Annotated in this window: 113 protein-coding genes and 1 riboswitch (2 of these 114 running past the window's edge); of the genes, 69 read left to right on the forward strand and 44 right to left on the reverse strand. The window is 46.7% G+C overall.

Annotated elements, in window-relative coordinates; translation table 11 throughout:
- The 12 genes from NIA71_RS13875 to rpmH all read right to left on the reverse strand — a co-directional run.
- A protein-coding gene (locus NIA71_RS13875) for a SprT-like domain-containing protein (protein WP_269477933.1) crosses the window boundary here: on the reverse strand, positions 1-396 show its 5' portion. 135 nt of this gene lie to the left of the window's left edge; the window shows 396 of its 531 coding nt (coding positions 1-396); the start codon lies at positions 394-396; its stop codon lies off the left edge, out of view.
- A 25-nt stretch (positions 397-421) separates the two neighbouring features.
- Positions 422-1,315, reverse strand: coding sequence for a ParB/RepB/Spo0J family partition protein (locus NIA71_RS13880; protein ID WP_253020709.1), 894 nt, complete (start codon positions 1,313-1,315; stop codon positions 422-424).
- Entirely contained in the window at positions 1,315-2,088 is a 774-nt protein-coding gene (locus tag NIA71_RS13885; protein WP_148398177.1) for a ParA family protein, read from the reverse strand. Before NIA71_RS13885 ends, NIA71_RS13880 begins: the two co-directional genes overlap by 1 nt.
- 121 nt (positions 2,089-2,209) lie before the next feature.
- Positions 2,210-3,019, reverse strand: coding sequence for a ParB/RepB/Spo0J family partition protein (locus NIA71_RS13890; RefSeq protein WP_253020710.1), 810 nt, complete (start codon positions 3,017-3,019; stop codon positions 2,210-2,212).
- 89 nt (positions 3,020-3,108) lie between these two features.
- Entirely contained in the window at positions 3,109-3,819 is a 711-nt protein-coding gene (gene rsmG / locus NIA71_RS13895) for a 16S rRNA (guanine(527)-N(7))-methyltransferase RsmG (protein WP_253020711.1), read from the reverse strand.
- Complete coding sequence (gene mnmG / locus NIA71_RS13900) at positions 3,816-5,696, reverse strand: tRNA uridine-5-carboxymethylaminomethyl(34) synthesis enzyme MnmG (protein ID WP_253020712.1); 1,881 nt, start codon at positions 5,694-5,696, stop codon at positions 3,816-3,818. The genes rsmG and mnmG overlap by 4 nt, the downstream gene beginning before the upstream one ends.
- A 10-nt stretch (positions 5,697-5,706) precedes the next feature.
- Entirely contained in the window at positions 5,707-7,074 is a 1,368-nt protein-coding gene (gene mnmE / locus NIA71_RS13905; RefSeq protein ID WP_148398173.1) for a tRNA uridine-5-carboxymethylaminomethyl(34) synthesis GTPase MnmE, read from the reverse strand.
- A 49-nt stretch (positions 7,075-7,123) separates the two neighbouring features.
- On the reverse strand, positions 7,124-7,906 hold the full coding sequence (jag, locus tag NIA71_RS13910; protein WP_253020713.1) for an RNA-binding cell elongation regulator Jag/EloR: 783 nt from the start codon (positions 7,904-7,906) through the stop codon (positions 7,124-7,126).
- A 36-nt stretch (positions 7,907-7,942) separates the two neighbouring features.
- Positions 7,943-8,650, reverse strand: a complete 708-nt coding sequence (locus NIA71_RS13915) for a YidC/Oxa1 family membrane protein insertase (protein WP_253020714.1) — start codon at positions 8,648-8,650, stop codon at positions 7,943-7,945.
- Between the two features lie 12 nt (positions 8,651-8,662).
- Positions 8,663-8,872: a membrane protein insertion efficiency factor YidD gene (gene yidD, locus NIA71_RS13920; RefSeq protein WP_148398170.1), complete on the reverse strand. Its 210-nt coding sequence runs from the start codon at positions 8,870-8,872 to the stop codon at positions 8,663-8,665.
- 12 nt (positions 8,873-8,884) lie between these two features.
- Positions 8,885-9,223, reverse strand: coding sequence for a ribonuclease P protein component (rnpA, locus tag NIA71_RS13925; protein WP_148398169.1), 339 nt, complete (start codon positions 9,221-9,223; stop codon positions 8,885-8,887).
- A gap of 100 nt (positions 9,224-9,323) precedes the next feature.
- The gene (gene rpmH / locus NIA71_RS13930; RefSeq protein ID WP_148398168.1) at positions 9,324-9,458 is read right to left on the reverse strand and encodes a 50S ribosomal protein L34; all 135 of its coding nucleotides are present in this window, start codon (positions 9,456-9,458) and stop codon (positions 9,324-9,326) included.
- Positions 9,459-9,806: 348 nt separating this feature from the next.
- Between rpmH and dnaA the strand changes: the two genes are divergently transcribed.
- The 10 genes from dnaA (at position 9,807) to NIA71_RS13980 (ending at position 21,539) form a co-directional block, all read left to right on the forward strand.
- The gene (gene dnaA / locus NIA71_RS13935) at positions 9,807-11,150 is read left to right on the forward strand and encodes a chromosomal replication initiator protein DnaA (protein ID WP_148398221.1); all 1,344 of its coding nucleotides are present in this window, start codon (positions 9,807-9,809) and stop codon (positions 11,148-11,150) included.
- Positions 11,151-11,315: 165 nt separating this feature from the next.
- Positions 11,316-12,458, forward strand: a complete 1,143-nt coding sequence (dnaN, locus tag NIA71_RS13940; RefSeq protein ID WP_253020716.1) for a DNA polymerase III subunit beta — start codon at positions 11,316-11,318, stop codon at positions 12,456-12,458.
- 2 nt (positions 12,459-12,460) lie between these two features.
- Entirely contained in the window at positions 12,461-13,543 is a 1,083-nt protein-coding gene (gene recF / locus NIA71_RS13945) for a DNA replication/repair protein RecF (protein ID WP_253020717.1), read from the forward strand.
- 190 nt (positions 13,544-13,733) lie between these two features.
- A complete protein-coding gene (gyrB, locus tag NIA71_RS13950) occupies positions 13,734-15,653 on the forward strand; it encodes a DNA topoisomerase (ATP-hydrolyzing) subunit B (RefSeq protein WP_148398165.1) in 1,920 nt (639 codons plus the stop codon).
- A 17-nt stretch (positions 15,654-15,670) separates the two neighbouring features.
- On the forward strand, positions 15,671-18,184 hold the full coding sequence (gyrA, locus tag NIA71_RS13955; protein ID WP_269478365.1) for a DNA gyrase subunit A: 2,514 nt from the start codon (positions 15,671-15,673) through the stop codon (positions 18,182-18,184).
- 10 nt (positions 18,185-18,194) lie between these two features.
- The gene (locus NIA71_RS13960) at positions 18,195-18,599 is read left to right on the forward strand and encodes an ATP-binding protein (protein ID WP_148398163.1); all 405 of its coding nucleotides are present in this window, start codon (positions 18,195-18,197) and stop codon (positions 18,597-18,599) included.
- On the forward strand, positions 18,593-19,327 hold the full coding sequence (locus tag NIA71_RS13965; protein WP_148398162.1) for a SigB/SigF/SigG family RNA polymerase sigma factor: 735 nt from the start codon (positions 18,593-18,595) through the stop codon (positions 19,325-19,327). Before NIA71_RS13960 ends, NIA71_RS13965 begins: the two co-directional genes overlap by 7 nt.
- Before the next feature lie 16 nt (positions 19,328-19,343).
- Entirely contained in the window at positions 19,344-20,324 is a 981-nt protein-coding gene (gene trpS / locus NIA71_RS13970) for a tryptophan--tRNA ligase (RefSeq protein ID WP_148398161.1), read from the forward strand.
- Between the two features lie 31 nt (positions 20,325-20,355).
- Complete coding sequence (locus NIA71_RS13975) at positions 20,356-21,000, forward strand: zinc ribbon domain-containing protein (RefSeq protein WP_253020718.1); 645 nt, start codon at positions 20,356-20,358, stop codon at positions 20,998-21,000.
- Positions 21,001-21,038: 38 nt separating this feature from the next.
- On the forward strand, positions 21,039-21,539 hold the full coding sequence (locus tag NIA71_RS13980) for a DUF4366 domain-containing protein (protein ID WP_148398159.1): 501 nt from the start codon (positions 21,039-21,041) through the stop codon (positions 21,537-21,539).
- 371 nt (positions 21,540-21,910) lie between these two features.
- Here the strand turns inward: NIA71_RS13980 and NIA71_RS13985 are convergent, their stop codons facing one another.
- Positions 21,911-22,678: a lysophospholipid acyltransferase family protein gene (locus NIA71_RS13985; RefSeq protein WP_253020719.1), complete on the reverse strand. Its 768-nt coding sequence runs from the start codon at positions 22,676-22,678 to the stop codon at positions 21,911-21,913.
- Between the two features lie 164 nt (positions 22,679-22,842).
- Here NIA71_RS13985 and NIA71_RS13990 point away from each other — a divergent pair, with 164 nt between their 5' ends.
- Both NIA71_RS13990 and NIA71_RS13995 read left to right on the forward strand, forming a co-directional pair.
- Positions 22,843-23,481, forward strand: coding sequence for a phosphatase PAP2 family protein (locus NIA71_RS13990; protein WP_253020720.1), 639 nt, complete (start codon positions 22,843-22,845; stop codon positions 23,479-23,481).
- 277 nt (positions 23,482-23,758) lie between these two features.
- Entirely contained in the window at positions 23,759-23,863 is a 105-nt protein-coding gene (locus NIA71_RS13995; protein WP_336246075.1) for a M15 family metallopeptidase, read from the forward strand.
- Positions 23,864-23,873: 10 nt separating this feature from the next.
- Here the strand turns inward: NIA71_RS13995 and NIA71_RS14000 are convergent, their stop codons facing one another.
- Positions 23,874-24,422, reverse strand: coding sequence for a ferredoxin domain-containing protein (locus NIA71_RS14000; protein WP_148398156.1), 549 nt, complete (start codon positions 24,420-24,422; stop codon positions 23,874-23,876).
- Between the two features lie 19 nt (positions 24,423-24,441).
- A complete protein-coding gene (locus NIA71_RS14005) occupies positions 24,442-24,900 on the reverse strand; it encodes a shikimate kinase (protein WP_253020721.1) in 459 nt (152 codons plus the stop codon).
- A gap of 161 nt (positions 24,901-25,061) precedes the next feature.
- Here NIA71_RS14005 and NIA71_RS14010 point away from each other — a divergent pair, with 161 nt between their 5' ends.
- On the forward strand, positions 25,062-25,982 hold the full coding sequence (locus NIA71_RS14010) for a nucleotidyltransferase family protein (RefSeq protein ID WP_253020722.1): 921 nt from the start codon (positions 25,062-25,064) through the stop codon (positions 25,980-25,982).
- 396 nt (positions 25,983-26,378) lie between these two features.
- Here the strand turns inward: NIA71_RS14010 and NIA71_RS14015 are convergent, their stop codons facing one another.
- The 3 genes from NIA71_RS14015 to NIA71_RS14025 all read right to left on the reverse strand — a co-directional run bounded on the left by NIA71_RS14015 (position 26,379) and on the right by NIA71_RS14025 (position 29,572).
- Positions 26,379-28,073: a M28 family metallopeptidase gene (locus NIA71_RS14015; RefSeq protein ID WP_253020723.1), complete on the reverse strand. Its 1,695-nt coding sequence runs from the start codon at positions 28,071-28,073 to the stop codon at positions 26,379-26,381.
- A 117-nt stretch (positions 28,074-28,190) separates the two neighbouring features.
- Positions 28,191-28,904 (reverse strand): glucosaminidase domain-containing protein, encoded by a 714-nt coding sequence (locus tag NIA71_RS14020; RefSeq protein WP_253020724.1) that lies wholly within the window; start codon positions 28,902-28,904, stop codon positions 28,191-28,193.
- A 23-nt stretch (positions 28,905-28,927) separates the two neighbouring features.
- The gene (locus tag NIA71_RS14025) at positions 28,928-29,572 is read right to left on the reverse strand and encodes a GntR family transcriptional regulator (protein ID WP_253020725.1); all 645 of its coding nucleotides are present in this window, start codon (positions 29,570-29,572) and stop codon (positions 28,928-28,930) included.
- A gap of 284 nt (positions 29,573-29,856) precedes the next feature.
- On the opposite strand from NIA71_RS14025, the gene NIA71_RS14030 reads away from it, so the two are divergent.
- From NIA71_RS14030 to NIA71_RS14105, 16 genes are all read left to right on the forward strand, one after another.
- The gene (locus NIA71_RS14030; protein WP_253020726.1) at positions 29,857-31,455 is read left to right on the forward strand and encodes an APC family permease; all 1,599 of its coding nucleotides are present in this window, start codon (positions 29,857-29,859) and stop codon (positions 31,453-31,455) included.
- Between the two features lie 71 nt (positions 31,456-31,526).
- Positions 31,527-33,491, forward strand: a complete 1,965-nt coding sequence (locus NIA71_RS14035; protein WP_253020727.1) for a M20/M25/M40 family metallo-hydrolase — start codon at positions 31,527-31,529, stop codon at positions 33,489-33,491.
- Between the two features lie 21 nt (positions 33,492-33,512).
- On the forward strand, positions 33,513-34,523 hold the full coding sequence (locus tag NIA71_RS14040) for a zinc-binding alcohol dehydrogenase family protein (RefSeq protein ID WP_253020728.1): 1,011 nt from the start codon (positions 33,513-33,515) through the stop codon (positions 34,521-34,523).
- A gap of 10 nt (positions 34,524-34,533) precedes the next feature.
- On the forward strand, positions 34,534-35,973 hold the full coding sequence (locus NIA71_RS14045) for a tagaturonate reductase (protein WP_253020729.1): 1,440 nt from the start codon (positions 34,534-34,536) through the stop codon (positions 35,971-35,973).
- 2 nt (positions 35,974-35,975) lie between these two features.
- Positions 35,976-37,427: a UxaA family hydrolase gene (locus NIA71_RS14050; RefSeq protein WP_253020730.1), complete on the forward strand. Its 1,452-nt coding sequence runs from the start codon at positions 35,976-35,978 to the stop codon at positions 37,425-37,427.
- Entirely contained in the window at positions 37,424-38,074 is a 651-nt protein-coding gene (locus NIA71_RS14055) for a bifunctional 4-hydroxy-2-oxoglutarate aldolase/2-dehydro-3-deoxy-phosphogluconate aldolase (RefSeq protein ID WP_253020731.1), read from the forward strand. Before NIA71_RS14050 ends, NIA71_RS14055 begins: the two co-directional genes overlap by 4 nt.
- 4 nt (positions 38,075-38,078) lie before the next feature.
- Positions 38,079-39,101 (forward strand): sugar kinase, encoded by a 1,023-nt coding sequence (locus NIA71_RS14060; protein ID WP_253020732.1) that lies wholly within the window; start codon positions 38,079-38,081, stop codon positions 39,099-39,101.
- Between the two features lie 92 nt (positions 39,102-39,193).
- Positions 39,194-39,796: a hypothetical protein gene (locus NIA71_RS14065; RefSeq protein ID WP_253020733.1), complete on the forward strand. Its 603-nt coding sequence runs from the start codon at positions 39,194-39,196 to the stop codon at positions 39,794-39,796.
- Between the two features lie 115 nt (positions 39,797-39,911).
- Positions 39,912-40,199, forward strand: coding sequence for a 30S ribosomal protein S6 (gene rpsF, locus NIA71_RS14070; protein ID WP_148397146.1), 288 nt, complete (start codon positions 39,912-39,914; stop codon positions 40,197-40,199).
- A gap of 12 nt (positions 40,200-40,211) precedes the next feature.
- A complete protein-coding gene (locus NIA71_RS14075; protein WP_148397145.1) occupies positions 40,212-40,643 on the forward strand; it encodes a single-stranded DNA-binding protein in 432 nt (143 codons plus the stop codon).
- 18 nt (positions 40,644-40,661) lie between these two features.
- Positions 40,662-40,892: a 30S ribosomal protein S18 gene (rpsR, locus tag NIA71_RS14080; protein WP_148397144.1), complete on the forward strand. Its 231-nt coding sequence runs from the start codon at positions 40,662-40,664 to the stop codon at positions 40,890-40,892.
- A gap of 636 nt (positions 40,893-41,528) precedes the next feature.
- Positions 41,529-42,101: a hypothetical protein gene (locus NIA71_RS14085; protein WP_253020734.1), complete on the forward strand. Its 573-nt coding sequence runs from the start codon at positions 41,529-41,531 to the stop codon at positions 42,099-42,101.
- Between the two features lie 146 nt (positions 42,102-42,247).
- Positions 42,248-43,678, forward strand: coding sequence for a sigma-54 interaction domain-containing protein (locus NIA71_RS14090; protein WP_148397143.1), 1,431 nt, complete (start codon positions 42,248-42,250; stop codon positions 43,676-43,678).
- A gap of 247 nt (positions 43,679-43,925) precedes the next feature.
- Positions 43,926-45,341, forward strand: coding sequence for an MFS transporter (locus NIA71_RS14095; protein ID WP_148397142.1), 1,416 nt, complete (start codon positions 43,926-43,928; stop codon positions 45,339-45,341).
- A gap of 17 nt (positions 45,342-45,358) precedes the next feature.
- Entirely contained in the window at positions 45,359-46,477 is a 1,119-nt protein-coding gene (locus NIA71_RS14100) for a P1 family peptidase (RefSeq protein ID WP_148397141.1), read from the forward strand.
- On the forward strand, positions 46,477-47,394 hold the full coding sequence (locus tag NIA71_RS14105; protein ID WP_253020735.1) for an amidohydrolase family protein: 918 nt from the start codon (positions 46,477-46,479) through the stop codon (positions 47,392-47,394). The genes NIA71_RS14100 and NIA71_RS14105 overlap by 1 nt, the downstream gene beginning before the upstream one ends.
- A 285-nt stretch (positions 47,395-47,679) precedes the next feature.
- Here NIA71_RS14105 and NIA71_RS14110 read toward each other — a convergent pair whose 3' ends face one another.
- The gene (locus tag NIA71_RS14110; protein ID WP_253021316.1) at positions 47,680-48,348 is read right to left on the reverse strand and encodes a M15 family metallopeptidase; all 669 of its coding nucleotides are present in this window, start codon (positions 48,346-48,348) and stop codon (positions 47,680-47,682) included.
- A 145-nt stretch (positions 48,349-48,493) separates the two neighbouring features.
- Here NIA71_RS14110 and NIA71_RS14115 point away from each other — a divergent pair, with 145 nt between their 5' ends.
- Genes NIA71_RS14115 through NIA71_RS14145 form a run of 7 tightly spaced genes read left to right on the forward strand, consistent with a single transcriptional unit; the run spans position 48,494 to position 55,702 of the window.
- The gene (locus NIA71_RS14115) at positions 48,494-49,228 is read left to right on the forward strand and encodes a DUF2232 domain-containing protein (protein ID WP_253020736.1); all 735 of its coding nucleotides are present in this window, start codon (positions 48,494-48,496) and stop codon (positions 49,226-49,228) included.
- Positions 49,229-49,256: 28 nt separating this feature from the next.
- Positions 49,257-51,011: a DHH family phosphoesterase gene (locus NIA71_RS14120; RefSeq protein ID WP_253020737.1), complete on the forward strand. Its 1,755-nt coding sequence runs from the start codon at positions 49,257-49,259 to the stop codon at positions 51,009-51,011.
- A 27-nt stretch (positions 51,012-51,038) separates the two neighbouring features.
- Entirely contained in the window at positions 51,039-51,482 is a 444-nt protein-coding gene (gene rplI, locus NIA71_RS14125) for a 50S ribosomal protein L9 (protein WP_148397136.1), read from the forward strand.
- Between the two features lie 18 nt (positions 51,483-51,500).
- Positions 51,501-52,826 carry a replicative DNA helicase gene (gene dnaB, locus NIA71_RS14130; RefSeq protein ID WP_148397135.1) on the forward strand — a complete coding sequence of 442 codons (1,326 nt, stop codon included), beginning with the start codon at positions 51,501-51,503 and terminating at the stop codon, positions 52,824-52,826.
- A gap of 2 nt (positions 52,827-52,828) precedes the next feature.
- Complete coding sequence (locus tag NIA71_RS14135) at positions 52,829-53,029, forward strand: DUF1858 domain-containing protein (protein ID WP_148397134.1); 201 nt, start codon at positions 52,829-52,831, stop codon at positions 53,027-53,029.
- On the forward strand, positions 53,019-54,290 hold the full coding sequence (locus tag NIA71_RS14140) for a DnaD domain protein (RefSeq protein WP_148397133.1): 1,272 nt from the start codon (positions 53,019-53,021) through the stop codon (positions 54,288-54,290). The genes NIA71_RS14135 and NIA71_RS14140 overlap by 11 nt, the downstream gene beginning before the upstream one ends.
- Positions 54,263-55,702 carry a M23 family metallopeptidase gene (locus NIA71_RS14145; RefSeq protein WP_253020738.1) on the forward strand — a complete coding sequence of 480 codons (1,440 nt, stop codon included), beginning with the start codon at positions 54,263-54,265 and terminating at the stop codon, positions 55,700-55,702. The genes NIA71_RS14140 and NIA71_RS14145 overlap by 28 nt, the downstream gene beginning before the upstream one ends.
- A gap of 326 nt (positions 55,703-56,028) precedes the next feature.
- Here the strand turns inward: NIA71_RS14145 and NIA71_RS14150 are convergent, their stop codons facing one another.
- The 12 genes from NIA71_RS14150 to NIA71_RS14205 form a co-directional block, all read right to left on the reverse strand.
- Complete coding sequence (locus NIA71_RS14150; protein WP_253020739.1) at positions 56,029-57,132, reverse strand: S8 family peptidase; 1,104 nt, start codon at positions 57,130-57,132, stop codon at positions 56,029-56,031.
- A 92-nt stretch (positions 57,133-57,224) separates the two neighbouring features.
- Positions 57,225-58,415: a BTAD domain-containing putative transcriptional regulator gene (locus NIA71_RS14155; RefSeq protein WP_148397130.1), complete on the reverse strand. Its 1,191-nt coding sequence runs from the start codon at positions 58,413-58,415 to the stop codon at positions 57,225-57,227.
- Between the two features lie 14 nt (positions 58,416-58,429).
- Positions 58,430-59,485 carry a type IV pilus twitching motility protein PilT gene (locus tag NIA71_RS14160; RefSeq protein WP_148397129.1) on the reverse strand — a complete coding sequence of 352 codons (1,056 nt, stop codon included), beginning with the start codon at positions 59,483-59,485 and terminating at the stop codon, positions 58,430-58,432.
- 4 nt (positions 59,486-59,489) lie between these two features.
- Positions 59,490-59,903, reverse strand: a complete 414-nt coding sequence (locus NIA71_RS14165; RefSeq protein WP_148397128.1) for a hypothetical protein — start codon at positions 59,901-59,903, stop codon at positions 59,490-59,492.
- The gene (locus NIA71_RS14170; protein WP_148397127.1) at positions 59,900-60,316 is read right to left on the reverse strand and encodes a hypothetical protein; all 417 of its coding nucleotides are present in this window, start codon (positions 60,314-60,316) and stop codon (positions 59,900-59,902) included. The genes NIA71_RS14165 and NIA71_RS14170 overlap by 4 nt, the downstream gene beginning before the upstream one ends.
- Complete coding sequence (locus NIA71_RS14175) at positions 60,303-60,794, reverse strand: DUF4860 domain-containing protein (RefSeq protein WP_253020740.1); 492 nt, start codon at positions 60,792-60,794, stop codon at positions 60,303-60,305. The genes NIA71_RS14170 and NIA71_RS14175 overlap by 14 nt, the downstream gene beginning before the upstream one ends.
- Before the next feature lie 8 nt (positions 60,795-60,802).
- Entirely contained in the window at positions 60,803-61,105 is a 303-nt protein-coding gene (locus tag NIA71_RS14180; RefSeq protein WP_253020741.1) for a hypothetical protein, read from the reverse strand.
- A gap of 10 nt (positions 61,106-61,115) precedes the next feature.
- On the reverse strand, positions 61,116-62,162 hold the full coding sequence (locus NIA71_RS14185; RefSeq protein ID WP_253020742.1) for a type II secretion system F family protein: 1,047 nt from the start codon (positions 62,160-62,162) through the stop codon (positions 61,116-61,118).
- Positions 62,163-62,178: 16 nt separating this feature from the next.
- Positions 62,179-63,099: a transglutaminase domain-containing protein gene (locus NIA71_RS14190; protein WP_148397123.1), complete on the reverse strand. Its 921-nt coding sequence runs from the start codon at positions 63,097-63,099 to the stop codon at positions 62,179-62,181.
- A 150-nt stretch (positions 63,100-63,249) separates the two neighbouring features.
- Entirely contained in the window at positions 63,250-65,787 is a 2,538-nt protein-coding gene (locus NIA71_RS14195) for an FAD-dependent oxidoreductase (RefSeq protein WP_253020743.1), read from the reverse strand.
- Between the two features lie 151 nt (positions 65,788-65,938).
- A complete protein-coding gene (locus NIA71_RS14200; protein ID WP_253020744.1) occupies positions 65,939-66,745 on the reverse strand; it encodes a hypothetical protein in 807 nt (268 codons plus the stop codon).
- 94 nt (positions 66,746-66,839) lie between these two features.
- Positions 66,840-68,018: a helix-turn-helix domain-containing protein gene (locus NIA71_RS14205; RefSeq protein ID WP_253020745.1), complete on the reverse strand. Its 1,179-nt coding sequence runs from the start codon at positions 68,016-68,018 to the stop codon at positions 66,840-66,842.
- Between the two features lie 170 nt (positions 68,019-68,188).
- Between NIA71_RS14205 and NIA71_RS14210 the strand changes: the two genes are divergently transcribed.
- A complete protein-coding gene (locus tag NIA71_RS14210; protein ID WP_253020746.1) occupies positions 68,189-69,487 on the forward strand; it encodes a saccharopine dehydrogenase family protein in 1,299 nt (432 codons plus the stop codon).
- A 135-nt stretch (positions 69,488-69,622) separates the two neighbouring features.
- Positions 69,623-70,585, forward strand: a complete 963-nt coding sequence (locus NIA71_RS14215) for an MFS transporter (protein WP_253020747.1) — start codon at positions 69,623-69,625, stop codon at positions 70,583-70,585.
- 398 nt (positions 70,586-70,983) lie between these two features.
- Here the strand turns inward: NIA71_RS14215 and NIA71_RS14220 are convergent, their stop codons facing one another.
- From NIA71_RS14220 to NIA71_RS14240, 5 genes are all read right to left on the reverse strand, one after another.
- Entirely contained in the window at positions 70,984-71,703 is a 720-nt protein-coding gene (locus tag NIA71_RS14220) for a PepSY domain-containing protein (protein WP_148397118.1), read from the reverse strand.
- Complete coding sequence (locus tag NIA71_RS14225) at positions 71,678-73,096, reverse strand: sensor histidine kinase (RefSeq protein ID WP_148397117.1); 1,419 nt, start codon at positions 73,094-73,096, stop codon at positions 71,678-71,680. Before NIA71_RS14225 ends, NIA71_RS14220 begins: the two co-directional genes overlap by 26 nt.
- Positions 73,093-73,770, reverse strand: coding sequence for a response regulator transcription factor (locus tag NIA71_RS14230; protein WP_148397116.1), 678 nt, complete (start codon positions 73,768-73,770; stop codon positions 73,093-73,095). Before NIA71_RS14230 ends, NIA71_RS14225 begins: the two co-directional genes overlap by 4 nt.
- A 464-nt stretch (positions 73,771-74,234) precedes the next feature.
- Positions 74,235-74,579, reverse strand: coding sequence for a sporulation initiation factor Spo0A C-terminal domain-containing protein (locus NIA71_RS14235; protein WP_148397115.1), 345 nt, complete (start codon positions 74,577-74,579; stop codon positions 74,235-74,237).
- On the reverse strand, positions 74,576-74,920 hold the full coding sequence (locus tag NIA71_RS14240) for a helix-turn-helix domain-containing protein (protein WP_148397114.1): 345 nt from the start codon (positions 74,918-74,920) through the stop codon (positions 74,576-74,578). Before NIA71_RS14240 ends, NIA71_RS14235 begins: the two co-directional genes overlap by 4 nt.
- Before the next feature lie 386 nt (positions 74,921-75,306).
- On the opposite strand from NIA71_RS14240, the gene NIA71_RS14245 reads away from it, so the two are divergent.
- From NIA71_RS14245 to NIA71_RS14265, 6 genes are read left to right on the forward strand one after another with little or no spacing between them, the layout of a single operon-like run.
- Positions 75,307-75,567 (forward strand): YabP/YqfC family sporulation protein, encoded by a 261-nt coding sequence (locus tag NIA71_RS14245; protein WP_148397113.1) that lies wholly within the window; start codon positions 75,307-75,309, stop codon positions 75,565-75,567.
- Positions 75,564-75,935 (forward strand): spore cortex biosynthesis protein YabQ, encoded by a 372-nt coding sequence (gene yabQ / locus NIA71_RS20100; protein ID WP_148397112.1) that lies wholly within the window; start codon positions 75,564-75,566, stop codon positions 75,933-75,935. The genes NIA71_RS14245 and yabQ overlap by 4 nt, the downstream gene beginning before the upstream one ends.
- Positions 75,904-76,368, forward strand: a complete 465-nt coding sequence (locus NIA71_RS14250) for an FtsB family cell division protein (RefSeq protein WP_148397111.1) — start codon at positions 75,904-75,906, stop codon at positions 76,366-76,368. The genes yabQ and NIA71_RS14250 overlap by 32 nt, the downstream gene beginning before the upstream one ends.
- Complete coding sequence (gene rnmV / locus NIA71_RS14255) at positions 76,358-76,891, forward strand: ribonuclease M5 (protein WP_148397110.1); 534 nt, start codon at positions 76,358-76,360, stop codon at positions 76,889-76,891. Before NIA71_RS14250 ends, rnmV begins: the two co-directional genes overlap by 11 nt.
- Positions 76,892-77,773: a 16S rRNA (adenine(1518)-N(6)/adenine(1519)-N(6))-dimethyltransferase RsmA gene (gene rsmA, locus NIA71_RS14260; protein WP_148397109.1), complete on the forward strand. Its 882-nt coding sequence runs from the start codon at positions 76,892-76,894 to the stop codon at positions 77,771-77,773. It begins immediately after the preceding gene.
- A 6-nt stretch (positions 77,774-77,779) separates the two neighbouring features.
- On the forward strand, positions 77,780-79,759 hold the full coding sequence (locus NIA71_RS14265; RefSeq protein WP_253020748.1) for an LTA synthase family protein: 1,980 nt from the start codon (positions 77,780-77,782) through the stop codon (positions 79,757-79,759).
- Positions 79,760-80,288: 529 nt separating this feature from the next.
- Here NIA71_RS14265 and NIA71_RS14270 read toward each other — a convergent pair.
- Positions 80,289-81,107 (reverse strand): GH25 family lysozyme, encoded by an 819-nt coding sequence (locus NIA71_RS14270; protein ID WP_148397106.1) that lies wholly within the window; start codon positions 81,105-81,107, stop codon positions 80,289-80,291.
- 85 nt (positions 81,108-81,192) lie between these two features.
- On the opposite strand from NIA71_RS14270, the gene NIA71_RS14275 reads away from it, so the two are divergent.
- From NIA71_RS14275 to NIA71_RS14290, 4 genes are all read left to right on the forward strand, one after another.
- Positions 81,193-81,726 carry a GNAT family N-acetyltransferase gene (locus NIA71_RS14275; RefSeq protein ID WP_148397105.1) on the forward strand — a complete coding sequence of 178 codons (534 nt, stop codon included), beginning with the start codon at positions 81,193-81,195 and terminating at the stop codon, positions 81,724-81,726.
- The gene (locus NIA71_RS14280; RefSeq protein WP_148397104.1) at positions 81,716-82,348 is read left to right on the forward strand and encodes a GNAT family N-acetyltransferase; all 633 of its coding nucleotides are present in this window, start codon (positions 81,716-81,718) and stop codon (positions 82,346-82,348) included. The genes NIA71_RS14275 and NIA71_RS14280 overlap by 11 nt, the downstream gene beginning before the upstream one ends.
- Before the next feature lies 1 nt (position 82,349).
- On the forward strand, positions 82,350-82,832 hold the full coding sequence (gene ybaK, locus NIA71_RS14285; protein ID WP_253020749.1) for a Cys-tRNA(Pro) deacylase: 483 nt from the start codon (positions 82,350-82,352) through the stop codon (positions 82,830-82,832).
- Between the two features lie 95 nt (positions 82,833-82,927).
- Complete coding sequence (locus tag NIA71_RS14290) at positions 82,928-85,555, forward strand: hypothetical protein (RefSeq protein ID WP_253020750.1); 2,628 nt, start codon at positions 82,928-82,930, stop codon at positions 85,553-85,555.
- A 471-nt stretch (positions 85,556-86,026) separates the two neighbouring features.
- Here the strand turns inward: NIA71_RS14290 and NIA71_RS14295 are convergent, their stop codons facing one another.
- Positions 86,027-87,181, reverse strand: a complete 1,155-nt coding sequence (locus NIA71_RS14295) for a M20 metallopeptidase family protein (RefSeq protein WP_253020751.1) — start codon at positions 87,179-87,181, stop codon at positions 86,027-86,029.
- A 188-nt stretch (positions 87,182-87,369) separates the two neighbouring features.
- Positions 87,370-87,548: riboswitch (Lysine riboswitch) on the forward strand.
- 163 nt (positions 87,549-87,711) lie between these two features.
- On the opposite strand from NIA71_RS14295, the gene lysA reads away from it, so the two are divergent.
- From lysA to dapD, 6 genes are read left to right on the forward strand one after another with little or no spacing between them, the layout of a single operon-like run.
- Positions 87,712-88,995 carry a diaminopimelate decarboxylase gene (lysA, locus tag NIA71_RS14300; RefSeq protein WP_253020752.1) on the forward strand — a complete coding sequence of 428 codons (1,284 nt, stop codon included), beginning with the start codon at positions 87,712-87,714 and terminating at the stop codon, positions 88,993-88,995.
- 58 nt (positions 88,996-89,053) lie between these two features.
- Positions 89,054-90,262 (forward strand): aspartate kinase, encoded by a 1,209-nt coding sequence (locus NIA71_RS14305; protein ID WP_148397099.1) that lies wholly within the window; start codon positions 89,054-89,056, stop codon positions 90,260-90,262.
- Between the two features lie 11 nt (positions 90,263-90,273).
- A complete protein-coding gene (dapF, locus tag NIA71_RS14310; RefSeq protein ID WP_148397098.1) occupies positions 90,274-91,095 on the forward strand; it encodes a diaminopimelate epimerase in 822 nt (273 codons plus the stop codon).
- Position 91,096: 1 nt separating this feature from the next.
- Positions 91,097-91,972, forward strand: a complete 876-nt coding sequence (gene dapA / locus NIA71_RS14315) for a 4-hydroxy-tetrahydrodipicolinate synthase (RefSeq protein WP_253020753.1) — start codon at positions 91,097-91,099, stop codon at positions 91,970-91,972.
- A gap of 37 nt (positions 91,973-92,009) precedes the next feature.
- A complete protein-coding gene (gene dapB / locus NIA71_RS14320) occupies positions 92,010-92,726 on the forward strand; it encodes a 4-hydroxy-tetrahydrodipicolinate reductase (protein ID WP_148397096.1) in 717 nt (238 codons plus the stop codon).
- Positions 92,727-92,745: 19 nt separating this feature from the next.
- Positions 92,746-93,438 (forward strand): 2,3,4,5-tetrahydropyridine-2,6-dicarboxylate N-acetyltransferase, encoded by a 693-nt coding sequence (dapD, locus tag NIA71_RS14325; RefSeq protein ID WP_253020754.1) that lies wholly within the window; start codon positions 92,746-92,748, stop codon positions 93,436-93,438.
- Between the two features lie 108 nt (positions 93,439-93,546).
- On the opposite strand, the gene NIA71_RS14330 is transcribed toward dapD, so the two are convergent.
- The gene (locus NIA71_RS14330; protein WP_148397094.1) at positions 93,547-94,950 is read right to left on the reverse strand and encodes a hypothetical protein; all 1,404 of its coding nucleotides are present in this window, start codon (positions 94,948-94,950) and stop codon (positions 93,547-93,549) included.
- Between the two features lie 173 nt (positions 94,951-95,123).
- Here NIA71_RS14330 and NIA71_RS14335 point away from each other — a divergent pair, with 173 nt between their 5' ends.
- Complete coding sequence (locus NIA71_RS14335) at positions 95,124-95,756, forward strand: DUF1847 domain-containing protein (protein WP_148397093.1); 633 nt, start codon at positions 95,124-95,126, stop codon at positions 95,754-95,756.
- Positions 95,757-95,773: 17 nt separating this feature from the next.
- Here NIA71_RS14335 and NIA71_RS14340 read toward each other — a convergent pair whose 3' ends face one another.
- Positions 95,774-96,190, reverse strand: a complete 417-nt coding sequence (locus NIA71_RS14340; RefSeq protein WP_148397092.1) for a GNAT family N-acetyltransferase — start codon at positions 96,188-96,190, stop codon at positions 95,774-95,776.
- 147 nt (positions 96,191-96,337) lie between these two features.
- On the opposite strand from NIA71_RS14340, the gene NIA71_RS14345 reads away from it, so the two are divergent.
- From NIA71_RS14345 to NIA71_RS14355, 3 genes are read left to right on the forward strand one after another with little or no spacing between them, the layout of a single operon-like run.
- Positions 96,338-96,856, forward strand: a complete 519-nt coding sequence (locus NIA71_RS14345; protein WP_253020755.1) for an RNA polymerase sigma factor — start codon at positions 96,338-96,340, stop codon at positions 96,854-96,856.
- Positions 96,853-98,631 carry a beta-propeller domain-containing protein gene (locus NIA71_RS14350; RefSeq protein WP_253020756.1) on the forward strand — a complete coding sequence of 593 codons (1,779 nt, stop codon included), beginning with the start codon at positions 96,853-96,855 and terminating at the stop codon, positions 98,629-98,631. The genes NIA71_RS14345 and NIA71_RS14350 overlap by 4 nt, the downstream gene beginning before the upstream one ends.
- A gap of 52 nt (positions 98,632-98,683) precedes the next feature.
- Entirely contained in the window at positions 98,684-98,821 is a 138-nt protein-coding gene (locus NIA71_RS14355; protein WP_253020757.1) for a hypothetical protein, read from the forward strand.
- Positions 98,822-99,117: 296 nt separating this feature from the next.
- On the opposite strand, the gene NIA71_RS14360 is transcribed toward NIA71_RS14355, so the two are convergent.
- Genes NIA71_RS14360 through NIA71_RS14370 form a run of 3 tightly spaced genes read right to left on the reverse strand, consistent with a single transcriptional unit; the run spans position 99,118 to position 103,280 of the window.
- Positions 99,118-100,980, reverse strand: coding sequence for an ABC transporter ATP-binding protein (locus NIA71_RS14360; RefSeq protein ID WP_415270803.1), 1,863 nt, complete (start codon positions 100,978-100,980; stop codon positions 99,118-99,120).
- Positions 100,977-102,722 (reverse strand): ABC transporter ATP-binding protein, encoded by a 1,746-nt coding sequence (locus NIA71_RS14365; RefSeq protein ID WP_253020758.1) that lies wholly within the window; start codon positions 102,720-102,722, stop codon positions 100,977-100,979. The genes NIA71_RS14360 and NIA71_RS14365 overlap by 4 nt, the downstream gene beginning before the upstream one ends.
- A 33-nt stretch (positions 102,723-102,755) precedes the next feature.
- Complete coding sequence (locus NIA71_RS14370; RefSeq protein WP_253020759.1) at positions 102,756-103,280, reverse strand: MarR family winged helix-turn-helix transcriptional regulator; 525 nt, start codon at positions 103,278-103,280, stop codon at positions 102,756-102,758.
- A gap of 749 nt (positions 103,281-104,029) precedes the next feature.
- Between NIA71_RS14370 and NIA71_RS14375 the strand changes: the two genes are divergently transcribed.
- The 11 genes from NIA71_RS14375 (at position 104,030) to NIA71_RS14425 (ending at position 115,071) form a co-directional block, all read left to right on the forward strand.
- The gene (locus NIA71_RS14375) at positions 104,030-105,157 is read left to right on the forward strand and encodes an ATP phosphoribosyltransferase regulatory subunit (protein WP_148397086.1); all 1,128 of its coding nucleotides are present in this window, start codon (positions 104,030-104,032) and stop codon (positions 105,155-105,157) included.
- On the forward strand, positions 105,151-105,771 hold the full coding sequence (gene hisG / locus NIA71_RS14380) for an ATP phosphoribosyltransferase (RefSeq protein ID WP_148397085.1): 621 nt from the start codon (positions 105,151-105,153) through the stop codon (positions 105,769-105,771). Before NIA71_RS14375 ends, hisG begins: the two co-directional genes overlap by 7 nt.
- Positions 105,768-106,835 (forward strand): histidinol-phosphate transaminase, encoded by a 1,068-nt coding sequence (gene hisC, locus NIA71_RS14385; protein WP_253020760.1) that lies wholly within the window; start codon positions 105,768-105,770, stop codon positions 106,833-106,835. Before hisG ends, hisC begins: the two co-directional genes overlap by 4 nt.
- 1 nt (position 106,836) lies before the next feature.
- Complete coding sequence (gene hisB / locus NIA71_RS14390; protein WP_148397083.1) at positions 106,837-107,424, forward strand: imidazoleglycerol-phosphate dehydratase HisB; 588 nt, start codon at positions 106,837-106,839, stop codon at positions 107,422-107,424.
- 11 nt (positions 107,425-107,435) lie between these two features.
- Positions 107,436-108,056, forward strand: a complete 621-nt coding sequence (hisH, locus tag NIA71_RS14395; RefSeq protein WP_253020761.1) for an imidazole glycerol phosphate synthase subunit HisH — start codon at positions 107,436-107,438, stop codon at positions 108,054-108,056.
- A 21-nt stretch (positions 108,057-108,077) separates the two neighbouring features.
- Complete coding sequence (locus NIA71_RS14400) at positions 108,078-108,728, forward strand: DUF4825 domain-containing protein (protein ID WP_148397081.1); 651 nt, start codon at positions 108,078-108,080, stop codon at positions 108,726-108,728.
- Positions 108,729-109,439 carry a 1-(5-phosphoribosyl)-5-[(5-phosphoribosylamino)methylideneamino]imidazole-4-carboxamide isomerase gene (hisA, locus tag NIA71_RS14405; protein ID WP_148397080.1) on the forward strand — a complete coding sequence of 237 codons (711 nt, stop codon included), beginning with the start codon at positions 108,729-108,731 and terminating at the stop codon, positions 109,437-109,439.
- Positions 109,440-109,449: 10 nt separating this feature from the next.
- A complete protein-coding gene (gene hisF / locus NIA71_RS14410) occupies positions 109,450-110,205 on the forward strand; it encodes an imidazole glycerol phosphate synthase subunit HisF (RefSeq protein WP_148397079.1) in 756 nt (251 codons plus the stop codon).
- 12 nt (positions 110,206-110,217) lie between these two features.
- The gene (hisIE, locus tag NIA71_RS14415; RefSeq protein WP_253020762.1) at positions 110,218-110,853 is read left to right on the forward strand and encodes a bifunctional phosphoribosyl-AMP cyclohydrolase/phosphoribosyl-ATP diphosphatase HisIE; all 636 of its coding nucleotides are present in this window, start codon (positions 110,218-110,220) and stop codon (positions 110,851-110,853) included.
- 118 nt (positions 110,854-110,971) lie between these two features.
- The gene (locus NIA71_RS14420) at positions 110,972-113,701 is read left to right on the forward strand and encodes a S8 family serine peptidase (RefSeq protein WP_253020763.1); all 2,730 of its coding nucleotides are present in this window, start codon (positions 110,972-110,974) and stop codon (positions 113,699-113,701) included.
- Between the two features lie 14 nt (positions 113,702-113,715).
- Positions 113,716-115,071 carry a hypothetical protein gene (locus NIA71_RS14425; RefSeq protein ID WP_253020764.1) on the forward strand — a complete coding sequence of 452 codons (1,356 nt, stop codon included), beginning with the start codon at positions 113,716-113,718 and terminating at the stop codon, positions 115,069-115,071.
- A gap of 100 nt (positions 115,072-115,171) precedes the next feature.
- Here the strand turns inward: NIA71_RS14425 and NIA71_RS14430 are convergent, their stop codons facing one another.
- Positions 115,172-115,343 carry the final stretch of a dihydrodipicolinate reductase gene (locus NIA71_RS14430; protein ID WP_253020765.1) on the reverse strand. 911 nt of this gene lie beyond the right edge of the window, so the window shows 172 of its 1,083 coding nt (coding positions 912-1,083); its start codon lies beyond the right edge, outside the window; its stop codon occupies positions 115,172-115,174.

Consider the following 115,343-nt stretch of genomic DNA (forward strand, 5'->3'; position numbering starts at 1 on the left):
TACATATCGATATCTAATTGTTTTATCTGGTTTTGCCAGTCCCAGCTCTTCGTAAGACGCTGTTGTCTTTATCTGATACCCGTAAGTCCGGTTCATTTTATAAGCATAGGCTTTCCACACTCTTCCATGATTATTACAACCATAACAGGTATGGAGAACTTCATGGGCCAAAATACTTCTTACCTTTTTCTCATCTATTTCCAACAGAGCGTTTCCAATTTCAATGACAAACACAGGATCCTGAAAACGTTTGTCTTTCATGCAAGCAGCAAATCTGCTTTTCGCTCTTTTGTTGATGCGGATTTTAGGGTCTATTTGCTTACTGATTGGTATGTTTAAATGATGGCATTCCTTTATCACCTCTTGCAAGCATTTTTCAATTTCATGTATTTTCATATTGTTTCACGTGAAACGATTATTCCTATTGAAGTGATTTCAATAGCTCAATCAATCTTTCCAATTCATCTCTGCTGTAATATTCAATTTCAATTTTTCCTTTTCGTCCACTTTGATTAAGGCTTACTTTTGTTCCCATGATATGTTTCAGGTCTTCTTCTACCCGTTTCACATCTGCGCTCTTCTCTGCTTTTCTTCTTGGATTTTTCTTTTTTGAAGAATGCTGTTCTTTAATCAGCCTTTCAACTTCTCTGACAGACAGTTCTTCTTTAATCACATATTCGGCAAGCTGTATTTGTCTTTCCCGGTCACCAATTCCGGCAATCGCTCTGGCGTGTCCGGTTGTAAGTTTTCCTTGGGAAACCATATTTCTCACTTCCTGGGGAAGTTTAAGAAGACGGAGTGAATTGGTTATGTAAGGTCTGCTTTTACCAACGCTTTTGGATACTTCCTCCTGGGTCATACCAAAGGAACTGATCATTTGATTAAGACCCTCCGCTTCTTCGATGGGATTTAGATCTTCTCTCTGCATGTTCTCAATAATTGCCACCAGCATATTTTGCTCATCGGTCAGCTCTTTAATCATGCAGGGTATTTCTTTCAGACCCGCTTTCCTGCATGCCCTCCAGCGTCTTTCACCAGCAACGATTTCATAACCTTTTTTCGCCTGGCGAAGAATAACCGGTTGAATTAACCCATGTTCTTTTATGGAATTGGCCAGCTCCTGCAATTTTACATCATCAAAAACTTTTCTTGGCTGATTTTCATTGGGTTTAATATCGTTAATGTCTATAAATTCAATCCCCTGTGCCCTTATCTCATCTGCCTTTTCGCTGTTTATTTTTTTTGTATCGATTTCTGAGGTGCTGAATAATGCATCCAGTCCTTTGCCCAGCCCTCTGTTCTTTGCCGCCGCCATTACTGTTCATCCTCCAGACTTAAAAACTCATCAGCAAATTCCTGATAAGCCTGGGCTCCAGCTGATTTTGGATCGTACTGCATAATTGGCATTCCATAGCTTGGAGCTTCAGCAAGTCTTACATTCCTTGGAATTACAGTGGTATAGACCTTTTCCTTAAAGTATTTTTTTACTTCTTCCACTACTTGAACAGATAAATTTGTCCGTCCGTCGAACATACTGAGGATTACGCCCTGGATCTCCAAATTTGGATTCATATTTTTCTTAACAATTTCGATTGTACTCATCAGCTGACTTACGCCTTCAAGGGCATAGAATTCACACTGAATAGGAATCAAAACCGAATCAACTGCTGTCAACGAATTAATAGTCAGAAGTCCCAGTGAGGGTGGACAATCAATAAATATATAGTCATAGTCAGGCTTTATCTGATCCAATGCATGTTTCAGCCTTTTTTCCCTTCCCTGGAGCTGAATCAGCTCTACCTCTGCTCCTGCCAGCTGCACGCTGGCAGGAATGATATCTAAATTTTGTACCTCAGTCTGAATAATCGCCGATGTTGGATCTATATGATCTTCTACTAAAATTTCATAAGAAGTATTACCTAGTTCTTTCTTGGATAATCCAATTCCGCTAGTAGTGTTTCCCTGCGGATCAATATCCAAAATTAATACTTTTTTCCCCTTTAATGCCAGACACGCTGCCAGGTTAATGTTCGTTGTCGTTTTTCCTACGCCGCCCTTCTGGTTGAATATTGCAATTGCCTTTCCCAAATTAGTTCCTCCTTTTTAAAACATAAGCAATTTTTTCGCATAATTTGATTATATACCATAGGGCTTTTTTTTACTATACTTTTTACATAAAAAAAAGGAATGTTTCACGTGAAACATTCCTTTATTGGTTAACTACCTGTTTCTGTTTTGGAGTGTTTTTAGGTATGGTTATTTTTACTTCATAATATTCCCCTTTATCTTCCTGCGTATATTTGGCTCCCTGCTCTACTTGAAAGATTTCATTAAATGTTTTTCTAATCGTATTAAGATACAATTTATAACTAATATATCTTATTTTATTTTGCTTGCGTTTTTCCTCCTGCTGCTTTTCCAAGACATCTTCAATTAATTTTTCACTTTGCCTTACATTAAGGCCATGCGAAACGATACGGTCAATGACCATTTTCCTGGTTTCATCATCAGGTATTTTCAGCAAAGCTCTGGCGTGACGTTCGGTCAGGCGATTGGCAATCAATGCTTTCTGTATATCCTCCGGCAGGCTTAACAGCCTGATTTTATTGGAAATAGTCGACTGCTTTTTTCCGACCCGCTCTGCCAATTCCCCCTGAGTAAGTTCGAACTCTTCCATCAATCGATTGTATGCCTGCGCCTCTTCCATATAACCTAAATTTTCACGCTGTACATTTTCCACTAAAGCGATAATAGCAGCATCCTTATCATCCGCTTCGCGGACAATAGCAGGTATTTTGGTCAGTCCGGCCATCCCAGCTGCCCGCAGTCTCCGCTCGCCTGCTATTACTATGTAAGACCCGTTATTGTTTCTTTTCAAAATAATCGGTTGTATAACACCGTATTCTTTAATGGAGTCTCTCAATTCAAGAAGCTCTTCTTCTCCAAATATTTTTCTCGGCTGTTCCGGATTGGCAAAGATTAAATCGATAGGAATCTCGGTCACTTTTTTGATCAGCATATATGTCTCCCTCCTTGTCCCAGTTTTATCTTAGCAGGAGTTATACACTGGGAAAAGGGTTTTCTTTCAACAAAAAACCCCTAAATTTTCTATTTTAGGGGGTCTTTCGATGGAGTTCCCGCTTTTCTCGGATATTTCGAAGGGGTATCGCCCGTCTTTTCTATAAAAATAATCTTATGTTCTAAATTAAAATTGGACAGCTTCGCATGCTCTTCTCTCCGAATCTTTCCTCCCAGCACACGCAGGGCATTTGCAGATTCCTTGATTTCCTCATCCGTATTTGGTCCTTTATAAGCTAGGAACCACCCGCCTCTTCTTATAAAAGGAAGACAGTATTCAGATAGAGTCGCCATATTGGCTACGGCCCGGGAAACACAAAGATCGTATTTCTGTCTGTGGTTTTTATTGCGGGCCAACTCCTCCGCCCTTCCATGAATAGCCGTAACGTTATCGATCTCCAATTCTCCGCAAAGTTCCTTAATAATCTTGATCCGTTTGTTGAGAGAATCGATGAGAACGAATTTTTTATCGGGAGCTGCAAGTGCTAAAGGAATCCCGGGAAATCCGCCGCCCGTTCCCACATCGATAATCAGCTCGGCGTTTTGAAATTCTTTATAAATAACAGAAAGCAGGGAATCAATATAATGCTTTTGTATAAATCGAGAAGGTTCGGTTATGGAGGTTAGATTTACAGCCTCATTCCACTTTAAAATACCTTCCATATATGTTTCATACTTTTTCAAAAGTATATCGTCATAATTAATCTTTAATTCTTCGAAAGCCTTTACAAGTTGTTTCATGATTTTTTCCTTCTCATCTTCTCCAAATGAATCAGCAGCACATTGATATCCGCCGGGGATACGCCGGAAATTCTCGACGCCTGTCCCAGAGAAACCGGCCTGAATTGATTGAGTTTCTGGCGGGCTTCGATTCTCAGGCCTTCCACCTGTTCGTAGTCAAAATTGCTGTCCAGCTTTTTATCTTCCAATTTTTTAAACCGCTGAATCTGCTGTTCCTGCTTGCCAATATACCCCTCGTATTTAATCTGAACCTCCAGCTGGTTCCTCGCATGATTGGAAAGTTCCGGTCTTTCAGGATCAACCGCGCTGAGACTTTCATAGGTAACTTGAGGACGCTTCATCAGTTCCAAAAGAGAGATCTTTGTTTTAACCGGCGTACTTCCTAAATTTTCCAAAACAGAATTAATTTCTTCTGGCGCTACCATCGCATGTGCCAATCTCTTTTTTTCCTCCTCAACGATTTCTTTTTTCTCTAAAAATCTTTGATATCTGGTTTTCGAAGCCAATCCCAGGGCGTAAGCCTTCTCCGTCAAACGGAGATCTGCGTTGTCTTGCCTGAGAACCAGCCTATATTCCGCTCTGCTGGTCATAATTCTGTAAGGTTCATTAGTACCTTTTGTCACTAAATCGTCGATTAGAACGCCAATATAAGCCTCGCTTCTGTCGAGAATAAAAGAATTTTGTCTGTCAATTTTTAACACTGCGTTAATTCCGGCCATCAAACCCTGCGCCGCTGCTTCCTCATAGCCGGAGCTTCCATTAAATTGACCAGCGCAAAATAAATATTCAATTTGCCTGTTTTCTAAATTTAATTTTAAATCCAACGGATCAATACAATCATATTCGATTGCATAAGCTGGCCTTACGATTTCAAGGTTTTCTAAACCAGGTATTGTCTTATAAAATTGTTCTTGTACATCTTCAGGAAGGCTTGACGACATTCCTTGTATATACATCTCATCCGTAGTAAGGCCCTCCGGTTCGATAAAAAGCTGATGTCTTTTTTTATCAGCAAAGCGGTTAACCTTGTCTTCGATGGATGGACAATATCTGGGACCCACCCCTTCAATCTGACCGCCGAACAGCGCTGACCGATGAAAATTATTTCGAATGACCGTATGGGTTTCCTCATTGGTATAAGTCAGCCAGCAGGAAATCTGTTCTCCCTGCAGCTCATCATTTAAAAAGGAAAATGGGACGATTTGTTCATCTCCCGTCTGCTCCGTCATTTTATCGTAATTCAAGCTTTTCCCCAAAGCTCTGGCCGGTGTGCCCGTTTTGAATCTGCGCATGGGAAGTCCATATTTTCGCAGCTGATCGCCCAGCTCCATGGATGGTGCCAGGCCGTTAGGCCCGCTGTCAAAAGCACTCTCACCGATAAAAATCTTTCCCTTGAGAAAGGTACCGGTAGCCAAAATGACCGCTTTTGCCCGATAGACAGAATTGGTCTTTAAAACCACGCCGCAGGCCTTTCCATCCTCGATCACCAGATCAACCACTTCTCCCTGCTTCAAGTCCAAACCTTCCTGCAGCTCTAGCGTCCTTTTCATTTCTTCATGATAGCGGTTTTTGTCCGCCTGGGCCCGCAGGGAATGAACGGCAGGTCCTTTCGCAGTATTGAGCATTTTGCTTTGGATGAAGGTTTTATCAATATTGATTCCCATTTCACCGCCAAGAGCATCGATTTCACGGACCAAATGCCCCTTACCCGTACCTCCAATGGAAGGGTTACAGGCCATCATGGCCACAGCTTCAAGATTAATGGAAAGGATCAACGTCTTTTTTCCCATGCGGGCGCTGGCCAGCGCTGCTTCACATCCGGCGTGGCCCGCTCCTACTACAATCACATCATATTCACCCATTAAAAATTGTGCCATTTTCTTTCCCCTATTTACCTAAACAAAATCTTGAAAAAACTTCATTTATAATATCATCGGAAACCGTTTCTCCAATAATTTCGCCTAACCATTCATACGCATTTTTCAGATCAACTTCAATAAAGTCCAACGCCTCCCTTTCCAAGGTCATATGTCTGGCATCGGCGAGCGCGTCTTTTGCCTTTTCTAAAAGTTCTTTATGTCTGACATTGGTCACCATCAGACTTTCATTCTGCTTAACTTCTCCGCTGTAAACCATGTCCAGAATAACCTGCTCGATTTCCTCGATCCCCACTTTTTTAAGCAAAGAAGTTTCCACTACCGAAGCATTGGGCATCACGGTTTCAACTTTCTCTCTGTTCCACGACTTTCCAAGATCGATTTTGTTGATGAGAACCACTGCCCTGCGATCTCCGATATATTGAATGATTTCCTGGTCTTCCTGGGAGATCTCCCGGCTGCTGTCCATGACAAAAATGATGAGATCCGCCTCATTGAAGGTTTTTTTGCTCTTTTCGATGCCCATCTTTTCAATAGTATCATCGGTCTTCCGAATTCCAGCAGTATCGGTCAGCCTCACCGGTATATTTTTTATACTTACAACTTCTTCGATGGTATCTCTTGTTGTTCCTGGAATATCCGTTACAATCGCCCGCGTCTCTTTAAGTAATTCATTCATCAAAGAAGACTTTCCCACATTGGGTTTTCCGATGATAGCAACATTAAGACCTTCTCTTATAATCCTGCCTGTATCAGCTGTAACCAGTAGTTTTTCAATCATATCGTTTATTTGCGATATTTCGATTTCCAATTCCTCGTAGGTCATCTCCTCGATATCTTCATCAGGATAATCGATATTAACCGTTACATTTACCAGAAGATCCAACAGGGCCTTTCGAATATGAATTACCTTTTGGGAAAGCTGTCCGTCCAATTGTCCCAGCGCCACATCGAAGGTTTTATCCGTCTTTGCCCGTATCAGATCGATGACTGCCTCTGCCTGTGAAAGATCCAATCGTCCGTTCAAAAAAGCTCTCTTTGTGAATTCTCCCGGCTCAGCCATACGGGCTCCCTGCCGCAGAACCAGCTCCAACGTTTTTCGAAGGGAAACCATGCTTCCATGGCAATGGATTTCCGCCACATCTTCCTTCGTATAAGTGTACGGTTCTTTCATGAAGACAGCCAATACCTCATCAATTTTTTGGCCGCTTTTGGGATCTTCCACATATCCATATGTCAATTTACGATTTATGATCCCGCTTCTGGCCGGTATAAAGACTTTTTCCAGGATTTCAAAGGTTTTGGGACCGCTGATCCTGACAATGCCGATCCCTCCTTCTCCATATGCAGTTGCAATAGCAGCAATTGTCTCTTCCATATTTCATCCTTTCAACGAAAAGACCCGCAAACAGCGGGTCACTCTCATCTTATTTTGTCAGCTCAATGATAACCCTTCTGTACGGTTCTTCACCTTCGCTTTTCGTCGTTACATTGGGGTTTCCCTGAAGAGTGGCATGGATCACCTTTCTTTCATAAGGATTCATCGGTTCCAGCCTAACGCTCTTCTTGGTTCTTACAACTTTTTCAGCAAGTCTGTTGGCAAGCTGCTCCAGCGTCTTTTCTCTTTTGGATCGATAGTTTTCCGCATCGACTACAACCCGGATATACTTCTCGTTTTCTTTGTTAACGACCAGGCTGGTCAGATACTGGATCGCATCCAGAGTTTGTCCCCTTTTTCCAATGACCGTACCGGAATCCTTGCCCTTCATATTAACATAAACACTATTATCTCCAGTCTTTGCCGTAATGTCCAGAGTCAGTCCCATTTTTTCAGTCGTTTCTCTGAGAAATTCAAGTGCCGGATGTTCTTCCACTACAGTCAGTTCTTCTTCCGGCTCTCTTGGAATAACTGGCTTTTTTCTTTCTCTCTTTTTCTTTTCTTTTTTTCTTTGTTCAGGCCGCTTATCTTCTTTAGTATCCATCTCAACCGGTTCCGATTTGTATTCAGCTTTTACTTCCGGCTCCGGTACAGCTTCTTTCTTCTTAGGTTCCACTCTCACCTTGGCTAGCTTTGAACCGATTCCAAAAAAACCTTTTGAAGGTTCTTCTAAAACAGTCACTTCGACTTCATCTCTTTCAAGCTTTAAATCAATCAGGGCCAATTTGACCGCTTCTTCAACGTCCGTACCCCATTTTTCTGAAAAATCCATATTCATGTTCCTCCATATATAAACGAAAGGATTCAGTTATTTTTTCTTTTTTTTCTTCGCTTCTTCTTTCATTTTCTTTCTGACTGACTTCAGATGTAAATTAAAGAAGATCTGCATTACCTGTCCTAGAGCCCAGTAAACCGCCAGGCCTGCAGGAAAGGATCTGCCCATCCATACAATCATGATCGGAAAAATGTATTTCATCATCTTCATCATGCCGTTCATCTGAGCCGCTGCTCCGGTATCGTCCGATTGCTGCTGATTCAAAGAAAATGCGATAAAGGTTGCAATACCCGCTAAAATCGGCAGGATCCATTTATCCGGCTGACTGAGGTCCATGATCCACAGAAATTTTTCGTGTACTGCGAATAACATGCTGTCATCGTTCATGTAAGTCATCGGAGTTCTGAGCAATGCAAAGAGACCCATGATGATCGGCATCTGAATGAGCATCGGTAGACAACCGCCCATCGGATTGAACTTCTCTTCCTTGTACATCTCCGCCATCTTTATATTTAAAGTTTCCTTATCGTTGGCATATTTCCTCTGAAGCGCCTGCATCTTAGGCTGCACTTCCGACATTCTGGCCATGGATTTTGTCTGTTTTATATACAGCGGGTAAAGACATAGTTTTACTATAATCGTAAAAACAATGATCGTAATCCCGTAGTTATCAATAAATCCATATAAAAAACTAAGTAACCAGCCAAGAGGTTTTGCTATTACTCCTAATATTGTGTACATTCATTTCCTCCACTATTTTAAAGGGTCGTAACCTCCCGGGTTGAAGGGATGACACTTTAAAATTCTTTTGATTCCAAGATAACTGCCTTTGAAAAATCCATACTTTTCCAATGCCTGAATAAAATAGGTGGAACACGTTGGGTAAAACCTGCAAGTAGGTGGAAATAAAGGGGATATAAATTTTTGATAACCCTTTATCAAGAGAATCAATAGTTTTCTCAAAGCATCACCTTCTTATTTTTTCAAAATACCTGCTCTCCTGGTTGCGGCTTCAATTGATTTTTTCACATCCGCATATTTCGAATTAATAATTGTCTTTCGCGCTATAAAGATTATGTCGTATCCTATAGCCAGCTGTTCTTGAATCGTTTTGTAACTCTCTTTCATAAGCCTTCTGGCTCTGTTTCTCGTTACACTGTTTCCTACTTTTTTGCTTGCTAAAAAAGCGATTCTGGTATAGGGGAGATTATTTTTTCTGTAAAAAACAACAACAAAACGATCTCCCACAGACTTTCCCTTTTTATAGATGGAAGAAAAATCGCCGTTTCTTCTTAATATTTCTTTTTTTAGCATAGCTTAACTTTCTCTGTGTTAAAGGGCATTTATCCGTTCATGCGGCGGGGCCGCAGATCCATAACCCTTGAAGTAGACAAAAAGACCACGCTTGCGGTCTCTATGCTGATAACACTTTTCTTCCTCTTGCTCTTCTTCTCTTTAAAACATTTCTACCGTTTTTCGTCTTCATTCTTTTTCTAAAGCCGTGTTCTTTTTTTCTCTGCCTTGTCTTAGGCTGATAAGTCATTTTCATTTTCAAAACACCTCCTTACTATTATTTAATTCCATATGTTTCATCATCCGTATAAAGCATGTACATATGCCTTACCATTATACCTTTGAGCCAGTGTCATGTCAATTCTTTTATCCTTGTTTTAATTCGATGTGCTTGATATTTTTGGAGAAGAATCAAGATCTATTTGCATCTGTGAAAACTTTGCACAATTTTGTCCACAACTAGTGGATAACTTCCTCAAATTTTATTTTTTCAACAAAAAAAATTTTACATTTGCCTGTGGATAACTTTTTTGTTATGATAGTGCTATCACAAAAATAGCAAGAAAGCGGATAAAAGAAAAGGGTAAGTATCACAATGAAAGATATGAACGCAATTTGGGAAGAAATGTTAAGGCTCTTTGAGCTGGAACTTACCGGTGTAAGTTATAGAACCTGGTTCCTTCCTCTTATACCAAAAGAAATCAACGAAGAATTAAAGCTATTTTATCTGGAGACGCCCGACAGCTTTTCACAAAGAGTCCTGGAAACCAGGTATATTGAGAACCTTCAAAAAAAAGCAGAAACGGTTATAAAAGAACCGTATCGGGTCGTCATACAGTTGAAACCCGATGAAAGTGAAGATGAAATTGAAGAGAAAAAGATAAAAGAAAATCCGAAAAAAATCCTCAAGGATGAATTTTATTTCAATCCACGTTACAATTTTGAAAACTTCGTTGTAGGCAATAATAACAAATATGCCCACGCAGCAGCCCTGGCCGTTGCCGATGCTCCATCCATGGCCTATAATCCCCTGTTCATATACGGCGGTTCCGGTCTTGGAAAAACCCATTTAATGCATGCCATCGGCCACTACATAATGGAAAATCATCCTGAAAAAAAGGTACTCTATGTTTCATCGGAAATGTTCACCAACGAATTGATCAAATCACTGGAGGACCGCAAGCGGATTCGCGCTTTCAAACAAAAATACAGAAACATCGATGTTTTGCTGATTGATGATATCCAGTTTATCGAAGGAAAAGAAGCTACGCAGGAAGAATTTTTTCATACCTTCAATACGCTCTATGATCTCAACAAGCAAATTATCATTTCCAGCGACCGAGCGCCCAACAAGCTGGTCAACTTGGAAGACCGGCTTACATCGAGATTTCAATGGAACATGATCGCTGATATTCAGCCTCCAGACTATGAAACCCGAGTGGCCATTCTTAGAAAAAAGGCAGAATTGGAAAACGTAGATCTGGACGACGACCTCTTTGAAGTCATTGGCTTGATCGCGGAAAAAATTAAGTTTAATATTCGGGAGTTGGAAGGCGCATTTACCAGGATCACCAGTTTTTCAACGCTTTTAAATGAAAAGATCACCGTTAAGTTTGCTAGAAACATCCTCAAAGATATTTTATCGGCCAGCGACTTTAATATTTCTTGTGAATCGATAAAAAAGACAGTCTGCAAAAAGTTTAATATTAAAATCGCCGATATTGAATCCGCCAAAAGAACCCGAAACCTGGCCTATCCAAGACAAATTGCCATGTATTTGTGCAGAGAACTGACAGAAACTTCACTGCCCAAAGTTGGAGAAGCTTTTGGCGGAAGAGATCACACCACCGTCATCCACGCTTATGAAAAAATTGCCGCGGAAGTAAAAACAAGCCAAGAAACAGCTGATATTATTGATGAGCTCAAAGACGAATTAAACGGAAAATAAACTGACAAGATATGCACATACCAACTGAACAAAAAAAACAGGTTACAAACAATTTTTGACGAACAAATTTCGTTCAAAAATGAAAGCGCAAATCAGTTATCAACAATATCAACAGCCCCTATTACTACTATTACTATAAATATATATAAAGAGAATAAAGGTCTTTTGGATCCTTTTGGAGGTAAAACTATGAAATTCACATGCAGCCAGCAATCATTATCAAAAGCTTTAAATACAGTTTCAAAAGCAGTGACTTCGAGAACAACAATTCCCATTTTAAAAGGAATTTTATTAAAAGCTTCATCGGACGGTACTTTGACACTCTCTGCATCTGATCTGGATTTGAGTATTGAAAAGAAAATTGATGTTAACGTGGAAGAAGAAGGATCGATTGTTGTCCTTTCAAAGCTATTCAGTGACATTATCCGCAAACTTCCCAATGAGGATATACTTATTGAAGAAAAAGAAAGCAACAATGTTCTTATTAAAACAGCATCTTCAGAATTTACAATCGTAGGACTTGCTGCCGACGAATTTCCAAATATCAGTGAGCTGGAAGGACAACCAGAGACCTTATCCTTTGATAAAGAAATTTTTAAAGATATGGTAAGAAAAACCTCCTTTGCCGCCAGCATTGATGAATCAAAGGGAATTATTGTAGGCGTTTTATTGGAAATTGAACCGGATACAGTTAATATGGTTGCACTTGATGGCTTCCGTATGGCTGTTGCAAGAGAACCTATGAAGAGTGCGGAAAGCACAAAGATCGTCGTCGCCGCTAAAATCCTCAATGAAATCAATAAAATTGTTTCGGAAGCAGAAGATGAAGGTGATATTCAAATTATGCTCAGCAATAAAAAGGCCGTCATACTGGTAGAAACTACTAAAATTGTCATTCGGCTACTGGAAGGCGAATTTATCAAATACAAAGATATTATTCCGACTCAGAATCAGACAAAAGTGGAAGTGGGAAGGGCCGTTCTGCTGGAAAGCATTGAGCGTGCATCTCTATTGGCTAAGGAAGGAAAGAATAATTTAATAAAATTGACCATAAAGAATAATCTTCTTACGATCACCTCTAGATCGGAAGAAGGGAATGTGAAGGAAGAAATCGTTATGGAGAAAACAGGAGAGGATTTGGAAATCGGATTTAATTCCAAATATGTAATCGATGTTTTAAAAGCAGTCAGCGATGAACAAGTTCTCATGGAGTTCAATACCAGTACAACCCCTTGTCTGGTAAAACCTTTGATTGGAAATACATTCGAATATCTGATCCTTCCAGTAAGAATAGCATCAAACTACTAATTATGTATATTAAAGAAATACAGCTGAAAGATTTTCGGAATTATGAGCAGCTAACAGCAGAATTTCATAAAAACGTAAATATTTTCCTTGGGCAGAATGCCCAGGGAAAAACCAATTTATTGGAGAGTATTTATATAACATCTATGGGAAAGTCTTTTCGAACCAACAAAGATCGAGAAATGATCCGGTTTGGAGAAGACTTTTTTCGGGTTCGGGTAAAAGCATTTAAAGAAGAGGAGCTGGTGGTAGAGATAGCGGTAAACCAGGAAGGAAAAAAGGGCATTAAAATCGACGGTGCCAAGGCTAGAAAAATGTCTCAGCTTTTAGAGCAGATTTATATCGTTATTTTTTCACCAGAAGATCTGAGGATCGTTAAGGATGAGCCTGAAAAAAGAAGAAAATTCATCGATCGGGAACTGTGCCAAATAAAGCCTTCTTACTACGATAATCTTAATCGTTATAAAAAAGCGCTGCTTCAAAGAAATGCTTACTTGAAAGAGCCGCGCATTGATGAGGGCGTTTTGGAGATTTGGGATGCAGAGCTGGCCCAGTACGGCAGCCAAATCATTGCTCAGAGGAATGAATTCATAAAAAAACTCAGCAAAATCAGCAGTCAAATCCACCAGGGAATCACCAATCACAAAGAATATCTGGAAATTTTTTATGAACCCAGCATTCAGACTTGTGAAAATCAAAAACAAATTTTTATTGAAGAGCTCCAAAAATGCAGAAGGCGCGATATTAGGAACCGTACGACAGGGAAAGGTCCACACAAAGACGATCTTCAGCTAAAAGCAAACGGCATCGATATACGGAATTTCGGATCGCAAGGCCAGCAGCGGACAGCGGCTCTTTCTCTCAAACTATCGGAAATCCGTCTGATTCGAGAAGAGACTGGCGAAAATCCAATTCTTTTATTGGATGATGTTCTTTCTGAGTTGGATCAGGAACGGCAGAACTTTTTGATCCGGTCTTTGAGCGACACGCAGATCTTTATTACCACCACCGAAATTTCCCGTCAGGCTATCCAATCCCTGGGGGAAATCCGCTATTTTAACATAGAAAACGGAAAAATAATTTCTTAAATACTATTCTAAAAGAAATTTATTAGTCTCAGACGCTTTAAATGAGCCTTATAGCTTGATAAAACAAGATTATAATAAAAAAACATCAAAACGCACTTAAACTTGTAAACGGTGCGTTTTTGTTGTATAATGATATATCTATGGAATTTGACAGATTCTGAAATCAAAAGATAAAGAGGTGAAGCGATTAATGAGCGCAGATGTAAAGCAGCAGCAATACAATGCTGAACAGATTCAAGTGCTTGAAGGATTAGAGCCGGTCCGCAAAAGGCCGGGAATGTATATAGGCAGTACCGGACCAAGGGGCCTGCATCATCTGGTCTACGAAGTGGTGGACAACAGTGTGGACGAAGCCCTGGCAGGCTATTGCACGACAATCAATATAACCATTCAAAAAGATAATTCGATCATGGTTGAAGATGACGGCAGAGGCATGCCGGTAGACAAGCACCCAAAGCTGGGAATTCCTGCTGTGGAAGTCATTCATACGGTCCTCCATGCCGGCGGAAAGTTCGGCGGAGGCGGATATAAGGTTTCCGGAGGTCTTCACGGCGTAGGAGCATCGGTTGTCAACGCACTTTCAACCCACATGGAAGTGGAAATACGCAGAAATGGAAAAGTTTATAAACAGACTTACGAAAGAGGAAAGACCACATCTCCCCTGACAGAGATCGGAAATTCGAGAAAGACAGGATCAAAGACTACTTTCTGGCCGGATCCTGAGATCTTTGATGAAACGGAATACGACTACGGCACATTGGAACACCGCCTTAGGGAAATGGCCTTTCTCAATAAAGGAATCAAAATTACCCTAAAAGACGAACGGGAAGGTCAGAAAAAAGAAGAGGTTTTCCACTATGAGGGCGGAATCCGGGAATTTGTAAAACACCAGAATCAGAATAAAGAAGCGCTTCACCAGGATATCGTTTATTTTGAAGTAAAGAAAAAGGATATGGAAGTTGAAATCGCCATGCAGTATACGGATCGATACAATGAACTGATTCTTTCCTATGCCAATAATATCAATACTACTGAGGGCGGTACCCACATGGTGGGATTTAAGACAGCCCTGACAAGGGTATTCAACGACTATGCCAGAAAAAATAAATTTTTGAAAGAAAATGATGACTCGCTTTCCGGCGAAGACGTAAGGGAAGGACTGACGGCCATCATCTCAGTTAAGCTGACCAATCCCCAGTTCGAAGGGCAGACCAAAACCAAGCTGGGAAACAGTGAGATGAGAGGATTCGTCGAAACTTCCACCAATGAGAACCTGACTGCATTTTTGGAAGAAAATCCGGCTCAGGCGAGAATTATTCTCGATAAATGCCTGCGGGCCGCAAGAGCCAGGGAAGCAGCTAGAAAAGCCAGAGAACTGACGAGAAGAAAAGGCGTTCTTGATGGTATTTCCCTGCCGGGAAAACTGGCCGACTGCTCGGAGAAGGATCCCAGCGTTTCTGAAATCTTTCTAGTAGAGGGAGATTCGGCCGGCGGTACGGCTATTAACGGCCGCGACCGGAAAAGACAAGCGATTCTTCCACTTAGAGGCAAGATCTTAAACGTTGAAAAAGCAAGGCTGGATAAGATTTTGAACTCTGATGAAATCAAAAATATGATTACCGCCTTCGGCTGCGGAATCGGAGATGACTTTAACCTTGAAAAACTCAGGTATCATAAGATTATTATTATGACCGATGCCGATGTGGACGGCGCCCATATCCGGACGCTGCTTTTGACCTTCTTCTATCGGTATATGACACCGCTCATAGAAGGCGGCTATGTTTACGCTGCCCAGCCTCCTCTTTTCCAGGTAAAGAAGGGAAAAGAAGTTCACTACACTTATTCAGATGCGGAGCAGGAAAAGCTGCTGGCGTCCATCGCCGAAAAACCTGGAAAAGCAGAAGTTCAGAGATATAAAGGTCTGGGTGAAATGGATGAAAACCAGCTATGGGATACGACCATGAACTTTGAAACCAGAACCTTGGTTCAAATTACGCTGGATGATGTGGCAGCGGCCGATGATATCTTCACCACGCTGATGGGAGACAAGGTTCCGCCGAGAAGAAAGTTTATCGAGGAACATGCAACCTATGCAAATCTGGATATTTAGAAAACAGGGGGTAACAAGTGGCAAATTTAATTGAGGATCAGAAACTGATCCAACATGAGATATACAAGGAAATGAAAGACTCCTACATCGACTATGCCATGAGCGTAATCGTTGGAAGAGCCCTTCCTGATGTGCGGGATGGACTGAAGCCCGTTCACAGGAGAATTTTATACGGAATGAGCGGACTGGGCGTAACACCGGACAAGCCATACAAGAAATCGGCTCGTATTGTCGGTGAAGTAATGGGTAAATACCATCCTCACGGGGACAGTTCCATTTACGATGCTATGGTAAGGCTGGCGCAGCCCTTTTCCACAAGATACATGCTGGTGGACGGCCACGGAAACTTTGGTTCCGTAGACGGTCACGGCGCAGCTGCCATGCGTTATACAGAGGCAAGGATGACGCCTTTCGCCCTGCAGATGCTGCGGGATATTGACAAAGAAACGGTTGACTTTATGCCCAACTTCGATGAGGAAGAGAAAGAACCAGTGGTTCTTCCTTCTAGAATTCCCAACCTGCTGGTCAACGGCAGCAACGGTATCGCGGTTGGCATGGCGACCTCTATTCCGCCCCATAACCTGGGAGAAGTCATCGATGCTGCGGTAAAGATGATTGAAGATAAAGATTGTACCATTGACGATCTGATTCAAATTGTCAAGGGACCGGACTTCCCGACAGGCGCCATGATTATGGGAAAGAACAATATCAAAAATGCCTATCGCACCGGACAGGGAAAAGTTATTGTACGTTCAAAGACGGAGATTGAAGAGACTACCCGCGGCAGATCCCAGATCATTGTGACCGAGATTCCTTATCAGGTTAACAAGGCCAGACTGATTGAAAAGATTGCCGAGCTGGTTAAGGATAAACGGGTGGACGGAATTTCCGACATCCGCGACGAATCTTCCAGCAGAGAAGGTATGAGAATCGTCATCGAACTGAAAAAAGATGCCAATCCTCAGATTACCCTCAATCGGCTGTTCAAGCATACCCAGCTGCAGGAAAGCTATAGCATGATTATGATCGCTCTTGTCAGGGGCGAACCAAAGATTCTCAATCTGTACGAGATTCTGGATGAATACCTGAAGCATCAGTTCGATGTGGTAACCAGAAGAACAAAATATGATCTTAAAAAGGCGGAGGCAAGAGCCCATATCTTGGAAGGTCTGCGCATTGCCTTGGATAACATCGATGAGATCATAAGAATCATCCGTTCCAGTTACAACGATGCCAGAGAAAAATTGATGGAGCGTTTTGGCCTTTCAGAAATACAGGCTCAAGCGATTCTTGATATGAGACTGGCCCGTCTGCAAGGTTTGGAACGGGAAAAAATTGAAGAAGAATACGCGGAACTGCAAAAGCGCATTACCTATTACAAAGCGCTGCTGGCGGACGATGACAAGATGATGAGCGTTATCCGCGATGAGCTTTTGGAGATCAAAGAAAAATATAAAGACAAGAGAAGAACCAAGATTACAGCCAACGCGACGGAAATCGACGAAGAAGATCTGATTCAGGAAAAGCAGGTTGCTGTTACCTTGACCCACCTGGGTTATCTCAAGCGTATACCGGCGGACACTTATAAAACTCAGAGAAGAGGCGGCAAAGGAATTACTGGGCTTACCACCAGGGAAAACGATTTTGTAAAAAATCTGATCATGACCTCGACCCACGATTATCTGATGTTCTTTACCAATACGGGAAAAGCGCATAAGATCAAAGCCTACGAAATTCCCGAAGCGACCAGAACGGCCAAGGGAACTCCTGCCGTTAACTTCCTCAATCTGATGCAGAGAGAGCGAATCACTGCTGTGATTCCAATTCAGGAATTTTCGGAAGAAAAATATTTGATTGCGGTAACGAAGAATGGTACCATCAAAAAGACAGCCCTTGCCAACTTTGATACCAATCGTAAAACCGGCTTGATTGCCATTAATCTGAAAGAAGACGATCAGCTGGTGGATATCAAACAGACAACGGGAACCGATAATGTAATCATTGTTACCAAACATGGAAAATGCATCTGCTTCTCAGAGGACGATGTAAGACCAATGGGAAGGATCGCAGGAGGCGTTCGTGCAATCAAGCTGGAAGGCGATGACGAAGTCGTTTCCATGGAACTGGTACAGCCGGATCAGCAGCTTTTGGTTGTAACGACTAATGGCTATGGAAAGAGAACGCCGGTTAAAGATTATAAGATTCAGGTAAGAGGCGGAAAAGGCCTGCTGACTTACGATAAGGCCAAGTTTAAAAAGACGGGTGAACTGGTAGGCGCCATGGTGGTCAATGAGGATGATGAGATACTGTTGATTAATTCCGACGGTATTGTAATTCGTATAGAAGCCAAGGAAGTATCTGTTTTGAACAGAGCGACCCAGGGCGTTAAAATTATGAAAGTTGAAGAAGATTCCAATATTATTGCCATGGCAAAGGTGATCAAAGAGGAAGATATAGACGATGAGCCGAAAGAAGAAGGTAAAAAATCAAATGACAGCGGCAGTAGTCAGATTCATATGAAGACAGAATAGGAGAAGCCAAATGGGTGATTTGTTAAAATTCTCAATACCGGGTAAACCCGAATATGTTAAAATAGCCAAGCTGGCTGTTGGGTCCGCCGCGGGAACGGCAAATTTTAATATCGAAGCCATTGAAGACATTGAAATCGCAGTTGGAGAGGCATGTAAGAATATTACATGCCACGGTTTCGATGGTTTCAGCAATTTTTATGAGGTTGAATGTATGATCGAGGAGGATCGGATGATTGTCACAGTGTCTGACAAGTCTTGCGAACATGGTCTCGAAAAGCATAAAAAGCCTTGTCTTGATTGTCCCAATGAAGGCAATCTGGGCGTATATATCATTAAATCACTGATGGATGAAGTAGAAATCGTTAAGGCACAAGACGGAAACAACAGTATTAGAATGGTGAAGAATAGATGCTGAAGGAAGAATTGTTCAACCAATATCAGAGGACAAAAGATCGAACACTGAGAAATGAAATTGTGGAATCTTATCTGTATATGGTAGATATTTTGATTCGAAAATATTTGAACAAGGGTGTGGAATACGATGATCTGTATCAGGTCGGCGCCATGGCCCTGATTGCTGCTGTAGAGAGATTTGATCCGTCCAAGGGATATGAGTTTTCCAGCTTTGCCACGCCGACAATTATCGGGGAGATTAAAAAATATTTCCGCGATAAGGAATGGAGCGTCAAGGTCCCCAGAAGGCTGAAAGAACTTTCAGGAAAAATCCAGTCGGCCAGGGAAGAGCTGTTCAATCAGCTGCAGAGAAATCCGACCATACCTGAATTGGCCGATTATATCGGTTACTCAGAAGAAGAGGTTCTGCAGGCGATGGAAGGCAGCATGGCTTACAATGCTTATTCCCTTAACCAGACCTTTGATGAGTCGGGAGAAGAAGGAGAATCTTCGGCTCTTGAAAAGTACGCGGCCATTGAAGACGGAGGGTATGACAGGCTGGAATATACGGAAATGATCTCCAAGGTACTCAATGAGCTGAGTGATACCAACAAATATATTTTTAAAGAACGGTTCGTAGAGGATAAATCCCAGGCAGAGATCGCAAAAAGATTGGGCGTTTCACAGATGACGATTTCCCGGGCGGAAAAAAATATTAGAGAGCGCTTTCAGAGAGAAGCGCAATGCTAGGAGGATATGGAGCAAGATGAAAAGAGTCTTTTCGGGCGTGCAGCCCACAGGAAATATTCATATAGGAAATTATTTAGGAGCGCTGAAGCAATTTGTAGAGCTCCAGGAGGAAAACGAATGTATCTATTGCATCGTTGACATGCATTCGATTACCGTACCCCAGGATCCAAAGGAGCTGAGAAAAAACACCCTGGATGTGGCGGCCCTGTATCTGGCCGTTGGGGTAGATCCTTCAAAATCCATCGTTTTCGTTCAGTCCGACGTACCGGGACACTCTGAACTTTCTTGGGTTCTCACGTGCAATTCCTATACTGGAGAGTTGTCCAGAATGACTCAATTTAAAGATAAAAGCAAGGGCAAAGAATCCGCGCCCACAGGGCTGTTTACGTATCCCATTCTCATGGCTGCCGATATTCTTCTTTATGATACGGATATTGTTCCCGTGGGAAATGATCAAAAACAGCACATCGAGCTTTGCCGGGATATCGCAATTCGAATTAATAATAAATATAAAAAGACGTTTGTAGTACCCGATGGAAGATTCTTAAAGGCAGGGGCACGAATCATGGCCCTGGATGATCCTGAAAAGAAAATGAGCAAAAGCGCCGAAAATATCCACAGCAGGATCTCTCTGCTGGATGAGCCTTCCAAGATTAAAAAATCCATTATGCGGGCGACTACCGATTCAGAGGGAAGCATTCGTTTTGACCCGGAAAACAAACCGGGAATTACCAATCTGCTCAACATCTACAGTGTATTTTCCGGCAAGGACATCTCTGAGATTGAAAAAGATTACGACGGCCGGGGATACGGTGACTTTAAAAAGGATCTGGTGGAAGTAACAGTGGATGCCCTTACTCCGATCAAGGAGAGGTTCAACGAAATTCGGAATTCTGAGGAGTTGATAAAAACCTTGAAAGACGGGGCTGAAAGAGCAGGCGTCATTGCGGAAAGAACCATGAAGCGGGTAAAGGATAACTTTGGCCTTGGAATCTGATTGAGGAAAATCGAAAAAGGAGAGCATGCTTATGGCACTTTTAAAATGCCCTGAATGCGGCGAATATGTTTCGGAATTTGCCAGTTCCTGTCCCCACTGCGGTTGTCCCATGTCCGATATTGCCCAGGAAAATCAAATCGATGATCGCAGCTGGGACAACAATCAAACGAAGAGTAATACCAATACGCAGGTTTACAGCCAGAAAGAGCTGGAAGAGGCCATGCAGCAGGCGAGAGCCGGAAGAAGCAGGAGCGGACAGAAGAGAAAGCCGGGACAGCAGAGGCTGGTAAAAAATTCGGAAAGCGCATTTTCTGGCAAGAAGAAATCGAAAAAGAAAAAGGATGATAAAAGAGGACTGAAAATAGCCCTCATTGTTATTATTGCCATCGTCGTAATCGGAGGAGGTATTGCCTATTATTTTGCGATGGCAGGGCCTTCTAAAGCCAATAAAGATCCATCGGATATGACCGATCATACCGATGTGACCACGCAAGAAACTTATCGCAGTTATGATGAGAAGCAGCCGTCCTCAAAAGAAACGACTAAGAAAAAAGAGACGAAGGCCACGACAAAACCTACAAAATCAACGACACAGAAACAGACCACAAAGCAGTCTACAACGCAGGCTCCTACACAAGCACCGACTGAAGCACCGGATGCACCTGCGAATGAATAAAAGGGGAAGCTTAAGTAAGATCAAAGGGGGAATTAATCATGGCATTAATCAAATGTCCGGAATGCGGCCGCCAGGTCTCGGAATACGCAGAAAATTGTCCGAACTGCGGATGTCCGATGGACCGGGATCTTCCGTATGAGGATGAGTACGAAGATTATGAGGAAAGCGGCTCTGGACGCAATAAGAGAAGAAGCAGCCGTTCTTCTAAAAAGACGGTTAAAAAATCCGCTAGGAGCGGATCCAAGCGGCCAGTGGTACATAAACATGTAAAGAAAAAGACCAGCATCCTGCCGGCAGTACTGGTTATTATCATCGTTTTGCTTTTGGCGGCAGCGGGCGCGTATTACTATTTTTACGTTTATAAGGACAAAGACGACCAAAACGCCCAACCTTCCACCCAACAAACCCAGGAGCAGACCATCGAGCAAACGCAGAAGCCTGCTGAGCCGGAAACTCAGGCTCCGACTGAAAAGCCGACTAAGGAGCCGGCAGAAGAAACAACAGATGGAAACGATGTTCCGGGAGGGGCAGACGCGTAAAAAGGATTATAGGGCTGTCGCATTAGAAAACGAATGCGATGTGCCCTTTTTTCGACCCATTTTGTGAACTGTTGGGAAAGGAGCGGTCCCTTCGGGCCAGGATTCATAAAGGGTGAAAAGCAAAATGATCGCTCGAGCTTGTTTTGGTCTAAGTTTGCGATGATTTTTCATCGCGGGAAGAGAAAATAAGGTAGAAAAGCGATAATTTCCTGCTGTTTTTAGGTGGATTGGCAGCGAAAAAGGCCTAAAATCATCGCTGAAAAGGCTGCTAGGCACAGATCACGATGATTTTCTCCATACGGGGAGGCCGCGCCAGCCTGGCCGATCTTGACCGCTCTGTCTGCCCTGGTCTCGGGCCTTTATTTAACCCTTTATTTTCCCTGGTCATCCTTCAAGCTGTTCTGCAGCTCCCGCAGTTTGGCGATTCCGTCCTTTACTGTTTTTTCAACATCCAGGCACAGCTGTTTTTCTTCTTTCCGGGAAAGTCCCTTGGTTTCTACCCGGGGATGGATCATGACATCGATTCTGGTTCCTTTGAGAATGCCGGTTTCTTCATACATCTTATAGCTTCCAAAGACCGATACCGGAATGATGGGGACTTCCGGCTTGACGGCAAGTTTGAAAGCGCCTCTCTTAAAATCGCCGGGATCAGGCCCTTTGCTCCTGGTTCCCTCGGGAAAGATCATGAGGGAAAAGCCCTGGTTGATCAATTCGATCCCTTCATCGATAGCCTTCAAGGAAGCGCGGGGGTCGTCCCGTTTTATAAGAACGCTTCGTATTCTGCGGATCCACTCGCCGTAGATGGGAATTTTGCCCAGATTATCCTTTGCTACAAATCCGAACTGAATTGTGTTCAGCGAAGCCGTATAAGCGATAATGTCCGCATATCCCTGATGATTGGCGATATAGACAACCGGTCCTTCCTGGGGCAGATTTTCTTCTCCATGGACCACCAGCTCCGAACCGAACATATTGAGAACATCCCTGGACCAAACCGTTTCTGCCATGAGGATGTTGCGGCATTCCCGCTCCACATCTCCTTTTGCTTTCGCGTCCTCAATTTCGCTTTTATATTCATTTAACCTTTTTAATGTGGTATAGAGTTTAAAAAACCCTGGTATGTTTCGTATGATTTTCATATAGCCCTCCTGAATCTTAGTATATCTACTATACCATAATTTTAGAGCCGCGTCGAAAAATTTTCTCAGTATTCAGTTCCATAATTTGGACAAGGACGGCAAAAAAACGTCGTGTATTTTTAAAAGAAACCATATATAATAGGATAGATAAAAGAGGAAGGCGGATGATGAACAATATGTCAAAAAAACAAATGATTCTGATGATTGGCGGACTGGCGGGTTTTCTTATAATCGCCTGTTTTGTCGTGGGCGGAGGGGAGCTTGCCTTTGATACTGTGATCAGAGAGTGGTTCTATTCTTTGAGAAACGATGTTTTGACTCCAATACTTAAGGTCCTTACATATATGGGAAACTGGCAGAGCATAACCATTTTGTGCATACTGCTGCTGTTTTTTCGAAAAACCAGAGTTCGTTATGGAATACCGGTTTCCGTGGGCGCCATCACTGTGACAGCCCTCAATAAAGTTATTAAAATCATATTCAAGAGGCCCCGGCCGGATGTGAGCCTGCATCTGATCGATCAGGGAGGATACTCCTTTACAAGCGGCCACTCCATAACCAGCATGGTTGTCTTTGGAATGTTGATTTATCTGGTGAGGCGTTATGTGAAAGATAGGAAAAAGGCCAATCTCTTGACGGTGCTTTTGGCTATACCCTGGATCTTTATCGGCTTGAGCCGCATCTATATGGGTGTTCATTTTCCAACGGATGTTCTGGGAGGCTGGTGTTTGGGGCTGGCTATTTTGATGGTCCTCATCGCCATGGAAGAACGGTATGAAAAAAGAGCAGGACTGCCGCATTAAAGAAGAAAGGTTGTCTAGATGAATTAAAAAAATATGAGCATGTATTTTCCTTTTTTTTGTCTTTTTACTTTTATTTTCTGACTGCTCCCATGCGGCCGGAGCCAGACTCAAAGTTGGCGCGTTCTATGATACATCTTGGCAAATCCAACCGCTCCATGAGAGCCAACAACACCAGCAGCTTAATCCTTATGTAAAAGGATCAACCGTGGAGCCCGCAAACGGCAAGGTTTACGCCCAGCGTGACGTAAAAAAATACAGCGGCAAGTAAGCCGCTGCGATGATTCATAAAAATGACTTTATATACAAGCTGTTTAAAAAACATGGTTTTACCTGGGGCGGGGATTGGAAAGCACTGAAAGATTATCAGCATTTTGAAAAATAAATCTCAGCGATTAAACCATCACATTTTCCGGGTCCCGATCAAAGAAAATGCTCTTTGATGAAGTGGAAAGAGGAATTCCAAAGCAGACTCTCACGCCGGACGGGAAACATCCCATCCTCAAGGCAGCCTGTCCGGCTGAAAATAAGACCCGATTATCGATCCGATTATCAGCGGCTATGGAGACGGCCGATCCGACAGCAATGCCCAGATCGGTTACATTAAAGGCACAATTTGCTCCGGCTTTCGTCATTTCCGCACAATTTTCAAATCCGCACATGCCGCACGGATCAAGTCCCAGCGGATCGCTGAGAACACCAAGCAATACGATGCAATGACTGTCATCCACATTTTTAGCGTCCCTTTCAAAAAAGTCAGCTCCCGTTTCCTTGGCGATGTCCCGCATATGGGCGCTGAGCACGTCCTTATCGTTTCCATCTAAAATAAAAGATATGACCTTGTCTTCTCCGCAGCCCTTGGGAGCTGTCTTGGCGGCGGCAACCATTTTATCAGCTACAAGAAAAGCGCTTCTTTTCTCAGCATCTTCACTTTTGTAAATCATTGAAATCCTCCTAAGATTTTCATATAAATTGATTATACAATGGTTTGCGTTGTTCGTAAAGGGCAAAGAATTTTTCTTTCTTTAAGGAAGAATCGCTTTGATTCATAAAGGCGTAAGGCAGCCCCTTCTCATCTTTTGCCCTTTCCCACAAGGTTTTCGGGGAAATGTCCCCATCAGCGACAATGACTTTGTTTTGTTCGAGTATGTCCCTGTTCATTTCATCCAGCATAACACCGTCCCCGCAGGAAACGACAATCCCCTCTTCCTCCGCCAAAAGGCACAGCATTTCGTACTCTTTATTCCGATATTCGTGTTCGCCCATCATCATGCAAATTCTCTGGACGGTGCGGCCGTCCTTCTTCTCAATTTCATCGTCCAAATCAAAAACGCGATATTGATACTCTTTTGCCAGCTTTTCAGCCAGCCCCCGTCGATCGCTTCCCATAAAGCCAATTACAAAGATTCTTGAATGATTCATAATGTCCCCCGATCAAATATAAGTTATGTTTTCAGTATACGACACAAATGGGCCGCAGGCAAGTATCCCCGGCTTGCGGGCGGCCGTCATTTATCGTATACTATAACAGGGCTTTTGCATTGGACAGGCCCTGTTAAAAACATCAGAAAAGAGGAAGCGTTATGAAAGAACCAACTTTAATTATAATGGCCGCGGGAATAGGTTCCCGGTACGGCGGGCTTAAACAGATGGACCCCATCAGCGATCAGGGCGAGATCATCTTGGATTTTTCCCTCTATGATGCCATGATGGCCGGATTTAAAAAAGTCATATTCGTTATTAAAGAAGAAATGGAAGAGGACTTCCGGGCTTTAATCGACGACAGAGCGGGAAAGCATCTACAGGTGGAGTACGCCTTTCAAAAGCTGGAGGATCTCCCCCAGGGTTATCTGGTTCCGCAGGGCCGGGAAAAGCCTTGGGGAACAGCCCATGCAGTTTTGAGCTGCAGACATTTGATCAACGGACCCTTTGCAGTCATCAATGCCGACGATTATTATGGAGCCGGAGGGTTCCAGAGCATCTATGATTTCCTGATCAGCAGCAAGGACGGCGCAACCTATTCCTACTGCATGGTGGGCTTCAAATTGGAAAACACCATTACAGAAAACGGACATGTGGCCCGCGGCGTATGTGAGATCACGGAAGAAGGTAATTTGACTCAAGTTACTGAGCGCACCAAGATCATGAGGCGGCCGGAAGGTGTTTGCTATACGGAGGACGACGGCCAGTCCTGGATACCTCTCCCCGATGGAACAACGGTGTCCATGAATTTTTGGGGCTTTACCAAAAGCATGATGGAAGAAATGGAAAAAGGATTTCCTGCTTTTTTAGATCAGGCGATAAAAGAGAATCCGCTCAAGGGCGAATATTATCTGCCTATGGTGGCGGACCGGCTGGTGAAAGAAGGAAAAGCAACGGTAAAAGTTCTTCCTTCCCAGGATAAATGGTACGGAGTGACCTACCGGGCCGATAAGGAACAGGTGGTGGCTGCTCTCCAGTCCATGAAGGACAAAGGGCTTTACCCGGACAAGCTGTGGAAATAGGGTAAAGGATACCAGGAAATTTTAAGTCCGGAAAATTTTCTGGATTTACGCAAAGTTGCGGGTTTGCGGGGCCTGGAGTCGAGGCTGGGAGCAAATCATCGTGATCTGAGACTAGCAGCCTTTTCAGCGATGATTTTAGGCCTTTTTCGCTGCCAATCCTCCTAAAAACAGCAGGAAATTATCTCTTTTCTACCTTATTTTCTCTTCCCGCGATGAAAAATCATCGTAAACTTAGACCAAAACAAGCTCGAGCGATCATTTTGCTTTTCACCCTTTATGAATCCTGGGCCGAAGGGGCTGCTCCTTTCAAAAAATGGATCGAAAAAAGGGCACATCGCATTCGTTTTCACTAATGCGACAGCCCTTTTTGATTTCAGATGAACAAAATCTTACTTCCTAAATTTTCGCTTTCAAGCTGTCAGCCAGCTCCTTCATAGCCTTAGTTTCGGCTTCCATGGTTTTTGTCATTTCCTTCTGCTGGGCTTTTAGGGCCTTGTTGTAAATTTCGATTTCCTCGCTGTAAGAACCCTTTTCCCCGGCGGCTGATTTTTTCAGAAGCGAGCGGGTCGCATCCTTCGTATCCGCCAGCTTTGAGCCTTTACCCGTTCCCCAGAAAAGATTGCCCTTGTTGCTGTCTTCGAGAAGCGATTCTTCTGAGGCTTTGCAGGTCTTTGGGCTGAAGGAATAATATCCGAATTCCGCTCTGACGTTGATCTGACCAGCCAAATCCAGAGCGCCGTTTTGCTGCTTTTCATTGGATAGCACGTCTTTTTCCAGAGCTGCCGTAACGTCTGAGATCAGTTCGATATTGGACTGGTAAGGAATGTGCTTGATGACCATATCGGAAGTGAGGATAATGCCGATAAAATGATCCTGGATATATTTGAAGGTTTCCAAAGTCGTCTTATTCAGCGCTTTTCCTTCTGACCGAATGGCCGTGAGCTCATCCTCAGAAGCGCCGTCTGAAACAGCCTTCTCGTAGCGGGAATTGACATCATCGATCTTCTTGTTCAGGCTGTCGACAGAAGCGCGCAGTTCTTTGGAGGCCGCCTTATAAGCTTCCGTATCCGCACCGGCTGCCTTTGCCAAATCTTCGTTGAGCGCTTCACCCAGATCATCGCAGGTAGCAGTCATATCCAGCTTGAGGGCCGGAGTCTGATCCACATAGATGGCCAATGTGCCGAAGGTCTTGAGATTGGTGGTCATAACATCCGCATTGTAGGTATCCTTGTCGTCGGCCACCGTATGATAGCGGTCGCGGTTCCAGTTTTTATCTTTTTCCTTATCGAATCCCGGGATATTGACAGAGTGAGGAACGCCGCTGGCCCGGTAAGAACCCCCGTCCTCCAGGCAAAAAGTATCGACGGAAGTGCTGTTAAAGCCGTCGGGATAAATATCGTTTTCAGGCGCGGCAAGAATTCCGGAATTTTCCACAAACTCTTTCACAAGGGGAGCAAAGTCGGGATCGCACTGGATCTCGCCCTGTTTTGCTCCATCGTAAACGGCGGGAAGCTCGAAGTTGAGCATGGCGATGGTTTTTCCGGCCCAATCAGGATGAGCGTTGTTGATCATTTCCCAGGCGCCGGTGGTCCAGTCGAACTGGCTTCCGATGGCGCCCCATTCCTTAGAACCGTGGCATACGAAGACAATATCGTTTTCCGGGGTATATTCGGAATCCTTCATAGCCTTGGCCATAGAAAGAATCAGGCTGATGGCGCAGCTATCATCCTGAAAACCATTGAAATATACGGCATAATGACCGGAGACAATGATTTGCTGGTCAGAGGATTTTCCCTTGATTTTTCCAACCACATTGTAGATGGTGCCCTTATCCGGCTCCATAACATTATCGACTTCCAAAGTCGCTTTATTCTTACCTTCCTTTATGGCTTTGGAAAGCTCCTTGTAGTGATTGCGGCTGATGCTGACGCAAGGGATCACGTCTTTTGCGCATAAATCCTGCATGTTGATCATATCGTCGGAGTAAGATCCGTAGCCGATTTCCAGACTGTATGTAACGATGGCCGCAGCGCCGTGAAGGGCGGCTTCATTCATATATTGATCGATCCAGGCCACATTCCACTGATCCACGCCGGCCAGAGCAATCTTTCCTTTTACATCCTTAAAACGAGAAAGCCCACAAATCCGGCAAAGATATAGGTAAAAAAGAAAATTTCATCAAACATCAACGTTCCGGCCTTTCCTTAGTTACTTAATTCTGCTCAGTGCTTCCTTATGACGCTTGCTGATGACCGCGTAATAATCCACCATATAATTCCCCACCTTGGCATACCACTGGGGATTTGCGGCATAGCGTTTGTTGACACCTTTTACTGTGGGACTGCCGCCGTAAAGACTGGCGCCCGGCTTGAGATATTTGGAAGAAAGGCCTTTGGCAACCACGTTGATGCCTTCAGACTTGGAAGAAAATCCGCTTCGGCCGTAGCCAAACATATTGTTGGGCCGGAACATCATGGTTCCTTTGGCGCTTTCCAGCGAAGCGATGGACATGAGGAAAACGCAGTTGACTCCGTATTTTTCCTCAGCGCGAACAAAGGCTTCCTCCAGTCCGACCAGCCCCTGGCTGGTGACCAGCTTTAAATCGGCTTCCGTTACGCCGCTGGGCTTTCTCAGATCAAGGTCGTAAATCTGTTCCAGGGAATAGGCAGGAATGGATTCCTGCTTTGTCAGCCGGTCGGCAGTATACTGGCGCAAGGAGTCAGGGAGATTCACTTCTGAGGCTTTTTCATACATGGCCTCCACCTTGGCCGCCTCTTTTTTTTCGGCTTCCTCCACCATATTCTGCGCAGCCCAGACCACTGCTGCCGCCGAAGAGCAGATGAGAAGCAGGAGTAAAAGATCGACGAGGAGTAAAATCAAAAACCCGTTTTTGAATCGTTTCTTTTTTTTAACCGTATCCATAAGCATATGTCCTCAAATCAAGTTCAGTAATGATTGATGAAACTGGAAAAACTAGCTTCCCTGGCCTTCCCCAGATGGGTCTTGATCGCTTCTCCTGCCTCATCGAATTTCCCGCCCAGCATCAGGTCGATAATATTTACGTGTTCGTTGTTGGAAGCCAGGATCCGTTCCTGATTCTGATTTCCGGTCATAACCCGCAGGCGGAAGTTTTGGTTGTAGATGTAATCCATGGTCCGCATAAAATATAGATTTTTGCTGGAATTGACCAGTAATTTGTGAAATTGATCATCCTTCACGTAAATTTCATTGGTCGATCTGTGGGATAAATTTTTCAAATCAAAGGTTTTTTTCATGGATGACAGAATGTCGGACGGAACCAGCTGCCCGTAATGGGCGACGATGTAAGGCTCGATTAAAATCCGGGTTTCAAAGATCATGCTGATTTCATTGATGGAAAGATCCGACACCATGATTCCTTTTTTGGGAAGGATCCGAACCAGATTTTCCTGTTCCAGCTTACTGAGGGCTTCCCTGATGGGCGTCCGGCTGGAGCCGATTTCGTCCATGAGCAGCGTTTCGTTTAAGAAGGAATTGGGAGGATATTCACAATTGACGATCTTTGTCTTAATCAAATTATAAGCTTTATTTTTTAAACTTTCTTTTTGCATATTCTTCCTTTTATCATTAATCTTCTGAGATTTTTTGTAAAACAAATCAAAGGAATGGTTCCTTCATGTTTAAAAGTATACTACAAGATTGGAAAAAAAGGGATTAAAAAAAGGAAAAGCCCGCTAAAAAATAAAGATGGCCGGGAAATGGTCAGATTGTTCAAAATATAGTTGACAAACATTTTACAAGGGGTTAAAATAATCACATGATCTGTTGTATACAACAGATATGCAACAGATATGCAAAATGCCGTTGTTCTCATTTTATAATTATGGAGGGAGATATGAACGATTTATCCAACAAAGGGCTGAAACGCCATAAAGTCGGACTTCTGGCCGTAGTGGGCACCATCTATTCTCTGACAGCCGCAGGGGCTTATGGAATCGAAGACATGGTACCCAGCGTGGGCCCGGGCCTGTGCATGGTCATGCTGATCATCATACCGCTGGTCTGGGCATATCCGCAGGCTTTTGTCTGCGCCGAGATGGGATCTGCCATTCCGGCCGAAGGAGGCCCGTACAAGTGGGTTCAGGAAACCTGCGGTGAATTTTGGGGGTTCCAGATGGGCTGGTGGAGAACTCTGGGAGGCTACTTTAATACCGTAACCTTCGTCGTGCTGGCATCCAATTACATGGCCAGCGCCTTTCATCTGACCGGAACGCAGGAATACATTGTAAAAATTGCCTTTATCGTGGTTTTTACAATCGTCAACCTGAGAGGAATCAAGGACGTAGCAATCGTCAATACCATTATATCCATCAGTATTCTGGCAGCTTTCACCATCGTGGCGATTCTCGGATTCGCCCATTACAATCATTCGCCGGTCCAGCCCTTTATACCGGAGGGACAAAGCTTGATTGAAAGCATCGGTTATGGTCTGGCCATCGGCATGTGGATGTACGGAGGAATGGAAGCCATGTCCATCATGAGCGAAGAACTGGAAAAACCGCAGATCATACCAAAAGCATTGATGATCGCCATTCCATTGATCATTTTGACCTACATCGTTCCCACAACTGCAGGACTTTCCTCTATCGGCCAGTGGGATAACTGGGGTTCGGAAGGTGTTTCTTACATCGATGTGGCCAGAGAATACGGAGGACCGATTTTCTTCAGCTTCTTCCTGATTGTTGCAGTTCTGTCCAACGTCTCACTGTTCAACGGATACATCGCGTCCACATCCAGAGGCTTTTTCGTAATGGCCGCCGACAACCTTTGTCCAAAGTTCTTGGTTAAATGCGACAAGAAGAGAGGCGTTCCCTATGTGGGCGTGCTCAGCGTAGCTGTTGTATCCTTTATTATCTGCCAGTTCAACTTTACACAGTTGGTTATCATTACCGTTACCATGAGCATCTTTGCTTCCAGCCTGACCCAGATATCGGGCATTCTGAGAAGAGTGAGAAAGACCCATCCGGACGGCCCCTTTAAGTTAAAGGTAAGCGACGGAGTGTTCATCGCTTACAGCTCGGTACCCTTTATAATCGGAGTGATAGCCTTATATTTGAACGGAACCGATTATTTCCTATTCGGTATTATCGGCGTAATCAGCGGACCTGCAGCTTACATCATCATCAAGAAAGTTTACGGCGGAATGACATCCATCGATCCTCAGCGGTATCCCATCAACCCCGCTACAAAATTGGCGCCGGGAGACATCCTGAGGACAGGCGTGATTCTGGTCATGTGGGCGATCCTGGGCATCATCGCCATCTTCTTCTTCCCGTGGTACGAGGATCCGGCGGTTTATGCGGAAGGCTACGGAAGCCCGGATATTTTCCAGACCTTTATTACAGCTATTAAATACCTTACCATTGCCGCAGGCATTATCGGAATCATTCTCATGATCTGGGGCAAGAAAAAAGATCCGGCAAAGATCTTTTAATACTTTTAATAAATGGAGAGGGAGCATGGAAGGAATATCCGGCTCCCTGTATTATGTCGATGGAGATAAAAATGAACAGCGATTGGAAAAAGGAAAAAATAGACATTACCTTTTCAAAAAAAGTAATCGAGGAGCTGTCCCGGATAACCGATTGCAGCAGGATCGGCGGCCGCTGTGCCGGTTCGCCCGCGGAACATGAGGCGGCGGACTATTTGGTAAAAAAATTCAAAGAGGCCGGACTTACAAGGGTTACAAAGGATCCCTTTCCGGTGGATAGCTGGACCTTAAAAAAAGCTTCGCTGACTTATACGGAAGAAAGCGGGGAGAAGCAGGAAGTTTCCCTGGGCGGTTACGCCTGCCATGCAGTCTTTGAAGAAAAAAACGTGTCCATAATCTTCGCAGGAAAAGGAACGGAGCAGGACTATGAACAGGTAGATCCCAAAGGAAAGCTGGTGCTGATCGAAATCAATCAGGCTGACGACTGGTGGATAAATTTTCCCGCATATGAAGCAAAGATTCGGGGAGCCCTGGGGGTGATCTGCATCAATACAGGAGGATTCGGGCAGGAAGGGGACAATGTGCTGGTGTCGGAAGATCTTTGTGGTCCGGCGGATCTGCTGGCCTTTTCCATTGGAAAGAAAGACGGCTTTCGGCTGAAACAGCAGATTGCTGCCAGCAGCACAAAGGAAATATCCGTCGTCCTGAATGTGGACAGCAGGGTCGAAGAAGGCGGCATTTCCTATAATATCTGGGGAGACATCCCTGGGGAAACAGAGGACGTTATCTACATCATCAACCATTACGATTCCTATTATTACACGGTCTTTGACGATGTACAGGGAATCGGCTGGGCTTTGGGGCTGGCCAGGGCTTTTACGGAGAAAGGAGTTCGACCCAAAAAGACGCTGCGATTTGTCGCCCACGGAGCGGAAGAATGGGGCTTGATGGACAGCAAATACGATTGGGCGATCGGAGCCTGGCGGCAGATCACGAATATTCGGCCGGAGTGGAAGGAAACGGGCTTCGCAGTGGTCAACCTGGATGGGTTTTATGCAGTAAAGGGAGAGAGGAAATTCTGTATCGTCTGCACCCAGGAGCTGTACGATTTTGTACAAGAGGCCGTGAACGCCTATGGAAACACAGGAGAATACCAGATAGAAACAAATATGAAATTGACGTCCTCCACAGAAGATTTCAGTTATACAAAAGCGGGAATTCCCAGCTTCGTCGCCGGAGCCTACGATGGGTGCCTGGCGGACCGGAAAGTCCTCCACAGCTCGGACAGCTCCTGGGAAGCAGGTTTTGATGATCAAGCCTTTGAACTGTTTCATAACCTGTTTGCTCATATCATTGCCCATCTGGACGCAAAAGCGATCTGCCCCATCAATTTGCAGAGAAGGCTTGGGGGGATTTATGAAGAGCTTGCCCCAGTCCTGAAAGAATCCGATGTTCAGATTTTTAAGAAAGCGGTAAGGGAGGCGGTCCTGCTCAAGGAGCATGTGGCCGATTTCAATGAAGGCTGCTTGGCGGAAGGCCGGATTCCGGCGGATAAAGGAGCCTTAAATCAGGAACTTCACAAAATTTATCAATCTATCCACCAGCACTTTATCCGGCTCAATTGGAACGATGAAATGATCGCTCCCCATCAAAGGTACGCTGCCAATGTGGAGGCGTTGGAAAAAGCCGTTGCCTGTTCAGAGAAAGGGCAGTATTCCTCTGCGGCGGACCATCTGATGGAAATTGATTTTAATTATTATGCGCCGTTCTTCAGTCGGGACACCTATGATTATTTTGTAAAGCAGGTGATAGAGGAGCCAAAAGACAGCTGGGGCACCGGCCTGATCGAAAACGGCAATGAGGACTTGTACGCTGTAATCAGGTCCCTTCTGGAAAACAAGTACGGTTATCAGGAAAGGGAGCGGCTGGAGCAGGCCCTGGATCGTCAGCAGCGCTGCTATAATCAGGCCGTTTTAAAGGAAACTGAGGCCGCGGAAAAAGCAGAGAAGGCAATCAAGCTGCTGAACAACAAGTTTTAAAGAACAAAAGGAGGTATCTTTGTGGATTATATTCGTATTGAAAGACCAAAGGAACTGGTCTATAAAGAGGCGGAGCTGCCCAAGAGAGGCGAGGGCGAAGCAGTGCTCAAGCTGATTTACGGCGGAATCTGCGGATCGGACCTGGGCACGTATAGGGGGACGTTTGCCTATGCCGATTATCCAAGGATTCCAGGGCATGAATTTTCTGCAGAAATCGTTGACATCGGCCCCAATGAACTGGGGCTGGAAAAAGGCATGATCGTCACAGCCAACCCTTATTTTAACTGCGGTCAGTGCTACGCCTGTCAGCGGGGATTTGTCAATTGCTGTGAAAACAACCAAACCATGGGCGCCCAAAGGGACGGGGCCTTTCGCCAGTACATTACCATGCCGGTGGAGCGGCTGTATAAGGGTGAAGGCATTGACCCAAAGTATCTGGCCCTCATCGAGCCTTTCTGCATCGGGTACCATGGAATCAAGCGGGCGGGCATCAAAGCCGGAGAGCGGGTTCTGATCATCGGCGCCGGAACCATCGGTGTGATGGCTGGACTATCAGCCAAAATCATGGGCGCGGAAGTTCATATCTGCGATATATCCAGGGAAAAGCTGGACTATGTAAAAACCTTCGGATTTGATCAATACGTGCTCAACGATGGCCATTTGTCTGAAAAAATAGAAAGCCTCACTCAGGGACGGGGCTATGATACAGCCGTAGAGGCTGTGGGGCTTCCGCAGACTTTCCAGCTGGCTGTCGATGGAACGGCGTTTGCGGGTAAAGTCCTTTTAATCGGCGTGGGCAAAGAGAATCTGGATTTTAACTTTACCATGCTGCAAAAAAAGGAATTATCTGTATTCGGTTCCCGCAACGCAGGAAAAGAAGACTTTCTCGAGGCCATCCAACTGGCGAAAAAAGGAGCTATCCCTTTTGACAAGCTGATTACTAACGTTTACAAATTCAAGGAAAGCGCGGAAGCTTTCAGAGAGTTTGATGCAAGCCGGGGAAACATGCTCAAGGTTCTGATCGAATTTTAAAGGAGGGTCCATGGAAAAATTAACGTATGAAACTCTGGATATATTAAACTATGACGGCTATCTTCTCCGGCAGGCTCCTGAGAAAGTCATTCAATTCGGCGAAGGGAATTTTCTGCGGGGCTTTGTTGATTACTTTATCGACCTTGCCAACGAGAGGGGTGATTTTAACGGTAAAGTGGCCGTTGTCCAGCCTATTCCGGCAGGACGCATTGGGGATATCAACCGGCAGGAGGGACTGTACACTCTCTGCCTGCGGGGCCGGGACAGACAAGGAATCAGAAATGAAAAGCGGATCATCAGCTGCATCAGCAGAGGGATCGATCCGTATGAAGATTTTCCTTCTTTTTTGGAGTTGGCCAGAAATGAGGAGATGGAATATATCGTATCCAACACAACGGAGGCCGGGATCGTTTACGACGGCACCTGCCGGTTTTCCGACCAACCTGCCGGAACTTTTCCGGCAAAGCTGACCAGGCTGCTGTATGAACGATTTTCCCGCACAGCCAGCCAGCGGGGATTTATCATACTCTCCTGCGAACTCATCGATGATAACGGAAAAAAGCTGAAAGACTGCGTGCTGTCCCACATCCGGGACTGGGATTTGGGGCCGGACTTCATCCAATGGGTAGAGCAGGAAAATCGATTCTGCTCCACCCTGGTGGATCGGATCGTCACCGGATACCCTGCCGATCCGGAGGAAGAAAACCGAAAAAACGGATATGAGGACGTCTTGATGGATGCGGCAGAATCCTTTGGCCTTTGGGTTATTGAGGGTGCGGAGGATTTGGAAGAACGGCTTCCTTTTGCCAGGGCCGGGCTGCCGATCCTGGTAAAAAAAGACCACAAGCCTTACAAAACCCGCAAGGTGAGAATTCTCAACGGGGCCCATACTTGCCTGGTCCCTGTGGCCCGTCTCGCAGGAAAACAAATTGTCAGAGAAAGCATGGAAGAGGAGAAGATCAACCAGTTTGTCAGGACCTTTGTTTTTCAAGAAGTCATTCCAACCTTGGACCTGCCCAAGGAAGATTTGCGCCAATTTGCTGAAGATGTATTCGATCGCTTTGCCAACCCCTTTATTGACCACAAGCTGACCGATATCGCCCTCAACAGCATTTCAAAATGGACGGCCAGAATCAAGCCATCACTGAAAGAATATGCCGCCCGCAAGGGGACGCTGCCTGCATGCACCGTCTTTGCCCTGGCAGCGCTGATTGTCTACTACAAACATGAGCAGGTTCGGGACGATGAACAGGTCCTCGCTTTTTTCCGCAGGGCCGGACAGTTTCAGACCAATGAGGCCCTTGTCCATGAACTGCTTGAACAGAAGGATTTTTTCCAGGAGGATCTATCCAAGGTTCAAGGCCTGGTGCAGATGACAGCAGCCTTTATGGATGAAATCGAAAGCCGGGGGATGGCAGAGGCTCTGGCTGGTTTTCTCAAGGAGTGTTAGAGATGGACTGGATTAAAATAAACGAGAAGGATAACGTGGCGGTCGCCTTGAACGATCTGGTGAAAAAAGAGAAGATACCCCAGGGTCATAAATTCGCTTTAAAAAAAATTTCCAAGGGGGAGACCATTATCAAATACGGCTGCCCCATCGGGCGGGCTGAGAAAGACATTCAAGAGGGCCAATGGGTCCATACCCACAACGTAAAAACGCTATTAGGCGATACAGAAGATTATCAATACCGTAAAGCCTTGAAAACTCAAGAACTAAGAGGATCGAAAGCTTCTTTTTTCAGCGGATATGTGCGGGAAGACGGCAGGTGCGCGGTGCGAAATGAGGTTTGGATTATTGCCACTGTGGGCTGTGTGAATTCCGTTGCCCAGGAGCTTGCTGAGAAAGCGAAGGAATACGCACGGGGAAAGGTTGACGGGGTTTATGCCATCACCCATCCTTATGGCTGTTCACAGATGGGCGAGGATCAAGAAAATACCCGCAGGGCATTGGCCGCTCTGGCCGGTCATCCCAACGCCGGAGGCGTTCTGCTCTTGGGGCTGGGCTGCGAAAATTGCAACTTGGACGTTTTAAAGGACTATTTGCCAGGTCAGCCGGCTTCATTGGAGCGGATAAAATTTCTCCAATGCCAGGATACGGAGGATGAACTTGAAGACGGCGCTTTATTGGTACGCGATCTGATCGATTATGCGAAAAGCTTCCGGCGTGAGCCGGTTCCGGTGAGCCGGCTGGTGGTCGGCCTGAAATGCGGCGGCTCCGACGGCCTTTCCGGTATAACGGCAAACCCATTAGTGGGCAGGTTTTCCGACCGCTTGTGCGGCCAGGGCGGCAGCGTAATCCTGACGGAAGTTCCGGAGATGTTCGGAGCGGAAAGACTGTTGATGAACAGGTGCAGAGATGAAGAGACCTTCGCTAAAACAGTCGGACTCATCAATCAGTTTAAGGACTATTTCAGACGCCACGGACAGGTGATTTATGAAAATCCTTCCCCGGGAAATAAAGCGGGGGGCATTACCACTTTGGAAGATAAATCGCTGGGCTGCGTGCAAAAGGGCGGCAGCTCCCTTGTCAATGATGTCTTACAGTATGGAGAACCGGTAAAGGTTCCCGGTCTGAATTTGCTTTCCTCCCCTGGAAACGATCTGGTGGCTTCCACGGCCCTGGCCCTGTCCGGCGCTCATTTGATTCTTTTTACCACAGGCAGGGGAACGCCTTTCGGAAGCCTGGTTCCTACCGTTAAGATCGCTTCCAACCATGTCATTTATGAAAAAAAGAACAACTGGTTCGATTTCGATGGGGGCTTTATGGCGGATGAAGGGGACCGGGAAAAGATTGTTGAAAATTTTTACCGCTGTGTTATAGAAACAGCCAGCGGGGATCGAACGAAAAGCGAGAACAGGGGTTACCGGGATATCGCGATTTTTAAACAAGGAGTGACATTATGAGCAAACAATACCAGAGCGTTGTACAGACTTTTTTCCGGGCAGGAATTATTCCTGTCATCCGGCTGGATCAGACAAATAAGGCTGCGATGCTGGCAAAGGCGCTGGCAGATGGGGAAATGGAGGCCGCGGAAGTTACATTCCGCGCTCAAGGGGCGGAAAAAGTTATCGAAACCATGGGCGTGCAGTGTGATCATCTAATGGTGGGAGCCGGTACCGTTCTTACCGTAGAGCAGGCCCAAAGGGCGAAAGATGCCGGGGCCCGGTTTATCGTCAGCCCGGGTTTCAATGCAAAGGTGGTGGAGTTTTGCTTGAATCGGGACATTCCTGTATTCCCCGGATGTGTTACGCCTACGGAGATTGAGCGGGCCATGGAGATGGGGCTGACCGTCCTGAAATTTTTTCCGGCAGAGCAGTTCGGCGGGGTCAAAACCATAAACGCCCTGGCCGGTCCTTATCAGCAAGTGAAATTCATGCCTACCGGCGGGATCTCCATGGATAATTTGGGGGAATATCTGTCCAGCCCTGCGATAGCTGCCTGCGGCGGCACGTTTATGGTGAAAGCGGATTTATTAGAGCAGGATCGATGGGAAGAAGTGACAAAGAGGTGCCGGAAGGCGATGAAACTTGTAAAGGAGATTAGGAGGTAAGAAGATGGCGGAAATTATTACGTTTGGAGAAATTATGCTGCGGCTGAAACCAGAAGGCTATCTGCGCTTTTTTCAGAATGACCGTATGGAAGCGACTTTTGGCGGCGGGGAAGCAAATGTTGCCGTATCCCTTTCCAATTTTGGAGTGGACACTGCTTTTGTCAGCAAGCTGCCTCCCCACGAGATTGGAGCGGCAGCCATCCGCAGCTTGAATTCTTTCGGAGTGGATACCGGCAGCATTGTCCGGGGAGGGGATCGGGTCGGAATCTATTATTTGGAAACAGGAGCATCCCAGAGGCCTTCCAAAGTTATCTACGACAGAGCCGGATCCTCCATTGCCCAGGCGGTTTCGGGAGATTTTGACTGGCCGGCCATTTTTGATGGGGCGAAATGGTTTCATTTTACCGGAATTACGCCGGCCCTGAGCGAGAATACCGCAGTGCTGGTAAAAGAAGCCTGCCGGGAAGCCAAGAAGCGGGATATGACGATCAGCTGCGATCTCAACTTCAGGAAAAAACTCTGGTCCTCTCAGGAAGCGCAGCGTATTATGGAACCACTGATGGACTATGTGGATATCTGCATTGCCAATGAAGAGGATGCGGAAAAGATTTTCGGCATACAGGCCGAGGATAGTGATGTGAACGGGGGAAAACTCAATCATGAAGGTTATTGTTCTGTTGCAAGTCAGCTGATTGAGCGGTTTGGCTTTAAATACGCTGCGATCACATTGAGAACCAGCTTGTCGGCCAATGATAACCGATGGGCCGCCATGATCAGCGACGGCAGCCAATGTTTCTTTTCAAAGGAGTATGAGATTCATATCGTCGACCGGGTTGGCGGGGGAGACAGCTTCGCAGCAGGACTGATTTATGGGCTGTATAAAAACATGTCCCTGAAAGATGCCCTGGAATTCGCTGCGGCGGCGTCTTGTCTCAAACATTCTGTGGAGGGTGATTTTAACAGGGTGAGCGTTGAAGAAGTGAATGCGCTGGCGGCCGGCGACGGCAGCGGGCGGGTGCAGCGATAAATCCTTCCCAGCAGGCAACAAAATATGACGGGAAAACATGCCAACTGGCGCCATACATGATATAATGGAAAAAATGTATGGAGAATTCAGGTATGAAAAAGATAATCGCAATCGTTATGATCCTTGCCGCGGCCAGCGGGCTTTGGGGATGCAGCATGAAAGATTTTACCCAGACCCTGACAATCACCGAGCCGGAGCAGGTGACAGAAGCATTTTTTGAAGGTTTAAAGAAAAAGGATACGGACACGCTGATTTTGTATACGCAAAATGAAGATATCAACATGCTCCTCCACAGCGCCGGAAACAAAGAGGATTTGGATCTGATCTACAACAGCCTTTTTAAAAACTTTACTTATAAAATTGATTCTGTAGAAAAAAACCAGGCCGAAACCGCAGCCACGGCCCAGGTCCAGGTCTGCAATTCGGATTTCAGCGGTGTTCTGAAAGATTATAATAAGGAAGCCTATTCCTATATGGAGGATAATCTTTACACGGGAAAGAACAGTAAAAAGAGTCTAAACAAAAAGTGCTTGAGTATTTTCGCAAAGCAGGTGGAAAAGGCCAGCCAGGCCGCGCTCGGTGAGCCGCAGACGCTTACCGTTAAGCTGACGAAAAACGATAATTACAGCTGGGATATGGAGCTGACTGAGGAAATGATGGAAATCATCATGGGCGGATTGATTATTCCGGTGTAAAGATTTTTCTTGATTTTTGCACAAAGTAGTGTATAATAGAAAGGCATTGAAATTTTTAATGCTCTCTGCGCCGGCAGAAGGCGGGCGCCATTTAGTCCACAGGGAGGTGAAACGAATGACAAATTATGAAGTTATGTTCATTATCGATCCAGTTTTGGAGGACGAGAAAAAGAATGCTACCGTTGAGACTGTTCAGCAGATCATCAGCGCGGATGGCGAAGTCACCAAAACAGACGTATGGGGAATGAAAAAACTTGCATATCCGATTCAGAAGAAAAATGACGGATACTACGTAGTCGTAGAATTTAAAGCAAGTGAAAATCTGCCTAAAGAATTAGACAGAAGACTGAAAATCTCAGATAATGTAATGAGACACATGATCATTAACAAAGATGAGAAATAAAGGGGTGCGGGTATGAATAATGTAGTACTGATCGGCAGATTAACAAGAGACCCTGAAGTAAGATATACTTCCGAAACGCAGATGGCGGTTGCCAGATTCAGCGTAGCCATCGACCGTCCGGTAAGAGCCGGAGGCGAAAAGCAGGCCGATTTTCCCAATGTGGTTGTATTTGGAAAACAGGCGGAAAACTGCGAACGTTTCCTGAGAAAAGGCAGACTTGTAGGAATACAGGGACGCATACAGACAGGAAAATATACCAACAAAGATGGGGCGACTGTGTATACCACGGAAGTAGTTGCTAATAACGTAGAATTTTTAGACTGGGGAGATCGGAACGAAAGAAGCGATCGGCCGGCACAACAGCAGGCCTCATCTCCGCAGAAGGATGACATGGGGATTCCAGAGGGATTCCAGGCCATCGAGGATGAGGACATCCCATTCTAAGAGAAAGGAGATAATGTCATGGATAGAAGACGCGGCGGCATGAGAAGAAAAAAAGTATGCCAGTTCTGTGCGGACAAGACAGAAACCATAGATTACAAAGACGTTGAAAAACTGAAAAAATATGTAACGGAAAGAGGTAAGATTCTTCCTAAGAGAATCACCGGAACTTGCGCAGTACACCAGAGAGAAGTAACAAGAGCGATCAAGAGAGCAAGAATCGTTGCACTGCTGCCTTATACAGCAGACTAAGAAGAACAAGAGAGCGGAATCAGCAGAATAAGACAGCTGGTTCCGTTTTTTTAGTTGGCGCGAGAGGACTTTGAATGATCCGGCCGCCGGGGCCCCGGTCCCCGGGGCGGTAAAAATGGGAAATTTTGCTTTCATGGCCCCGAAAACAAAAATTTTCTTCATTTCTATTCGAAATGGGGCAATTTGAAGGCAATGTCCATATAAAATTTTACTTTTATTGTAAGAAATAGGCGTTTTTTGAAAAAAATTAGACGACAGCAGCCATATCAGCGCAAACTTATACTGGGTAAGCTGTAGTTTTAGCGCAAACGAATAAAGATGTAAAGCCAAATTATAAAAAAGAGGCCGATTTTCTATGGACATGTGGTCTGTTTTTGGCCATTTCGAATAGGTTTTGGTAAAAAAAGTTTAAATTATTACGCAGGTTTCAATGGCCAAGCGCTTACAAATTTGCTAATAAGCTGCGCTGGCCGCTTTCTACTTTGAAGAGGTTTCGTAAATTTGCAGCCTTGTGAAAAAGGTGCCGTTTTTTACAGGCGGTTTTCTGGGATCCGGGGCCTGTCGGTTTGAAGATATGATGCAAGAGTTTTATAACAAAACTATTAGCTAACTATATGTAGAAGAAAGGAGAAGATTATGAACGGAAAAGAATTTTTCAGACAGTTCCAAAAGGCAGTAAATGAATGTGAAACAGTGTTGGAGGCCTATAGCAACAATGTAAATTTTACCAAATTAATTAATGGAAAGCTTGTCCCCTATATTATCAAAAAAAATGGACTGACTCCAGAACTGGAATACTATAGAATTGACGTAATCGGATATAAAAAATGGGAAACCGGAATAAAAAAAACAAATTTAAATTTATACCGATGGGATTTGGAAATTGCAGTTGAACATGAAAATAATGATGCGGATTGGATCAATGAACTGGTCAAGCTGCTACATATACGCTGCCCTTTGAAAGTGGTAATTTCTTATAATAGGTATGATCAGCGGGATAAAGGAGAACAAAGCGATTCAAATAAATTGGAGTGTGCTGCCAGATGCATGAAAGATATAAAATGCTTTAAAGATTCCGTAGATGCTGCCAAAGAAGAATACTTGATTATTTTGGGAAATTGCGGCGGAAAAGAAAATTATGATTCTTTTGACTATCGGGGCTATTTATATAATCATAAGCTTGGCGTATTTGAACGAATTCAAGATTAGAGACGACAAGCACAGCGCCGATCCGGATTTTGAATATACTTAGGCAAAAATTTAAAAACAGGTAGTGGGAAATCTTCCCGTACTGCCTGGGTATAACTAATTGCAACAAATAAAAAACAGGTAGAGATCAACAGGAGGACCTGGAGATGAATAGGAAGAGCAGCGATTTTCAGCTTACGCTTGAAGAATGCAAAAGAATTCTGGATCATATTAGTGGGTTGGTGGTTGTGGACAAAGATGGAACCATACGATATATGGCAAAGGAATTGAAGGAAAAAATAACCCAAACAGAAGGCGAAAATTTCTCTAAAGAGATCCTTGGAAAAAACATAAGGGAAATATACCCCGCCAGCAAATTAATAGATTTTCTGGAATCGGAAAAAAACGAGGAGCTGGCTGTTTACCTGGGAATGAGCGGTATCAATATTGCCAGAATGAAAGCGCTGTATGAGGGCAAAAAAATGATTGGCGTTGTGGACTTTGATTTATTCAGTACCGCTCAAGAAGTCGACCTGTTTTTTAATAAACTGGAGGCTCTATCAGCTGATGGACTTTTGGACTTTTCCGATCGAATCAAACGAATTATTTCCGGCAAAAAAAGAAAAAAAGCGCACAAGAAATATTCCCTTGCTGATATAATCGGAGACAGCGTACCGATTCGAGAACTAAAAAGTAAACTAGTCAGGATGTCCGAAACCGATTCGACGGTCCTGATCGAAGCTGAAACAGGCTGCGGAAAAGAGCTTGTCGCACATTCTATCCATAATCTGAGCAAGCGAATGAATTATCCGTTCATTGAAATCAACTGCGCGGCCATACCGGAAAGCCTTTTTGAATCAGAGCTGTTCGGCTACGAAGGAGGGGCCTTCACCGGTGCACAACCGGGCGGAAGACCTGGCAAACTGGAGCTGGCCGAGAAAGGGGCGCTCTTTTTGGATGAAGTGGATCAGCTGCCTTACCACATCCAGCCTAAGCTGCTGCGTGTGCTTCAGGAAAAAGAATTTTGCCGGATCGGAGGAAGAACAAAAAAAATGGATGTGCGGATTATTGCTGCATCCAATAAAAACTTAGCGCTGCTTGTGAAGGAAGGAAAATTTAGAGAGGATCTCTATTACCGTTTGAATATTATGCGAGTGACCATTCCTCCGCTGCGAGAGCGAAAAGAAGACATCCCTCTGTTTGTAGAACAAAGCATCCAGGAAATGAACGCTTTGCTGGACAAAAAGGTGGAATGTGTTTCTCCCCAAGTGATGAAATATTTCTATTGCTATAATTGGCCGGGAAATGTCAGGGAATTAAAAAACTTGATTGAACGGGCAATGAACCTCTGTGTGGGTAAACAGATCGAAGCCGGCGATTTGGGCGATTTCGTTTCAGAAAGCTTATATGGGGAAATGAAAAGCACCATTTTTACAGAAAAAAACCCTTTGGAAAAAGCCAGAGAACTGGCTGAACTAGAGGTGATTGAAAAGGCCCTGGACTTATGCGGAGGAAACAAGCAGAAAGCAGCGGAATTATTAAAAATTTCCCGGGCAACCTTATATAACAAGCTGGCCCATAGCAGCAAAAGTGTCTAAAAACCTTTACAGTGTCTAAAAAGTTAGACGTTTTTATGAAGAATGCCGAAAATAAAGGAGGAAGGAGTGTCAAAAGAATTAGACGCTCCTTTGTTTTAATGCCTAAAAAGTTTGAATTTTCATAAAAAAAGGTGGGTTTTCGGCAATATTTATAGTTTTTAGATGGCATAATCCTTGCTGTATAAATAGATAGTGTTTGTACAAACCAAAGCCTATTGAACTGATGGAATAGGAAAGGAGTAATTTTATGACAGAAAAAAAATTATCTGTCGGAACTAAGCTGGGATATGCCATAGGAGCTTTTGGCGACGCCATACCCCTTAATATCTTTAACTTTTACTTTCTGTTTTTTCTTACCGATATTGCCGGCGTGGCGCCGGTCAAGGCAGGAATGGTCTCTTCAATCGCAGTACTTTGGAATGGTGTACTGGATCCGTTTATCGGTTATTTGTCTGATAATAGTAAGAGCAGAATGGGCAGGCGCAGATCGTTTATGGCAAAAGCCGTTTTCCCGTATGGGATTTGTATGTATTTAATCTTCAGCGATTTACCTTTGCCCTCAAATATAAAGGTACTTTATTTTATGGTGATTGCGATGGCCTATTATACCTGCTATACGACCTATGTAATCCCATTTTTCGCTTTGGGCGGAGAATTAACGGATGACTTTGAAGAAAGGACCAGTGTTAGGGCCTGGGGAAGCGCGGTCGGCTACGCTACCATGATTCTGGCCTTAGCTCTGCCCCCGATGATCGTAGCTTTTGTAGAGGAAACTTTGGATAGCAGTCCAGTTCAGGGGTGGAGGACCGTTGGTACTGTCTTTGGAATTCTGATCATATTAGGAATGTCAATCTGCCTCCTATGTACAAAAGGAAAAGAGGCCGCCAATCCCAGCCCGGCACAAGGAGAGAAAGAGAAAAGAAAGAATTTCTTTTTATCTTATCTGGAGGTCTTAAAGCTGAGGCCGGTCAGATTTTTGGGAATCACCGTTTTTTTCTGGGCGATGGCTGCGGCGGCTGCCAGCGGCGGCGCAGTCTATATGCTGACAACTAATTTTCAGGTTACAGCAGGACAGCAGTCCCTCTATTTCACGTGCATCGGACTATTTTCCGTGCTTTGGGCGCCGGTCATCAATGGACTGGGGAAAAAGTTTGATAAAAAACATGTCTATTGCTGCGCGATGCTTTTCAGCGGAACTGTCCTCTGTCTGTTCGGCATCATCGGAGTAAAATCTTTTGAATGGGCCATCGCCATGGCATTTTTCTTTACCTTTGGCAATACAACCTTTTTTACTGTTTACTTTTCACTCATGTATGATTTGAGCGAACTAGACGAATATGTTAATGGAGAAGAGCGGATCGGTGCTATGGCCGGGTTGATGGATTTGATTCAAAAATGTGGAACTGCCGTTTCTATGCAGCTGCTGGGCGTGTTTTTACAATTTGGAGGATACGATGTTGCCGGACAGGAGGCAAAAGCGGCAGAAACAATCATTTCCGCCAATACCCTTCTTCCAGGAATTCTGGGCGTCTGTGCCGGACTGCTGGCCATCGTTTATCCGGTGACCAAAGCGCGCCACCAAGCACTTAAGCGTGCCTTAGAGCAAAAGAAAACAGGTAAACCCCATAGTGAAGCGGGGTTTGAAAAACTAATCAGACGTTAATAAAAAAGGAGATTATTATGAAAAAAAGAGCAAGGGAACTGGGAATCAGCTTGGACGGAGAAACCGGTACATACAATGCCATAACCGACGTGGATGGTGTCATGGTGGGTTATAGCACAATTATAAAAGGAGAACCTGAGGATTACAGTGGCATGGGATCTAATTTTGCCCGAACTGGGGTAACGGCGATTTTACCCAGAGGCAGACAGAGAAGTGTCGTATATGCAGGACGGCATGATTTGAATGGAAATGGGGAGCTGACCGGAACCCATTGGATGGATGATTCTGGATTTATACACGGCCCGATTATGATCACCAATACGAATAGCGTGGGCATTGTCCGGGATTCGGTGACAAAGTGGATGCTGGAAAATAAATTTTATCATCCGCTGGTTTTCCAGGGTAATGAAATAGAAGGCAGCGGATATTTTTATCCGGTAGTGGGAGAGACCTATGACGGCATACTCAATGATACCAATGGATTTCATGTAAAAGAGCATCACGTCATGGAAGCATTGGAAAACGCCCACGGAGGCTTTATCGAAGAAGGTAACGTGGGAGGAGGCACCGGCATGGTCTGCCATGAATTTAAAGGCGGTACCGGCACTTCATCCAGAAAGTTAAGCCGGGAAGACGGCGGATATACGGTGGGTGTTCTAGTGCAGGCCAATCACGGCGCGCGAAAATGGTTCACAATAAATGGAATTCCCATGGGCGAAAAACTTACCGGCGCTGACCCGGTTTACAACATGGCAATGGCCAAACCGGGCACGGGATCAATCATCGTCGTACTTGCCACGGACGCTCCCGTCAATCCCATTCAGCTATCAAAGATGTGCAAGCGGGTTCCCATTGGAATCGGCAAGCTGGGTTCCGGCTATGAAAATGGGTCAGGGGACATCTTTGTGGCCTTTTCCACAGCCAACGAAAATGCTTTCACCCATACCGAAGCTGTAGCGCAAATTCTCGGCGATCATAGAATGGATCCTATCTATAAAGCGGTTGCTGATGCGGTGGAAGAGGCTATTTTGAATGCTCTTTGCGCAGCGGAAACAATGGAAGGAATCCAACATAATAAAATCTTTGCATTACCAAAAGAACAGGTTGCGGAAATCCTCAGTGAAAGGAGAAGATAATGGGCAGAAAAATAATCGATTCGCACGGCCATTTAGGCGATATCCTCTATGGAAAGAACATTACTTTTAAGCAAAATGTAAGGAAGCGGGACCATCATAATTACTTGGAACAGCTGGAAGCAAACAATATGCTGATGCCGGAGGAATTTGAGAATTTAGACCCTTTGGTATTTAGTGAAAGTGCGCTCAACGAAGAGCAGGCGAGGAACCATACAGCCACTTTGCAGAACTTGCAAACGTCAATGGATGAAAACAAAATTACCGGCATATGGATTTTGCCGGTGCTGCCTCATGTCGGTTTTGAAGAAGTATTGGCGGCATCCAAGCTGGATCCGAGAATAACGCCTTTCACATGTATTGACTTTGACTTGGGAAAGGCTGCTAGTAAAAAAATTGTGCAGGATGCAGAAAAAGGTGCGGCGGGCCTGAAAATACACCCTATCCTGCAGAGGAAAAAGCTGCTGTCCTCTGAGGTGGCAGAAGCGCTGAAGGCTTGGGAGGAAACGGGTAAGCCGGTTATCTGTCATACTTATAGCTTCTGCTACTTTCATCCGGAAGAAAGCTACCGCAATGCGCCTGAAAATGGATCCAATCCGGACTTTTTAGAATTAGTGTCCCGGTTTCCCAACATTAATTTCGTGGGCGCTCATTGCGGCGGAACGTTTGATTATGACCAGTTATGGGAAGGTGCAGATATGAAAAATCTTTACGTAGATACGTCATTCCAGCCATCTTCTGTAGTGAAGGAGTTCCTGAAAAGATTCGGAGAGCGTCGGGTCCTCTTTGGCACCGATTGGCCCTGGGGACAAGAAGCGGCCCCGATTCGAATTGTGGAGGAAGCCTGCGGTGGAGACAAAGAACTAGAAGCGCGTGTCTTTTATAAAAATGCGGAGGAGCTGCTAAAAAATAGAACTTAGCCTGTGGGTCGCATAATCCTGGCAGAGTTCTATGTGAACCCTAAGGAAGTAAAGACAATCTTCCAAACCCTGAAAAATAAAAAACAGGCTGTTTTTCTATGGACAAGCAGCCTGTTTTTTCCTATTTCGAATAGATTCCCGGCATAAGATTTAACTTTTGTCTTGTGGAAGACCTGCCGCCACCGCCGCTGACCCTGAGTTCCCCTTGTCTATCCGCCAACGCCGGCCGCTTTGCTGTCCAGGCTGCAGGACGCGCTGGAGCCTGGCGCAAAACAGATCCAGCCCCTACTCCTTCTCAAAATGCTGATAATCTTTCACACTTCTCCAGTCACCGCCCCAGGTAAAACCATGCTCCATAAAAAGCTTATAGATAAAATCTCCTCGCTGGATCATAAAAGAAGCATATTTTCCAGTGCACTTTTCAGCGCTGCGCTGGGCGTAAACGTTGCCGCCGGCGGGAAGCACGGCCTTTCCCTTCACATATGGATTGATGAGGGGATTGATATCGATGGCCATACCGTAGGCGTGTCGGGACAGACTGGTGCTGCCGGTAATCTTGCGGTAATTAAAGGCCGCGGTATTGTTGGCTTCCATGGATCGGTCGTCACTGGCCCCGTAATCATCGATCAAAGACACCTCCTGCAGGGGATACTTGTGACGATAAAGCTGATAAAAGATTTCCACTGTATCGCGGGCGATCCTGCGATTGACAATCAGCTCGCCGTCCTTTTCATTACCTTCAAAATCAATGTATTTGATCCTTACATAACGCAGATCAGCCAGCGAAATATCCGGGTTTTCCCGGTAGGATTTTCCTTCAATTCGGGAAGCAATAAAAGGTGTAATTTCGCAATAAGAAAAGCCTTCTTGATAAACGGCGCCGGATGACGGGGTGATCTGAGGAAAAACAGATGTGGACGTCAGTAAAAGGCAGCTGACCAGGCAAATTGTCATTTTATTCAAAACGCTACCCTCCTTTCATATACAGTATTTTATCAAAAAACAGGCACTACATCTAGTGGCAGACAAGATCGTTTAATTGTGTTATAATAAACTTCAACCATTGAATTGCGGTACTGCCGCAAGGAAGGAACCTTTCATGTATTTGACATTTGTTTTCATAGCGGCATTGGTTCTGCCTGTTCCCATCATGATTCAAGCCATGGGAAAAAGGCTTTCGCCTTACCGGGTGGTACTGGAAGGGATCTTTGCAGGAGTTATCGGATCCATTCTTATTATGATTATTGCTTCTGCCACAGGAAACGGGATCTTAGATACGCTCCAGGAAAGCGTCCGTTACATGGCCCAAACCTTGGCAAAGGACCCGATGTTCGGGGACCTGCTTGGGAAAGAGACGACTGAGACAGAGCGGGTACAGTTTTTTACCCAGGTGTATGGACAGGCTGCTGATCTAGTGCCGTCCACCATTTGTATCTTTACAGCAATCGCAGCTTATATCGAATATACGATACTTAGCAGGATCGTAAAACCGGGCGGCGCGTTAGCGCTCAAAATGCCCAGATTTCGCGAATTTGACCTCCCAAGAAATGTTATTATCGGCTGGGTGATAATATTCCTTTTATCCTGGATTCTGGCAAAAACCGGGATAAAAATAGGAGACCTGCTATATGCCAATATAAACGCATTGTTTAACTTTGTGTTCTGCCTTCAAGGCATGTCCGTAATTTTTATGTTCTGTCATAAAAAAGGGGCGCCCAAGGCAATCGCTGTTATCATCATTCTTTTCTTTCTTTTTACCGGGCTGGGCAAGATCGCACTGCTTCTCCTGGGATTCGCGGACGTAATGTTCCGATTGAAAGAAAAACTCAGCTAGATGATACCGGAATAGGAGATTATACTACATGTATGTAAGTCGAATAGAAAAATTACTTGCCGCATATTCACCGGTGCCTCTTTGCGTACTCAATCCCCAGGGAAAAGTATCCAGAGCCAGCTCCAAGATCGACGAGGTGTTCATTTATGACGGCATCCGGGGGGCGGATATATATGCTCTTACAGGGATCAAGCATGCTGAGATTATAGCAGCAACCAGGGAGGGCAGATCGCTGACCATTTCCCGCAACGATAAAATTTTCAAGATATTGACTTCTTTTATCGGAGACGGTGAGCTGGCCAGTATTGCTATGTATTTTTTCGATGTCACCACCTATGAGATGCTCAAAACCCTTCACAACGAGGAACGGAGCTGTATGGCTATCGTCAATGTGGATAACTTCGATGAACTTACTTCCAGCACAGGAGAAGAAAAACAGATGATGCTGGCTTCGGAGATCGACAAGGTGGTTCGGAGCTGGGGAACGAAGATGAGCGCATCTATTACCAGATACAAGGAACATCTGTATTTCATGGTCTTCGAGTACAAATGTTATGAAAAGCTGGTTGAGACAAAATTTCCGATTTTGGACGAGATTCGCGAGCTGGAGACCGAATCGGACTTTCCCGTAACCTTGAGCATCGGCATCGGTGTAGCCGGCAAGAATCCAATGGAGACGGAACAGTATGCCAATGATGCACTGGAGATCGCTCTTGGCCGCGGAGGCGACCAGGCGGTGGTCAAAAACGTAAGGCGCATCGAATATTACGGCGGAAAGATGCAGACTGTGGAAAAGCGTAACAAAGGGAAATCCCGAGTGATCGCCCATGCGCTCAAACAGCTGATGGAGCAATCATCCAAAGTAATTATTATGGGTCATCGTAACCCTGACATGGACTGCTTCGGCGCTGCTTTGGGCATCTTTCGAATAGCAGCCAACATAAAAAAAGAAGCCTATATCGTGATAAACGGGTACAATGAAGCTCTCACCGCTATTTACCAGGCAGCTAAGGAAACGGAAGAATATAATTTTATTAACTCAGAAAAAGCAATTTCCCTTAGCGACGAGAACGTTCTGATCGTAGTTTTGGACACCCACAGACCTAGTTTGGTGGAATGCCCGGAGCTCCTGGATTTGGAAAAAATTGTTGTTATAGACCATCATCGTAAGGCCGAGGAAGCGATTCTCAACATGATTCTTTCCTACATGGAACCGTATGCTTCCTCCACTTCCGAGCTGGTAACCGAGATCATCCAGTATTCCGGGGATAAAAAGTCTCTGAAAAAAATGGAGGCGGAGGCGCTGCTGGCGGGAATCACCGTAGACACCAATCGATTTGCTGTAAAGACCGGCGTACGTACCTTTGAGGCGGCCTCATGGCTGCGCAGATGCGGAGCTGATACGGTTACCGTTAAAAAATATTTTCAGGCGGATTTGGAAAGCTTTCAAATTCGGGCAAAGTGCATTGCCAATGCTCAGTTCTTGGAAGACGGCATCGCGATGTCCGTTTGTCAAGGAAGGAACCCCAACGCCCAAATCGTCAACTCCCAGGTAGCCGATGAGCTTCTCACGGTACAGGGAATCCAGGCGACCTTTGTCGCCGGACAAAACGAGCATGGCCAGACCGTGGTAAGCGCCCGATCTCTGGGAGATGTAAACGTGCAGCTGATCATGGAACAGCTGGGAGGCGGCGGACATCTCAACACGGCCGGTGCTCAGGTAACGATGACGCCGGAAGAAACTTTGGAAAAATTAAAAGAAATTCTGAAAGATTTTCTTTAACTCATCACATTAGGAGGTTACAATAAAATGATAGTAATATTGCAAAAAGATTTAAAAGGTACAGGCAAAGCCGGAGACGTTGTAAAAGTAAGCGACGGCTACGCCAGGAATATGCTGATTCCCAAGGGAATCGCCAAAGAAGCGACAGAGGGCAATATAAAGAGCTTAAAAAAACAAAAAGAAATCGCGGCAGAAAAAAAGGCAGAGCAAAAAGCGTCTGCCGAAGAAACAGCTAAAAAAATCAGCGCTCTTTCCGTAACCATCAAGACAAAAGGCGGCGAAGGCGGCAGACTTTTCGGCTCCATTACATCCAAAGACATCGCCCAGGCGCTGGCGGACCAGCATAAGATCAAAGTCGACAAGAAAAAAATCGAACTGGAAAGCCCTATTAAACAGACTGGAACATTTACTGTTCCGATTAAGCTGTATCCGGAAGTATCCGCTCAGCTGAAAGTGACTGTTACAGTCTAAAGAGAAGAGGAACGAAACATGGAAAGAATTCCTCCTCATAATGGAGAGGCTGAACGCTCGGTACTAGGTTCGGCACTGCTGGATAAGGATGCTCTGTTCGATGTGGTAGAGCTTTTGACGCCGGATGACTTTTACAGCGAAACCCATAAAGAGATTTTTAAAGCAATTACGGATTTATATAAACGAAGCGCGCCGGTGGACGCGCTGACCGTTTCCGAAGAATTGAAAAAACGCAATTCGCTGGAAATGGTAGGCGGCAGGGCGTACATAGCAACACTTTCGGCAGATGTCCCATCCACATCCAACGCGGCCGAATACGCAAAGATCATTTCACAAAAGGCATCCCTTCGCAGGCTCATATCCACGGCCGATGATATTGTTCAAAAGAGCTACGAAGAAAATATGGATACCAATGCGATTCTCGATTTTGCGGAACAGGGAATCTTTGAAATAGCCCAAAAAGGGCAGAAGAGCGATTTTGCCCATATTAAGGACGTACTGCTGGAAAACATCAATATTATCGACAGAATTTCCCAGCTGGACGGAAATTTGACCGGACTGACAACTGGATTTCGCGATCTGGATCAGATGACTTCCGGTCTGCAGAGATCCGACCTGATCATACTGGCCGCAAGGCCGGCCATGGGAAAAACTGCTTTTGCCCTAAGTGTGGCGCAGCAAGCAGCGATCAAGGGCGACGCCAGCGTGATGATCTTTAGTATGGAGATGTCCAAAGAGCAGCTTGGACAGAGACTGCTCTCTATGGAATCCCGTATTGATATGCAGAATTTAAAAACAGGAAACCTGGAAAGAAAAGATTGGGACCAGATCAATATGGCGCTGGACGTTCTTTCCAGAGCAAATATAAATATCGACGATACGCCCGGCATCAGCATCATGGAGATGAAGAACAAATGCCGCCGCTTGAAAGCAGAGAGCGGATTGGACTTGATCGTCATTGACTATCTCCAGCTAATGAATCTGGAAGGTAAAAAAACGGACAGCAGAACGCAGGAAATTTCGGCCCTCTCCAGAAATCTCAAGCTCCTGGCCAGAGAGCTGGACTGCCCGGTCATTGTTCTTTCTCAGCTGTCACGTGCCCCGGAGCAGCGGCCCAACCACAGGCCTATGCTGGCTGACCTGCGGGAATCCGGTTCTATCGAGCAGGACGCAGATATTGTAATTTTCCTTTATCGGGATGAATATTACAATGAGGATACCGATAAGCCTGGAGAATGCGAAGTTATTGTTGCCAAGCACAGAAGCGGCCCGACCGGCACAGTGGATGTGACATGGCTGGGTAAATACACAAGATTTGCTGACAAGAGCAGCATTGGGAGGTAACCATGAAGGAAATCACCAAGGATATGATGATTTGCGAGATATTAGACTTAAATCCCCAGCTGGAGGACGTCTTTATCTCTCACGGACTGAACTGTGTGGGCTGCCCGGGCAGCAGCGGCGAGACCCTCCAGGATGCGGCAGAAGGCCACAGCGTCGATCTGAGCAAACTATTGGAGGATCTTAACAAGGCTAATGAACTTTAGGCGAGAACAAATAAAAGACTACTATTTATTGGACACGGATGTCGAGAATATTTTTATCAACGAATACATGGCTTCAGCTCCCGGAGACTATGTGAAGGTTTATCTTTTTGCCCTTATGTATGGAACCCTGGGGGAGGATATGGAAAATGAAACCATAGCCAAACAGCTGGGCCTGCAGGAAGAGGATGTGCTCAAAGCATGGACTTATTGGGAAAGCATGGGTGTTATTCGCAAATGCCGAAAACATGCAGAAGACAAATTTAATTATCAGGTAGAATTTATTAACCTAAAAGAGCTGCTATACGGCAAGACGCCCAAAAAGAAAAAGAAGCAAGTGGATGACAGCGCAAAAGCGGTCATGGCAGATAAAAATATTCAGAGCATGTATCGTTCCATCGAGCGAATTGTGGGCAGAGTGATCAGCGGCGCCGAGATGATGGAAATCCTTTCCTGGATCAACGATTTTAACGCTTCACCGGAAGTTATCGTTTACGCATACTCCTACTGCGTTTCCAGAGAGAAGAAGAACATCCGCTATGTAGCGGCTGTTGTCAAACGCTGGGTGGCAGAGGGTCTAAACGATGTACTGGCGGTGGAAGAATACTTGAAAGAGCGGGACCAGAGGCACTACCTATACAAACGCGTTCTTAAGGCGCTGGGGTTTGATCGAAATCCGACAGAAGAAGAAAAAAAGATCATGAACCGCTGGTTTGAAGAAATGAATTACACCATCGACAAGGTGTTGGAGGCCTGCGGAAAGACCAGCGGCATATCCAACCCAAACATCAATTATGTCAACAAAGTACTGGTGAACTGGTTTGAAGAGAAGAATGGCACAGTTGACGGCAAGCCCAAAGCAATGTCTGTTTCCACAGTTCTCAAATATTACAACTACTTGCGAAATAAGGAAGAAGATGAAGCTGAGGCACGCAAAAGAGAAGTTTATAACAAAATCCCGCGTCTGCGGGAAGTAGAAGAAGAAATGAATTCTTGCAGCATGCAAATGTCTAAAGTCATCATTTCGAACAGGATAGACAAACAAACTGAGGTCAAGAGACTGCAGGATACGGTAGACAGTTTGAGCAGAGAAAGAGCAGTTCTTTTGACGGACAACGACTTTGAACTCGATTATCTGGATGTGCACTATAAGTGTAAAATATGTAAGGATACCGGGACTAACGACGAGGGTGAGCGCTGCGAGTGCTTTAACCTCCGGACGAGAGAGGCGGAACTATGGCAGAAAAATTTAGCAACCGAATAATCACATTAACAGAAAAATTGAATAATAAAAAGCCGGGAAAATTTACCCAATTTAGAAAATTTGCAGAACATCACAGAATTCTGATTTTAGCAGTATTTACTGCATTTATCGTCGCAACGGTAGGAATGCTGGGCATATTCAACCACTATATGGCATATGAATACTCCTATAATGGAAAGGTTTTGGGAATTGTTAAAGATAAGGAGGACGTTCTTAAGATCACCGATCTGGTACAGAGCGCCCTTACCGAAGAACGGGATATCGAGGTTGTCATTGATAAAAAGAAGGATATTGACTTTAAACGTGTGTCAGCCTTTGGTAAAGACACCCATATCGATACCTCGGAAGAAGTGCTTAAAAGACTTACCTATGTGGGCGATGTCAATGTAAAAGCTTACAGTATTACTGTTAACGGAAAACATGCAGCAGTCGTTGACAGTGAAGAATCTGCAAAGAATGTGCTCAGTGCAATTAAAGATGAGTATACCGATCAAGGCGAGAATGTAGTCGTTGAGGACGCAAAATTTGTTGAAGATGTAGAAATCAAAGAGGTCAACACGGATTTGGACAACCTGCAGCAGGAAGAGGATGCTAAACATGCGCTGAAAACCGGATCTGTTGTTGAAAAAACACATATTGTCACTGCTGGAGAAACTCTGGCGGACCTGGCTAAAAGCAACAATATGACGGAAGAACAGATCATAGAAATGAATCCGGAAATTAACCCCAAAAAGCTGGAGGTGGGCAGCGAGGTTAAACTGCAGGAGGAAGCACCGGTCGTTACACTCAAGGCATCCGAGCTGGTTACATATGAAGAACCTATCGATTTTGAAACCGTAGAAAAGAAGTCCGACAAGATCTACGAAGGCGAAAAAGAAGTCAAGACCAAAGGCAAAAAGGGTACAAAAGTCATAACAGCCAGGGTCGAAAAGAGCAACGGCAAGGAATCAACAAAGGTTCCAATTGTGGAAAAAGTTGAAAAAGAACCGACGACAGAGGTCATTCTTGTGGGCACTAAGGAGAGGCCGCCTACGATCGGATCAGGAAAATACATATATCCAGTTACCAATTATCGCATATCTTCACCGTTCGGTGCGCGCTGGGGAAGAAACCATAATGGTGTCGATCTGGCTTGTGCAATGGGAAGTGATGTCGTTGCCGCTGACGGCGGAACCGTTACTTGGGCCGGATATAAAGGCAGCTTTGGATACCTGGTCATCATCGACCACCAGAACGGAATGGAGACCTATTATGGACATAACTCCAAACTTCTGGTCAAGGAAGGCGATAAGGTCTACCAGGGATATCACATCGCGGAGTCCGGGAGCACCGGAAGGAGCACTGGCCCTCATTGTCACTTTGAAATTCGTGTCAATGGAGATCCGGTCGATCCGATGAAATATTTGCCATAGTTGAAAAAAGAAGAAAGCCAGTCCAGGAAATTGGACTGGCTTTTAAAATGCTTGATATATTCAGTTATACGCAGTCCCTGATTTGTTAAATTATAGAACAATTTCTACGAAAATGAATGCTGATGCTTATTGCTAGAACGTGATATAATTTATAGGTCAGGGAGACCTGTGGATTGAAAGAAAGATGAAATTAATAAAGAAGAGATAATCGACAGCCGATTTTCTCTTCTTTGTTTTTGCAAAAAATGGACATCAAACCACAGGTATCACCAAAAATCTTGGCACATCAAAATCCGCCCGGACTGGCGAACCGGCTGGTCTGCCAATTATCGCAAAACACCCCTATATAACCTCCCCCAGCCCTGTTCATTGCGGCTGGCGCTGCTTACCGGCCGGGCCAAATCCAGCAGGGCGCTTCTCACCTCCAGAGGATGGGCCTGAGGGTGCCTGGCGCAATATTCAGCAGCAAGACCGGCTACAAACGGCGAGGACATGGACGTTCCGGTCTGAGCAATGTACCCTTTCGGGTTTTGTGAGGACAAAGAAATGATATCAACGCCGGGAGCAACTACATCCGGCTTAGGCTGGCCCGAAGGAGTTGGCCCCCGACTGGAAAAGTCGGGAATATGATTATCACAATCACATGAACCGACGGTCAAAACAAAGGGGCTGGTTCCGGGAGATGTGATGCTTTGCCGGTCAGGTCCGCTGTTGCCCGCGGCAGCAACAACACAAAGTCCTTTAAAAACCAGTGCGTTAGCGCCCAGAACGAGGGGATCGATCTGTGTATAAGGAGAAGAGGCGATTCCCAGAGAAAGATTGACAACCCGTATGTTATAGCGCTGATGGTTATCATAAATCCATTGCATGGCGGCAAGAATATCGGAAGCATTTCCATTTCCCTCCTGGTCAAGGGCCTTCAGCGAAACCAGAGCGGCGCCAGGAGCGGTTCCCTGGAACTTGCCTGAGGAATACCCATTCCCCAGAACAATTCCAGCTACATGCGTACCATGCCCGTCATCGTCATAGGGCGTTTTTCTGCCATTTACAAAGTCTTTAAAATAAAGAATTCGGTTAAACGGCTTAATTAAATCGTAATGAGGTGCCACGCCAGTATCAATGACAGCGACGGCGACGCCTTCTCCCCGGCGCCGATAGCCTCTGCTGCGGCATTCAAAAGAGCGACTTCCGACAGGAGCGCTTTGAATCGGAAGCTTAGATACCGCCACATCCTCCGACATCATGGCTACACGGCGATTTGTTTTGATTGCTTGAACCTTTTCTTCCGGAATTTCAACGCACAACGCATTGAGAAAGGGAAGTTCATATTTGATGCGGCCGAAATTTTCAAGAACACATGAACGAATATCTTCAATATTCTGCCGCGGATATAAAATAAACGGGCGGTTTCGCCCTTGCTGTTGTTCCATTAAAAAACCTCCAAAACCTGGTCATTTCTATATGTATATGAATACATACAGATAAACGTACCGGGCGTTGGAGGATCTACAGCCTTCGATTCCTATCTTGGCTTTGAAACAATTGGTTTAATCTTATAGCTGATCACAAAATCCGGGATTGAATGCTGGCTATAAAATGCTTTTTTCACACGCTCCATAGCGATGGTTCCGGTTTTATGGTTGATGGCCGGGAGCAGGATCGCGAATTGGGATGGGCCATATCGGGAAATGGTATCGCCCTTCCGCAGATTATGTTTGAGTGTATCAAGAAACATCTCCATGATCTTATCCAATAGGAGCAAATCCGTGTGCTCTTTTTTATCCGCCGGAAGAATGGTGATGAGCCCCAGGAAAATGGTGATGTTCAATCGCTCCAGATTGCGCATGTTCAACTTGTAAATATCCTTAAAGATCGAATAGTCGCAGACAAAGGCCGCATTATCCTCTTCCTCCGACTGCAAATCCCGGCAAATAATATCCAGGCTGGCATTGGAATCATGCTCCACTTTGACCAGGTCCTTGTAAAAAGAAAGGATCTCCGTGGAAGGCGTTACCCCCAGCTGTGTATAGTGAAGATTAACCGTATAGTTATAATGGGACATGGCTTCATTTTTCATTCCCAGCTCGAGCAGTGAGGTCATAAGGTGAAGATTCAGTTTGGAGTCAAACATATCCACCTCCAGCCCTTTTCTGGATAAATGCATAATATCGTTGTATCGCTGCTGTTTTTCCAAGAGATCGATCTGTAGATAGAGAACCTTTAAGTATATGTTATGGAAATACATGCTCTTGGGAACGATCCACGTTTCAGTATCATAGCCGGACAGTAAATCACCCTGATATAAACGCAGGATTTCCTCAAAAATCGGCTCCGTTTCTTCGGTTAATTCGGTCACGTCCAGCGCCTCCTGGCAGAGTTCATCAAATCTGAAAATATCAATGTCCGCATTTAAAGCGTCATTCCAGCGATAAGCCCCCTGCTTGGTGATAATCGCCTTATCCAGGCCCTCCTCCTTTAAATTCTGCCGTAAGCGGCTGATTAAAGTTTTCAGAGAGCTTTCCGGGTTGGCGTTTTCCTCTCCTGGCCAGATGCTTTCAAAAAGGCTGAAATTGCTGATGTTGGTATCTTTATTTAAAAGTAAATATTGTAAAAGCGCTAGTTTCTTTTTGGAGTTTCCCAGCTTGGGAACAATATCAATGCCATCAACGACGATCATAAAACGACCAAGCATATAAATTTCCACTTTTGCCATAGGTTTTGTCCTCCCTACAATTTTCTTAAAAAGGCTTCTGGCGAAAAGCTGTGCGCCGTTGCCGTGTGTTTATCGATCCGACCCGCCTTATACAGCTCAAGCAGGCTGGAGTCCATACTAATCATGCCATCCTTTGCCCCTGAATGAATCGCAGATTCAATTTGATGAGTCTTGGCATCGCGAATCATTGTGCGCACAGCAGGAGTGGCTTTCATTAGTTCAAAGGCCGGAATCAGGGAGGAATCCTCCGCGACTAATAGCTGCTGTGAAATGACGGCCTGCAGCACCATCGACAGCTGCAATCGGATTTGCGGCTGTTTTTGCGATGGAAAATTATCGACAATTCGATCAATGGTATTGGCGGCACCCAATGTGTGAAGCGTTGATATGACCAGATGGCCGGTTTCCGCAGCGGTCATAGCCACGTTGATGGTTTCCGGGTCCCGCAGTTCTCCCAGAAGAATGACATCCGGCGTCTGGCGCAGCGATGCTCGCAGGGCAGTGAGATAGCTCTCCGTATCGAGAGAAATTTCTCTCTGGCTGACAATACTTTTCTTGTGAGGATGCAGAAATTCAATCGGTTCCTCCAAAGTAATGATATGCGAGTTTCTTGTGGAATTGATACGATCAATCAAACAAGCCAAGGTGACGGATTTTCCGCTGCCGGACGGGCCGGTGATTAGGACAAGCCCTTTGGTGTATTCCGCCGCATCCATGACCTGCAGGGGAATATGCATATGATCCGGCTGGGGCAGATCAAAAGAAATAACCCGAATGACAGCGGCCAATGAACCTCTCTGCTTGTAAATACTGGCGCGAAATCTGGCAACGCCGGCAATTGCGAATGAAAAATCATCATCGCCGCTGCGAAGCAGTTTTTCTGTCTGCCTGCTGCCAGCTAATCCATAAATGGCAAAGATCAGCTCCTGAGTCTCCTTTGGCATTAATACCTGATCAGAATAATCCACGATGCGGCTGTTGATCTTAAAACCCAGCGGTCTTCCGGCAATGATAAAAATATCCGAAGCATTTTTATTCGATGCGTCTTTCAATACATCCGTGATGTCCATATCGCTACTGGTTATCCTCCTGCAATAAATTCTCTGTCTCCCATTTTAGGATTGTTACCCGGTCATATGTGCTGAACGCTGCTTCTACCTGTAACACTTTTCCCTTTTCAATAGATACCTGAAAGGTAACAATATCCTTTCCTTGGGCAGTAGTTACATTATAACCTTTTTTTTCGATAAAGTCTTGCGATTTTTTATTTTTTATTAAGGCGGAAATTTCTGCCAGCCTTTCATTGGCTTTTGCGTCTGCTTCATAGTATTGGCTTACTGCATTCCTGCTTTTTTCGCTCAGCTTATACTCACTGTCGGCAGAGACATAAGTTAGGACCGCAAAACAAGTGATTGTAAGAATGATTAGAATTACGGCCAATGCCACGGCACCCATACCGACAAACGATCGCAGTTTTTTTTCTCTCATTTCTCGGCCTCCCCTAAGAATTCTTTCGTTTGCAGAAAGTAAATGGTTTTTCCGTCTTCCAGACGAATAAAGGTGATATCTGCGGTCAGGAGAAGATCGTTTCGTTTGCAAGAAATAATCGCCTGATAATTTTTTTTCCCGCCCGTCTGCCAATCCTCGTCGTAATAAATGCGAAAACCTGCGTCAGCACCTAAAAGGGACTTTGCTTCATCCAAATCGTTTTTGCAGGCCTTTATGGTATCGGCTATGGTAACGGCCTTCACGGCCGCACTGTTGAGATCATTGGCATCGTTATTTTTTTCATGAGAATAAACAAAGAGGGTGACACAAACTACTGCGGATATAATAAAGAATAGCATTAAAACTCCTATTTCCAACAGGAACAGGCTCCGGCCGGAACTATTTTTTTTCATCGTTTACCTCCGGCTGCGAAGCCCGCACAAGAATGTCCGTCCGGGAGTAAACTCCATCCTGGGAGACAGCTGTGATTCTCAAAAGATGATCCTTGACAAGTGTAAATTCAAGAGTTCGTAAAGAAAGAACCGGCTGTCCGAAGTCTTCGGTCACAGCGGTCCCTTTTTTTACGGTTGTCTCCCGAAGCTGACCGTTCGAAAGAAAAATCCAGGTTTCATAATCGTCCTCGCCCAAGATCAGAGCCGACTGGCCGCTTTTCAGAGTGTTCAGCGAAAGGGATCCGCGGCTGTCCGACTGATGGATCTTCTGATCAAAATATAAGGAGGCAGTCCGTATTTGATAGGCTTGCTGGTTGGATGACACTGTTTTTTTATAAACATTGGCGCCTAAAACAACCAGAGCCACGGAAAAGAGGGCAAAAGCTCCTATGAGAATAACGATAAATAGGACATCAATTATATGGCGTCTTTTTTCCATGCTTCCACCTAGCGATCCTTTTCAAAAACAGAGATTTCGGGAACCATATTGGTGCCGATAAATTTGTAATGATAGACATACTTGTCCCGATCCAGGTTTAAGGTATAATGCGACTCCAGATAACCCAAATCTTTTGGATATTGTCCTTCCAGAGCATAACACTGAACCGCATAATTACGGATGGTATCTTCCAGCAGCTGCTGCCTGTCTTGGCTTACTCTTTTTTCCAGATACTCGGAGATAAAGATCGTTCCGCTGATCATAACGGCAATGGACACAACTAGAAAGATCGTACGATAAATACTTCTCATAAGCGCCTCCCTACATGGCTGTCATGATTTTCATTAAAGGAAGCATGACTGACAAAAGGACCGAGCCGATCATCAGACACATGATAATCACAATGGCTGGTTCAATACCAGAGAGAGTACGGTCGATATATCGATCCGTATCACTGCTCAGACGCTGCGCTACCAAGTCCATCATCTCCTCGCCGCTGCCCGTTTTCAGTCCTACGGCAATCATTGAGGAATATTCTGAGGATAGGATGCCGCTGGACGTCAGCGCATGAGGAAACGTTTCTCCCTCGTCCATTAGGCCTTTCAGCTTTGTAAGCTTTTGCCCGGCCCTGGGAGAGCGATTTAGTTCTCGAACCAAATCCACAGCCTCGTCCACATTGATGCCGCTGGCAAGCAGCAAAGCCATGGAATAAGCAAATCGATTGGCTGCGGATTTCTCTGCAATTTTTCTTGTAAGGGGAAACCCCTCATAGAGATGAGCGAGAAATCGCCGGCCTTCTTCCTTTCTGCGAATCAGCCCGTAGAGAATCAAGCAAAGGACGATAACGCCTAAAGCGCAGACCGCTGCAACAGCCGCAGCGCTTCCCGAACCTGCTGCCGCTTCAAGGGGAGCGGGAAGCTGTGCGCCCACCTGAGTAAAAACTTGCGAGAACACCGGCAGAACTTTAATCATCAGCACTGCCAAAATAAGAAGCATCACTAGGACCATCGCCAGCGGGTATATCACTGCACTGCGAAGGCTGCTCGTCAAATGGTCCTGCCGCTGATAGTAAAGCGCCAAAGAGGAAAAGACTTCTTCCAGCTTTCCAGAGTTTTCACCAATCCGAATCATTTGAATCATGTAATCTGGAAAACGACCTGTGTGCTTCAGCGCGTCAGATAAATCCATTCCCTGCTCGATCTCTTCGCCAATCATATGATAAAGGCTCCGATCGTCGTCATTGGAAGAATTTTCCTCCATAATAAGGAAGGCGTCATATAGAGGAATACCCCCGTTGAAAAACATGCCAAGTTCATTTAACAGCAGCGCGAGCTCTTCTGCTTTTTTCTGTCGCGTCTTTTTCCTCATCGGGGACCTCCTTTAATTAATAGAAATAGAGAGCATTGTAACGGCTGTCATTTGTAATATCATCCATTTCGCCGCTTGCCGCTGCAGTGGTAGGATCCATCATCGTCCAGTCTTTCCCATCGAATTGAATAACACCGTCCACCCAGCCTTCGTCCTCTGTATAAACGCTGATCCAAGCATGATATACATCGCCTGCATAACCAATCACCAGTTTGGTAGGGATTCCTTGAATCCGCAGCATGGCGCTCATGACAGACGCATAGTCAAAACAGATGCCCTTCTTTTTTTTCAGGACTTGATCGATATTGGGCAGATAGTCGGTGGCCACATTAACCGCCAGATCGTAGTCATAATCAATGTTTGTGGTTACATAATTAAAGACGTCCTCCACCTTTTCCAGATCATCGCTGCTTTTTGCCGTCACCTGGTCGCTCAGGCCCACGATGGGATCATCAGCAGTGTAATTCACATACTCGTTGGGGTAAAGAAACGGAAGATTTTCATTCTTTAATTTCACCTTCACTTCTTCAGAGCAGACCTGGGAATATTGATCGCCGCTAATATTTTCAAAGATTGCGACCTTATAGCTGCCGCTGCCGTCAGAGAAGGGAAATATTTCAAAATTTCCCCGTTTAAGCAGGTTGTAGGTATACGTTTCCTCTCCCTTGGTCAGCTGCAGTTTGACCTTTTTGTTGTTCCCCAAGTATTTAATACAGATGTAGCCCTGAGAAACATTGGTAATATCGATAATAGCCGCATCGTTGTTTATCGTCTTTTTCTCTTCTGCTTTGGAGATGAGAACCGGTCCTCGCTCCTTGGGGGAGTCTGAAGAGGAGGCACTGTCTTTTTCGCCGCTGCTGCTGCAGCCGAAGAAGGCTGCTGTGAAAAGCAGAACCAAAACAATCGAGCATATTCGATAAGCTTGCTTTCTTTTCATGATCTATCTACCGCCTTTTGATATGTATTTGATTGCCATCCAATTATATCAAAACCCGGAGGCTTTGGCAATTTCTCCGTATAAGGATGAAAAAGAGACTTGCGGGTATTTTTCATCCCGCAAGCCTCCACATGGAAAATGATTTGTTGTTTATAGAATTCCCATCATATCTTCCAGGGTCTGTTTCTTTTCATAACCTGTCAGAAGCTTTGCCGATTGACTCACATCTCCTATCAGAATACCGCCTGTGAAACGATTGTTCACGAAGTACAGTTTCTTGTAGATGCCCTTGGCTGGGTCGGCCAGCTGGATTGCTTTATAATTGAGACCTTCCTTCTTGCCGTTATCACCAATGGCAAAGAGGTTAATTCCCATCCCGCTGTAGGAGTTGGATGGAGTTACCGGCTTATAGGAAAGGCTGTCTCCCGCCGCGTTGGCGCCGGCCACTTTGCCCATTTCCAGTCCCTGGCTCCAGATGCCCACACTGACGCCGTTCATTGCGGCCACATCGCCGCAGGCGTATACGTCCTTGGCGCTGGTTTCCATTTTTTCATTGACCTTGATCCAGCGGTCGCCTTCAATACCGGCGCTGGTAGCAACGGCGGCATTGGGTTTGATCCCGGCCGAGATAATGACCAGCTGGCCGGAAATTTCACTTCCGTCTGCCAGATCGACGCCGGACTCTGTAATTTGGTCGATCTTCGCTCCCGTAATAACCGTAAGACCAGATTTCTCCGCTGCTTCCTTCAGAAGGAGAGATGCCTGCTCATCCAGCTGGTTTTTCATCAACCCATCGGACACTTCCAGAATGGTAACGTTCTTGCCGGCTCTGCCGAATTCCCAGGCAGCCTCAAGACCCAGTACACCGCCGCCAATTACAGCGATATCCGTTACCTGATCGATACGCTCGCGGATGGCGTTGGCATCGGCCAGTTTACGAATGGAGTAAACATTGCTGCATTCTGATCCCTTAATAGGGGGGATATTGCATTCTGCTCCTGTTGCCAGGATCAGCTTGTCGTACTGACGCTGCTCTCCTCCGGAGAGCTGAAGCTTTTTAGCTGTAGTATCAATTGCTTCCACAGTGGTATCTAAAGTTAGCTTGATTTTATTCTCTTCGTACCAGTCTAGCTGTTTGGTAAAGAAGTTCAGAGCGTCAAACTCGGACAGAATGCCCTTTGTCAGCATGGGCCGGTTGTAGCAGAACACGCTTTCATTGGAGATGATCTCAAGGTCGCATACCTGATTTCTCTTTCTGATCTCTTCACAAGCGGACAGTGCTGCGACTCCGCTTCCAACAACGACAATCTTAGCTTGCTCGGTGGAGCTGAAGGAAACTTCTTCAGAAGGAACTTCCACAAACTGCTCCGGACCTACGCCGCAGATGGGGCAGCTTTCGGGAGGTTTGGGACCTTCGATAATCTCACCGCAGACCAGGCACTTCCATCTTCTGTTGCCTGCTGGAGCCGGTTCCGGCTCGACGATCGCGCCTTCGATAACGGAGCGTCCAAAATTATATCCGAATTCATAAGCTTCCGCCAGCTGGGCATCAGACGGCTTAAACCGTACCCGCAGGCCCTTTCCGTAGACTTTCATGCGCAGCTGCTTGAGGCGTTCGATCATATGAGGTACAGCTTCGCCGCTCCAGCCGTAAGAGCCGAAGGCGGAAGCGATCTTGCCGCCGTGGGTAACCGGGAAGATGGATGTGGTCAGATCCCAGATCGGCTTCAAAGCTTCTCCCAGGATGGTCGGTGTTCCAAAGAGGATTCCATCCGCCCAGTAAAGCTCTCCCAGAACCTGAGCCTGATCGGAAGTAACCATGTCGTAGAGTTTTACCTCCACATCGCCGGAAGCTTTGATTCCTTCTGTGATCTTTGCTGCCAGCACCTGTGTATAACCGTAAGCAGCTACGTAAGGAATTACAACCGTTTTCTTTGTATTGGGGTTAACTTCGGTGGACCATCCCTTGTAAATGTTAATAATTTTCCAAGGATCTTCATCCAGCACAGGGCCGTGCCCCGGACATACCATATCGATTTCAAGGTCGCGGATTTTGTCGATAGCCTTAAGTACATAAGGCTTGAAAGGCCCCATAATGTTATCAAAATAGTAGCGGAGCGCGCTCATATAGCCGTCCTGATCGGTAATTTTGGAGCTTAGAATTTGATCAAAGCTGTAGTGAGCGCCGAAAGAGTCGCAAGTCAGCAGAACTTTGTCCTCTTCCACATATGTATACATGGCATCCGGCCAGTGAAGATTGGGCGCAGCGATAAACTTGAGGGTCTTGTCTCCCAGGGAGAGCGTATCGCCTTCTTTGACAATGACAGAAGCAAATTCTGTATTGCAGATTTCTTTCATGAAGCTGATAGCGGTAGCAGTACCCACCAGCTTAATGGCCGGGTTGATTTCGATCAGCTTTTCCGCGGAACCGGCGTGATCCGGCTCTGTATGATCGACGATGATGTAGTCGATATCTTTGATATCGATCAGGGATGTAAGCTTATCCAGATATTCATCCATACATTTGGCTTTGGCCGTTTCGAAAAGTGCCGTTTTTTCTGAGCCTTGGAGCAGGTAAGAATTGTAGGTCGTCCCATACTCCGTATTCATGATGATATCAAATACCCGCAGCTGCGGATCTAAAATTCCTGTCCAGTAAAGTCCTTCTTTCAATTTTAATGTTTTCATAAATAACCTCCCCGAATACTAGTTTCAATTTTCCCATGTAACTATCCTATACCCTTTGGTAAAAAAAGAAAACACTAAGTTTTAAGATTTTCGATAAATTTTTATCACATGGGGGAAGGGGGCTTTGGGGTGCGGCCCGGCCGCTGGTTAATCATAAATGCTTTAAGATCAGCAATTTGGCTGAATAGGGGTTGAGGCTGATGTTGAGAATGCTCTCATCATACAAATCAAGAAAAGAGAAGGCTACTTCTGGTGCGGCGGCCTGATCCAGCCGGCGTATATCGCTGCGATCAAGATTTTTCGGAAAACGTAGATTTTTAAGATGCTGAAACAGGCTCTTTTCACTGTTGAGGCTGATTTGAGTAACCTGGTATTGATTGTGGGGCGCTGATGCAAATTTCAGCGTAAAGGCGGCACCGGATGGGGAGCCGGCGTGGTGTAAGCTCCGCTCTTCGAACGGGTCATATAGAAGAATGGAGAAATCAGATCTAAGTTTTGTAACAAGAATTCCATCTGCCTGAAAGATCACTTGATCGCCCAGAAGAGAAAGCAGATGCCAGGCATAATAGAGCGGTTTCTTCTCGCCGAAAGGCCCAAAGAGACCATTATAGGAAAAAGCAGGAATATTAGTCTTGGTATCTTCTCCTGGAATATCAAACATTTCCCGATAAGGTATGGAAGTATCGGTTTGATGCGGCATAGACAAGGCATGATTGATCAGATGTGGTACCAGGCACATCGAATCGTTGGAATAGGTTTCTCTTAAAAAATGCTGCTCCGTAATGCGTATGGCAGATGGGAGCCGGCTGTGTTCCAAAGTTTTGGCGATTTTGTCGGTTAGCTGTGAGAGTTCCTTGGAATCAAAGGATTGATTGCGAAGACAAAATGCCAGCCCATTGGACTCTGATTCAGTCAAGCTTTCAGCCAGTAGAGCGGCAATATTTAAGAGTGATTCCAATTCCTCATCAAGATTGTCTTTATTCAATGAAAGATTAAGCTCAACGAGCAACGGCACAGAACAGAGATTCTTAATCAGATGAAGGAGGCCTGCATCAAAAAACGGATTTTTTTTTGCGATAGTATGGATACCGTTCAAAGAGGTTATGGAGCTCCACTTTTTCAAACCCAATGTCTTCCCGGCATTGGGCAAGGTCGATGGAATCAATTAACTGTATGGAAGTGGCGATATCCGAAATGTAGATGCTGCTTTGCCATAGATGGGGAAAGGGCTGGCAAAGACCCTCCAAATTCAGAATGTATTCATACTGGGAAAAAGCCGTTTTAGCCAACACTGCTGATTGAGACAGCTGTTTTCGGATAGCGGCCAGTTTTGGAGACGTATGGGAAATGGAAACAGTGCGCTGAGCACCGGACAGAATCTTATCTCGCATGTCCTCCCGATAGCGGCGGGGAGAAACTTTATACCATTGGACAAAATACTTTTCAAAATACTTTACTGAGGAAAAGCCGCATTTAAAGGAAATTTCTTCCAAAGAACGGTCGGAGGTCAATAAAAGAATCTGTGCTTTCTCTGTACGAACAAGGCCCAAAAGATCGATCAAATTTAATCCAGTAAAATTTTTAATTAATCGCGAAACATAGTATTTATTTAAATAGAGATGATTTGAGAGGTCCTCCAGCGAAATCTTATTTTGGTAGTTTCTATAAATGTATTCTTGTATTTCAAAAATCCTTTTGACCGTTAGAGTATCGCAGCTTTTTAAACTCTGGAGCGCATGCTGATTGCCGGCGAAAGAGAAGTTCTGATAGTTGTTAATCAGATGGTTGACAATATTAAAGATCAAAGCATCAACTTCGCCCGGCAGGATCGAGGTACGGGGAGACAGGGCGCTGGCGGCATGCCAGAGCATCTGCTGCAGCTGCCTTAAAGGAATATCGTCTTTTTCTGGCGTTTTGTAGGAATCGCAGAGGAACCAATGATAGCTCAGGTGGGGATAAACGTTTTCGTAATGGTACGGGTCTAAATGGAAAAACAGAACGATGTTTTCTTGATCATCCGACGTCACGAAATGCGGCTCGTTGACATTGCAGATAAAGACATCTCCCTCATTCAGATGGTATTCAAAAGCCTGACACGTTAGGTTGATACTGCCCTTCAATATATAAATGATTTCAAATGCATGATGCATATGCATGGGAATAAACGATACGGCGCAGATCTCGCATTTGCAATGCAGGTCTTTTTCCATCACGACCTCTTTAACCAGCATGGCGATAACCTCCTTCTTTTTATTGACTTAAAACTTGCGCAACAGGTACTTCCATTATAGTTTAACCAATTAAAAAAGCAAAGTTATTGTCAACATCGTATCTGTAAAGAAAAATTGCAAATTATATAATGGAATCACGATATAGGCTGAAAGTAGAAAGGAGATCGGATATGATGAATGTTCTTGTAATTGGAGCCGGCGGCGTTGGAGAATCCATATGCGCGCTTTTCGACAGAAGGAAAAATGCGGATAAATGGCTGGGCAAAGTGGTTTTGGCAGACTATGATTTTGAAAAGGCCAAGGAAGCAGCGGCAAAACAGCGGAACAAAGACCGCTTTATTGCCGAGCAGGTCGATGCGCTAAAAAAGGAGGACCTTGTCAGACTTGCACGAAAATACGAAATCGGCTATATGGTTCATTGTTTGGTAACAGAGGGATTCACCTCGGTGATTATGGAGGCCTGTCTGGAATGTAACTGTCATTTTGTGGATATGGCCCTGACAGAAACGCTTCGCGACCCGGATGATCCAACAGTGATCATACAAGAATTGGGACACGAGGAATTTCTAAAATCAAAAGCATTTGAGGAAAAAGGACTTTACGCCATGGTTGGCTGCGGAGTGGAGCCGGGTATGGTAGACTATTTTGCAAGGTTTGCGGAAAAACATTTTTTTGATGAAATCGAGGAACTGCATGTACGGGACGGAAGCAATCTGCGCCATCCGACCAATGAGCTGGTATTTGGGTTTTCCGTTGCCACTACTTTAATGGAATGCTTGTATGGCCCGCACCTTTACGATTATGAAAAGGGGATTTATTCAGCGGAGCCTTTGACCTTGACGGAAGAGTTTTGGCTTCCCGGAGGCATTGGCATGACGAGGATGTCCGCAGTGGAACATTCGGAGCCTTTCAATATGTCACAGCACATTAAAGGGCTGAAAAAAGCGGATTTCAAGATCGGTTACGGCCAGGATTTTGAGGATGCGATGAAGTATCTGAAACAACTGGGCCTCCTTTCAAACCGTAAAGTTATTTTGAGGGGAAAAGAAGTGAAGCCGGTCGACCTGCTTGTGGATCTGCTGGGCGCCGTGTCTCCTGAGCCAAAAAAAATTGGCCAGGAGTTGGTGGGAAAAACTTGTGCAGGGCTGTGGGTTGTAGGCAGAAAAGACGGAATGGAAAGACAAGTTTATATATATCAGGTGGCGGATAATCAGGAGTGCATAGAAAAATATGGGACTCCCGCAGTCGTAGCGCAGACAGCAGTGGTCCCGGCCATTATTGTAGAGCTGACCGCAAAAGGCGAGATGGAAGGGCCGTTCGGCGTTCGCCTGTCCGAAGAATTCAACCCAATGCCGGTACTGGAACTGCTGGAAGAGTACGAATTTCCTGCTGGTGTGCTGGAAATGGAGTCTGAATATAGAGAAAAAATTGAAAGGGAGCAGTTTAAACAGCCTTTTTCAAATGTATGAGATAAAGGAGTGGGTGAACGATCATGGAAAATAAAAGAACTATGAAAGAGACCGCATTAAAAATGGTAGCCTTATGGTTCGCGTCGTCTACTGTATTTGAAATTCCATACTTAAGCTGGACTTACTCCTTATACGATGCTTTTGATCATTTGGGCTTTGATGGGCATTTCAGCAGTGCTTCCCATGTGGGCGGCGATTATCAAGGCGACCAGACAGCTGGGAGACAGCAATGTGCAGGGGCGATTGTTCGGTATCTTGGAAAGCGGCCGCAGTTTGGTTCCAATGCTCTATTGTTTTGGAGTAATCGCTTTATTCAACTTCGCACTGACAAAAGTGGGAACCGAAGAAAAGGCACTTAACTTTGGGATTGTTGCATTATGCTGTCTGATGTTCTTCAGCGCCCTCTTAATCTGGGTAGCCTTTAAGCCGGAGAAACGGGAAGCCGCTTCCTTAAAAGAGCAGGCAACCGTCGTAAAATGGTCGGAGATTAAATTTGTGCTCAGGCTTCCGGGAGTGTGGCTGCTGGCGCTGATCATTTTCAGCTCCTATCTTGTGTATATCTGTCTCAGCTTTATTACGCCGTATACGACAGAAATTTATGGTGCCAGCACGAGTACAGCAGCTGTCCTGGCGACAATACGCACATATGGCATCGGTATTTTCGGTGCAATGATCGCTGGTTTCATTGCTGATAAAGCGGGTTCGACGACAAAGGTAATCGCAATTTCTTTTGTGCTGATTGCAGGGCTGCTGATGTCCTTTTTCCTGGCGCCGGTGGATAAAGGATTTCTCTGGCTGGTAATTGTTCTTATGCTCCTTGTGGCCTTCGTAGTTTTTATCCCCAGAGGCATCTATTTTGCCGTAATCGATGAAATTGGTATCCCCATTAAATATACGGGAGCAGCTGTGGGTGTGGCATCCTTTATCGGTTACTCGCCGGATATGTTTGCCTACGCTGTGGTAGGAAACTGGCTCGACCGATACCCTGGAATTTCAGGTTTTCATCATGCCTTTGTATTTATGGCCGGCGTGTCCCTGGCAGGGTTCGTATTTGCGGCAATGCTCTATCGGCATATTAAGAAAAAAGCGGCAGAATAAGAAGGGATAGGTGATGCGCAGAGGCATGAAGCCGGTGTTGATGCTGCCAGCCGAAAGGATGAAGTGATGTGGGCCCCCCGGGGATGTGCCCTGGGCGGTGTGTATGGCCCCGGGGAAAATTTTTATATAAATCGGCAATATTTACGTAAAGTTGTGGATTTGCGGGGGCTCGTGCCGGAAAAAATTGAAGAAATTCAAGCCTGGCTGCTGTTTGCACAAACTGAGAGGGCGCAATCGTTGAAAACGGGGTAAATTTTATGGAATTTTCCCTGTTTTTTCCCGTAACATCCCATTCCTTCATCTTAAAAACCAGCTCCGACTCTGGCGCTTTTTCAAAAGAACTTGATAGTGAGCGCTTTGCGGTCCAGGGTCACACCCACATATGGAGCGGCGCAGCTTTAATCGTGATAATCGTGATCATCATGGTCGTCGTCATGATGTTCATAACTGTCCAGAACCTCCGTATCATAATCCATCACCTTACCGGTGTAGGCGTTGATTTCATATTCATATTCCTTATTAGCCACGATAAACTCAATTTCATAGGTTTTCACGCCATCATCCGAATCCAGCTTGGCCTTGGTCACTGTGGCTGCTGATGCGGAGACGCCGGCGTGCTTAAAGGCAATACTTTTGGCTTTGTTCACACCAATGTACTCGGATGAAGAAGGCTGGCCGGCAGAAACGGCTGGCTGGCTGCTCTGGGCCTGACCTGGCTGCTGGGTGACGGCGGGCGGAACAGTTCCTGCATCGGTCTGACCGGAGGTCTGTGTTTGCTGATTGCCTGCGGCAATGGCTTCACTGCTTTTTTCCATGATGTCCCCGGTTTTGGCATTGATCTCAAAATCGTACTCATTGGAAGCCGTGTAGAATTCGATGTCATAAACAACAGGCCGCTCGGAGCGGTCGATTTCCACCTTGGTAAAAGTCGCTTTAGCCGGGGAAACCCCTACACTTTCCAAGGCGATGACCTTTGCTTTTTCGGCGCCGATATAATTGCCGCTGTCATGGGCAAGAGCCGTTTTCACCATCATACCTGCCGCAAATCCCACTGCACAAACTACAATGGCGGCAACAACAATAACCAATGTTTTATTCTTCAAAATTTTCTCTTTCATGATATACTTCCTCCTTTTGAATTGTTCGATTGAGGGGCAGGGAGATGGTAAACCGCGTCCCTTTTCCCAATATACTATCAACTTTGATCGTCCCTCCGTGAGCGGATACGATCCATTTGACCATAGACAGTCCCAGGCCGGCGCCGCTTCCACTGCTGCGGGATGGATTGACCTGGTAAAAACGATCCCAAATCTTGGGCAGATCCTGCGGCGGAATGCCGATTCCATCGTCAATGATTTGGCTGACCGCCCGATCTTTGTCTCGTTTCAGAATCACCCGGATAAATCCGCCCTCTTTACCGTACTTGATTCCATTGGAGATCAAATTGATAAAGATTCGCATAAAGAGGGTTTCATCTACACAGGCGAAAATGTCAGGCTGGATATCGCGCTGGATCGAAATGTTTTTGCGGGCGGCAAGTTCCGCCTGCTCCAGCGCCACCATATCCGTGATCTCGCTGATATTGATGGTTTCGAATTCCAATTGGGCTGTCCCTTGATCAGCGCGGGCCAGGGTCAGAAGCTGACTGACCAGAGCGGACATATTTTTCGATTGAGCCAGGATCACCTCCAGGGCCGTTTGGGCTTCTTCCAGCGTGGATGCTTTTCTCAGAGCGTACTCGCACTGTGCCATGATAACCGAAATGGGTGTCCGCAGTTCATGGGAGGCATCGTTGGAAAACTGTTTTTCCGCTTGGAAAGAAGCTTCCAGACGCGTCAGCATCCGGTCAAAGGTGGCGGCAAGGTCATAGAGTTCATCCTTGGTGTTAGTCTGGGCGTCCAGTCCGATACGCTGAGACAAGTCCTTGCTGGCTTCAATGCGCCGAGCTGTTTCACTGATCCGGAATACGGGCCGGAAAGCGCTCTTGGTGATATAGTAGCCTCCCAAGGCCGCAAGAAGGATCAAAAGGGGCAGCGCGATCAGAAACATTTTCAGCATAAAAGCGATTGCCGGATCGGATTTCCCCAAGTCAGCCGATGTGATGCCCCGGACCCAGACATCGTCAAAAGTCTCGTCGCTGATCAGATAATCATACACATAGAACTCCCGCCCGCTGTCCGTTTCTTTTCTCGCCTGTCCTGCCTTAAAGGGAATTTCTTTCTTTACCCCTGCAGGCAGCGATCCGGTGACGATAAAGTTGTTTTCCTTGTAGACCAGCACGTAGACGCTGTCCCGATAGGTGATCATGTCGTCGTCGATTTCCAGGATACCGTCTTTAATCTTCACGTCCCGGCAACTGTCCTCTACTACTGCGGTCAGATCTCCCATAATATTTTTCTGGATCAGGCGGTTGCTGGTATAGATGAGCGAAACAAAGACCAGGCAAACCAGGACAACCAGGAAGAACACATACCAGATTGTAACCCGGGTTTTAATGGAAAACTTTTTCATTTTCCGCCCACCTTCAATACATAACCTGCGCCCCGAACAGTGTGAATCAGCTTGGGCTCAAATCCTTCATCGATTTTTTTCCGCAGATAACGGATGTAAACGTCGATCATATTGGAAGAACCTTCGTAATCATAGTTGACAACATGGCGCTCTAAGGTATCGCGGGAAAGCACCATATTTTTGTTCATAATCATATATTCCAGAATGGAAAATTCTCTGGAAGAAAGAGAGATCGAGGTATCGCCCCGCTTTACTTCCCGGCTCTGGCTGTTGACCGTCAGGTCTGCCAGTTTGTAAATATTGGTTTTGCTGCCGGTCTTCTTTCGCGTGAGAACGCGGACTCTGGCCAGCAGCTCTTCGAAGGCAAATGGCTTGGTCAAGTAATCATCCGCGCCCAGATCCAACCCTTCAACTCGGTCAGAGATGCTGTCTTTAGCGGTAAGGAACAGGACCGGAGTATCGATTCCCTGGCTGCGCAGCTGCTGCAGTACAGTCAATCCATCCGCGCCCGGCATCATAATATCAAGCACTATGACATCGTAGTCGGCAGCGGCAATATAGTCCAGGGCCTCTTCGCCGTCCTGGCAGGAATCAACGCTGTAGCCGTTATCTTTAAACTGCTGGGTAAGGATTCGATTGAGATTTTTTTCGTCTTCTGCAATTAGTAAACGCATATTGCACCTCTCTTTTGATTATGGCATAAGGATAACATGAGAAAATTAAAAGTTCATTAAAAGACTTGATAATTTTTATTATAACATATTGAACAAATTAGTGCGGAATTGCAGCGAAATCGGCCATCGTCCTTTGCGGGAGTTTGGTATTTCGGGGCAGGACGGCTTATGTCACTGGTGGGGTCTTCTATCTCGAGAGTTTTTATCAATGCAGAGAAAAGTATCAAGGTTTAGAAAAAAACGCCTTCATGACTGACACTTTTGAAGCAAGCCATTGAGAAAACGATCAGGATTGAAGGATATCGGGATAAACCCTGATACTTTTAATCTGGTAGCACGCATCACAGGCTAAAAAATGTCTGAAATAAACACGTTTTTAAAAGATTTTAATAGTGAGGCATTTTGTTTTCGCTCCGCAGCTTTTGGCCTCTGAGGTCGTGGCGAAAAAGGTATACAAATTTATCCTAATTTGGGACAGCACTGCGATCCGATTCTAGAAAATGGGTTGTAAGAATAGCGATAAACTGTGCTGTAGTGGGCTTGCGCAGGTTCGTGTCTTTTGACAAGCGGATTAGAAGGCTGGAATTCTGTGCCCAGGCAATTTGAATGACAGTACGGATATTACGCTCCACGCAGGCCGGAGTGGTGTGATAATGTTTGGCTACCTCCGGATAAAGGTATTTGGTCACAAGGGACAAACATTCCATGTCTTCCATTGCAAGGTAAACGGCGTAGGACGTGTAATAAAACCCTGTGTAATTGGCAGTAATCCCAAGGCAGCACAGTAATTCTCGTATTTTCGTAATCATGTTTCAGACTCCATAAGTAAAATTAATTCTTGAAATAAAGATGCAAATTTCAGCTTCTTTTCATCAGAAAGCTTAGAAAAGGCATCGATGGTTTTTAATAACAAAAGTGTACTTTCCAATTGCTTTTCCGAATAGGAACAAGAAAGCAGCGTCAGCGGATCGACCTTCAGTCGATGGGCGATATGTTCAACCGTGTCCATTCTGGGATTTCCGGTGCCTTTTAACAGCTCCTGCGTAGAAGAACGCGAGATACCCAGTTCTTCTGAAAATTCAGCAATGGATTGCTTGCGACTCGTTCGGATGGCATTCATCATATTAGACATATTTTTCTGTAATGTCACAACTATCACTCCCTTCTACAATGATACGGGAGAAGAATCAAAAAATACAGCTTATTAGATCAGAATATTGTACCGTTATTTCGGCACACTTCGAAGCTTTTCGACAGATTTAGACAAAGCCACTACATTATAGCGTCAGCCTTCTTTTAAGAGACAAAAATGCTATCAAAAAGATGCATTCTTACTTCTTTTTTTATTCCAGAGAAATAAAATACCATGCATCACCGGATCATAAAACTTAAGGAAAATCTATTAGAACTGTAAGAAGATCGTAATAAACGGAAAGAACTTTTGCATTATAATAGGAAAGTAGATAAAGCACAGACAGGTAATCGTTCTAGGAACCTTTCCCGGGCAATATACTGCTAATAAGGAGGAATTTGCCTATGGAAAACCATGTGATTACCATTGATAACAGGGAGAAGATAACCGTCACCGAAGTGGCGGATATCGACAACTTCGACGAAGAAGAAATCTGCGCTAATTTAAAGACAGGAGGCCTTTTGATCAAAGGCAAAGGGCTGCATATCCAGATGCTCGATCTGGGCGAAGGAAAGGCCGTGATCACAGGCGAGATCAATTCGCTGGCTTATACGCAGAAAAAAGACAAATCAGAAAAAGGGCTCATCCGAAAGATTCTTAAATGAGTATAGAATTGACCGACCTGATAAAAGAGCAGGCAGGCCAGTGCTTGGTCATGCTGGGAGCTGGGATTGCCTTCATGCTTTTCTATCAGTTATGTTCTTTTCTTTGCGGGCGGATTAAGATCCACAAGTGGATCCGAGTCTGCCTGGAGATTTTCTTCTGGCTGGCGGCTGCCGTAATCACGTCACAGTTTCTTTATTATTGTGCATACGGCCGTCTCAGCGTCCATGCTGTCTGCGCGTTCGCAATCGGGGTTTTGTTGTGGAAGAAATGCTTTTGTGGTATAATACTTCCAACTCACTGTGAGGGAAAAAGGACAAGAGGTTTGAGAAAGAGACATGGCAAAAAGAAAAAGGAGCAAACAATTTAAAGACAGCAGCCAGGTAATCGACATTGAGGAGGCTCGCCGCAAACGACAGGAAAAGAGGAGCAGACAGCATAAAAAGGGAAGAACGAATCCATCGCCTGTTTCCGATCGGCCTGTCAGAGCGAGCATCAAACAGGCGAAAAAAAGAAGGAGCATCATCTCTGCCGCTATAATCTTTGCCATTGTAGCGGTCATTGGTGTGTCCGTTTATAATATCGTCACGCTGAAACAAGAACAGAAAGAAATCCTCAAACAGCAGCAGGAGCTGAAGGAGCAGAAAGCGGAACTGGAGGAGGAACTGAACCAGCTGAGCAACCCGGACTACATCAAAGAACAGGCCAGGACGCAGCTGCGTCTGGTGCTTCCGGGGGAAAAGATTTACGTTCCATCCGCGGACGAGACTGAACAAGAGAAAGAGACGAAAGATGAAAATTAAAGAGATCATTGTGGTTGAAGGCCGGGATGACACAGCGGCAGTCAAACGAGCGGTCGATGCCCAGACCATAGAGACCCACGGATATGGAATCAAAAAAGAGACTTGGCAGCTGATCGAAAAAGCGTATAATGAAAAAGGCATCATTATTTTTACCGACCCGGACTATGCAGGGGTAGAGATACGCAAACGGCTCACAGAAAAATTCCCCAATGCCGGCCAGGCCTATCTGTCCAAAACAGACGCCTTGAAGGCCGGAGACATCGGCATTGAGAACGCGTCGCCGCAGAGTATACAGCAGGCCCTTGAACATGCCCACTATACCGTTGAAGAGGATCGAAACGAATTTACCATGGAGGATCTGAGGAAGTACGGGCTGACAGCCGACCCTCAGGCCGCAGACAGAAGAGACAGGCTGGGGAAAGCCCTGGGGATCGGATATGGAAACAGCAAGTGTTTTTTAAACCGGCTGAATCAGTACGGCGTTTCCAGAGAGCAATTCCTCAAAGAGCTTGGGGAGATATAAATGAAACTTTACGCACCATCGACCATTAAAGAGATCAGGGAAAAACACGGCTTCAGGCTTTCCAAAAGTCTGGGCCAGAATTTTCTTACTGATAAAAATATCATTGACCGGATTATTGAAAGCTCGGATATCGGACCGGAGGATCTGGTCATTGAAATTGGGCCGGGGATCGGGGTTCTGACCGCGGAAGCGGCGCAATATGCGGGAAAAGTCGCTGCGGTTGAGATCGACCGCAATTTGATTCCCATACTGGAAGAAACCTTGGCGCCTTATTCCAATGTAACCGTCATTAATCAGGATGTACTCAAAACAAACCTCACCGAGCTGGTGGAGCGCTACAGAGGAAAGGGCGGGGTGAAGATTATCGGCAATCTGCCCTATTATATTACGACCCCCATTATCATGAAGATTCTGGAGGACCATGTGCCGGCGGACAGCATCACTATCATGATGCAGAAGGAAGTGGCTGATCGGATTAAGGCGGGTCCTGGTTCTAAGACTTACGGCGCACTATCAGCAGCCGTACAATACTATTGTACGATTCGTCAGGTGGCAGCTGTTCCAAAGGAAGTCTTTGTTCCACAGCCAAAAGTAGATTCATCAGTCTTGAAACTGGATATTCGCAAACAGCACCCAGTGGAGCTGATTGATGAAAAGATGTTCTTTGTGTGTATTAAATCCGGTTTCGGGCAGCGGCGCAAAACACTGCTCAACTCTCTGACAGGGGCCGCGGGACTTTCAAAAGACGCGGTCAGGGAAATTCTAAACGCGGTTCACATTGACCCGGTTAGACGAGCGGAAACGCTGGATCTGGATGAATTCGCCGCAATTGCCAATCAAATGACAGAGCACATAAAAAATCATCAAAATCATCAGGAGTAGAGGAATATGGAGAAGTTGAAATCTTTTTACAGAAAGTATTTGCGAAACAGTATTGTGTTTTCTGCGGTGCTGGCGCTGGCAATGAATCTCTTCATTGAAACGATGGCAAGGCATTCGCTGATCGGGAGCCTCCGTTTTTTTGCAGAAAGCCCCGCAGTATTCTTGTTTAATTCATTTATTATTTTTGCCACTTATTCAATCGTCCTTCTTTTCAGACGAAAGATTTTTTGGTATGTGGTGATTTCCGCGCTATGGGTTGCTTTAGGGGTTACCAACGGGATTATTCTGCTCAACCGTATGACCCCGTTTACTGTAAAAGATATGGCCAATCTGGGCGACGGGCTTTCCATCGCCACCAACTATTTGTCCACGGCCACCTTGATCCTGGCAATCGTCGGCATCCTTGTCCTTGTAGCCGGACTGATTCTTTTGTTTCTTTTCGCTCCCAAAGCAAAGAGAAAAGTCAATTATAAAAGAAGTATTGCTGCCATCTTAATCGTTGCAATTGCCACATTCGGAGCCTGGCAGGGGGCTGTTAAGACTAAGACCGTGGAAACGTTCTTTGGCAATCTGGCGTATGCCTACCGCGACTATGGGGTGCCCTATTGCTTTATCAGTACTTGGCTCAATACCGGTATCCGAAAGCCTGACGGCTATTCGGAGCAGGCTGTGAAGTCCATTTTTAAGAGCGGTGAGCTCAGTAAAGACGGCACCTATAAGGTTGAAAAAAAAGATGAGGATGAAAAACATCCAAATATTATCTTCCTGCAGCTGGAATCTTTTATCGACCCGACCCTTGTGGAAGGCTTCAGCTATTCGAAAGATCCCATGCCCAACTACCGAAAACTGATGAAAGAATATTCCTCCGGTTATTTGACCGTGCCGTCCGTAGGAGCAGGGACCGCCAATACGGAATTCGAGTCCATGACCGGAATTAGTGTAAAATTCTTTGGCCCGGGAGAATATCCGTATAAATCGGTGCTGCTGGAGAAAACCTGCGAAAGCATTCCTTATGATTTGAAGAATATCGGCTATTCCACCCATGCCATTCACAATCATAGAGGGGCGTTTTACGGTAGAAATAAGGTGTTTCCCAACCTGGGATTCGATACCTTTACGTCTCTGGAATACATGAATAATGTCGTTAAGACAGCAAAAAACTGGGCCAAAGACGGTCTGCTGACGGATCAAATGATCGATGCCATGAAATCAACAGAAGGCAGAGATTATATCTATACCATTTCCGTACAGGGGCATGGCAAGTACCCCACCGAGCAAGTTCTTGAAAATCCGGCAGTCAGCGTAACGAAGGCTCCGTCCGAGGAACAGAAATGGCAATATGAATATTATGTGAATCAGGTCTATGAAATGGACCTTTTCATCAAAGATTTGACCGACCGGCTCTCTCAATTCGATGAGGATGTTGTTCTCGTCATGTACGGCGACCATCTCCCGGCCCTGGATATGACCGAGGAGCAGATGAAAAACAAGGACCTGTTTTCGACCGAATATATTATATGGGATAATTTTGGCTTAAAAAAAGAGGATAAAAATCAGGCGGCTTACGAGATTGGTGCTGATGTACTCAACCGGCTGGGTATCCATGAAGGACTGCTGACCGAATACCATCAGAAATACGAGAACAGCGCAGGCTATATGAAGAATTTAGAAATGCTGGCCTATGATATGCTTTACGGTCAAGACTATATCTATGGAGGGAAGAGTCCCTTCAAGCCGACAGATATGAAAATGGGCATCAATCCGATCAAGATCAACGATATCGTTAAAATCGGCGAAGATTATTATATTAAAGGTGAAAACTTTACGGAATACAGTAAAATATCCCTGGACGGAGAGGTGCTGGATACCATTTATCTGGGACCGACCATTCTGGGACTGAAAGAAGAAGTGGATCCTTCCGACATCAGCAGGATGAAGATCAGCCAGGTAGAGAAAAACAAGGAAATCTTGAGTACGACGGAATAAAGAGAGCTAGCTGTGGCTTGATGAATCTCTTTTATGAATTCTGTGTTTTGAGCGGCTGCTATCAAAATCCTTGAAGGAACTGCTTCTTTGGGGGCAGTTTATGACCGATCACCCGGCGATAAAAAACGATCAGGATATGCCATGAAATCAGCCAATCCTGATCGTTTTTTTGTGGTGCACTATGTGAACGTATCTCTTTGATGGAATATAAAAGAACATACCTTGCAAAGCGTCGCTGCTTGTCAGCGACATGTCTGCATAGATGATTAATGATTCTTTCTGCGTCTTTTCGTAAATCGGTACAGACAAATCAGTACAAGTCCGGAAAGCGTCAGCAGACATATTGGTATCCACAGATCTGTACGGGCATCGCCGGTGGCCGATACAGCCCTCCGCTGTTCTGTGCTGTCCTGTGATGGGCTGCCGGCAGTAGATGATAACGCCTGGTCTTCCTCGATCCATTTGGCATATAAGGTAAAGCCTCTCCGCCCTCGTTTGCCTGGATTTAGATCCAAGCGGAGGGGGCAAGCTATCGTTTAATAATCAGTTTTTCTCCCGGGCGGATCAGGTTTGGATTGAGCTCCACAATTCTATCTACGGTCGTATCATAGCGGCGGGCAATCTTTTCAAGGGTATCGCCCCGCTTTACCCGATACACAACAGGCCGTTCCTTAACTCTTTCATGGCGCTTTAAATAAACGCCGTCCTTAAAGCGGTCCAGATCAACAAGACCGTCGATACCGGAAATTCGGCCTCGATCGCTGTACTGAAAACCTTCCCAGGTGCTCCAATGCCCAGTGGTGTAAGGTTCATCCCGGCCGTAATCAGCCACCCACAGCGGATAACGGGCAAAGTGCCGTGTCCAAAGGCTTTCAACGTTGCTGGCGTCCGAATAAAGCATGGGTTTCAATCCGGTCAACTTTTCCAGCTCCGCCATATAAGCTCGGGCAATGGCATTGATTTCACGCCTGCTTAGGTCTCCGAACTCTTCAAAATCCATAGCCGGTCGGCATTCCATCTTTCGCTCATTAATCAACGTCGCGAAAAAATGCGCTTGCCTGCGGCCTTCATCTACCGTTCTGGCCGTCACAAAATGATAAAACCCGATATCCAAATGGTGCCTTCTGGCCTCACGGTAATTTCGCTCAAAATACGGATCTACAAACCGGGAACCTTCTCCCGCTTTCATATATACGACCCGAATCCCCGCATCCCGTACTCTTGCATAATCGATTCTGCCCTGCCACTGACTTACGTCAATGCCCCTTTGCTCACTGGCGGCAAAGACCGGCTGGGCGACGGAAAAGCAGAGTATCAAAACGAGGACTACAGTCAATATTCTTTTCATGGTGATATTCCTCCCAATAATACGATATGCAAAGCTTTGATAAATGGGTACCTTATGTGGTATAGTTATAAAACAGGAGGTGAATATGAAAATTTTGGAGACAAAGAGGCTGATCCTTTCCACCTGGACCAGAAAGGACGCGGCAGATCTTTATGAATACGCGAGGAATCCCAATGTGGGCCCTCACGCCGGCTGGAAACCCCATTCGGACGTCCGGGAGTCCAGGAGAATCATCAAAACCATCTTTCGGCCTCACAATGTCTGGGCGATTCGAGACCGGGAGAACGGCAGAGCCATTGGCAGCATCGGCTTTGATACGGACAAATACAGGCCCAATATCAACAGCAGAGAGCTGGGGTACTCCCTTTCGGAGGCCTACTGGGGCAAAGGAATCATGACCGAAGCGGCCCTGGAAGTAATACGCTACGGCTTTGAGACGATGAAACTGGATATGATCTGCATTTGTACCGGACCGGAAAATAAGCGGTCCCAGAGCGTGATTCGAAAATGCGGATTTACCTATGAAGGGATGCTCCGTAAGGCCTATCGGATTTACGACGGTACCTTGCGGGATGTTTTATGCCATTCACTGATGAAGGAAGAATATTATGGAAATTAAAGGATTATATAAATTAAAAAGAGAAGATGAAGAAAAATTAATTCAAACCTATAAAGAAGCGTTTGCCGATTATCCCAAGCTGATGGTCGCTTTCCCCGATAAACGGGCCAAAGAAGCGGCACTGGAAGCATCGCTGCGCTACTATGTGGCCTACGATATGGAATACGGCGAAGCTTTCGCCTTGGATCCGTCCATCAATGAAGGGGTCTGCCTGGTCTATTCCAAGGATATGACTTACACGGAAGAAAAGCATATTCAAGCTGGAAGCTATTCTCCTGAATATAAGGCGGCGATGGCTCAGCTCACAGAAGAAGAACAACAGTGCAGGGTCGCTTTGTTCGATGAGTTGGACCGGCTGGAAGAGCAGGTTGACATACCGGAGCCCCATCTATATGCGGACTTTTTAGGCGTGCGGCCGGCCTGCCAGAAACAGGGCCGGGGACACAAACTGATGGAAGCCGTTTGTGCTTTTGCCAAGGAAGAGGGTCTGCCGATCATGCTCTTTACCAATACGGATGATGATGTGGCCTTCTATCAAAGCCTGGGATTTCGGGTAATCGATGTGGTACATTCGGAGAAATTCGGATTTACCAATACTTATTTGATCAAGGAGGCTAAGTAGGATGGCCCGCAGCAAGACAAAGACCAATGCTGTGCGGATTATTGAAGCGAAAAAAATTCCCTATCAGGTTTACGAATATGAGGCCCCGGACGGGTTTTTGGATGGAGTGTCGGTGGCCAGAGCGACCGGTATGCCCGTTGAACACGTATTTAAGACGCTGGTGCTGCAGGGGCACAGCAAAGAATACTATGTGTGCGTCATCCCGGTAGCCGAAGAACTGAATTTGAAGAAGGCGGCAAAACATTTTGGCGAAAAAAAGATCGAAATGATTCCCGCCAGGGACATTACAAAAGTAACCGGCTATATAAAAGGCGGCTGCTCCCCCGTGGGGATGAAAAAGCAGTTTAAAACTGCTGTCGATGAGAGCGCGGCTGCCCAGGATACCATCATTGTCAGCGCAGGGAAGGTGGGGCTGCAAATGGAAGTGCCGTTGAAGCCTCTGCTGGAAATTACCGGCGCCCAGCTAAAAAATTTAACAGATTGAGAAAAAAAGACAAGGGTTACATTGTGATGTAACCCTTATGTAACTTTTGGGGTGTATACTGTTCTTACAAGATGAGGAAAGAATAGGAGAATCCCATGAGAAAAGAACGTCGATTCTTAAGAATCATAAGCTTAACAGCAGTATTCATGCTCTTTGGCCTGCAAGCCGCAGGCTCCAGTTTTGCTGCTGAAGAAAGCACCCAGCCGGCAGACCTCCAGACAGAGGCCGCTGCCGCAAGCAGCGATGCAAAGGAAACAGACCAGATTCAGAAAGAGCAGGCTGTTGATGCAAAGGAAGAACAAAAGCAAGAAACACAGGAAAAACCGGTGCAGCCGGCCGTAAAGGCGGCAAAGACCAAAACAGCCGTGACAAAGGATGCAAAAGCAAAGGCAAAGGCTTCTTCCACGCTGGACTTGGCTGACGGCGATCTTTACCTTGCAGAAAAGACGATTACCCAGGGAACTTCTTCATTTGATCATAAAAATACCGTTACTGTAACAGGAACAGGCAGCACGATCACAGCAAAAAAATACAGCGGCACGATCGTACTGAAAGATGCCAACATTAAAAAATCTTTGAAATTAACCGAAGGCTCCGATGTGACTCTGATTTTAGAAGGAAAGAATCAGATCGAAGGCGACAAGGATACTGCTCTGCAGGTTACTGCCGGAAATAAAGTGACCATTGAAGGAGACGGACAGCTGACTGCAGAGGGAAGTGACAATGGGGCCGGAATCGGCGGCATTGCCAACAGCGGATCAAACGGTTCCTATAAAAAAGCGGATCGGGCCTGCGGAACCATTCTCATGAAGTCGGGCATCCTTATAGCCAAGGGCAGCGGAAACGGAGCCGGAGTCGGCGGCGCTAACCACTGCGACGGGGGAGTGATCACCATCACCGGTGATGCGGACGTGAAGGCCATAGGAGCAGGCGGCGGAGCAGGAATTGGATCCGGGCTTGGAAGTTCAAAAAATAAGGGCAATGATGGAGACAAAGGCCCCGGATATTACCAGGGCGGAACCATTACCATAAGCGGCAGCGCTAAGGTGAAAGCAACGGGCGGCGGAAACGCGGCCGGAATCGGCGGCGGCATGTACGGCGACAGCGGCAAAATCATCATCAGCGGCGGTTATATTGAAGCTGCCGGCGGCCAGGGCGCCACCAGGAACCACGGCGGAGCAGGAATTGGCGGCGGCTATGAAGGACACGGAAACGTTACCATTACCGGAGGGCAGGTTGTCGCGGCCGCAGATGGAAGCGCCGCTACAAGCAGTGCAGCCGGAATCGGCAGCGGCGGAACCCCCAACAGTAATCAAGATAGAGGGATTACCGGCAGAGGCGATGCTGCTTTGCTGGATCGAACAGCAGTTATCCTTTCCGGCGGCCAAATTTCCGCCAATGGAGCCGCAGGCGGCGGAGCGGGAATCGGCGGCGGATCCGGAGCCGATGAGGTTATGGTTGACATCAGCGGCGGAACGATCACTGCAGAAGGGGGAGCTAGCACAAGAAGCGAAAAACTCGGCGGAGCGGGAATTGGATCCGGAGATCCCAATACAGGGAAATATGCGTCCAATACCAAGCTCAATATCAACGTTGACGGCGGTGCCATCAAGGCTGTCGGCGGATGGGGCGCCTCCGGTATTGGCTCCGGTGCTGAAAACACACATACCGCCCATATCGCTGTCAGCGAGAAAGCATCTGTTACTGCCCTGGCTGACGGCACAAAATTTGCAGTAGATACCTTTAATAGGACTGAGGGAAGTCGTAAAGCCACAAACGGCGCGAAGCTGCTCCAGGGAACCTTTATGAACAAAGCGGAATATGAAGGCTTGGATGTAACCGTTTATAAAGACGCTATTCCCGACAGCGGACTGGATCTGTTCTATAGCGAGAAAGCTGCAGAAGTATCTCTGCCGGAGGGATATCGTTCCTTCGCAGTGACTGTGGATAAAAATCAGCCTTATCTGGTTCAGGGCGGCGACCAATGGTTCAGCATGGATGTGGATCAGGCAAAAGAAGATGAAGCGGTTGAAGGCGCGGTCCACACAGCCCATTATGCCACAGGCGATGCCCATCTCAGCGATAACTGCTGGCTCTATGTACGGGATGATGTTTACGCGGAGCTGATCGTTCCTGATAATAGCGATCCGGAGCAGCCGGCAACGACGACAACCACTACTACAACGACAACCACCACAACATCAACGAGACAGACAGGGGGAAATGGAGCAGCGGCAGCCCCAGCAGCAGCGGCAGCAGGCCCTGCAGCCGCAATACCGCCGGCAGCGCTCCCTCAGACGGCTCCGGCCAATGATAATGGAGATGATGCAGCACCGGTTACCATCAAAGACCAGCCTACACCTCTGGCAGCAGGCGCAGGCGCCCACTGGGCGCTCCTCAACTTGATTTTAACCATCGCAACAGCGCTGCTGAGCATTCTTCTGTTGATCCTCTACGTTACAAGGAGGAAGCAGGAAGCTGATGAAGAAAACGACCAGCCGGAGACGGAGATCAAGAGAAAAGGAATCCTTCGTCTGTTCAGCGCAGTCGTAGCCATTGGATCGATTATCGTATTTGTTCTGACAGAAGATATGTCGCTGCCCATGCAGTGGACGGACAAATGGACCGTCGTAATGGCTGTACTGGCCGTTATCCAGGTACTGACGGTGATCTTCGCTAAGAAGAAAGAAAAGGAAGTAGAAGAAGACGAGACATACGCTTAGATATATGAAGAGCAAAGTCGGCATTGCCGATTCTAAAAAAGTAGACATTGCTGAAAGGCAGGAAATATCACTAACGATATTTCCTGCGTCATAAAAAAAGGTCGGGCGGTCGCTTTATGCGGCCGCCCGGTCTTTCGTTATGCGCCTGGATTCCGGCGCTGCCGGGATCCGAGCGCAAGTGTCATTGCACGGAAAAAAACGAAAAATATTTTTAGAATTTACGTCATTTTCAACGATTGCGCCGCTTCAATCGGGCCTTTTAGGTGCCAAGTTCGATTTTTTGGTGTGGCCCCCAACATGAGGTTGCGCAAACCCACAAGTTTGCTAAAAAAATGCAGATTTTCGCAGAAGTTTACCGGATTTTGCGGCAGATTCTGATAATCCTGCCGGCCCTACTACGAATCCTCGGTCCATCACGAACTCCCGGCCCGCCTCAAACCTTTACCGCTGCCTCTCGACACCCAATCCAGTCTACTGATGTAACAGCAGCGTCTTATACAGCTCCAAGCCCTGGACCAATACCTGCTCATCGAAATCAAAATTATTGCTGTGAAGAGCGATCCCGGTTCCCGTTCCCAGAAAAAAGAATACCGAAGGAACCTGCAGACCGTAAAAAGAGTAATCTTCCGAGATCATAGCCGGAAGCTCCATTTCTTCATAGGACAGATGCTCTTTTACAGCAGGAAGGATCTGGTGGTACAGCTCCCGGTTGTTGAATACCGGCGGATAGCCTTCACTGTGGAACGCTTCGATGCGGCAATCATACTTCTCCGACAGCGCATGCGCCGTTTCCTCCAAAATGGACACCAGTCCGGCAAAATCCTCATCGGAGAAGGCCCGCATCGTTCCCAGCAATGCGCTGTAACCGGAGATAACATTGCGCGCAGTTCCGCTTTCCATCTTGCAGATTTGAACGATTGTCCGCTCCTCCGGCGTGGGGTCGGCCTTGCACCTTTTTTGATGGAGAGCGTAAATCTCCTCGATGTAGCGGCAGCCGATCAAGAGCGCGTCGATTCCATTTTCCGGAGCCGTGGCATGGGAGGTACGGCCGAACACCTCAATAGTAATCTCCGAAGAACGGGGCATCATTGGGCCCCCTTTGCTGCAGATTCTTCCTGCCTCAAGAAACGGCCACATATGAACGCCAAAGATTCGGTCCACATGATAGGTTTCCAACACTCCGGTCTCGCAGATTTCCTTTGCGCCTCCCGTCGTTTCCTCAGCCGGCTGAAAAATACAAAGAACGTTGGCAGGAAGCTCCTTTTGTGTATCAACATATTGAGCCATCGTCAGCACCATCGCCATATGGCCGTCATGGCCGCAGGCATGCATCCTGCCCTCATGAAGAGAGGTGTAGTCCGCCTGGTTTACTTCCGTCACCGGCAGCGCGTCCATATCCGCCCGAAAGGCGGTGGTCGTGTCCTTCCCGCGATCAAAATACGCATAAAGCCCCGACTCCATCACCTCAACAACCTGACAATCCAGCTGATCCAAGACAGACTTGATATAAGCCTTTGTTTTCGGCAAGTCGCGGCCCAGCTCGGGAATTTTATGTAACTCTCTTCTATGGAGAGTAAGCAGCTTCTGAAAATCCATAAATCTGGTCCCTTTCTCTTTTTTAACCATGATACTATCCGCGCTGGCTCTTGTCAAAGAAAAACCGGCGGAAAGATGCTGATGACCAGCAAGAACTGTCAGCTCAAAAATCTGCGGTGGAGCAGAACAATTTATTGATCAGACACAGAAATTCAAAAAAATTGTACAAATTCACAAAAAAGGGTTGCAATATCAGTGAATTTCTAGTACACTAAGCACAAGTTGATAGAGGCGCGAAGCAAAAGAAGGATCAGAGAGCCGGCAGGCACAGACCTGATCTGGAGGTACCTTCGCCGAATCGAAGTTTCCAGGCATGGCGCTTCGGTGGGCATACAGCGAACAGCTGTGTGACTGTCTGTTTTGAACCACGATTCAAAACAGTTGAGCTATCCGTTCGTGACATTTGATTGATTCAGTTTCATTTGGAGGCGGCGTTTTCCGCCATCAGATACTGTTAATTATGGTCAGCGGGGATTGCTCGCTGGCCTTTTTTCGTATAGATCAAAGGACTGCGGGATCATATCAACAGAAATAAACTAAAGGAAAAGAGAAGAAACAACATGGCAACATTAGAAATCGGAGGAATTGACTGCAAAAGACTGGCAGAAATTTCAGGAACACCGCTCCTGATCTACGATGAAGCAAAAATTGAAGAGCAGCTGGCAGCAGCGACAGAGAATTTCCAATCCCAGAGGTTTGAGACGGAAGTGGTCTACGCGGCCAAAGCCTTTTCCTGCAAAGCCATCTTTGAAAAGGTGCGGCAGGCGGGCGCGGGGCTGGATGTAGTCAGCGGCGGCGAGCTGTACTGCGCTCACCAGGCGGGCATGCCCATGGAAAAGGTCTATTTCCACGGCAACAACAAGTCGGAAGAAGAGCTGAGAATGGCCCTGGAGCTGGGCTGCGGAACTGTCGTGCTGGACAACGACATGGAATGCCGAAAACTGGCCCGGTTGGCGGAAGAGCTGAAAAAACCCATACAAGTTCTATTGAGAGTCAATCCGGGCATCGAAGCGCATACCCACGAATACATCCGAACATCCGGGTCCGACTCCAAATTCGGAATATCCATCGCCAAGAAGAACGAGATCAAAGCACTGGTAAACATCGCCATGCTTAGCGATTACGTTCAGTTCAAAGGTTTTCACAGCCATATCGGTTCCCAGATCACAGAAGCGGCAGCGTTTGAAGAGGCACTGGCCATCATGCTGGGATTTATCCGTGAAATGCGGGACGGCTACAACATATCGACAAAGCATCTTAGTATAGGGGGTGGATTCGGCATAAGATATACTGCCGATGATAAACCGATCCCCTTGGGGGAAATGGCGGAAATTCTGGCCCGTACCTGCGAGAGGCTTTTGGATGAAAAAGGCGTCAGGCTGGAAAAGCTCCTGATCGAACCGGGAAGGTCCATTGTAGGGGAGGCGGGATACTCACTTTATAAAGTGGGATTCAGTAAAGATACCGACACCAAGCACTTTCTCTTTGTGGACGGAGGCATGAGCGACAACATCAGACCGGCGCTCTACCAGGCGGATTACAGCTGTGACATCGCAAATCGTCTCGGAGAGGCTAAGAATAAAACTTACTGTATCGCCGGGAAAAACTGCGAGTCAGGAGATATTCTCATCAAGGAAGCAAAACTTCCTGATACGGCCTGTGAGGGAGATTTGCTGGTGATGTACGCGACCGGAGCCTACGGCTACTCGATGGCGAGCAATTACAACCGGGCAGGACGGCCGGAAGTAATCTTTGTAAAAGACGGCAAAGCCCGCAGAGTGCTCAAGCGGGAGTCCTATGAAGACCAGCTCAGGCTGGAGGCGGATGAACCGCTCAGCCTTTAGTCTTCTGCCAGAGCATAAAACAGTGGAGATTTTTATCACATAAGAAAGGACAATAAAGATGAATGTAGTACAAAAATACAATGGCAGGTGCGTCGATACCATTGACAAAATAAAGGCCATAGCCAAACATGTGGCCGAGACCAGACAAGAAGGCGACGGACTGGTTATCGTTGCCAGCGCAATGGGAAGGACCACAGACCGTCTGATGAAGATGGCGCAGGAAGTTGGCGAGGAGATTCCAAAGCGAGAGCTGGATGCCCTTCTTGCCACCGGGGAGCAGCAGTCCGTTGCGCTTTTAGCCATCGCTCTCAACAATCTGGGAGTACCGGCGGTGTCCATGACCGGGTTCCAATCAGGATTCATTACCAACGATTACCACACCAACGCCAAGATCAAAGAGATCAATACGGAAAAGGTGGAAGAAATTATTGCCCAGGGAAAGGTTGCGGTAGTAGCCGGTTTCCAGGGCGTCAGTGAGGACGGAGACGTGACCACTCTTGGAAGAGGCGGCTCCGACATCACAGCCGTAGCCATAGCGGCTCATCTGGAATGGCCGTGCGAAGTATACAGCACAACAGACTGCCTCTATACGGTTGATCCACAGGTCTATCCACAGGCAAAGCGTCTGCCCGCCATCACCTACGAGGAAATGATGGAACTGGCCAATCTGGGAGCGGATAAACTGGAAACTCGCAGCGTGGAGCTGGCCAAAAAATACGGCGTTAAGTTATTTTTAGGAAAGTCATTGGAAAGGGATAAAAGTAAAGGAACATACATCATGAACAACGATAATTTATTAGTAGAAGATATGCCGGTTACAGGCATGAGCATCCAGGAAGATATCGCTATTTTCACACTGAAGAATGTAAAGAACGACGGCAGAACCGTTGCCGAATGCTTCAAGATTCTGGGAGAGCTGAACATCAATGTTGATATGATCTCCCAGCAGAGCACGGGCAAGGATACTTGCTCCGTATCCTTCAGCTGCACCAGAGCACAGGGCAAAGAACTGAAAAAGCATATCGATGCAGACAAAGCCTTTGCCGGCGTAACCGTTGAATGCGAAGAGGATCTGGCGATGATCTCTCTGGTGGGTGTAGGAATGGCAACTCATTCCGGCGTGGCCAGCGAAGTGTTTAATGTACTGGCGGCCAATGACATCAAATACTATCATATAACGACTTCTGAAATCTCCATTTCCGTAACCGTGGATATGGAGTGGAAGATCAAAGCGGCCCTTGCCTTAGCGCAGGCATTTGATCTGTAAGGAGAAAAGCAATGATTCCATTTGCCAAGTATCACGGATGCGGGAACAACTTTATCATTGTAAAAGAACAGGATGTTCTGGGAAAGGACTACAGCCTGCTGGCGCAAGCCGTGTGCTGCGCCGCTACCGGAATCGGAGCCGACGGACTGATTGTCGTCAGGGAAGAGCCGGAGCTGGAGATGGTTTTTTACAATATGGATGGAAGCCGCGCTCCCATGTGCGGAAACGGCATCCGCTGCTTTGCGGCATATTGCTTTGATAACGGGATTCGGACAGAAGCGGTTTATCCGGTCAAGACACTGGCGGGGGAAATGATCGTAAACAGGATCGAAACTTCCCCCTTCCTGGTCAAGATCAGCATGGGAAAGCCCAGCTTTCGGTCGGCCGATTTCGGCGTTCTTGACGGTTCGGAGACCTTTCTTGCGCAGGAACTGGAGACCACAGAAGGAACCTTTACGGTCAGCAGCTGTTTTATGGGCACGGTCCATACGGTGGTCTGGGTGGAGGAATTTCCTTCCGAATCAGCGGCAAGCCAGCTTTCAAACCATCCCGTTTTCACCGAGAAAACCAACGTAAATTTTGTAAAGAGAATGGATTCCAAAACACTTGCCATCAAGACCTTTGAACGGGGTGTAGGGTTTACCTTTGCCTGCGGCACAGGAGCCTGCGCGTCTCTGGTCATGGGTATCAGGCAGGGCAGATGCGGCAGCAAAGTAACGGTCCGCCTGCCATACGGCCGCTTGATCATCGAGCAGCTGCCGGACGGCGAAGTAACGATGGCCGGTCCTGCGGTAAGGGTTGCGGAAGGTACATATATTCAGGAGGAAATTTAAAATGATAAGAGGCTCAATGGTGGCATTGATTACACCATTCAACGAAGACGGAAGCGTCAATTACGACAAGCTTAGAGAGCTGGTCGAATGGCATATAGCCGAGCAGACCGACGCCATTCTGGTGCTGGGAACTACGGCGGAAACACCGGCTCTGACCATAACCGAAGAAGATGAGATCGCCAGGATCTCCATTGAAACTGCGGCAGGCAGAGTTCCCATCATCGTAGGCAGCGGATCCAACAATACGATGATCGCCATGGAACAGAGCATCAAATACGAAAAAATGGGAGCTGACGCCCTGCTGGTCATCACCCCTTATTACAACAAAACCAACAAAGCAGGAATGGTCAACCATTTCTATACCGTAGCCGATGCGGTCAATATTCCCATCTATGTCTACAACGTTCCCGGACGGACGGGCGTTTCTCTGACTTATGAAGCATTAGCCGAGATCAGCAAGCATAAGAATATTGTAGGCATTAAGGAAGCCAGCGGAGACATGTCCTTTATCACCAAAATCTCCAGGCTGATCACCGATGATTTTAACGTGTACTGCGGAAACGACGATATCTCCATCCCTCTGATGTCAATGGGCGGAGCGGGAATCATTTCCGTGCTGGCCAACATTTTGCCGCGTCAGACACATGAGATGGCCATGGCCTATCTGGAGGGCGATGTGAAAAAGGCCGCTGATATGCAGAAGTATTATCTGGACTTTATCAATGCGCTCTTTATCGAAACCAATCCGATTCCAATTAAGGAGGCCATGAATCTGGTGGGAATGAACGTAGGCGGCTATCGAATGCCGCTGTGTCCCATGGAAGAAGATACAAAGGCAAAACTGATCGAGACCATGAAAGCGATCGATTTACTATAAGGTATTTGTGCAGAAAGGAAAATGGGAGGAGGAGAATATGAACGCAGCCATTTTAGGCGCAGGAGCAATGGGCCATGTACTGGCCCAAACGATTGAAGAACACCAGGGCATGTCCCTGTCGGGAATCGTGGAACCGAGGAACGGGGAGCGGATTCACGATATTGAAGGTCAAGTGGACGTGGTCATCGACTTCAGCAACCCGGACAATCTGGAAATGCTGATGGACTACTGCATTGCCAGGTCTTGCCCGGCAGTGATCGCGACCACAGGGTTCAGCCTGGAGCAGCAGCAAATGATTACGGATATGGCCCAGCAGGTACCGGTGGTATTTGCAGCCAACTTTTCTCTGGGCATCACGGTGATGAAGCGGGTTTTGCAAGAGATCACGCCGATTCTGGAGGATAGCTTTGATATCGAGGTTATTGAAAAGCACCATAACAAAAAGCTGGATTCACCCAGCGGTACGGCCAAGATGCTGGTAAATGCCATCAACGGCCAAGGGAAATATGAGGAAGTACACGGCAGAGAAGGAAACCGCAAAAGAGGACGGGAGATCGGCATCCATGCTATTCGCGGCGGCACCATCGCCGGAGAACACGATGTGATCTTTGCCGGAGATGATGAAATTTTAGAAATCAAACATACGGCCGGTTCCAAGAAAATCTTTGCCGCAGGTGCTGTGAAGGCGGCGGCTTTTGCCCAGACAGCAGGACCAGGCTTGTATAATATGGAAAATGTGCTGTTTGGCGATTAAAAAAGGAAGCGAGTTACAGATGGAAGCAAGAGAATTAATAGAATTTATAGGAAACGCAGAAAAAAAGACTCCCGTAAAAGTCTATGTTAAAGAAAAAGCGCCGGTGGATTTTGGAGAGTGCCAGGTATTCGGAACCGGCGATAAGATCGTGTTTGGCGATTGGAAGGTGCTGGGCCCTGTGCTTGAAGCCAACAAAGATAAACTTGAAGATTTTGTAGTAGAAAGCGACTGCCGCAATTCGGCAATCCCGCTTTTGGATACGCGCAACATCAATGCCCGCATTGAACCGGGCGCCATTATCCGGGATATGGTTGAGATTGGTGATAACGCAGTAATCATGATGGGAGCGGTCATCAATATCGGCTCCGTTATAGGTTCAGGAACCATGATTGACATGGGAGCGGTTCTCGGCGGCAGAGCGACAGTTGGAAAAAACTGTCATATTGGTGCAGGAACGGTCCTGGCCGGCGTGATCGAGCCGCCCAACGCAACGCCTGTTACCATTGAAGATAATGTAGTAATCGGCGCTAATGCAGTAGTCCTGGAAGGCTGCCGGGTTGGAAAAGGCGCGGTGGTTGCCGCAGGGGCTGTTGTCATTGAAGACGTTCCGGCTGGCGCTGTGGTTGCAGGCGTTCCGGCCAGAGTGATCAAATCCGCCCAAGATACCAGTGCGGAAAAGATCGAGATCGTGGATGCCCTGAGGCAGCTGTAGACAAAGACCCTGGGCCGGGAAAACTAAGCAAATAGAAAGCGGTCAGCCGCATGAAGAAAATTTCTTTCCTTCACGCAGCTGACCGCTTTTATCGTTATGGCAGTATGTTTATTCTGTTTTTCTCCTGCTGATGAGGGCGGCTGCTCCCGCAGCCAGCAGTACGATGTAAAGGAATACCAGTCCTGCACCATAGTCTCCGGTCTGGGGTGAAGAGGAAATGTCGGATACAGAGGCGCTGGCGGTTAGGGATTTATCGGTGCCGTACTGGACCGAGGCATCTACAGCAGGGCTTCCGTCGGCGTTGAGGATTGCTTGCAGGGAAAGTCCCTCGTCGTAATAGGTCCCCACCTTTCCGCCGCTGGGAGTAGATACGTGACTGCCTTTGCTGATGTTAATGCTGCGTCCGGCCAGAAGAGGGAAAGTACGGTCCTGATAATGGTACTTGCTGCTCCCCGCATATCCATCAGCCGTGACCTTTCCGCCTTTTGCCAGATCAATATTCAGATCCCTCCCGGCAAAAATCATGGCAGCGGTATCGCCAGGAGACAGGTATTTGTTAAATTTAGCCGTGACCACCGATTTCCCCTTGATATTGAGATCACGAATCGCCATAAAGGAACCTCCATTGACCACTGCGTTTTTAAAATTCAAATCCTGGAATGCCATCGCGCCCAGGGTCAAATCCAAGCGGCTGTTTTTCGTACCAACCAGGGTGATATCACCCATTCCTACGATTGCGTCAATGCGGTTTTCCCCCTGAATCTTAATGGTAAGGTCTGTCAGAGAATTGCCGTTTTCGTCCGCCGACATCAAGGCAATTACATTGCTGCCATGATCCAGATTATCGATGGTAATGGCGGTCACTGCCATCGTGCAGAGAATTGCCAGATCGTCGGTGGCTGTTCCGCTGACGGTAATCCCGTCCTTTTGGATGACCAGGGTCTGCTGACTGGAATCGTAAACCCAGTCCTTGCCTTCGATTCCGCCGGATATGGTGACTCCGGCAGCCGTTTTCTTTACGGTAGCAATGGTCTTAGACTTGGCAGCGCCAGCTTGTTCTTTGGGGGCGCCCTCCATTGGAGCCGCGGCTTTTTTCGTCGTCAGGGAAGCTGCAGAAGTCTCCTGCTCAGCGGCAGGCGTACTGGCTTGGCTTTGACTAAAAGCATTAGAGCTTTCAACAGATGCCGGCTCAGGCTGCGGTGACTCTGTCGGAGAATCTGAAGGAGCGGCGGCAGAACTTTCCTGCTCAGAGGTGCTCTGATTTTGGACCGTGCCTTGCGGTTCCCCGCCCTTGTCGTCAGCAGTAGTCGGCTCTGCCTGCGGCATTGGGCTTTCGGGAGGGTCTGTGACTTCGGCAGGCGCTTTCTGCGGCTCTGCGGCATCGGTGCTGATTACAGGCTCTGTTTGCTGATTGGCCTGCGGATCAGCTTCTGCGGCGAAAGCCAGCTGCGGGAACATGCAGATGAGCAGACAGACGCAGATTGTGATAGATAGGATCTTTCTTCTTTTCATAATGAGTCCTCCTCGTATTAGAAAGGAGCAATATACGGTTATCTATAGAGTATCACAATCGGCCCTGATTGCCAATCCATTTATTCCTGGTATTAAGTGGCTGAAATGGATTGCAGCGGGCAGCAAAAGAAAGGTATAATAGGAATAAAGTTTAATGAGAAAAGAGGATGCTTATGAGTGATAAAACCATGTCCTGTGTGGACTGCGCTGTGCGCAACTGCGAGTTTTTGGACCGGATGTACCCGGACTTTTGTCCGACTGCTGCGCTGACGGACGAGCAGGTTGAGGAAGTTTTGCAGTGCTACGGTCAGGAGGAGAATAAGCGGGCTGCCATTGCGGCCGCTGAGGTGGAAACAGAAGGATATTGCATGGATTGCAGGGTGGAAGAGGTGATGAATTTTGCCGAAAAAATCGGCGCCAAGAAGCTGGGCATCGCCACCTGCGTAGGTCTGCTCAAGGAGTCGAGAACCCTGACTAAAATTTTGAGGAACCGCGGTTTTGAGGTTTACGGCGTTGCATGCAAAGTAGGGGCTATCCCCAAGACTTCCGTAGGCATTGATGCCAAATGCGAGGAACTGGGCGTTTCCATGTGCAACCCGATCATGCAGGCCAAGCTGCTCAATGAGGCGGGGACCGATCTCAACCTGGTCATGGGTCTGTGCGTAGGCCATGACAGCCTGTTTTATAAATACTCACAGGCACTGGCCACAACCGTTGTCACCAAAGACCGGGTGCTGGGCCACAATCCGGCTGCGGCTTTGTATACGGCTGAGAGCTATTACAAGAAATTAATGAAGGGCAAATAGAGAATTATCGCTGCCAATCACCCGTTGATCCAGCGGACCATGCCGGCGCCCATGTGGTCGTTGGGCCTTGTTACAAAGCCCAGCTTTTCATAGAAACTCTCATTGCCGGGGGTGGCCATCAGATTGACCATGATACAGCTGCCGTCTCTGGCCAGCTCATCGATCCAGCTGTTGATCCGGTTCATCATCTCTCTGCCAATCCCCCGGCCCTGATACTCCGGCAGGACCATAACATCGACGATCAGGAACATATAACCCCCATCGCTGATCACCCTGGCCATGCCCGCCGGCAGACCGCCGTCCCAGGCGGATATGAGATAAGCGGAATTTTTCAAGCCTCTGGCGGCCTGCGCCGAGTCCAGCGCCTTCCATCCAACTCCGTGTCTAAGTGTATGATAAGCTTCTGTAGAGATTTCATTTCTGTAAGTAATCATTTCGTTTTTCCTTTCCTTGTGCTATGGTTAAGTATACGATGAAAATGATGAGCCGGCAAGATCCGGCATTTCCATAAAAAAGTTTTCTTCCTATGCAACAATCAGGGCCGCTTGAAGATCAAATAAGTGAAAGAAAGGAGATTGGCCATGAATATTGACCGTCAGGAACTGGTGCGGCAGGCAAAGAAGGGCAGCACCCAAGCCTTCGCCGCCCTTTATGAAGAAATATACATGGATCTGTATCGCTTCGCCTTTTACACGATGAAACAGCCTCAGGATGCGGAAGATGCGGTCAGCGAGGCTGTTATGACAGCCTTCGAAAAAATCGGGATGCTGAAAAAGGCGGATGCTTTCAAAAGCTGGATGTTTCAGATTGTGGTCAATCAATGCCGCAAAAAGTTGAAGCAAAAGGAGCGTCAGCAGCAGCTGGGGCAGGAAGATGAGCCTTATCTGGCAGCGGACCCCGGCACGACCCTCAGTCTGAGGGAAGCCTTTGAACAGCTCAGCGACCAGGAGCGGATGATTGTGGCCCTCTCCGTATTCGGAGGATATCGCAGCGGCGAAATCGGGGAGCAAATGGGACTTCCCGCGCCAACAGTACGCTCCAAGATGAGCAGAGCCTTTCAAAAAATGCGGCGGTTTCTAGGGGAGGAGGAGAGCATATGAGAGAAGAGGATCTGAGAAAAAAGCTGCAAAAGGATGGGGAAACCATTGAGATTCCGGAGAGCTTGAAGCCGGATCGGATACAAAATCGCCTGGAGCAGTCAGCCCGCAAAAAGAAGCGCACCTGGGTCAAAGTCATTGCCGGGGCTGCGGCGTTGATGCTGGTGGTGGGCAGCGGCCTGCTGCTGGGCCAGACAAAAGGCAAGGACAGCGATAGCTACGGAGAGCTTTATCAGACGCTGCAGGAGCTTACGAGTCAGCAGAATAGTCTGATCGATAACCGGATCATGGATAAAGCATCAGGAGGGGTCCCGGAGAAAGCGGCGCGTACCTTTTCCGAAGACGAATCGGCGAAGGAATCTTTTTCCGACACCAATATACAGGTGGAAGGCGTGGATGAAGGTGACATTGTTAAAACGGACGGGGAGTATCTTTACGTTTTGGACCGGGATTATGTCTCCGTATCCATCGTCAAGGCAAAGGCCGGAAAGATGAAAACATGCTCTGTGATTCCGCTGGACAGCCAGCTTACGGCACAGGAGCTTTATGTGGAAGGAGACCGCCTGTCGGTTACCGGCACTCGTCAGGCTGAGAAAGGCGGCGTTGAGACGATCGTCCGCACCTACGATATGAAGGACCGTCAGAAGCCTGAACATATGGGCACTGTGGCCCAGAGCGGCGAGCTTCATACAAGCAGGATGGAGGGCGGTTATCTGTATATCTTCAGCAACTATTATCCCGATCTTCCGGAAAGCCGGAATAAGACCGACCAATATGTGCCGCTGGTGAATGGGGAGACGATCAAAATGCCGGAAATCATTGTGCCGGAAAACCCGCAGACTCCCCAATACTTGGTGATGACAGCAATTGATCTTACAAAGCCGGACCGGGCATCTGACCGCAAATCGGTTCTTTCATCCGGCGATACGTTTTATGTGAGCCAGAAACACATCTATGCAGCTTCAGATCGGAGCCAGGACGGAAAGGACACGGAGATCCGCAAGTTTTCTTATAAAGACGGGAAAATCCAATACCAGACGACCGGCAAGGTAAAGGGTTATTTCAATGATTCTTTTTCAATGGATGAATATAAAGGTTATCTGCGGCTGGTCACCACGCTGAACGGTGCGTCGGGAAGCACCTATAACAACGTCTATGTGCTGGACGAAAATATGAAGGTAACGGGCAGCATTCTCAAGCTAGCCAAGGATGAACGGATCTATTCAGCCAGGTTTCTCCAGGACAGAGGCTATTTTGTGACCTACAGGCAAACGGACCCGCTGTTTTCCGTCGATCTGTCCGACCCCGCAAATCCGAAAATCCTGGGCGCGCTGAAGATACCGGGCTTTTCGGAATATCTGCATTTTTACGGGAAGGACCGGCTGCTGGGAATCGGGCAGGCTGCCGATGAAAACGCAGTTACTTCCGGGGTGAAGCTGTCCATGTTCGATATCAGCGACCCTTCCCAGGTGAAGGAAGAAAGTACGGTTATCATAAAGGATACGTTTGACGCAGAAGTCCTGTCCAATCATCGGGCAGTCATGATCGACCCTGAGAAGAATATTTTCGGCTTTGCTGCAAGCGGGAGAAAAGGGGCCGGCTACTATATCTATCGGTATGAAAACGGCTTCAAGCAGGTGTTTAAAGAGCCGGTAGGAAACAACTGCTATGACATTCGGGGCCTGTATATCGGGGATGTGTTTTATCTTGTTCAGATGAACCAGATTAGGAGCTATCAGCTGTCGGATTTCAAGAAAATCGATTTGCTGAATATTTAAAGGAATAAAAAAAATCCGGCTGGACCATAATCCACATAAAGGAGGTTGGAATATGGTTTATACATACAAGCTGGATGAAAAAGGAATACCCTACCGGGCATCGATCATGGCCTGCCAGGGGGGAGAGGGAGATTCTGATTTGCTGCCCCACGACGGGCAGCTGGAAAGCTTCCATTTATATATGTTTTAACGGATAAGAAAACAGGGCTGATACACAAGTTGCTTCGTGTATCAGCCCTGTTTTTAATTTCATTTCCCTTGCTGCGTCATCTGGGAAAACTTTGATAAAAATCCGCATTATTTACGCAAAGTTGTGGATTTAAGGGACCTGGTTGATAGGAAAAGAAGCAATATTGGCTTTTGAGCCCAATTAAGAGGGCATAGCCGTTGCAAAAAGCGTAAATTTCGAGAAACTTTTTTGATTTTTTCCCTGATTTGATTTTTTCCCTGATCCTGCCTGCTTCTCCAACCTGGACCCGCATCTGCCTACTCGCCGCTGAACTGGCTGTTATACAGATTGGCGTAAAATCCATCCTTCGCCAACAGATCTTCATGGGTGCCCTGCTCGATAATATCGCCGTGGTTCATGACCAGGATCATATCAGCGTCACGAATGGTTGAAAGTCGGTGGGCAATGATAAAGCTGGTTCTGCCCTCCATCAAATTAGCCATGGCTTTTTGTATCAGCGTTTCGGTTCTGGTATCCACCGAGCTGGTGGCTTCGTCCAGAATTAAAATTGGCGTATCCGCTAGGATTGCCCGGGCGATGGTCAAAAGCTGCTTTTGACCTTGAGAAATATTGGACGCTTCCTCATTGATCTCCATGTCATAGCCCTTTGGCTGGGTCTTGATGAAATGGTGAATATGGGCTGCCTTGGCTGCCTCCGCCACCTCATCGTCACTGGCGGTCATCTTTCCGTAACGGATATTTTCGCGGACCGTGCCGCTGAAGAGCCAGGTATCCTGAAGGACCATTCCGAAGATGCTGCGCAGATCCTTGCGGGAATAATCCTTAATATCGTGGCCGTCAACGGTGATGCGTCCACGGTTCAGCTCATAGAAACGAAGCAGCAGTTTGACGATGGTCGTCTTACCGGCTCCGGTCGGCCCGACGATGGCTACCCGCTGGCCTGGCTTCACATTGAAGTTAAAGTCCTTAATAATCAGCTCGTTGTCGTTGTAGCCAAAACCCACATGCTCAAAGCTGACTTCTCCGTGAAGGATTTCCCGATTGAGGGGAAGCGTGTGGGCGGAAGAGCCGTCAGCAGCCACATCGGCTGAAATGTCCTCCTCCTCTTCGGCGATGAACTCAAAGACACGTTCCGCTGCCGCTGCGGTTGATTGGAGCAGGTTGGCGACGTTGGCAACCTGAGCTACCGGTTGATTGAAGGAACGTACATATTGAATAAACGCCTGGATATTGCCAATGGTGATGGTTCCCTTCAGCGCCAGATGGCCGCCCAAAATGCAAACGGCAACATAGGCCAGATTGCCCACAAAATTGGTCAGAGGCATCATCAGACCGGACAAGAACTGGGATTTCCATGCGGACTCATAGAGTTTTTCATTATAATGGTCAAAGACTTCTTCGGAGTTTTCCTCTTGATTAAAGGCTTTTACAATGGTATGGCCAGTATACATTTCTTCAACATGACTGTTGACTTCGCCCAGATATCTCTGCTGATTTTTAAAGTGGACCTGTGTCTTGCTGATAATCAGACGAATGATCAGCATCGACAGCGGAAGCACGACTAGAGCGGTGATGGTCATCAGCAGATTGATGCGGATCATCATCACTAGGATGCCGATGATGGTGGTAATGCTGGTAATCACTTGGGTCAAACTTTGAGAAAGCGTCTGGTTAACCGTTTCAATATCATTGACTACACGGCTCTGAATTTCGCCGTGGGTTTTGCTGTCAAAATACTTGAGCGGCAGCCGGTCCATTTTTTCCGACATGGCCCTGCGAAGGCTGTAGATGATTTTCTGCGATACTCCGGCCATAATATAGCCCTGGATGGTGGAGAAGGCAAAGCTGAGGCCGTATAGAATGATCAGGAAAATCAAAATCTGCAGCAGGGCGCCGAAATCAATGCCGGTTTTGGACATCAGGCCTTTAACGACTTCGTCGGTAGCATCCCCCAAAATGGTCGGGGAGATGATGTTAAAAATAGTGCTGGCAATGGCAAAGATAAAAACCACTGCCACTGCGATCCGATAGGGCTTTAAATAAGAGAGCAGTGTTTTCATCGTGCCCTTAAAATCTTTTGCTTTTTCGCCCGGCATCATACCGCCGGGACCGCCGCCGGGGCCTCTTCTTCGTTTCGGTCTTGGATTTGCATTAGTCATTGCTGTTTGCCCCCCTTTCCCAATTCCTCTTCGCTTAACTGCGACGAGGCGATTTCCTGGTAAACCTGACAGTTTTCCAGCAGTTCCTGATGGGTGCCGATGCCGGCGACCCTTCCCTCATCGAGAACGACGATTTTGTCAGCGTCCATGATGGTATTGATCCGCTGTGCTACGATCAGCATGGTGCTTGCGCCCACTTTTTCTTTCAGAGCTGTCCGCAGGGCCGCGTCCGTCTTAAAATCCAGAGCAGAGAAGCTGTCGTCAAATATATAAATCTGCGGCTTTTTCACCAGCGCCCGTGCGATGGAAAGGCGCTGCTTTTGTCCGCCGGATACAGTGGTTCCTCCCTGGGCCACTGGTTCATTGAACCCATCTGTCTTTTCTTCAATAAAATCCATAGCCTGGGCGGTGCGGACCGCATCTTCAAGTTCTTCCATAGAAGCATCCTCTTTTCCGTATTTCAAGTTGGAATCAATGGTGCCGGAAAATAGGACGCCTTTTTGCGGAACGTAGCCGATGGCATCCCGAAGGCTTTTCTGGGAGATTTGGCGAATATCCGTGCCGTCCAGCAGTATTTTGCCTTCGGTAACATCGTAAAAACGAGGGATTAACCCGATCAAGCTGGACTTACCGCTGCCGGTTCCCCCGATAATGGCCGTTGTCTCCCCGGGGTTGGCAATAAAACTGATATTGGAAAGAGTTGCTTCTTCGGCGTCTGGATACGAAAAAGAAACGTTTCTGAACTCGACGACACCGTCTGGATGGGTTATTTCTTTACAATCGGGAGCATCCTCAATGGTCGGCTTAACGGCGAGTACAACTCCGATTCTTTGACCGGAAACCGCAGCTCTCGGAATCATAATGAACATCATGGTGATGAAGAGGAAAGACATGATGATCTGCATGGCGTACTGCATAAAAGCCAGCATATCGCCGATCAAAAGATTCTGTGCATCGATCAGCTTGGCACCTACCCAAACGATGAGAATACTGGACAGGTTCATCACAAGCATCAGCGCCGGCATCATAAAGGACATGGCACGATTTACGAACATGTTGATCCTCTTTAATTCCAGATTTGCCTCATCAAAACGTTTTTCTTCGTAAGGCTCAGAGGTGAAAGCACGTACGACCAAAAGTCCGGACAGCCGTTCCTGCATGATCAGATTAATCCGGTCCAGCTTGGACTGGAGGACTTTAAACTTGGGCATGACCAGCAGGAATGCCAGCACCATGATACAAAGGATCACCAGCACAGCTAAAGCGATGGTCCAAGAAAGCGGAACGCTGGTTCTCAAGGCCTTAATGACAGCGCCAATACCCATGATCGGTGCAAAACAAGCCATCCGCAGGATCATGACCGTGGACTGCTGCACCATTTGTACATCATTGGTAGAGCGAGTAATCAAAGAGGCAGTTGAAAATTGTTCCAGTTCTGCCGCAGAAAAAGCGGTGACTCGCTTAAAGAGGGCTCCGCGGATATCACGGGAAGATTTTGCAGCTACTCTGGCAGAAAAGAGACCAGCGAGGCCGGTGCAGAGTACAACTGCCAGAGAAACCAGAAGCATGATGGCTCCAATTTTATAGATGTAGGTCATATTGCCCTTGATAATCCCGTTGTTGATGATGTCGGACATATACCCAGGCAGTGCCAGTTCACATAGGGCCTGGCCGAATAGAGCGGCAATGATCAGAACAATGATTGGGATATAAGGCTTATAGTATTTTAGCATTTCTTTCATATCGTAAAATCCCCTTTCGTTGATTGCGTTCGGTTAGCGGTGTCGTTTTCCGGCCTCTGAAGCTGGACGGCCGCGGCTGGCTCTTCCGCATCCCGGAGGCGGACCCGGCTGGGTCAATTCGTGCCGGTCCTCGCCAGCAGCTTCCAGAACATTATTGCAGGCAACCGTCACTAAGCTCTTAAACAGCTGCTGTTCTTCATCTGTCATATTTTGTGTCAAGATGCGATCAAAGGATCGCATGGTCCTTTCTGCTTCAACATGCAGATCTTGGGCTTTTTCTGTCGGATACAGCTCATAAGCCCGCCGATCCCGGCTGCTTTGAACCCGGCGAATATAGCCTTCTTCGATCAGCGGGCGAACCCCCTTGGCAACGGCGCCCTTATTAAGGCGCAGATACGAGGATAACGCCTCCTGTGAAATCCCGGGCTGTTTGCAGACACACATAATGTACCCCATTTGATGGCCGGATATTTTAAATTTTTTCAGTTCCTTGATGTGATACAAGATGCTGAATCTGTGTATAATCGAGAAACTTGTCAAATAACTGTGATCTTCCATGTTACAGCCTCCCCTGCAGCAAATATAGTTGAACTGGCAACCATATTACTACAACAAATAATAGTTGTCAAGGCAACCATTGTACTTTTTTACAGTTTTCACAAGACATTCACATTTTGGATTGCCCGCGGGCTCCGCTCCATCTGCAAATGATCGATTTGGTCATGGAATCGACCTGATTCCAGGCCGCGAGGCCCGCAAATCATCGTAAATCAGAACCAGAAAGGAAGATAGCGGTAATTTGGGGCTGCACTATTAGGATCGGCTTGATTCATGCGGCCCCACCAAGCTGTACTGTGCTTACATGAAATTTTTCATTTTTTCATATCTAGTGTAGAATTCCAACGTTTTCAGGCATTGAATTGTGTCAAAATTCATGAAAATTTATATGTCGCGAAACTTCAGGTCTTCAAGCCCACAAAATTCATACTAATTTTGGCCAAAATCCTCCAATTTCATTGCGGTAAACCATAAAGCACAGGAAACCACACTTCGTGCGCCAGACCCCCCAGCTCCCGCCCATACCCAAACCGACCTAGAGCCCCACTCAAAGCTTCCCATATTCGTCAGAAAAAATCAAAAAAATCTCTGGACAATTGCGTCTCATGTGCTATAATATCACTTGTGCAAGTTAATGCTTTAGAGCGATAAAGAGATAAATCAAATAGCAACTAAAAATTTTTTTATTCCAATCGACCGGCATCAACCAAAAGCAAAACGCAAATCAACAAAGAAAAGAAGGGACGACCATGAAATATAAAAAGGCAGAACTAAAACCCGATGAAAAGGCTTGTCTGGAACTGAGAGGTCTTTACGAACAATATGGCTACAAGAAATATAAAATGAGCAAATTTGAGGAGTACAGCCTCTACGTGGAAAACAAAGATTTTCTCGCCAGCGACAAGGTGATTACCTTTACCGATCTGGACGGCAGGCTGCTGGCCCTCAAACCGGATGTAACCCTGAGCATCATCAAAAATACCCAGGCTACGATCCAGTGCAATGAAAAACTGTACTACATAGAAAATGTTTATCGGGAGAGCAGGGAAAGCCACACCTTTAAAGAGATCAGCCAGATGGGACTGGAATATATCGGTAAAGTGGATGCTTACTGCATTACCGAGGTGATCGCCCTGGCCGCAAAAAGCCTGCGCACCATCAGCAAGGACTATATTCTGGAAGTTGCCCACATGAGCTTTGTTGTCGAGCTGCTGGAGAGCCTGCAAGTAAACGAACATATTAAATTCAAACTGCTGCGCCTGATCAGGAGCAAAAACGTCGACGGTCTGCGAAGGACCGCAGAAAAGGCCGACCTGTCCGAACTGCAGATCGAAAGTTTGTGCAGACTGCCTTTCCTCTACGGGGACGTTAACAAGACGATAAAAGAAGCAAAGAAAATTTCCCTGAACAAAGCTATGGACCGCAGCCTGGATGAACTGTCCGAAATTTACGGAGCCCTCAAAGCTCTGGGCCTGGCAAAAAATATTCAGGTGGACCTTTCCATCGTCAATGACATTGATTATTATAATGGCATCATCTTTAAAGGATATATTAAAGAGCTGGGCAGATGCGTGCTGGCCGGCGGTCAGTACGACCAGGCGATGGCTCTCCTGGGAAAAAAAGTGGAGGCCATCGGCTTTGCCCTTTATCTCAATGAAATCAATCGCATCGCCGAGCAGAAGCCCCTCTATGACGTGGATGCGGTGGTCATTTACCCCTGCGGCGAAGACGTGGTGACGGTGGCGGAAGCCGTTCGCCAGCTGCAAAAAGAAGGGCTTAGCGTGCGGGCGGAAAAAGCAGTTCCCCCCAATGTGCGTTACAGAGAGCTGTACAGACTGGAGAATGGAATTTTGAAAAAGGAGGAGCCATCATGCTAAACATTGCGCTGCCCAAAGGAAGGCTGGGCGATCAAGTGTACGGAATGCTCAGGGATGCGGGATACGACTGCCCGGCATACGAAGAAAAAAACAGGCTGCTTGTGCTGGAAAGCCCGGAAAAAGGCGTCCGCTATCTGCTGGTAAAGCCCAGCGATGTGGCCATTTATGTGGAACACCATGCGGCCGACGTGGGCATCGTTGGCAAGGACATTCTCCTGGAATCCTGCCCGGATGTCTATGAACTCCTGGATCTGAACATCGGAAAATGCAGAATGGCGGTGGCAGCCCCCAAAGGCTATGTGGAAGACACGGACCGGACCCTGCGCATCGCCACCAAATATGTGAATATTGCAAAAAAATTCTATTCGGAAAAAAACCGGGATATTGAGATTATAAAACTCAACGGCAGCATTGAGCTGGCGCCCATTCTGGGACTGTCGGACGTAATCGTGGACATCGTGGAAACAGGCGGCACGTTGAAGGCCAACAACCTGGAGGTTATCGAAGAGTTTAAAAACATCAGCGCCAGATTCATCGCCAATAAGTCCAGCTTTAAATTTCAAAACGACATGATCAGCGACATGATGGAAAAACTGGGAGAAGCAGTAAAATGAGCAGATTTCTAAAAAAACAATATCAAAACCTGGAGCCATACACCCCCGGTGAGCAGCCCAAAAACCAAAAACTGATCAAGCTGAACACCAACGAAAACCCCTTCGGGCCCAGTCCGCGGGCAGCGGCGGTTATCAGCAGCGGCGAAGTGAGCAAACTAATGCTTTATCCCGACCCAGAGGCATCGGAGTTGACGACGGCTATTGCTCAATATTACAACTTGGAAAAAGAGCAGGTAGCAGTTGGAAACGGATCGGATGAAATTCTGGCCTTCTCCTTCATGGCCTACGCCAGCGAAGGCTCCAATATTTGGTTTCCAGACCCGAGTTACGGATTTTATAAGGTTTACGCCGACATATACCGCTCAAAGGCGGGTCCCATTCCCCTGACGGAAGATTTGCGGATCGATCCAAAAAAATATAAAAATTTAAATGGAACAATTCTCATCGCCAACCCCAACGCACCCACCGGGATCGCCTTAAATTTAAACGATATCGAGGATATCATCGCCAGCAACAGCAGCAACTTAGTTATAATTGACGAAGCCTACATTGATTTCGGAGCAAAAAGTTGCGTGCCTTTTTTGCAAAAATATGATAATCTATTAGTGATACAAACTTTCTCAAAATCCAGAAGTCTGGCAGGGGCAAGAGTGGGGTTCGCCATGGGCAGCAAGGAACTGATTTCGGACCTGAACCGGATCAAGTTCAGCTTCAACCCATACAACCTGAACCGGCTGTCCATTTCAGCCGCGGCGGCGGCCATCCGCGACGAAGCATATTTTCAGCAGACCAGACAGACGATCATAAAAACCAGGGAAACCTTTACCAAACAGTTAAAGGAACTGGGATTTACCGTACTCCCGTCCTCAGCCAACTTTGTGTTCGCAAAGAGCAGCCGGCTTTCAGGCGAGGAGTATTTCCACGGACTGAGAGAAAGGAATATATTGGTACGGTACTTTGGGAAAGAGCCTATTTCAGATTATGTAAGGATCACCATAGGCAGAGAAGAGGACATGGAGCAGCTGATCTTTGCGACAAAAGAGCTGCTCGGGAAAGGAAACTGATATGAGAAGCAGCCAGATCATCAGAACTACCGGAGAGACGGATGTAAGGATCTCCCTGGATATCGACGGCAAAGGAACCTTTGACATCGACACCGGCTGCGGATTTCTCAATCATATGATGGAATTATTCGCCCGCCATGGCCGTTTCGATCTTTCCATAAAGTGCAAAGGCGATAGCCACGTAGATGACCATCACACGGCAGAGGATATCGGAATTTCCCTTGGACAGGCTTTTAAAGAGGCTCTGGCAGACAAGAAAGGGATAAGAAGATATGGGAATATGACGCTGCCCATGGATGAAACGCTCATCCTGTGTGCGCTGGACATCAGTGGGAGAGCGTACCTGAATTTTGACGTTTCGATTCCCGCGCAGAAAGTCGGGAGTTTTGACACGGAGCTGGTCAAGGAATTTATGACTGCGTTTTCCAGGGAAATGGGGCTGACCCTTCATTTTAAAATGCTGGCCGGAGAAAACAGCCACCACATCATCGAGGCCGTTTTCAAGGCGCTGGCCAGGGCACTGGCCCAGGCAGCAGCTATCGATCCTGAATATGCAGACGAGATCCCTTCCACAAAGGGCGTTCTCTAGAAAGGTAAGACATGATTGCAGTAATTGATTATGGAGTTGGAAATTTATTTTCTCTCACCGCTTCGCTGAAGTTTTTAGGTGCTGAGACGGTGGTAACCAATCAAAAAGAAGATATTGAGGCGGCTGATCGGATCATCCTTCCGGGCGTGGGCGCCTTTGAAGACGCCATCGCCAAATTAAAGGCCACCGGCCTTGTGGAAACGATCATCCGGGAGACCGAAAAGGGGAAACCCCTTCTGGGTATCTGCCTGGGCATGCAGCTTCTCTTTGAAATGAGTTACGAATACGGGCGCCACCGGGGACTGGGACTGATCAAAGGCGAGATCGCTTCCATTGAGGAGGATCTGCCCAAAAGACCCGGCGGCAGACTGAAAGTTCCCCATATCGGATGGAACAGTCTCAATCTGAAATGCAGCGACCCTCTCTTTAAATATATCAAAGAGGGCGATTATGTCTATTACGTGCACAGCTTTTATGGTAAGAATTGTCTTGAGAATACTATCGCATCGTCCAATTACGATATCGAAATTACAGGAGCCGTTCGCAGCGGATCCGTGTATGGAACTCAGTTTCATCCGGAGAAGAGCGGCAATGTGGGGCTCAATATTCTCAGGGCCTTTATCCAGCTATAACAGAATATAGGAGACAAGACCATGAAAAAGGTGCACAAAGCCATCAATAAGAACATTCGAATGCTTCTTATTATCGCAGCGGCTACGGTGGTTGCCTTAGCCGTTTTATTGATGCTGATTGCAGGGAACGAGGAACGGAATCAAATTCCCACCGACCCTACCAAAACCTCTGAGACAAAAGAGTCAGAAGCGCCGACAGATGTGAACGAGACGACGGTACCGACTCAGGAACAGGGAGTATCGCAGCAGGCACAGCTTCTTTATGACGCTAGAGTGGAGGATATCAATGACTCTGCATCGGTGGCAAAGCTCTTGGAGACCGTGGATTTGAGGAAGAATATGGCTAATTATCAGGTTACGCTCATGGTGAAGGAAAGTCCCAAGAGCATGGTAATCACATTTGACAAAACCATTTCTGCGGCCGAACAGCAGGCCTTTGACGAAAAAATGCAGAAATACGCAGAACAGATTCTGGCCTTGACAAAGGGGGCAGATCAGGTTCAATGGGTGTACACTGTAAAAGGGGAAGATGGGAAAAAAGAGGAGCGCAACGTTTATCTCGATGCGCAGCGTGCCAAAGAGCTGCTGAAAAATGATGTGACAAAATATGGGGCATCGGCAAAAGCGGTGCAGAACCTGCTTGACCAGCAGAACAGAAAGGATGTTAGATAAATGGAATTATTTCCGGCGATTGATTTGAGAGACGGGCAGGCTGTGCGTCTGTTTCAGGGTGATTATGATCAGATGACCGTGTACAGCAAAAGTCCGGTGGACGTGGCAAGGCAGTTCAAGGCCAAAGGTGCGAAAAACCTCCATCTGGTCGATCTGGACGGAGCCAAGGACGGCGTGCTAGTCAATTTTGAATCGATACGGGAAATTGTTACAGACATGGACCTCTTTGTGGAAGTGGGCGGCGGAATCCGCGATGAAGATCGGATCCGTCAATATCTGGATCTGGGCGTGGGCCGGGTTATCCTGGGAACGATCGCCGTAAAAGAACCGGAGTTTCTCGAAGAAATGGTCCGTAAATATAAGGAAAAAATTGCGGTGGGCGTGGATGTGAAAGACGGTTTCGTAGCTGTAAGCGGCTGGAAAGAAGTGACGGACCGGGAGGGCATGGAATTCTGCAGGTATCTGCGGGACATCGGTGTCACCACCGTGATCTACACGGATATTTCCAGGGACGGCGGCTTGAAGGGAACCAACCTGGAAGTTTATAAACAGCTTTCCCAAATCAAAGGACTCCAGGTAGTGGCTTCTGGCGGAATCAGCTTTGCCGAGGAAATAACCGCTTTGAAAGAAACCGTCTACGGAGCCATTCTGGGCAAAGCCCTTTATGACGGGCTGCTGGATCTGGAAACGGCTGTCGAGCTGGCAAAATAGAGGAGGATACATGATCACCAAACGGATCATTCCCTGCCTGGACGTGCGCAACGGAAGGGTGGTAAAGGGAATTAATTTTGAAGGAATACAAGATGTGGCGGACCCGGTGGAAATGGCCCGCTTCTATAATGAAAGCGGCGCCGATGAGCTGGTCTTTTACGATATAACGGCCAGCGTGGAAGAGCGGGCCCTCTTTTCCGATATTCTAGTGAACGTGGCCTCCCAGATTTTCATCCCCCTCACGGTGGGCGGAGGCATCAATACCTTGGATGATTTTGACCGAGTGCTCAAATGCGGCGCCGATAAGGTGAGCGTCAACAGCGGCGCAATCCGTAATCCCGATCTGATCGAGCAGGGAGCAAAAAAATATGGAGATCAGTGTGTGGTACTGAGCATGGACATCAAACGGGTGGATGGCGTTTTTAAGCTGTTCTCCAAAGGCGGCAGAGAAAATACCGGGATCGACGCTCTTCAGTGGGCCGTCGACGGCGTGGAGCGCGGCGCCGGTGAATTAGTGGTCAACAGCATCGATACCGACGGCGTAAAAAACGGATTCGATCTGGAGCTTTTGGATGAAATCGCGGCCAGAGTCTCCGTGCCTATCATCGCCTCAGGGGGAGCGGGTAAAATGGAGGACTTTTCCCAGCTGTTTCAGCATCCGGGGATCGACGCGGGGCTGGCGGCCAGCATCTTCCACTTTAAGGAGATCGACATCCGTGACCTGAAGCAATATCTGAGAAAGGAAGGCGTAGAGGTTCGCCTCTAGCAAGGTGGAAATATGGAATTGAAATTTGACGATAAAGGCCTGATTCCTGTCATTGTGCAGGATTACTATACCAAGCAGGTGCTGACAGTGGCTTATATGAACCAGGAATCTCTGGATATCACCATGAAGGAAGGATATACCTGCTTTTACAGCCGCAGCCGGGCAGAGCTCTGGAGAAAAGGTGAAACCAGCGGCAACCGGCAGAAGGTGGTCACTATTACCGCCGACTGCGACCAGGATGCTCTGGTGGTTGAGGTGATCAAGGACGGTCCCGCCTGTCATACAGGAGCGGAGAGCTGTTTTTTCAACCAAATTTATCAGGCCGGGGATGAGACTCCATTTTCCTATCAGGCTCTGTATGACATGATTAAGGGGCGTAAAACCCAGCCCAAAGAAGGAAGCTATACCACTTACCTCTTTGATAAGGGTATGGATAAGATCCTCAAAAAGGTGGGAGAAGAATGCACCGAGGTCATCATTGCCGGCGCCAAGGACGATAAGGAAGAGACGGTCTTTGAGATCGCCGATCTGGCCTATCATGTGATGGTGATGATGGTTGAACAGGGGATCGGGCTCCCGGATATCACGGCGGAGCTGGCAAAGCGTCACGTTGTGGATCATAAAGTAAAACAGGAGCGTCTGAAATAGAATTGATTTGTTATAAAATTCTGCCTTTTTGTAAAAAAGGGGCAGTTTTTCTTTTTTGATTATAGTATAATATTCTTATGATCGCTATTGTGGAAAATCAATAAAAGAAAGGAAGATTATGAAAAGAACAAGAAAATTCATTGCGCTGCTGTCGGCCGCAGCTCTGTTTATTGCTACAGCAAGTTCTGTAATGGCCGAGACCGCAGGTCAGGGGGAAAGTCAAAAGACGCCTGCGGCCGTATCGGCAGAAGCCAGGGAAATGGTGGACGGCGCCGACTATGTGGACGATCAAGTAATCGTCGTCTTTAAAGACCGGGTGTCGAATGCCAAGATTAAAAAGGAAATCAAGGCAGAAGACGCGAAGTGCCTGGAAATCAGCCAGCCTGTGGAAGACTCCAAGGTGGCGGTGGCCGATATCAACAAAAACGATTCTGTAGAAGAAGCGATTACCAAGCTGGAGCAGAACCCAAAGGTAGAATACGCCCAGCCTAACTACCGCTATAAACAGGCAGGCGTCAACGATCCCCTTGCCAATGATGAAGGCGTCAACCAGTGGTATCTGACTAACATGAAGGCCCGGGAAGCCTGGAACACCATGGAGGCAAAAAAGAACAGTCTGTCGCAAGTGACTGTAGCGGTGATCGATACGGGAATCGATAAATCCCATGAAGATCTCAGCGCCAATGTGAGCAGCAAATCTATGAAGCTGGACTCTTCGGGAAATATCACATCCCTGAGGGGCGACTCCGATTCCCACGGAACCCATACGGCGGGAATCGTGGGAGCAGTCTCCAATAATGGCAAAGGCATCGCCGGCATCGCATCGGGCGGAACCGATAATAAGGTCAAGCTGATGGCCATCGATGCTTCTACCAACTATAATGGTGAGCTGTATTTTAATACCTACAACCTGGTTGAAGCCATCAACTATGCCATGAAAAACGACGCTAAGGTGATCAACATGAGTCTGGGCGGCTTTGGCCGCAACTACATTCTGGAAGAGAGCGTCGAATCAGCCTATAAAAATGGCGTTACCATCGTTGCTGCTGCCGGAAATGAGAACACAGACGAGATATGCTTCCCATCCGACTATGGGGAAGTAATCAGTGTCTGTAACCTCACCAGACAGAACAAGCGGTATAATTCAGCCATGTACGGCTCCAATTACGGCCTGGCCAAGGACATTTCCGCGCCGGGAACCAGCATATTGAGTACCATTCCGGGAGATTACGGGCAGATGAGCGGAACCTCCATGTCAGCGCCCATGGTCAGCGCGGTGGCAGCCATGCTCTATGCGGTGACCCCGGATATCAAGCCTTTCCAGGTAAAGAACATCCTCTGCGGTACCGCCCAGTATTTGGGAAACGATCAGGGTGCGGAAAACACAGGCGATAACAAATTTGATTATTATACCGGCTACGGCCTGGTAAATGCCCAAAAGGCTGTGGAAGCGGCCATGGAAAGTCCGGCGGCCAGTGCCACTTCCATTACCTTTAAGGAAGATACAATCCGCATTGACCAGGGGCAGAGCCAGATGCTGGAGGTTCGGGCAGAACCGGCCAACGTGACGGATAATGTTAACTGGAAAAGCAATAACACTCTCGTTGCTGAAGTAGATTCAAAGACCGGAAAAGTAACAGGAGTAGCTGCAGGAACTGCAGTCATTACCTGCACCATCGGAAGTACAAGCAAATCATGCACGGTACTGGTAGCGCCGGTGGTAGCGCCCACATCCCTTAATATTGTCAACGCAGACAAGGCGAAAAATATGGCCATGGGCAGCTCCTTTTATCTGGATGCGCAGGTCTTGCCCAAGAATGCCGATAACACCGAGATCAGCTGGAATAGCAGCGATAAAAATGTGGTTACGGTGGATGAAGAAGGCATGGTGGAAGCCAGAGGCATCGGAACTGCCAAAATTATCGGCTACACGTCAGGCAGCCCGGACAAAGACCCGGCCAGGAGTTTGACCGCCGGCAACAAACTGGCGCAGATCGTTGAAGTTACGGTTACTTACTCCGATGTCACCGGTGTGAAACTGATCAGCCCTCAGCAAAAGATTAAACTGGGAAGTTCCTATACCTTTAAAGCAGCCTTTACGCCGGACAATGCCGACCAGAGCCTGCCGGTTGCCTGGTCCAGCAGCAACCGGTCGGTAGCGGATATCGATAAAAACACGGGAGCGCTGACAACCGCCGGTTTGGGCCAGACCACCATCAAGGCTAAAGCGCCAAACGGTAAATTCACCTCCCTGCGGATCACCATTTTTAAAACCGGATATTCGGGGAAAGCCTACGGACTGAAGGCATCCTCCTCCAGCTATTCGGCCAACAAACTGACCTGGAAGTCCATCCCCTATGCCGACGGCTATGAAATTTACCGGGCCGTAGGCAAGGGCAAGTATGCCAAAGTAAAGACGGTGTCAGGAACAAAGAACTCCTGGAAAAACACCGGCCTCAAGACTGGAACCAAATATCGGTATAAGATTCGAGCCTATTACAAGGCAGGGGCCAGCATCGAATACTGCGGATACTCCTCCGCAAAGAGCGCGACACCCAAGCTGAAGAAAGCTTCCGTAAAGACAAAAAACACAAAGAGCGGGATCACCATTACCTGGTCCAAGGTGCAGGGAGCTTCCGGTTATGTGGTGTACAAACATTCGGCCTCCAAAGGAAAATACGTCAAGAAAAAGACTCTGAAAACAAGCAAGATGAAAAAGCGCGCCTATACGGACAAAAAGGTAAAATGGGGCAAGAAGTACAAGTATAAAGTCAGAGCCTATCGGACCATAAAAGGCAAGAAGGTCTACGGACCTTATTCCAAGACCGCGGTCCGCACGTGCCGGTAAGGAGGGAATAAGCTATGAGAAAAAAAACCATAATCGCTGCTTTAACAGCGTGTATGATGCTGCTGACATTGCTTCCGTCCGCAGCCTTCGCAGCCTCCGCCAAAAAAGAACTGAAAAGCAGCATCCCTGTTGCATCGGGCGTGGATGAGGAATACGCGGAGCAGCTGAGGCAGCTCGCTTTGGAACTGCTGGATATGTTCTATGTGGAGAGCATCGAGCCAAAGGGAGCGTATTGCAGCGAGGTCTGGGCGGAGATCCAGGCGGCCTATCGTGAGCTGATGGCGCAAATCGACTCCATGAATGAAGACGACCTGTACATCATGCTGGTGGATGAGGAAAATGAGCTGGGCAGCGATTTTCAGCTTTTGGAACTGCTGGGTGAGATGACCTGGGTTAAAAGCACGGCCAAGGATCTGCCGGGATTGAAAACCAGCTACAAAAAAGAAATCGAACAGGAATACAAGGGTTATCGATCCTCTGATTACAACGATTATTACTGGGATCGGATTCAGGATGGACGATACATGGGTTTGAAGTGGATCAACGGTGCACAGAACTTCCGGACCGCTATCAAAGGCTACCTGACTGCAATGAACGCCATGGAGAACTCCTATGCCAAAGAGGATATCCAGGAGCTGCGCGCCCAGGCATGCGCCCAGATCAAACAGTATGTCAACCTGGGACTGGATCCGGCCCGATATACGTCCTATGATTGGAAACGGCTGGAGGGGATCCGCGATCAGGCAGTGCGGGAAATCAACGCTGCTGAGATGATGGAAGAAATCGTTCAAATCTATACCCAGGCCGGGAAAGACTACACGGACATCACAGGGATTGAGTTTCCGATGGAGGATTACCCCATTTTGACGGAACTGGATAAAAAACTGGAACGCTTTATCTACACCCTGGATGAGAACTTGTATACAGAAGACGGTTTGGAGAAGATCGAAGATATTTACTGGGAAGCATCGGAAGAGCTGATGTATGCCGAATCCAGAGAGCAGGCCCAGAAGATTTACAATACAGCCATCGCAAAGATGAAAGCGGTTCCTACCAAAAAGAAAGAGATCGCCGCTTTTAAGAAAAAAGTACCCAAGATCAAATCGGTAAAAGCGGTCAACAGCAGGACGCTGAAGATCACCTGGAAGAAGGTTTCCGGCGCTAATGGATATGTGGTCTACCGGGCGACTTCTCCCAAGGGAAAATACAAAAAGGTAAAAACCGTTAAAAAGGGAACCAAGCTGACCAATTCCAAACTGAAGAAGGGTAAGAAATATTATTATAAAGTGCGGGCCTACAAACAGATTGACAAGAAGAAGTATTACAGCAAATATTCCAAAGTGAAAAAGGGTGTTCCCGTGATGAGATAAGAAAACAGAAAAGGGCCCCGGCTGGCTAAGCTGGGGCCCTTTTTTCTGCTGTATAAGCATAATATTTTAAGTCAGAAGATGACAATGGTAATGAAATATGCTAAAGGCTTTTGACATATTCGTGAATCGGTTTGACCATGTATTGGCTGTAGGGCAGCTTGTCGGTACTGATATATCCCGGCTCTGCGTCGATGAGCTGAGGAAGCCGGTTGACAATAGTGGCGCAGGTCAGTTCTACGGTGGCCGGCCGGTTGACAATGATCGTTGTCTCC

It is taken from the genome of Ihubacter massiliensis (genome assembly GCF_024125305.1).
Classification (GTDB): Bacteria; Bacillota; Clostridia; order Peptostreptococcales; family Anaerovoracaceae; genus Hominibacterium; species Hominibacterium faecale.

Bases quoted from the DNA above. Each gene is read 5' to 3' on its own strand.
- NIA71_RS13880 (WP_253020709.1), bottom strand. From the start codon at position 1,315: ATGGCGGCGGCAAAGAACAGAGGGCTGGGCAAAGGACTGGATGCATTA.
- NIA71_RS13890 (WP_253020710.1), bottom strand. From the start codon at position 3,019: ATGCTGATCAAAAAAGTGACCGAGATTCCTATCGATTTAATCTTTGCC.
- rsmG (WP_253020711.1), bottom strand. From the start codon at position 3,819: ATGAAACAACTTGTAAAGGCTTTCGAAGAATTAAAGATTAATTATGAC.
- mnmG (WP_253020712.1), bottom strand. From the start codon at position 5,696: ATGGCACAATTTTTAATGGGTGAATATGATGTGATTGTAGTAGGAGCG.
- mnmE (WP_148398173.1), bottom strand. From the start codon at position 7,074: ATGGAAGAGACAATTGCTGCTATTGCAACTGCATATGGAGAAGGAGGG.
- jag (WP_253020713.1), bottom strand. From the start codon at position 7,906: ATGGATTTTTCAGAAAAATGGGGTACGGACGTTGAAGAAGCGGTCAAA.
- NIA71_RS13915 (WP_253020714.1), bottom strand. From the start codon at position 8,650: ATGTACACAATATTAGGAGTAATAGCAAAACCTCTTGGCTGGTTACTT.
- rnpA (WP_148398169.1), bottom strand. From the start codon at position 9,223: ATGCTAAAAAAAGAAATATTAAGAAGAAACGGCGATTTTTCTTCCATC.
- rpmH (WP_148398168.1), bottom strand. From the start codon at position 9,458: ATGAAAATGACTTATCAGCCTAAGACAAGGCAGAGAAAAAAAGAACAC.
- dnaA (WP_148398221.1), top strand. From the start codon at position 9,807: ATGAACGCAATTTGGGAAGAAATGTTAAGGCTCTTTGAGCTGGAACTT.
- recF (WP_253020717.1), top strand. From the start codon at position 12,461: ATGTATATTAAAGAAATACAGCTGAAAGATTTTCGGAATTATGAGCAG.
- gyrB (WP_148398165.1), top strand. From the start codon at position 13,734: ATGAGCGCAGATGTAAAGCAGCAGCAATACAATGCTGAACAGATTCAA.
- NIA71_RS13960 (WP_148398163.1), top strand. From the start codon at position 18,195: ATGGGTGATTTGTTAAAATTCTCAATACCGGGTAAACCCGAATATGTT.
- NIA71_RS13965 (WP_148398162.1), top strand. From the start codon at position 18,593: ATGCTGAAGGAAGAATTGTTCAACCAATATCAGAGGACAAAAGATCGA.
- trpS (WP_148398161.1), top strand. From the start codon at position 19,344: ATGAAAAGAGTCTTTTCGGGCGTGCAGCCCACAGGAAATATTCATATA.
- NIA71_RS13975 (WP_253020718.1), top strand. From the start codon at position 20,356: ATGGCACTTTTAAAATGCCCTGAATGCGGCGAATATGTTTCGGAATTT.
- NIA71_RS13980 (WP_148398159.1), top strand. From the start codon at position 21,039: ATGGCATTAATCAAATGTCCGGAATGCGGCCGCCAGGTCTCGGAATAC.
- NIA71_RS13985 (WP_253020719.1), bottom strand. From the start codon at position 22,678: ATGAAAATCATACGAAACATACCAGGGTTTTTTAAACTCTATACCACA.
- NIA71_RS13990 (WP_253020720.1), top strand. From the start codon at position 22,843: ATGATGAACAATATGTCAAAAAAACAAATGATTCTGATGATTGGCGGA.
- NIA71_RS13995 (WP_336246075.1), top strand. From the start codon at position 23,759: ATGATTCATAAAAATGACTTTATATACAAGCTGTTTAAAAAACATGGT.
- NIA71_RS14000 (WP_148398156.1), bottom strand. From the start codon at position 24,422: ATGATTTACAAAAGTGAAGATGCTGAGAAAAGAAGCGCTTTTCTTGTA.
- NIA71_RS14005 (WP_253020721.1), bottom strand. From the start codon at position 24,900: ATGAATCATTCAAGAATCTTTGTAATTGGCTTTATGGGAAGCGATCGA.
- NIA71_RS14010 (WP_253020722.1), top strand. From the start codon at position 25,062: ATGAAAGAACCAACTTTAATTATAATGGCCGCGGGAATAGGTTCCCGG.
- NIA71_RS14020 (WP_253020724.1), bottom strand. From the start codon at position 28,904: ATGGATACGGTTAAAAAAAAGAAACGATTCAAAAACGGGTTTTTGATT.
- NIA71_RS14025 (WP_253020725.1), bottom strand. From the start codon at position 29,572: ATGCAAAAAGAAAGTTTAAAAAATAAAGCTTATAATTTGATTAAGACA.
- NIA71_RS14030 (WP_253020726.1), top strand. From the start codon at position 29,857: ATGAACGATTTATCCAACAAAGGGCTGAAACGCCATAAAGTCGGACTT.
- NIA71_RS14035 (WP_253020727.1), top strand. From the start codon at position 31,527: ATGAACAGCGATTGGAAAAAGGAAAAAATAGACATTACCTTTTCAAAA.
- NIA71_RS14045 (WP_253020729.1), top strand. From the start codon at position 34,534: ATGGAAAAATTAACGTATGAAACTCTGGATATATTAAACTATGACGGC.
- NIA71_RS14050 (WP_253020730.1), top strand. From the start codon at position 35,976: ATGGACTGGATTAAAATAAACGAGAAGGATAACGTGGCGGTCGCCTTG.
- NIA71_RS14055 (WP_253020731.1), top strand. From the start codon at position 37,424: ATGAGCAAACAATACCAGAGCGTTGTACAGACTTTTTTCCGGGCAGGA.
- NIA71_RS14060 (WP_253020732.1), top strand. From the start codon at position 38,079: ATGGCGGAAATTATTACGTTTGGAGAAATTATGCTGCGGCTGAAACCA.
- NIA71_RS14065 (WP_253020733.1), top strand. From the start codon at position 39,194: ATGAAAAAGATAATCGCAATCGTTATGATCCTTGCCGCGGCCAGCGGG.
- rpsF (WP_148397146.1), top strand. From the start codon at position 39,912: ATGACAAATTATGAAGTTATGTTCATTATCGATCCAGTTTTGGAGGAC.
- NIA71_RS14075 (WP_148397145.1), top strand. From the start codon at position 40,212: ATGAATAATGTAGTACTGATCGGCAGATTAACAAGAGACCCTGAAGTA.
- rpsR (WP_148397144.1), top strand. From the start codon at position 40,662: ATGGATAGAAGACGCGGCGGCATGAGAAGAAAAAAAGTATGCCAGTTC.
- NIA71_RS14085 (WP_253020734.1), top strand. From the start codon at position 41,529: ATGAACGGAAAAGAATTTTTCAGACAGTTCCAAAAGGCAGTAAATGAA.
- NIA71_RS14090 (WP_148397143.1), top strand. From the start codon at position 42,248: ATGAATAGGAAGAGCAGCGATTTTCAGCTTACGCTTGAAGAATGCAAA.
- NIA71_RS14095 (WP_148397142.1), top strand. From the start codon at position 43,926: ATGACAGAAAAAAAATTATCTGTCGGAACTAAGCTGGGATATGCCATA.
- NIA71_RS14100 (WP_148397141.1), top strand. From the start codon at position 45,359: ATGAAAAAAAGAGCAAGGGAACTGGGAATCAGCTTGGACGGAGAAACC.
- NIA71_RS14105 (WP_253020735.1), top strand. From the start codon at position 46,477: ATGGGCAGAAAAATAATCGATTCGCACGGCCATTTAGGCGATATCCTC.
- NIA71_RS14110 (WP_253021316.1), bottom strand. From the start codon at position 48,348: ATGACAATTTGCCTGGTCAGCTGCCTTTTACTGACGTCCACATCTGTT.
- NIA71_RS14115 (WP_253020736.1), top strand. From the start codon at position 48,494: ATGTATTTGACATTTGTTTTCATAGCGGCATTGGTTCTGCCTGTTCCC.
- NIA71_RS14120 (WP_253020737.1), top strand. From the start codon at position 49,257: ATGTATGTAAGTCGAATAGAAAAATTACTTGCCGCATATTCACCGGTG.
- rplI (WP_148397136.1), top strand. From the start codon at position 51,039: ATGATAGTAATATTGCAAAAAGATTTAAAAGGTACAGGCAAAGCCGGA.
- dnaB (WP_148397135.1), top strand. From the start codon at position 51,501: ATGGAAAGAATTCCTCCTCATAATGGAGAGGCTGAACGCTCGGTACTA.
- NIA71_RS14135 (WP_148397134.1), top strand. From the start codon at position 52,829: ATGAAGGAAATCACCAAGGATATGATGATTTGCGAGATATTAGACTTA.
- NIA71_RS14140 (WP_148397133.1), top strand. From the start codon at position 53,019: ATGAACTTTAGGCGAGAACAAATAAAAGACTACTATTTATTGGACACG.
- NIA71_RS14145 (WP_253020738.1), top strand. From the start codon at position 54,263: ATGGCAGAAAAATTTAGCAACCGAATAATCACATTAACAGAAAAATTG.
- NIA71_RS14150 (WP_253020739.1), bottom strand. From the start codon at position 57,132: ATGGAACAACAGCAAGGGCGAAACCGCCCGTTTATTTTATATCCGCGG.
- NIA71_RS14155 (WP_148397130.1), bottom strand. From the start codon at position 58,415: ATGGCAAAAGTGGAAATTTATATGCTTGGTCGTTTTATGATCGTCGTT.
- NIA71_RS14160 (WP_148397129.1), bottom strand. From the start codon at position 59,485: ATGGACATCACGGATGTATTGAAAGACGCATCGAATAAAAATGCTTCG.
- NIA71_RS14165 (WP_148397128.1), bottom strand. From the start codon at position 59,903: ATGAGAGAAAAAAAACTGCGATCGTTTGTCGGTATGGGTGCCGTGGCA.
- NIA71_RS14170 (WP_148397127.1), bottom strand. From the start codon at position 60,316: ATGAAAAAAAATAGTTCCGGCCGGAGCCTGTTCCTGTTGGAAATAGGA.
- NIA71_RS14175 (WP_253020740.1), bottom strand. From the start codon at position 60,794: ATGGAAAAAAGACGCCATATAATTGATGTCCTATTTATCGTTATTCTC.
- NIA71_RS14180 (WP_253020741.1), bottom strand. From the start codon at position 61,105: ATGAGAAGTATTTATCGTACGATCTTTCTAGTTGTGTCCATTGCCGTT.
- NIA71_RS14185 (WP_253020742.1), bottom strand. From the start codon at position 62,162: ATGAGGAAAAAGACGCGACAGAAAAAAGCAGAAGAGCTCGCGCTGCTG.
- NIA71_RS14190 (WP_148397123.1), bottom strand. From the start codon at position 63,099: ATGAAAAGAAAGCAAGCTTATCGAATATGCTCGATTGTTTTGGTTCTG.
- NIA71_RS14195 (WP_253020743.1), bottom strand. From the start codon at position 65,787: ATGAAAACATTAAAATTGAAAGAAGGACTTTACTGGACAGGAATTTTA.
- NIA71_RS14205 (WP_253020745.1), bottom strand. From the start codon at position 68,018: ATGCTGGTTAAAGAGGTCGTGATGGAAAAAGACCTGCATTGCAAATGC.
- NIA71_RS14210 (WP_253020746.1), top strand. From the start codon at position 68,189: ATGATGAATGTTCTTGTAATTGGAGCCGGCGGCGTTGGAGAATCCATA.
- NIA71_RS14215 (WP_253020747.1), top strand. From the start codon at position 69,623: ATGCTTTTGATCATTTGGGCTTTGATGGGCATTTCAGCAGTGCTTCCC.
- NIA71_RS14220 (WP_148397118.1), bottom strand. From the start codon at position 71,703: ATGAAAGAGAAAATTTTGAAGAATAAAACATTGGTTATTGTTGTTGCC.
- NIA71_RS14225 (WP_148397117.1), bottom strand. From the start codon at position 73,096: ATGAAAAAGTTTTCCATTAAAACCCGGGTTACAATCTGGTATGTGTTC.
- NIA71_RS14230 (WP_148397116.1), bottom strand. From the start codon at position 73,770: ATGCGTTTACTAATTGCAGAAGACGAAAAAAATCTCAATCGAATCCTT.
- NIA71_RS14235 (WP_148397115.1), bottom strand. From the start codon at position 74,579: ATGATTACGAAAATACGAGAATTACTGTGCTGCCTTGGGATTACTGCC.
- NIA71_RS14245 (WP_148397113.1), top strand. From the start codon at position 75,307: ATGGAAAACCATGTGATTACCATTGATAACAGGGAGAAGATAACCGTC.
- yabQ (WP_148397112.1), top strand. From the start codon at position 75,564: ATGAGTATAGAATTGACCGACCTGATAAAAGAGCAGGCAGGCCAGTGC.
- NIA71_RS14250 (WP_148397111.1), top strand. From the start codon at position 75,904: ATGGCAAAAAGAAAAAGGAGCAAACAATTTAAAGACAGCAGCCAGGTA.
- rnmV (WP_148397110.1), top strand. From the start codon at position 76,358: ATGAAAATTAAAGAGATCATTGTGGTTGAAGGCCGGGATGACACAGCG.
- rsmA (WP_148397109.1), top strand. From the start codon at position 76,892: ATGAAACTTTACGCACCATCGACCATTAAAGAGATCAGGGAAAAACAC.
- NIA71_RS14265 (WP_253020748.1), top strand. From the start codon at position 77,780: ATGGAGAAGTTGAAATCTTTTTACAGAAAGTATTTGCGAAACAGTATT.
- NIA71_RS14270 (WP_148397106.1), bottom strand. From the start codon at position 81,107: ATGAAAAGAATATTGACTGTAGTCCTCGTTTTGATACTCTGCTTTTCC.
- NIA71_RS14275 (WP_148397105.1), top strand. From the start codon at position 81,193: ATGAAAATTTTGGAGACAAAGAGGCTGATCCTTTCCACCTGGACCAGA.
- NIA71_RS14280 (WP_148397104.1), top strand. From the start codon at position 81,716: ATGGAAATTAAAGGATTATATAAATTAAAAAGAGAAGATGAAGAAAAA.
- ybaK (WP_253020749.1), top strand. From the start codon at position 82,350: ATGGCCCGCAGCAAGACAAAGACCAATGCTGTGCGGATTATTGAAGCG.
- NIA71_RS14290 (WP_253020750.1), top strand. From the start codon at position 82,928: ATGAGAAAAGAACGTCGATTCTTAAGAATCATAAGCTTAACAGCAGTA.
- NIA71_RS14295 (WP_253020751.1), bottom strand. From the start codon at position 87,181: ATGGTTAAAAAAGAGAAAGGGACCAGATTTATGGATTTTCAGAAGCTG.
- lysA (WP_253020752.1), top strand. From the start codon at position 87,712: ATGGCAACATTAGAAATCGGAGGAATTGACTGCAAAAGACTGGCAGAA.
- NIA71_RS14305 (WP_148397099.1), top strand. From the start codon at position 89,054: ATGAATGTAGTACAAAAATACAATGGCAGGTGCGTCGATACCATTGAC.
- dapF (WP_148397098.1), top strand. From the start codon at position 90,274: ATGATTCCATTTGCCAAGTATCACGGATGCGGGAACAACTTTATCATT.
- dapA (WP_253020753.1), top strand. From the start codon at position 91,097: ATGATAAGAGGCTCAATGGTGGCATTGATTACACCATTCAACGAAGAC.
- dapB (WP_148397096.1), top strand. From the start codon at position 92,010: ATGAACGCAGCCATTTTAGGCGCAGGAGCAATGGGCCATGTACTGGCC.
- dapD (WP_253020754.1), top strand. From the start codon at position 92,746: ATGGAAGCAAGAGAATTAATAGAATTTATAGGAAACGCAGAAAAAAAG.
- NIA71_RS14330 (WP_148397094.1), bottom strand. From the start codon at position 94,950: ATGAAAAGAAGAAAGATCCTATCTATCACAATCTGCGTCTGTCTGCTC.
- NIA71_RS14335 (WP_148397093.1), top strand. From the start codon at position 95,124: ATGAGTGATAAAACCATGTCCTGTGTGGACTGCGCTGTGCGCAACTGC.
- NIA71_RS14340 (WP_148397092.1), bottom strand. From the start codon at position 96,190: ATGATTACTTACAGAAATGAAATCTCTACAGAAGCTTATCATACACTT.
- NIA71_RS14345 (WP_253020755.1), top strand. From the start codon at position 96,338: ATGAATATTGACCGTCAGGAACTGGTGCGGCAGGCAAAGAAGGGCAGC.
- NIA71_RS14350 (WP_253020756.1), top strand. From the start codon at position 96,853: ATGAGAGAAGAGGATCTGAGAAAAAAGCTGCAAAAGGATGGGGAAACC.
- NIA71_RS14355 (WP_253020757.1), top strand. From the start codon at position 98,684: ATGGTTTATACATACAAGCTGGATGAAAAAGGAATACCCTACCGGGCA.
- NIA71_RS14360 (WP_415270803.1), bottom strand. From the start codon at position 100,980: ATGACTAATGCAAATCCAAGACCGAAACGAAGAAGAGGCCCCGGCGGC.
- NIA71_RS14365 (WP_253020758.1), bottom strand. From the start codon at position 102,722: ATGAAAGAAATGCTAAAATACTATAAGCCTTATATCCCAATCATTGTT.
- NIA71_RS14370 (WP_253020759.1), bottom strand. From the start codon at position 103,280: ATGGAAGATCACAGTTATTTGACAAGTTTCTCGATTATACACAGATTC.
- NIA71_RS14375 (WP_148397086.1), top strand. From the start codon at position 104,030: ATGAAATATAAAAAGGCAGAACTAAAACCCGATGAAAAGGCTTGTCTG.
- hisG (WP_148397085.1), top strand. From the start codon at position 105,151: ATGCTAAACATTGCGCTGCCCAAAGGAAGGCTGGGCGATCAAGTGTAC.
- hisC (WP_253020760.1), top strand. From the start codon at position 105,768: ATGAGCAGATTTCTAAAAAAACAATATCAAAACCTGGAGCCATACACC.
- hisB (WP_148397083.1), top strand. From the start codon at position 106,837: ATGAGAAGCAGCCAGATCATCAGAACTACCGGAGAGACGGATGTAAGG.
- hisH (WP_253020761.1), top strand. From the start codon at position 107,436: ATGATTGCAGTAATTGATTATGGAGTTGGAAATTTATTTTCTCTCACC.
- NIA71_RS14400 (WP_148397081.1), top strand. From the start codon at position 108,078: ATGAAAAAGGTGCACAAAGCCATCAATAAGAACATTCGAATGCTTCTT.
- hisA (WP_148397080.1), top strand. From the start codon at position 108,729: ATGGAATTATTTCCGGCGATTGATTTGAGAGACGGGCAGGCTGTGCGT.
- hisF (WP_148397079.1), top strand. From the start codon at position 109,450: ATGATCACCAAACGGATCATTCCCTGCCTGGACGTGCGCAACGGAAGG.
- hisIE (WP_253020762.1), top strand. From the start codon at position 110,218: ATGGAATTGAAATTTGACGATAAAGGCCTGATTCCTGTCATTGTGCAG.
- NIA71_RS14420 (WP_253020763.1), top strand. From the start codon at position 110,972: ATGAAAAGAACAAGAAAATTCATTGCGCTGCTGTCGGCCGCAGCTCTG.
- NIA71_RS14425 (WP_253020764.1), top strand. From the start codon at position 113,716: ATGAGAAAAAAAACCATAATCGCTGCTTTAACAGCGTGTATGATGCTG.